107 protein-coding genes, 1 tRNA gene and 1 pseudogene (1 of these 109 running past the window's edge) are annotated in these 113,634 nt (G+C 60.2%); 46 read left to right on the forward strand and 63 right to left on the reverse strand.

Going from position 1 to position 113,634, the window contains the following annotated elements; all coding sequences use genetic code 11:
* Nucleotides 1-800: 800 nt before the first annotated feature.
* The 4 genes from msrQ to clpB form a co-directional block, all read right to left on the reverse strand.
* Complete coding sequence (msrQ, locus tag Q1A63_RS00395; RefSeq protein ID WP_298968309.1) at nt 801-1,406, reverse strand: protein-methionine-sulfoxide reductase heme-binding subunit MsrQ; 606 nt, start codon at nt 1,404-1,406, stop codon at nt 801-803.
* A gap of 23 nt (nt 1,407-1,429) precedes the next feature.
* Nucleotides 1,430-2,335, reverse strand: a complete 906-nt coding sequence (gene msrP, locus Q1A63_RS00400) for a protein-methionine-sulfoxide reductase catalytic subunit MsrP (RefSeq protein WP_298968311.1) — start codon at nt 2,333-2,335, stop codon at nt 1,430-1,432.
* A gap of 111 nt (nt 2,336-2,446) precedes the next feature.
* The gene (locus Q1A63_RS00405) at nt 2,447-3,097 is read right to left on the reverse strand and encodes an HAD family hydrolase (protein WP_299630279.1); all 651 of its coding nucleotides are present in this window, start codon (nt 3,095-3,097) and stop codon (nt 2,447-2,449) included.
* A 53-nt stretch (nt 3,098-3,150) separates the two neighbouring features.
* Complete coding sequence (gene clpB / locus Q1A63_RS00410; protein WP_298968315.1) at nt 3,151-5,769, reverse strand: ATP-dependent chaperone ClpB; 2,619 nt, start codon at nt 5,767-5,769, stop codon at nt 3,151-3,153.
* A gap of 571 nt (nt 5,770-6,340) precedes the next feature.
* Between clpB and pyrF the strand changes: the two genes are divergently transcribed.
* The gene (gene pyrF / locus Q1A63_RS00415) at nt 6,341-7,057 is read left to right on the forward strand and encodes an orotidine-5'-phosphate decarboxylase (RefSeq protein WP_299630281.1); all 717 of its coding nucleotides are present in this window, start codon (nt 6,341-6,343) and stop codon (nt 7,055-7,057) included.
* 235 nt (nt 7,058-7,292) lie between these two features.
* On the opposite strand, the gene Q1A63_RS00420 is transcribed toward pyrF, so the two are convergent.
* Entirely contained in the window at nt 7,293-7,736 is a 444-nt protein-coding gene (locus tag Q1A63_RS00420; RefSeq protein ID WP_299630283.1) for an NUDIX hydrolase, read from the reverse strand.
* A 28-nt stretch (nt 7,737-7,764) separates the two neighbouring features.
* On the opposite strand from Q1A63_RS00420, the gene Q1A63_RS00425 reads away from it, so the two are divergent.
* Nucleotides 7,765-9,018 (forward strand): DNA polymerase IV, encoded by a 1,254-nt coding sequence (locus Q1A63_RS00425; protein WP_299630285.1) that lies wholly within the window; start codon nt 7,765-7,767, stop codon nt 9,016-9,018.
* A 3-nt stretch (nt 9,019-9,021) separates the two neighbouring features.
* Here the strand turns inward: Q1A63_RS00425 and Q1A63_RS00430 are convergent, their stop codons facing one another.
* Complete coding sequence (locus tag Q1A63_RS00430; RefSeq protein ID WP_299400769.1) at nt 9,022-9,882, reverse strand: N-formylglutamate amidohydrolase; 861 nt, start codon at nt 9,880-9,882, stop codon at nt 9,022-9,024.
* 149 nt (nt 9,883-10,031) lie between these two features.
* Between Q1A63_RS00430 and Q1A63_RS00435 the strand changes: the two genes are divergently transcribed.
* Together Q1A63_RS00435 and ykgO are read left to right on the forward strand one after the other, a co-directional pair.
* A tRNA-Val gene (locus Q1A63_RS00435) sits at nt 10,032-10,106 on the forward strand.
* Between the two features lie 76 nt (nt 10,107-10,182).
* Nucleotides 10,183-10,308 carry a type B 50S ribosomal protein L36 gene (gene ykgO / locus Q1A63_RS00440; RefSeq protein WP_005850168.1) on the forward strand — a complete coding sequence of 42 codons (126 nt, stop codon included), beginning with the start codon at nt 10,183-10,185 and terminating at the stop codon, nt 10,306-10,308.
* 69 nt (nt 10,309-10,377) lie between these two features.
* Here ykgO and Q1A63_RS00445 read toward each other — a convergent pair whose 3' ends face one another.
* A complete protein-coding gene (locus tag Q1A63_RS00445; RefSeq protein ID WP_298968323.1) occupies nt 10,378-11,049 on the reverse strand; it encodes a hypothetical protein in 672 nt (223 codons plus the stop codon).
* A 231-nt stretch (nt 11,050-11,280) separates the two neighbouring features.
* Between Q1A63_RS00445 and yghU the strand changes: the two genes are divergently transcribed.
* Nucleotides 11,281-12,156 (forward strand): glutathione-dependent disulfide-bond oxidoreductase, encoded by an 876-nt coding sequence (gene yghU / locus Q1A63_RS00450; RefSeq protein WP_298968325.1) that lies wholly within the window; start codon nt 11,281-11,283, stop codon nt 12,154-12,156.
* A gap of 29 nt (nt 12,157-12,185) precedes the next feature.
* Here the strand turns inward: yghU and Q1A63_RS00455 are convergent, their stop codons facing one another.
* The 7 genes from Q1A63_RS00455 to Q1A63_RS00485 form a co-directional block, all read right to left on the reverse strand.
* Nucleotides 12,186-13,862: an iron ABC transporter permease gene (locus tag Q1A63_RS00455; RefSeq protein WP_298968326.1), complete on the reverse strand. Its 1,677-nt coding sequence runs from the start codon at nt 13,860-13,862 to the stop codon at nt 12,186-12,188.
* 20 nt (nt 13,863-13,882) lie between these two features.
* Complete coding sequence (locus Q1A63_RS00460) at nt 13,883-14,749, reverse strand: alpha/beta hydrolase (protein ID WP_298968328.1); 867 nt, start codon at nt 14,747-14,749, stop codon at nt 13,883-13,885.
* A gap of 34 nt (nt 14,750-14,783) precedes the next feature.
* Nucleotides 14,784-15,983 (reverse strand): phenylacetate--CoA ligase family protein, encoded by a 1,200-nt coding sequence (locus tag Q1A63_RS00465; RefSeq protein ID WP_298968329.1) that lies wholly within the window; start codon nt 15,981-15,983, stop codon nt 14,784-14,786.
* Between the two features lies 1 nt (nt 15,984).
* Nucleotides 15,985-16,368, reverse strand: coding sequence for a cupin domain-containing protein (locus tag Q1A63_RS00470; protein ID WP_298968331.1), 384 nt, complete (start codon nt 16,366-16,368; stop codon nt 15,985-15,987).
* A gap of 23 nt (nt 16,369-16,391) precedes the next feature.
* Nucleotides 16,392-17,228, reverse strand: coding sequence for an ABC transporter ATP-binding protein (locus tag Q1A63_RS00475; protein WP_298968333.1), 837 nt, complete (start codon nt 17,226-17,228; stop codon nt 16,392-16,394).
* Between the two features lie 65 nt (nt 17,229-17,293).
* Nucleotides 17,294-18,577, reverse strand: coding sequence for an ABC transporter substrate-binding protein (locus Q1A63_RS00480; RefSeq protein ID WP_298968334.1), 1,284 nt, complete (start codon nt 18,575-18,577; stop codon nt 17,294-17,296).
* An 87-nt stretch (nt 18,578-18,664) separates the two neighbouring features.
* Entirely contained in the window at nt 18,665-19,741 is a 1,077-nt protein-coding gene (locus Q1A63_RS00485; protein WP_298968335.1) for a branched-chain amino acid ABC transporter permease, read from the reverse strand.
* Nucleotides 19,742-19,947: 206 nt separating this feature from the next.
* Here Q1A63_RS00485 and Q1A63_RS00490 point away from each other — a divergent pair, with 206 nt between their 5' ends.
* Nucleotides 19,948-20,286, forward strand: coding sequence for an SHOCT domain-containing protein (locus Q1A63_RS00490; protein WP_298968337.1), 339 nt, complete (start codon nt 19,948-19,950; stop codon nt 20,284-20,286).
* Between the two features lie 21 nt (nt 20,287-20,307).
* Here Q1A63_RS00490 and Q1A63_RS00495 read toward each other — a convergent pair whose 3' ends face one another.
* From Q1A63_RS00495 to Q1A63_RS00515, 5 genes are all read right to left on the reverse strand, one after another.
* Nucleotides 20,308-21,297: a branched-chain amino acid ABC transporter permease gene (locus Q1A63_RS00495; protein ID WP_298968339.1), complete on the reverse strand. Its 990-nt coding sequence runs from the start codon at nt 21,295-21,297 to the stop codon at nt 20,308-20,310.
* Nucleotides 21,297-21,902, reverse strand: coding sequence for a hypothetical protein (locus Q1A63_RS00500; RefSeq protein WP_298968341.1), 606 nt, complete (start codon nt 21,900-21,902; stop codon nt 21,297-21,299). The genes Q1A63_RS00495 and Q1A63_RS00500 overlap by 1 nt, the downstream gene beginning before the upstream one ends.
* 179 nt (nt 21,903-22,081) lie before the next feature.
* On the reverse strand, nt 22,082-22,555 hold the full coding sequence (locus Q1A63_RS00505) for a hypothetical protein (RefSeq protein ID WP_299630292.1): 474 nt from the start codon (nt 22,553-22,555) through the stop codon (nt 22,082-22,084).
* Nucleotides 22,556-22,619: 64 nt separating this feature from the next.
* Entirely contained in the window at nt 22,620-23,438 is an 819-nt protein-coding gene (locus tag Q1A63_RS00510; protein WP_298968344.1) for an ABC transporter ATP-binding protein, read from the reverse strand.
* A 72-nt stretch (nt 23,439-23,510) separates the two neighbouring features.
* Nucleotides 23,511-25,481, reverse strand: a complete 1,971-nt coding sequence (locus Q1A63_RS00515; RefSeq protein ID WP_299630294.1) for an AMP-binding protein — start codon at nt 25,479-25,481, stop codon at nt 23,511-23,513.
* Nucleotides 25,482-25,720: 239 nt separating this feature from the next.
* Here Q1A63_RS00515 and Q1A63_RS00520 point away from each other — a divergent pair, with 239 nt between their 5' ends.
* Together Q1A63_RS00520 and Q1A63_RS00525 are read left to right on the forward strand one after the other, a co-directional pair.
* Nucleotides 25,721-27,634, forward strand: coding sequence for a PAS-domain containing protein (locus tag Q1A63_RS00520; protein WP_299630296.1), 1,914 nt, complete (start codon nt 25,721-25,723; stop codon nt 27,632-27,634).
* Nucleotides 27,631-28,332 carry a response regulator transcription factor gene (locus tag Q1A63_RS00525; protein WP_298968349.1) on the forward strand — a complete coding sequence of 234 codons (702 nt, stop codon included), beginning with the start codon at nt 27,631-27,633 and terminating at the stop codon, nt 28,330-28,332. Before Q1A63_RS00520 ends, Q1A63_RS00525 begins: the two co-directional genes overlap by 4 nt.
* 15 nt (nt 28,333-28,347) lie before the next feature.
* On the opposite strand, the gene Q1A63_RS00530 is transcribed toward Q1A63_RS00525, so the two are convergent.
* A complete protein-coding gene (locus tag Q1A63_RS00530) occupies nt 28,348-29,556 on the reverse strand; it encodes a Zn-dependent hydrolase (protein ID WP_299630298.1) in 1,209 nt (402 codons plus the stop codon).
* Between the two features lie 48 nt (nt 29,557-29,604).
* Nucleotides 29,605-32,370, reverse strand: a complete 2,766-nt coding sequence (gene fdhF, locus Q1A63_RS00535; protein ID WP_298968352.1) for a formate dehydrogenase subunit alpha — start codon at nt 32,368-32,370, stop codon at nt 29,605-29,607.
* A 222-nt stretch (nt 32,371-32,592) separates the two neighbouring features.
* Between fdhF and Q1A63_RS00540 the strand changes: the two genes are divergently transcribed.
* The 3 genes from Q1A63_RS00540 to Q1A63_RS00550 are packed head-to-tail and all read left to right on the forward strand — an operon-like array spanning nt 32,593 to nt 34,935.
* Nucleotides 32,593-33,246 (forward strand): histidine phosphatase family protein, encoded by a 654-nt coding sequence (locus Q1A63_RS00540; RefSeq protein WP_298968354.1) that lies wholly within the window; start codon nt 32,593-32,595, stop codon nt 33,244-33,246.
* A gap of 13 nt (nt 33,247-33,259) precedes the next feature.
* Nucleotides 33,260-33,877: a glutathione S-transferase family protein gene (locus Q1A63_RS00545; protein WP_298968355.1), complete on the forward strand. Its 618-nt coding sequence runs from the start codon at nt 33,260-33,262 to the stop codon at nt 33,875-33,877.
* A 2-nt stretch (nt 33,878-33,879) separates the two neighbouring features.
* Entirely contained in the window at nt 33,880-34,935 is a 1,056-nt protein-coding gene (locus tag Q1A63_RS00550) for a saccharopine dehydrogenase (RefSeq protein WP_298968357.1), read from the forward strand.
* On the opposite strand, the gene Q1A63_RS00555 is transcribed toward Q1A63_RS00550, so the two are convergent.
* The 5 genes from Q1A63_RS00555 to Q1A63_RS00575 are packed head-to-tail and all read right to left on the reverse strand — an operon-like array spanning nt 34,932 to nt 39,543.
* The gene (locus tag Q1A63_RS00555) at nt 34,932-35,663 is read right to left on the reverse strand and encodes an SDR family NAD(P)-dependent oxidoreductase (protein WP_298968359.1); all 732 of its coding nucleotides are present in this window, start codon (nt 35,661-35,663) and stop codon (nt 34,932-34,934) included. The two genes, Q1A63_RS00550 and Q1A63_RS00555, sit on opposite strands and share 4 nt — an antisense overlap.
* Complete coding sequence (locus Q1A63_RS00560) at nt 35,660-36,223, reverse strand: DUF3833 domain-containing protein (RefSeq protein WP_298968360.1); 564 nt, start codon at nt 36,221-36,223, stop codon at nt 35,660-35,662. Before Q1A63_RS00560 ends, Q1A63_RS00555 begins: the two co-directional genes overlap by 4 nt.
* A gap of 4 nt (nt 36,224-36,227) precedes the next feature.
* Nucleotides 36,228-37,463 (reverse strand): MFS transporter, encoded by a 1,236-nt coding sequence (locus Q1A63_RS00565; RefSeq protein ID WP_298968361.1) that lies wholly within the window; start codon nt 37,461-37,463, stop codon nt 36,228-36,230.
* Nucleotides 37,460-38,218 (reverse strand): DUF1365 domain-containing protein, encoded by a 759-nt coding sequence (locus Q1A63_RS00570; protein ID WP_298968363.1) that lies wholly within the window; start codon nt 38,216-38,218, stop codon nt 37,460-37,462. Before Q1A63_RS00570 ends, Q1A63_RS00565 begins: the two co-directional genes overlap by 4 nt.
* Complete coding sequence (locus Q1A63_RS00575; RefSeq protein WP_299630303.1) at nt 38,215-39,543, reverse strand: FAD-dependent oxidoreductase; 1,329 nt, start codon at nt 39,541-39,543, stop codon at nt 38,215-38,217. The genes Q1A63_RS00570 and Q1A63_RS00575 overlap by 4 nt, the downstream gene beginning before the upstream one ends.
* A 207-nt stretch (nt 39,544-39,750) precedes the next feature.
* On the opposite strand from Q1A63_RS00575, the gene Q1A63_RS00580 reads away from it, so the two are divergent.
* Both Q1A63_RS00580 and Q1A63_RS00585 read left to right on the forward strand, forming a co-directional pair.
* Entirely contained in the window at nt 39,751-40,323 is a 573-nt protein-coding gene (locus tag Q1A63_RS00580; protein ID WP_298968366.1) for a sigma-70 family RNA polymerase sigma factor, read from the forward strand.
* Between the two features lie 8 nt (nt 40,324-40,331).
* Entirely contained in the window at nt 40,332-40,991 is a 660-nt protein-coding gene (locus Q1A63_RS00585) for a ChrR family anti-sigma-E factor (protein ID WP_298968368.1), read from the forward strand.
* Between the two features lie 108 nt (nt 40,992-41,099).
* On the opposite strand, the gene Q1A63_RS00590 is transcribed toward Q1A63_RS00585, so the two are convergent.
* The 6 genes from Q1A63_RS00590 to Q1A63_RS00615 form a co-directional block, all read right to left on the reverse strand.
* Nucleotides 41,100-42,242 carry a mandelate racemase/muconate lactonizing enzyme family protein gene (locus tag Q1A63_RS00590; RefSeq protein WP_366524248.1) on the reverse strand — a complete coding sequence of 381 codons (1,143 nt, stop codon included), beginning with the start codon at nt 42,240-42,242 and terminating at the stop codon, nt 41,100-41,102.
* Complete coding sequence (locus Q1A63_RS00595; RefSeq protein ID WP_298968369.1) at nt 42,199-43,149, reverse strand: 2-hydroxyacid dehydrogenase; 951 nt, start codon at nt 43,147-43,149, stop codon at nt 42,199-42,201. The genes Q1A63_RS00590 and Q1A63_RS00595 overlap by 44 nt, the downstream gene beginning before the upstream one ends.
* Nucleotides 43,150-43,998 (reverse strand): fumarylacetoacetate hydrolase family protein, encoded by an 849-nt coding sequence (locus Q1A63_RS00600; RefSeq protein WP_298968371.1) that lies wholly within the window; start codon nt 43,996-43,998, stop codon nt 43,150-43,152. It lies immediately after the preceding gene.
* Between the two features lie 68 nt (nt 43,999-44,066).
* Nucleotides 44,067-45,866, reverse strand: coding sequence for an IlvD/Edd family dehydratase (locus Q1A63_RS00605; protein ID WP_298968373.1), 1,800 nt, complete (start codon nt 45,864-45,866; stop codon nt 44,067-44,069).
* Nucleotides 45,863-46,624 carry an SDR family oxidoreductase gene (locus Q1A63_RS00610; RefSeq protein WP_298968375.1) on the reverse strand — a complete coding sequence of 254 codons (762 nt, stop codon included), beginning with the start codon at nt 46,622-46,624 and terminating at the stop codon, nt 45,863-45,865. The genes Q1A63_RS00605 and Q1A63_RS00610 overlap by 4 nt, the downstream gene beginning before the upstream one ends.
* 14 nt (nt 46,625-46,638) lie before the next feature.
* Nucleotides 46,639-46,806 carry a hypothetical protein gene (locus Q1A63_RS00615; RefSeq protein WP_298968378.1) on the reverse strand — a complete coding sequence of 56 codons (168 nt, stop codon included), beginning with the start codon at nt 46,804-46,806 and terminating at the stop codon, nt 46,639-46,641.
* Between the two features lie 15 nt (nt 46,807-46,821).
* On the opposite strand from Q1A63_RS00615, the gene Q1A63_RS00620 reads away from it, so the two are divergent.
* On the forward strand, nt 46,822-47,709 hold the full coding sequence (locus Q1A63_RS00620; RefSeq protein ID WP_298968379.1) for an NAD(P)-dependent oxidoreductase: 888 nt from the start codon (nt 46,822-46,824) through the stop codon (nt 47,707-47,709).
* Nucleotides 47,706-48,689 (forward strand): D-erythronate dehydrogenase, encoded by a 984-nt coding sequence (denD, locus tag Q1A63_RS00625; protein WP_298968380.1) that lies wholly within the window; start codon nt 47,706-47,708, stop codon nt 48,687-48,689. The genes Q1A63_RS00620 and denD overlap by 4 nt, the downstream gene beginning before the upstream one ends.
* Here the strand turns inward: denD and Q1A63_RS00630 are convergent.
* The gene (locus Q1A63_RS00630; protein WP_298968382.1) at nt 48,653-49,342 is read right to left on the reverse strand and encodes a GntR family transcriptional regulator; all 690 of its coding nucleotides are present in this window, start codon (nt 49,340-49,342) and stop codon (nt 48,653-48,655) included. The two genes, denD and Q1A63_RS00630, sit on opposite strands and share 37 nt — an antisense overlap.
* Before the next feature lie 190 nt (nt 49,343-49,532).
* On the opposite strand from Q1A63_RS00630, the gene Q1A63_RS00635 reads away from it, so the two are divergent.
* The 10 genes and pseudogenes from Q1A63_RS00635 (at nt 49,533) to Q1A63_RS00680 (ending at nt 60,208) form a co-directional block, all read left to right on the forward strand.
* Complete coding sequence (locus Q1A63_RS00635) at nt 49,533-50,555, forward strand: TRAP transporter substrate-binding protein (RefSeq protein WP_298968384.1); 1,023 nt, start codon at nt 49,533-49,535, stop codon at nt 50,553-50,555.
* Nucleotides 50,556-50,653: 98 nt separating this feature from the next.
* Entirely contained in the window at nt 50,654-51,559 is a 906-nt protein-coding gene (locus tag Q1A63_RS00640; RefSeq protein WP_298968386.1) for a TRAP transporter small permease, read from the forward strand.
* A complete protein-coding gene (locus Q1A63_RS00645; protein WP_298968387.1) occupies nt 51,559-53,184 on the forward strand; it encodes a TRAP transporter large permease subunit in 1,626 nt (541 codons plus the stop codon). Before Q1A63_RS00640 ends, Q1A63_RS00645 begins: the two co-directional genes overlap by 1 nt.
* 16 nt (nt 53,185-53,200) lie before the next feature.
* Nucleotides 53,201-54,148 carry a phytanoyl-CoA dioxygenase family protein gene (locus Q1A63_RS00650; protein ID WP_298968389.1) on the forward strand — a complete coding sequence of 316 codons (948 nt, stop codon included), beginning with the start codon at nt 53,201-53,203 and terminating at the stop codon, nt 54,146-54,148.
* A gap of 9 nt (nt 54,149-54,157) precedes the next feature.
* Entirely contained in the window at nt 54,158-55,666 is a 1,509-nt protein-coding gene (locus Q1A63_RS00655; RefSeq protein WP_299630310.1) for an altronate dehydratase family protein, read from the forward strand.
* A complete protein-coding gene (locus tag Q1A63_RS00660) occupies nt 55,663-56,664 on the forward strand; it encodes a Gfo/Idh/MocA family oxidoreductase (RefSeq protein ID WP_299630312.1) in 1,002 nt (333 codons plus the stop codon). Before Q1A63_RS00655 ends, Q1A63_RS00660 begins: the two co-directional genes overlap by 4 nt.
* Nucleotides 56,657-57,544, forward strand: coding sequence for a phytanoyl-CoA dioxygenase family protein (locus tag Q1A63_RS00665; protein WP_299630314.1), 888 nt, complete (start codon nt 56,657-56,659; stop codon nt 57,542-57,544). Before Q1A63_RS00660 ends, Q1A63_RS00665 begins: the two co-directional genes overlap by 8 nt.
* 18 nt (nt 57,545-57,562) lie before the next feature.
* A pseudogene (locus tag Q1A63_RS00670) lies at nt 57,563-58,456 on the forward strand (NAD(P)-dependent oxidoreductase); the annotation flags it as partial.
* 1 nt (nt 58,457) lies between these two features.
* Nucleotides 58,458-59,339, forward strand: coding sequence for a DMT family transporter (locus Q1A63_RS00675; RefSeq protein WP_298968398.1), 882 nt, complete (start codon nt 58,458-58,460; stop codon nt 59,337-59,339).
* The gene (locus tag Q1A63_RS00680) at nt 59,339-60,208 is read left to right on the forward strand and encodes a sugar kinase (RefSeq protein WP_298968400.1); all 870 of its coding nucleotides are present in this window, start codon (nt 59,339-59,341) and stop codon (nt 60,206-60,208) included. The genes Q1A63_RS00675 and Q1A63_RS00680 overlap by 1 nt, the downstream gene beginning before the upstream one ends.
* Here the strand turns inward: Q1A63_RS00680 and Q1A63_RS00685 are convergent.
* Entirely contained in the window at nt 60,195-61,415 is a 1,221-nt protein-coding gene (locus tag Q1A63_RS00685) for a mannitol dehydrogenase family protein (RefSeq protein ID WP_298968401.1), read from the reverse strand. The two genes, Q1A63_RS00680 and Q1A63_RS00685, sit on opposite strands and share 14 nt — an antisense overlap.
* On the reverse strand, nt 61,412-62,773 hold the full coding sequence (gene uxaC, locus Q1A63_RS00690) for a glucuronate isomerase (RefSeq protein WP_298968402.1): 1,362 nt from the start codon (nt 62,771-62,773) through the stop codon (nt 61,412-61,414). The genes Q1A63_RS00685 and uxaC overlap by 4 nt, the downstream gene beginning before the upstream one ends.
* Nucleotides 62,774-62,891: 118 nt before the next feature.
* On the opposite strand from uxaC, the gene Q1A63_RS00695 reads away from it, so the two are divergent.
* From Q1A63_RS00695 to uxuA, 4 genes are read left to right on the forward strand one after another with little or no spacing between them, the layout of a single operon-like run.
* Nucleotides 62,892-63,929, forward strand: a complete 1,038-nt coding sequence (locus Q1A63_RS00695) for a Gfo/Idh/MocA family oxidoreductase (protein WP_298968404.1) — start codon at nt 62,892-62,894, stop codon at nt 63,927-63,929.
* Nucleotides 63,926-64,933, forward strand: coding sequence for a Gfo/Idh/MocA family oxidoreductase (locus Q1A63_RS00700; protein WP_298968405.1), 1,008 nt, complete (start codon nt 63,926-63,928; stop codon nt 64,931-64,933). The genes Q1A63_RS00695 and Q1A63_RS00700 overlap by 4 nt, the downstream gene beginning before the upstream one ends.
* Nucleotides 64,930-65,982, forward strand: coding sequence for a Gfo/Idh/MocA family oxidoreductase (locus tag Q1A63_RS00705; RefSeq protein WP_298968406.1), 1,053 nt, complete (start codon nt 64,930-64,932; stop codon nt 65,980-65,982). Before Q1A63_RS00700 ends, Q1A63_RS00705 begins: the two co-directional genes overlap by 4 nt.
* Nucleotides 65,979-67,160 carry a mannonate dehydratase gene (uxuA, locus tag Q1A63_RS00710; RefSeq protein ID WP_298968408.1) on the forward strand — a complete coding sequence of 394 codons (1,182 nt, stop codon included), beginning with the start codon at nt 65,979-65,981 and terminating at the stop codon, nt 67,158-67,160. The genes Q1A63_RS00705 and uxuA overlap by 4 nt, the downstream gene beginning before the upstream one ends.
* 22 nt (nt 67,161-67,182) lie before the next feature.
* Here the strand turns inward: uxuA and rmuC are convergent, their stop codons facing one another.
* The 7 genes from rmuC to puuE all read right to left on the reverse strand — a co-directional run bounded on the left by rmuC (nt 67,183) and on the right by puuE (nt 75,736).
* Nucleotides 67,183-68,421, reverse strand: coding sequence for a DNA recombination protein RmuC (rmuC, locus tag Q1A63_RS00715; protein WP_298968409.1), 1,239 nt, complete (start codon nt 68,419-68,421; stop codon nt 67,183-67,185).
* Nucleotides 68,418-70,238: a DNA mismatch repair endonuclease MutL gene (gene mutL, locus Q1A63_RS00720; protein WP_299630320.1), complete on the reverse strand. Its 1,821-nt coding sequence runs from the start codon at nt 70,236-70,238 to the stop codon at nt 68,418-68,420. Before mutL ends, rmuC begins: the two co-directional genes overlap by 4 nt.
* A 117-nt stretch (nt 70,239-70,355) precedes the next feature.
* Complete coding sequence (locus Q1A63_RS00725) at nt 70,356-71,579, reverse strand: urate hydroxylase PuuD (RefSeq protein WP_299630322.1); 1,224 nt, start codon at nt 71,577-71,579, stop codon at nt 70,356-70,358.
* Between the two features lie 88 nt (nt 71,580-71,667).
* Nucleotides 71,668-72,987, reverse strand: a complete 1,320-nt coding sequence (locus Q1A63_RS00730; RefSeq protein WP_298968414.1) for a nucleobase:cation symporter-2 family protein — start codon at nt 72,985-72,987, stop codon at nt 71,668-71,670.
* A gap of 45 nt (nt 72,988-73,032) precedes the next feature.
* On the reverse strand, nt 73,033-73,521 hold the full coding sequence (locus Q1A63_RS00735; RefSeq protein ID WP_298968416.1) for an ureidoglycolate lyase: 489 nt from the start codon (nt 73,519-73,521) through the stop codon (nt 73,033-73,035).
* The gene (locus tag Q1A63_RS00740; protein ID WP_298968417.1) at nt 73,518-74,327 is read right to left on the reverse strand and encodes a bifunctional allantoicase/(S)-ureidoglycine aminohydrolase; all 810 of its coding nucleotides are present in this window, start codon (nt 74,325-74,327) and stop codon (nt 73,518-73,520) included. The genes Q1A63_RS00735 and Q1A63_RS00740 overlap by 4 nt, the downstream gene beginning before the upstream one ends.
* Entirely contained in the window at nt 74,324-75,736 is a 1,413-nt protein-coding gene (gene puuE / locus Q1A63_RS00745; protein ID WP_298968418.1) for an allantoinase PuuE, read from the reverse strand. Before puuE ends, Q1A63_RS00740 begins: the two co-directional genes overlap by 4 nt.
* Nucleotides 75,737-75,845: 109 nt before the next feature.
* Between puuE and uraH the strand changes: the two genes are divergently transcribed.
* Nucleotides 75,846-76,205 carry a hydroxyisourate hydrolase gene (gene uraH, locus Q1A63_RS00750; protein WP_298968419.1) on the forward strand — a complete coding sequence of 120 codons (360 nt, stop codon included), beginning with the start codon at nt 75,846-75,848 and terminating at the stop codon, nt 76,203-76,205.
* On the opposite strand, the gene Q1A63_RS00755 is transcribed toward uraH, so the two are convergent.
* From Q1A63_RS00755 to Q1A63_RS00770, 4 genes are read right to left on the reverse strand one after another with little or no spacing between them, the layout of a single operon-like run.
* Entirely contained in the window at nt 76,202-77,131 is a 930-nt protein-coding gene (locus tag Q1A63_RS00755; protein WP_298968420.1) for a metal ABC transporter permease, read from the reverse strand. The genes uraH and Q1A63_RS00755 overlap by 4 nt on opposite strands.
* Nucleotides 77,128-78,333: a metal ABC transporter permease gene (locus Q1A63_RS00760; protein WP_299630326.1), complete on the reverse strand. Its 1,206-nt coding sequence runs from the start codon at nt 78,331-78,333 to the stop codon at nt 77,128-77,130. Before Q1A63_RS00760 ends, Q1A63_RS00755 begins: the two co-directional genes overlap by 4 nt.
* A gap of 3 nt (nt 78,334-78,336) precedes the next feature.
* Entirely contained in the window at nt 78,337-79,143 is an 807-nt protein-coding gene (locus Q1A63_RS00765) for a metal ABC transporter ATP-binding protein (protein ID WP_299630328.1), read from the reverse strand.
* Nucleotide 79,144: 1 nt separating this feature from the next.
* The gene (locus tag Q1A63_RS00770) at nt 79,145-80,047 is read right to left on the reverse strand and encodes a zinc ABC transporter substrate-binding protein (protein ID WP_299630832.1); all 903 of its coding nucleotides are present in this window, start codon (nt 80,045-80,047) and stop codon (nt 79,145-79,147) included.
* A 339-nt stretch (nt 80,048-80,386) separates the two neighbouring features.
* Between Q1A63_RS00770 and deoC the strand changes: the two genes are divergently transcribed.
* Both deoC and Q1A63_RS00780 read left to right on the forward strand, forming a co-directional pair.
* Entirely contained in the window at nt 80,387-81,391 is a 1,005-nt protein-coding gene (gene deoC / locus Q1A63_RS00775; protein ID WP_298968424.1) for a deoxyribose-phosphate aldolase, read from the forward strand.
* 24 nt (nt 81,392-81,415) lie between these two features.
* On the forward strand, nt 81,416-83,758 hold the full coding sequence (locus tag Q1A63_RS00780; protein ID WP_298968426.1) for an aldehyde dehydrogenase family protein: 2,343 nt from the start codon (nt 81,416-81,418) through the stop codon (nt 83,756-83,758).
* 87 nt (nt 83,759-83,845) lie between these two features.
* On the opposite strand, the gene Q1A63_RS00785 is transcribed toward Q1A63_RS00780, so the two are convergent.
* From Q1A63_RS00785 to Q1A63_RS00815, 7 genes are all read right to left on the reverse strand, one after another.
* A complete protein-coding gene (locus tag Q1A63_RS00785) occupies nt 83,846-85,165 on the reverse strand; it encodes a pitrilysin family protein (protein ID WP_298968428.1) in 1,320 nt (439 codons plus the stop codon).
* Nucleotides 85,162-86,496: a pitrilysin family protein gene (locus tag Q1A63_RS00790; protein ID WP_299630331.1), complete on the reverse strand. Its 1,335-nt coding sequence runs from the start codon at nt 86,494-86,496 to the stop codon at nt 85,162-85,164. The genes Q1A63_RS00785 and Q1A63_RS00790 overlap by 4 nt, the downstream gene beginning before the upstream one ends.
* Nucleotides 86,497-86,607: 111 nt before the next feature.
* Nucleotides 86,608-87,108 (reverse strand): DUF3035 domain-containing protein, encoded by a 501-nt coding sequence (locus Q1A63_RS00795; RefSeq protein WP_299400917.1) that lies wholly within the window; start codon nt 87,106-87,108, stop codon nt 86,608-86,610.
* 51 nt (nt 87,109-87,159) lie between these two features.
* Nucleotides 87,160-87,645: a signal peptidase II gene (lspA, locus tag Q1A63_RS00800; RefSeq protein WP_299630333.1), complete on the reverse strand. Its 486-nt coding sequence runs from the start codon at nt 87,643-87,645 to the stop codon at nt 87,160-87,162.
* Between the two features lie 13 nt (nt 87,646-87,658).
* Nucleotides 87,659-89,245, reverse strand: a complete 1,587-nt coding sequence (purH, locus tag Q1A63_RS00805) for a bifunctional phosphoribosylaminoimidazolecarboxamide formyltransferase/IMP cyclohydrolase (RefSeq protein ID WP_299630336.1) — start codon at nt 89,243-89,245, stop codon at nt 87,659-87,661.
* A 20-nt stretch (nt 89,246-89,265) separates the two neighbouring features.
* A complete protein-coding gene (locus Q1A63_RS00810; RefSeq protein ID WP_298968438.1) occupies nt 89,266-91,011 on the reverse strand; it encodes a heparinase II/III family protein in 1,746 nt (581 codons plus the stop codon).
* Between the two features lie 119 nt (nt 91,012-91,130).
* Nucleotides 91,131-92,402, reverse strand: a complete 1,272-nt coding sequence (locus Q1A63_RS00815) for a transcription antitermination factor NusB (RefSeq protein ID WP_298968440.1) — start codon at nt 92,400-92,402, stop codon at nt 91,131-91,133.
* An 83-nt stretch (nt 92,403-92,485) separates the two neighbouring features.
* Between Q1A63_RS00815 and Q1A63_RS00820 the strand changes: the two genes are divergently transcribed.
* Nucleotides 92,486-92,677: a DUF1674 domain-containing protein gene (locus Q1A63_RS00820; RefSeq protein WP_298968442.1), complete on the forward strand. Its 192-nt coding sequence runs from the start codon at nt 92,486-92,488 to the stop codon at nt 92,675-92,677.
* Between the two features lie 89 nt (nt 92,678-92,766).
* Here the strand turns inward: Q1A63_RS00820 and Q1A63_RS00825 are convergent, their stop codons facing one another.
* On the reverse strand, nt 92,767-93,123 hold the full coding sequence (locus Q1A63_RS00825; RefSeq protein WP_298968444.1) for a dihydrodipicolinate reductase: 357 nt from the start codon (nt 93,121-93,123) through the stop codon (nt 92,767-92,769).
* An 84-nt stretch (nt 93,124-93,207) separates the two neighbouring features.
* Complete coding sequence (gene dapB / locus Q1A63_RS00830) at nt 93,208-94,026, reverse strand: 4-hydroxy-tetrahydrodipicolinate reductase (protein WP_298968446.1); 819 nt, start codon at nt 94,024-94,026, stop codon at nt 93,208-93,210.
* Between the two features lie 87 nt (nt 94,027-94,113).
* Between dapB and rbfA the strand changes: the two genes are divergently transcribed.
* The 12 genes from rbfA to Q1A63_RS00890 all read left to right on the forward strand — a co-directional run bounded on the left by rbfA (nt 94,114) and on the right by Q1A63_RS00890 (nt 104,355).
* Nucleotides 94,114-94,536, forward strand: a complete 423-nt coding sequence (rbfA, locus tag Q1A63_RS00835; protein WP_298968448.1) for a 30S ribosome-binding factor RbfA — start codon at nt 94,114-94,116, stop codon at nt 94,534-94,536.
* Between the two features lie 32 nt (nt 94,537-94,568).
* The gene (locus Q1A63_RS00840; RefSeq protein ID WP_299630341.1) at nt 94,569-95,270 is read left to right on the forward strand and encodes a phosphodiester glycosidase family protein; all 702 of its coding nucleotides are present in this window, start codon (nt 94,569-94,571) and stop codon (nt 95,268-95,270) included.
* A 107-nt stretch (nt 95,271-95,377) separates the two neighbouring features.
* Entirely contained in the window at nt 95,378-96,289 is a 912-nt protein-coding gene (gene truB, locus Q1A63_RS00845) for a tRNA pseudouridine(55) synthase TruB (RefSeq protein WP_298968450.1), read from the forward strand.
* Nucleotides 96,290-96,476: 187 nt separating this feature from the next.
* A complete protein-coding gene (locus tag Q1A63_RS00850) occupies nt 96,477-96,965 on the forward strand; it encodes a hypothetical protein (RefSeq protein WP_298968452.1) in 489 nt (162 codons plus the stop codon).
* Nucleotides 96,966-97,055: 90 nt separating this feature from the next.
* Nucleotides 97,056-97,577: a DUF1643 domain-containing protein gene (locus tag Q1A63_RS00855; protein ID WP_299630344.1), complete on the forward strand. Its 522-nt coding sequence runs from the start codon at nt 97,056-97,058 to the stop codon at nt 97,575-97,577.
* A 107-nt stretch (nt 97,578-97,684) separates the two neighbouring features.
* On the forward strand, nt 97,685-98,386 hold the full coding sequence (locus tag Q1A63_RS00860; protein ID WP_299630346.1) for a hypothetical protein: 702 nt from the start codon (nt 97,685-97,687) through the stop codon (nt 98,384-98,386).
* A 163-nt stretch (nt 98,387-98,549) separates the two neighbouring features.
* The gene (rpsO, locus tag Q1A63_RS00865; RefSeq protein ID WP_011566963.1) at nt 98,550-98,819 is read left to right on the forward strand and encodes a 30S ribosomal protein S15; all 270 of its coding nucleotides are present in this window, start codon (nt 98,550-98,552) and stop codon (nt 98,817-98,819) included.
* 174 nt (nt 98,820-98,993) lie between these two features.
* Nucleotides 98,994-99,584, forward strand: a complete 591-nt coding sequence (locus tag Q1A63_RS00870) for a LysE family transporter (RefSeq protein WP_299630348.1) — start codon at nt 98,994-98,996, stop codon at nt 99,582-99,584.
* Between the two features lie 71 nt (nt 99,585-99,655).
* Nucleotides 99,656-100,084 carry an ion channel gene (locus Q1A63_RS00875; protein WP_298968469.1) on the forward strand — a complete coding sequence of 143 codons (429 nt, stop codon included), beginning with the start codon at nt 99,656-99,658 and terminating at the stop codon, nt 100,082-100,084.
* A 60-nt stretch (nt 100,085-100,144) separates the two neighbouring features.
* Entirely contained in the window at nt 100,145-100,642 is a 498-nt protein-coding gene (locus Q1A63_RS00880; protein WP_298968471.1) for a hypothetical protein, read from the forward strand.
* Nucleotides 100,643-100,803: 161 nt separating this feature from the next.
* Nucleotides 100,804-102,942, forward strand: a complete 2,139-nt coding sequence (pnp, locus tag Q1A63_RS00885) for a polyribonucleotide nucleotidyltransferase (protein WP_298968473.1) — start codon at nt 100,804-100,806, stop codon at nt 102,940-102,942.
* A 180-nt stretch (nt 102,943-103,122) separates the two neighbouring features.
* Nucleotides 103,123-104,355 carry an SGNH/GDSL hydrolase family protein gene (locus Q1A63_RS00890; protein ID WP_298968474.1) on the forward strand — a complete coding sequence of 411 codons (1,233 nt, stop codon included), beginning with the start codon at nt 103,123-103,125 and terminating at the stop codon, nt 104,353-104,355.
* A gap of 39 nt (nt 104,356-104,394) precedes the next feature.
* Here the strand turns inward: Q1A63_RS00890 and Q1A63_RS00895 are convergent, their stop codons facing one another.
* Nucleotides 104,395-105,048: a peroxiredoxin gene (locus tag Q1A63_RS00895; RefSeq protein ID WP_298968475.1), complete on the reverse strand. Its 654-nt coding sequence runs from the start codon at nt 105,046-105,048 to the stop codon at nt 104,395-104,397.
* A gap of 161 nt (nt 105,049-105,209) precedes the next feature.
* Between Q1A63_RS00895 and Q1A63_RS00900 the strand changes: the two genes are divergently transcribed.
* The gene (locus Q1A63_RS00900; RefSeq protein ID WP_298968476.1) at nt 105,210-106,637 is read left to right on the forward strand and encodes an aldehyde dehydrogenase family protein; all 1,428 of its coding nucleotides are present in this window, start codon (nt 105,210-105,212) and stop codon (nt 106,635-106,637) included.
* A gap of 72 nt (nt 106,638-106,709) precedes the next feature.
* Here Q1A63_RS00900 and Q1A63_RS00905 read toward each other — a convergent pair whose 3' ends face one another.
* The 7 genes from Q1A63_RS00905 to Q1A63_RS00935 all read right to left on the reverse strand — a co-directional run.
* Nucleotides 106,710-107,462, reverse strand: a complete 753-nt coding sequence (locus Q1A63_RS00905; protein WP_299630353.1) for an SDR family oxidoreductase — start codon at nt 107,460-107,462, stop codon at nt 106,710-106,712.
* A gap of 161 nt (nt 107,463-107,623) precedes the next feature.
* Nucleotides 107,624-108,049 (reverse strand): SRPBCC domain-containing protein, encoded by a 426-nt coding sequence (locus tag Q1A63_RS00910; protein WP_299630355.1) that lies wholly within the window; start codon nt 108,047-108,049, stop codon nt 107,624-107,626.
* Nucleotides 108,046-108,363 carry a metalloregulator ArsR/SmtB family transcription factor gene (locus Q1A63_RS00915; RefSeq protein ID WP_299630357.1) on the reverse strand — a complete coding sequence of 106 codons (318 nt, stop codon included), beginning with the start codon at nt 108,361-108,363 and terminating at the stop codon, nt 108,046-108,048. The genes Q1A63_RS00910 and Q1A63_RS00915 overlap by 4 nt, the downstream gene beginning before the upstream one ends.
* Nucleotides 108,364-108,459: 96 nt before the next feature.
* Nucleotides 108,460-109,107, reverse strand: a complete 648-nt coding sequence (locus tag Q1A63_RS00920) for an RluA family pseudouridine synthase (RefSeq protein ID WP_299630359.1) — start codon at nt 109,105-109,107, stop codon at nt 108,460-108,462.
* Between the two features lie 114 nt (nt 109,108-109,221).
* Complete coding sequence (locus tag Q1A63_RS00925) at nt 109,222-111,666, reverse strand: FAD-dependent oxidoreductase (RefSeq protein WP_299630361.1); 2,445 nt, start codon at nt 111,664-111,666, stop codon at nt 109,222-109,224.
* A gap of 13 nt (nt 111,667-111,679) precedes the next feature.
* A complete protein-coding gene (locus tag Q1A63_RS00930) occupies nt 111,680-112,570 on the reverse strand; it encodes a homocysteine S-methyltransferase family protein (RefSeq protein ID WP_299630363.1) in 891 nt (296 codons plus the stop codon).
* Nucleotides 112,567-113,634 carry the final stretch of an FAD-dependent oxidoreductase gene (locus tag Q1A63_RS00935; RefSeq protein WP_298968487.1) on the reverse strand. It continues 1,386 nt past the right edge of the window, so the window shows 1,068 of its 2,454 coding nt (coding positions 1,387-2,454); its start codon lies off the right edge, out of view; the stop codon is at nt 112,567-112,569. Before Q1A63_RS00935 ends, Q1A63_RS00930 begins: the two co-directional genes overlap by 4 nt.

The following is a 113,634-nucleotide window of genomic DNA, read 5'->3' on the forward strand; positions in this document are numbered from 1 at the left end:
TTACGAGCTTATCCTTGACGTTCGAACCTCTGCACATCGTTCTACAAGCATTACTGTAACTTGCAGAACAGTCTCTGTTTGTTGTGCTTCAGGTTACCAAAGTAACCGGAAAGCCGTCCAAACAGTGAAGCTGACACTCCATCATCGGCCGAAGCCTAAGAGCGCGATATACAGACGTTGATCCATCGAATGAACCAAACCGCCCACATATCTCTTCAGATATTCATCAATTTCAAAGAGCGTAGAGACAAAAGTGACAGTGTGCGCCCTAACTTCTTTGGCGCGCCCCGCCTCGTTTACCTCTGATTTTATTCTTGCGTCTCGTTTCGGTCCGTCCCGTTTCCGGTGTGTCCCGCTCGTCTGGCGCCCCGTTGGTGCATCTCTGCGCCGCCGGTGAGGGGGGTTCTACGGTTAGTACGGGGTACCCGCAACCCCTTTTTTCAAGAAACGTCATTTTTTTTACATCTTTCTGCTTTTCACTTTAAAAACAGACCTTTGCTTGTTGAAAATTTCCCTGCAAGACCGCTTTCAGCATGAAAATTTCGTTTATCAGCGGTCAGTGGCGCATCCCATATCCCTATATATAGCGTTATCCACAAAGCTATCCCCAAGACTCCTCGATTCATTTGGCAAATCAGGGCCGACTCGCGGCGTGAATCGCCTGAATCACTGGTGATTCATCCGCCCGAAGGCAAAGATTCGTCCAAATGGTCAAAAATGAATCGGCAAATCGCGGTGTTTTAGTCTGAAACCCCGAGTCGGCACCTTCATACCCTGCTGAATTTTCCAGCGGTCGAGGCTCAGACAGCCTGTTTGCTGCGCACTTTGGGCAGGCGCAGCGCCAGAAGACCCAGAATCGCAGCCATATAGAGGAGCGGTTCAGCCGCCCAAGTCTTGGTGAGCATGATATAGTGCGCACCACCCAGCAGCACGGCGAGATAAGAAAGCCGGTGCAACTTGCGCCAGCCAGCACCGAGTTTCCGCACAGACCAGTTGTTGGAGGTCACCGCGAGGGGCAGCAGCAGGATAAAGCCAACCATGCCTATGGTAATATACGGGCGCTTCAGGATGTCCGCCCAGATCTGGCTGAGGATGCCTACATCCAGCACCAACCAGACCAGCAAGTGAAGCGCGACATATGTAAAGGCCAGCAATCCCAAAGCACGGCGAAACTTCAGCAAGTTGACCCCGAGCAATCGGCGCAGGGGGGTGATCGTCAGGCCGATGATCAACAGCTGCAAGGCAATCTCGCCCAGCTCGTGTTCAAGCGCCTTGATGGGTTCACGTCCCAAGCCGCCCGTCTGCGCCAGATAGAGCAACCAGGGCACGGGCAGCAGACACAGTATATAGAGGCCCCAAGTGGGCACCCGGCGCGCAAACGCATTTATGTGATCAACAACCGTCATGGGCGTACCCTAGCACAAACTGCTTAATAGTACTTTCGCAGGTCCATACCTTCATAAAGGCTGGCAACCTCTTCTGCGTACCCGTTGAACATCAGCGTCGGCACCCGTTTTGAAAACAGCCCGCCACCCACTTTGCGTTCCGTGGCCTGGCTCCAGCGCGGGTGATCCACCTCCGGGTTCACGTTTGCATAAAACCCGTACTCGCTGGCTTGCAGATCCTGCCAGGTGTTCACCGGCTCTTCGTCGGTAACAGTGATCCGCACAATCGACTTGATCGATTTGAAGCCATACTTCCACGGCACCACCAAACGCATCGGCGCGCCGTTCTGATTGGGGATGGTCTTGCCGTAAATACCCGTCGCCATAATCGTCAGCGGGTGCAGCGCCTCATCCATGCGCAGCCCTTCGACATAGGGCCAGTCAATCGTGCGATATTTCTGACCAACCATTTCTTCGGGACGATAGAGCGTTTCAAAACGCACGAATTTGCCTTCGGGCTGGGCGCCGGCCATTTCCAGCAGGTCCGCCAGTTCAAATCCGTTCCAGGGGATCACCATCGACCACGCCTCGACACAGCGGAAGCGGTAGATGCGCTCCTCCACCGTCATCTCAGCCATGATGTCCTTGAAGCTGTATTCACCGGGTTTTTCGACCAGACCATCAATGGTCACCGTCCAGGGATCCGTCGTCAACGCACCGGCATAAGCCGCCGGATCCGTCTTGCCGGTCCCGAATTCATAGAAGTTGTTATATTGCGTGATGTCTTCCCAGGGGTTCGGCTCCAGCGCCTCCTGCGCGTCAGCCCGCGTACTCAGACCGGCCACAGCGGCACCCGCCGCCGCACCGGCGATCAACTGCCGGCGGTTCATGAAAAGCGGCTCCGGCGTGATCTCCTCACGGGTCAGGTTATTCGTCCACCGATGTGCCATCGTCTACTCCTGCGCAATCGCGTTTTGCATCATGTAGAGAGTGTTAGGTTCAGGACCAAACCATTTCGAGTCACGAATGAGACAGGAAACTGTAACGTTTGGGGCGGTGTCTCACAGGCCCAGCAGATCGGGCAGCGCATCCATCGACGCAAAAAGCCGGTCGCAGATGGGGTCCAGCCGCGCCGGATCGCTCTGCGCGACATACCCGAATGTGCACATGTTTGCGGCCTTTCCTGCCCGGGCACCACTGGCGCTGTCTTCGACGACCACACACCGGTCCGGCGCAACACCAGCTTCCTGCGCGGCCTTCAGGTAAACGTCGGGCGCGGGTTTCGGATTTGCGACGTCTTCACGGGAATAGATGCGGCCCTGCAAGCGTTCGATGAGACCCGTGCGCGTGAGGGTGATTTCCATTTTCCGGTGCGGGCCGTTTGAGCCGACAGCATAAGGGATACCAGCATCGTCCAATGCGTCCAGAACGGCCGCAATGCCGGGCACTGGCTCAACCCGGTCGGCAAGCACGTCAAAGATTTCGCTATATATCGTGTCCAGCCATCCCCCCGGCAGTTTCGCCCCCATGTCACGCGCGGTTTTCATCACGCCCATCATGGTGCCACCGACAAAGAGATCGACAACCTGGTCGATAGAAATCTTCAGCCCGTGCCGCGCCAGATTGTCCCGAATGATCACATTGGTCAGCGGTTCGCTGTCGACCAGAACACCGTCACAATCAAAGATCACCAAGTCAGGGGGAAGGTTCATGAAAAAGGCCGGGTCATATGCCCGGCCTTTCTGACGTCATAACGTGTAGCGCCTCAATGCACGACTGCATCATCCGGCTTGGGCCGGTTGGTAGCCGCGACCCTGTCGCCGATGATTAGCCCTTCGGCCCCGGCGGAGATGTTGAGCGTATCGCCGTCCTTCACATCACCCGCCAGCAGCATTTCCGCCAGCGGATCCTGCAACGCTCGTTGGATGACGCGCTTCAGGGGCCGCGCGCCAAAGACCGGGTCATAGCCTTCGTCGGCCAGCCACTTGCGTGCACCATCGTCCAGATCCAGCGTGATTTTGCGGGCCGCCAGCCGTTTCAGCAGGCGCGCCATCTGGATATCGACGATGCCGTCCATATCGTCACGGCCAAGACGGTCAAAGATGATGGTCTCATCCAGACGGTTCAGGAACTCAGGCCGGAAATGCGACCGCACCGCATCCATCACATCGCGTTTGGCATCCGAGGCATCCGCCCCATCGGGCAGACGGCTCAGGCTTTGCGCCCCAAGGTTCGACGTCAGGATGATCAGCGTTTGCTTGAAATCCACCGTGCGGCCCTGCCCGTCGGTCAGCACCCCGTCATCAAGCACCTGCAACAGCACATTGAACACATCCGGGTGCGCTTTTTCGACCTCATCGAAAAGCACCACCTGATAGGGTCTGCGCCGCACAGCTTCTGTCAGCACGCCGCCCTCATCATATCCGACGTAGCCGGGAGGGGCCCCGATCAACCGCGCCACCGCGTGTTTTTCCATGAACTCCGACATATCGATGCGCACCATGGCGCTGTCATCATCAAAGAGGAACTCGGCCACGGCTTTGGTCAGCTCGGTCTTGCCTACGCCGGTCGGCCCGAGAAAGAGGAAAGAGCCCAAGGGCCGGTTTTCGTCGTTCAACCCCGCGCGCGCGCGGCGCACCGCATTCGACAGCGCCCGAACGGCCGTGCCCTGACCGATCACCCGCTTGTGCAGTTGATCTTCCATGCGCAGGAGCTTGTCGCGTTCCCCTTCCAGCATTTTGCCTGCGGGGATCCCTGTCCAGCGCTCGACAACGCTTGCAATCTGCTCAGGACGCACGGCCTCCTCGACCAGCATATCGCTGTCGTCGCGGCCTTCGGCCTCACCAAGCTGCTTTTCAAGCTGCGGGATCACGCCGTAGGAAAGCTCACCGGCCTTAGCCAGATTGCCTTCGCGTTTCGCAATCTCCAGCTCGGCGCGGGCCTGATCCAGCTGCTCTTTCAGATCCCGCGCGCTCGACAGCTTGTCCCGCTCGGATTGCCACTGCGCGGTCATCTCGCCACTGCGCTCCTGCAAGTCGGCCAGGTCCTTTTCCAGCGTCTCCAGACGGTCTTTGCTAGCGGTGTCGTCCTCCAGCCGCAGCGCTTCGGCTTCGATCTGCATCTGCAGGATCGACCGATCCAGCGCGTCCAGCTCTTCGGGTTTGCTGTCCACTTCCATACGCAGACGGCTTGCGGCCTCATCAACGAGGTCAATGGCTTTGTCCGGCAGAAAGCGGTCAGTGATGTAGCGGTGGCTCAACGTCGAGGCGGCGACCAGCGCGCTGTCGGAAATCCGCACCCCGTGGTGCAGCTCATACTTTTCCTTGATGCCGCGCAGGATACTGATGGTGTCTTCAACCGTCGGCTCCAGGATCATCACCGGTTGGAACCGGCGGGCCAGGGCCGCGTCTTTCTCGACATATTTGCGGTATTCATCAAGCGTGGTGGCCCCAACGCAATGCAATTCGCCGCGTGCCAGGGCCGGTTTGATCAGGTTGGCCGCGTCCATCGCGCCATCGGCCTTGCCCGCGCCCACCAGCGTGTGCATTTCATCGATGAAAAGGATGATCTCACCCGCGGCTTCTGTCACCTCGGTCAAGACCGCTTTCAAGCGTTCCTCGAATTCACCCCGATACTTTGCGCCTGCGATCAGCGCGCCCATGTCGAGCGCCAGCAGCTTCTTGTTTCGCAAACTTTCGGGCACGTCGCCATTCACGATCCGCAGCGCCAGACCCTCGGCAATCGCCGTCTTGCCCACGCCGGGTTCACCGATCAGGACCGGGTTGTTCTTGGTCCGGCGGCTCAGCACCTGCATGGCCCGGCGGATTTCCTCATCGCGACCAATAATCGGGTCGATCTTGCCCGCCTCGGCGCGCTCCGTCAGGTCCATCGCGTATTTCTTCAGCGCGTCATAGCCTTCCTCGGCGCTCGCGGTATCCGCCGTGCGGCCTTTGCGAATGTCGTTGATCGCACTGTTCAGAGCTTGTGCTGTGACGCCACCGGCATCCAGCGCCGTTTTTGCCGCCGATTTTACCATGCAGAGCGCCATTAGAATGCGTTCTACGGGTACAAAACTGTCGCCTGCCTTCTTGGCCAGCGCTTCGGCCTCGGTCAGCACTTTTTGTGTGGTATTATCAAGATAAATCTGTGCCGCATCGCCACTGACTTTCGGCATCTTGGACAGGGCAATTTCGGTTGATTGCACAACCTGGGCAGGGGTGCCGCCCGCAGCCGAAATCAGATTGCTTGCCAATCCCTGATCATCGTCCATCAAAGCCTTGAGGATATGCTCGGGTGCCAGGCGCTGGTGGCTGTCGCGTGTTGCGATCGTCTGCGCCGCTTGGATAAAGCCGCGCGACCGCTCCGTGAACTTGGTCAAGTCCATGGTATTTCTCCTTTTCCAAAGCGTCCCGGGTGGCTACGCCCGACCAGGCGGCACGTCAGCGGATGGGACCTTGAACTTTATCTGGGGCGCACGGGCGCCCGCTTCAAGAGGCCCGCACGCTCCAATAGAACTATAGTCATACAGCGATGGTCTTGCTGTGACGTAAATCAAATACGCCCTTATGGGAAAGCGCCGCTGCCTTTCCCCGTTACGCGCAGCGCCACCGCCCTTATCTATCACTGCAGACAAAGGCCCAATCACGGTTCGCCCCGTGTTCTGCCGGTCTCGTCGTTGCGTAATAAGTTGGCTTGTTCTGCCAGTTCCAGTTGGTTCGCCTGATTTCACAACTCCACTTCATCAGGCGGAGCAACCGGTCTCAAAGGTGAGAGGTTGTGGCCTGGCAGCTACCCCAGATCGGGTAACGCGGCACCGCCTTTGAGACTGTATCAATCACCTTGGCCCGGAGCGCTTACTTGCGGCGTCTTCCGGGTCTTTTTTTGTCTGACCCCCGACCCGATGGACAGCCGCGATCCAAGAGCATATGGAAACGCAACAGACAGCGGAGCAGATGATGACGGATGACAGATTGATCGTGGCATTGGATGTGCCCAACGCACTGTCGGGTGCGGAGCTGGCCACGCAACTGGGCGATGCGGTGAATTTCTACAAGATCGGTCTGGGCATGCTCACCGGGGGCGGTCTGGCCCTGGCCAATGAGCTGAAGCAGGAACAGGGGAAACGCATTTTCCTCGACATGAAGCTTTTTGACATCGGCGCCACTATCGAGGCCGCTGTCCGGGGTCTGGCACAGTTTGACCTCGATTTCCTGACGGTGCACGGCGATCCGCATGTGGTCGCTGCAGCCAAGGAAGGCGCGGGTGCGTCCGATATGAAGATCCTCGCGGTGACCATTCTGACCTCGCTGGACCGTGCTGATCTGGACGTCTGCCAGATCAGGGCGGGTGATGTGTCGGAACTGGTCGGAGCCCGCGCCGCACGCGCTTTCGAGGCAGGTGCCGACGGGGTGATCGCCTCCCCGCAGGAGGCTGCGATGATCCGCGCGCTGCCCCAGGCACAGGACCGGCTGATTGTGACGCCAGGTGTGCGCCCCGCCGGTGCCGATTTGGGGGATCAGAAACGCGTCGCAACCCCGGCAAATGCGGTTGCAGATGGCGCAGACCACATCGTTGTGGGCCGTCCGGTGTGGAAATCATCAAATCCGCGCGCTGCCGCAGAGGCCATTGTGGCGGAGTTGAACAGCCCACAGGCGCACAACCCAAACCACTGATCCCTATTCAGAATTCGCATTTATCCACAGGTGCAACCCGAATGTCGGCCCGGGCTGTAAAAACAACCCACTGTGGCTAATGCACAACAGACCACTGCATCTGGTTCAAACCGGTGATCTGGCGGTAGGTGAATTCGCCTTTAAGTGGTATCTTAACCCCAGGTGATACTCCCCAACGGACCGCGTCTTCCTGAGGTTCGTTACCTCCCCCCGCTTAAAGCAGCGGGGGGGTTTTTTAAGAAACACCCTCTTCCAGGAAATCTTGCAGCCGCTCCTGAAACCGAGGCACGACCCCCGGATGCTGCAGAAATTCAGCCACCTCCATCATGCGCCAGCACTGTCCTTCATCGCCAAAAACAATCGCCTGCTCTGCACCCAGGTCCAGCCGCGCGACAAAGAACCAATTGCTCTGATCGCCCGTCTGGTAGAACCGGCGCCAGCAAACGGTATCGGGCGGCACGTCCAACCCCAATTCCTCACGCGTTTCACGCAACGCGCAGTCCAGCGGTGTCTCTGCACCCTCGCGGCCACCGCCCGGCAGATCCCAATGACCCGGATATGGAATGTCCGTGCGATCATCCCGCAGGATCGTGATGATCCCGCGCCCGATCAACAGCGCCAGCTTCGCCCCGGTGAAGGGCATGTTCATTTCATCTGCGCTGGCGTAAGGTTGGACCATATCTTCATGATAGACGAACTGCCCGCAAATGCCCGCACTTTGCCGCGATTGCCTGACCGAATTTGACCAAGGACGCCGCTGTCCCGCCTGCGGCAGCCCCCGTGTCGTGGCGCACCCGGAACTCTTTTCGCTGTCGATTGCGCATATGGATTGCGATGCCTTTTATGCGTCGGTCGAAAAGCGCGACGATCCCAGCCTGCAGGACAAGCCGGTGATCATCGGCGGCGGGCGACGCGGCGTTGTCTCAACGGCCTGCTATGTGGCCCGAATTCGCGGCGTGCGGTCTGCCATGCCGATGTTTCAGGCGCTCAAGCTTTGCCCCGACGCGGTGATCATCAAACCCCGCATGAGCGCCTATGTCGAAGCCTCGCGCGCGATCCGCGCGATGATGGAGGAGATGACGCCGGACATCGAACCGCTGTCCCTGGATGAGGCGTTCATGGATCTCACCGGCACGACACGCCTGCATGGGCATCCTCCGGCGGTTATGCTGGCGCGGTTGATCAAACGCATGCGCACCGAGCTTGGGCTGACCGGTTCCATCGGTCTGTCGCATAACAAGTTTCTGGCCAAGGTTGCCTCTGACCTGAACAAGCCGCACGGTTTTTCGATCATAGGGGAAGCCGAAACAGATGATTTCCTGCGCGACAAGCCGGTGCGCATGATCTGGGGCGTGGGGCCCGCAGCACAGGCCTCTTTCGACAAGGCGGGCATCCGTACCTTTTCGGACTTGCTGCGCTGGGAGCGCACGGAGTTGATCGCACGCTTCGGATCAATGGGCGACCGGCTCTGGCATCTGGCACGCGGTCAGGACCGGCGCCGCGTCTCGGCCCATGCCCCGATGAAATCAATCTCCAACGAGACGACATTCCATGACGACACCAGCGACCCTGACCTGCTGGACGGGCATCTGTGGCGCATGGCGGAAAAGGTCGCAGACCGCGCCAAGGCCAAGGACATCGCGGGACGCGTCGTAACGCTGAAACTCAAGCGTTCGGATCATTCGCTGTTGTCGCGCCGGGTCAGCCTGCGCGATGCCACACAGATGGCAGACACGATCTACCGCACCGCGCGCGGGCTTTTTGACCAAGTCGGCGATCAAGGTCCCTATCGGCTGCTGGGCTGCGGCATCTCGGATCTAATCAACGCGGACGGGGCGGATCGCTCGGGCGATCTGCTGGACCCACAGGCAAAACGGCGCGGTGAGGCCGAACGCGCGACGGATGAAATACGCGCCCGCTTCGGCCCCGATGCCATTTTGAAAGGCCGCGCCCTGCGGTAGCGGCTATTCGGCAGCCAGCGGCATGCGTTCCTGCCCGATCTGCGCAATCTCTGCGATCACGCCGCGCAACGTGCGCTGAACATCAGCAAAATGCGCCGAGGGTTTGATCGACTGCTCATCCATATAGATCGCGCGGTCAATTTCGACCTGCACGGCATGCTGGCCGCGGGTCGGGCGCCCATAGGCCTGCGCGACATAGGCCCCGGCAAAAGGTGCGTTGCGCGACACTGCGAAACCAGCGGCGGCAAAGGCCGCCTCAACCCGGTCGACAACGTCCCCCGAGGCGGCGGCCCCAAAACGGTCGCCGAGCACAATCTCGGGGCGTTTCGCACCGCGCCGGACGATCCCCTGCACCGCCTCATGCGGCATCGAATGGCAATCAATCAGCACCGCCTGCCCATGATGGCGTATGGCGTCATCCAGCAGGGATTGCAGCATGTTGTGATAGGGGTGCCAGTAGTCGTTCAGGCGCTGCCGGGCCTCCAGCATGCTCAGTTTGCCGCGATAGATGGCACGCCCGTTGGCGACCACCCGGGGGATCACCCCAAGGCCCGATGCCACCCGTGGGTTATGGCTTTGCCGCCGCACGCCCTCTATCAGCGCCGGGTCCAACTCATCACTGCTGCGGTTCAAATCCACAAAGGCCCGCGGGGCACCCGCTTTGAGAAAAGTCGCGCCGAATTGGATCGCAGAATCAAAGAGCTGATCCACAAATGCATCTTCGGAGGACCTAATGGCGTGATCGTCCAGCACGGTGGAACGCAAAAGCGACCATGGATACTCGCGCCCGCTATGGGGCGAGGCAAAAACCACGCAAGATTGGTTCTGCTCGGGGTAAAAGACTTCAAACGCTGACTTTGACATGTACCATCCTCTTGAAACGACCATAGCGCAGAAAAAGCAAAAACCAAAAGCCCTTGATCTTAGCTGCGACTCCTTTTAAAGACCCCGCTACCGGCGCGTCTTTTCGCGCCCCATTTTTGTTTGGGGTTAAGAAAATCGCGTTATATAGGGGGTGATTAGCTCAGCGGTAGAGCACTTCGTTGACATCGAAGGGGTCACTGGTTCGATCCCAGTATCGCCCACCACCTGTTTCACCCGTTCGCTTGTGCGGACGACCCGTAACCCGGCGCTGGCCCGCGCCACAACATGAGGAGAACGACCATGAAGGTTCGCAATTCGCTCCGCTCGCTCAAGAATCGGCACCGCGACTGCCGTGTTGTGCGCAGGAAAGGCCGCGTTTACGTGATCAACAAAACGCAACGCCGGTTCAAAGCCCGCCAGGGCTGAGCCGCCGCAACATCATCTTTCAAAAGAGCCGCCTGTCCGGGCGGCTTTTTTATTGGTCGACGCGCAGCGCTAGCACAGGCTGCCCTCGACCTCATATTCAGGAAAAGAGAAATGGGGTGCTTGCCGGTCGGGGAAAACCGCGTCCTTACCGGTGGCCCGAAAACCCTCCTTGGCGAAACGCGGCAAGCGCACCAGATCATCATTTTCCGGGAATCGCAGCTCATGGGCCAGAATGTCGTCGGATGACGGTCGCAAGCGCGGGAAGTCCTTCAGCCTGACAGTCTGACAGATGAATTGGGGCTTCACCGAAATCCGGGCCATTTGGTCCGGTCCGGCTGTGGATACATCGATGAGATGACCTGCCTTCGTACTGAAATCGCGCACCGCGAAGGTCAGCGGGTCCGCCAGCGTGATGACCGTCGACTGCTTGCCCGGACCAAACAGCTTTTCTTCCCCTTGCCACGTCTCGCCACGCACCAACCGCAGATCATATGTCCCCGGCGGCACCAGCACTTTGAAAAATGTGCCGCCCTGAATAAAGGCCGCCAGCGCGGCGGCACCGGTTTCGGCATCCAGCAGCGTCAGATAATAGTTCTGACCTGACGGCGTCTTGACCTGCAGCGGGAAGACCGCGGGCAACCCGGTGCGGTTCCACATCAGCCCGTGGGCCTGGGTCACCGCATTTGGAGCGTCGGTTTCGGCGGGCAAGGGTGACGCCTGCAAGCACAAATAAGTGATCATAGCCACAGATATGAAAAACCGGGCAGCGCCCGATCCCCACGCATAACGCCGTATTTTGGTTGTTCCGCCCACGCATAGGCCCTGCAAACGGGAATTGCGCCCCGCGCCGCCTGCCTGTTCCATCCTGTGTGGCACCATGTTTGATGTCCCGATGCTGACCGAACCAGCCCTTGTTCTGGAGTCTGCTCAACATAAGTGCTTAGTCTGTCAAATACCAAGATTGAGGGGCCAATGACCGACAAGACCGAATACATTCCGCCAGCTGTCTGGACGTGGGATGCCGAAAATGGCGGAAAATTCGCCAACATCAATCGCCCCATCGCGGGGCCAACCCATGACAAGGAATTGCCGGTCGGCAAGCATCCTTTTCAACTCTATTCGCTGGCCACACCCAACGGCGTGAAGGTGACGGTGATGCTGGAAGAGCTCCTCGCCCTTGGCATCAAAGACGCCGAATACGATGCCTGGCTGATCAAGATCGGCGATGGCGATCAATTCGGCAGCGGCTTCGTCGAGGTGAACCCGAATTCCAAGATCCCGGCATTGCTCGACCGTTCCGGCGACACACCCACGCGCGTTTTCGAATCCGGTGCGATCCTGCTGCATCTGGCGGAGAAATTCGGGAAGTTCATGCCAAGGGATCCCGCCGCGCGGGCCGAAGCCCTCTCCTGGCTTTTTTGGCAGATGGGGTCAGCGCCCTATCTGGGCGGCGGGTTTGGTCATTTCTATGCCTACGCCCCGGAGAAGTTCGAATACCCGATCAATCGTTTCACGATGGAGACAAAGCGCCAGTTGGACGTGCTGGACCGGCAACTCGCCGAGCATGAGTTTATCGCAGGCGCCGAGTACACCATCGCGGATATCGCCATCTGGTCCTGGTATGGTCAGCTGGTGCTGGGCCGTCTCTATAGCGCTGCGGAGTTCCTGGATGTCGAGAGCTATCCCCATGTGATGCGGTGGGCCAAGGCGATTGATGCCCGCCCCGCTGTCCAGCGCGGGCGCATGGTCAACCGCACCTTTGGCGAGCCGGAAATGCAGTTGCACGAACGCCATGACGCCAGTGATTTCGACACGCAAACGCAGGATAAGATCGGCGAAGACGCATAAATTGCGGGGGCGGTGGCCCAGGGCCCACCTTACCGGCTGCGCCGCCCCACTTGCCGACAGATCAGAATGACCGGCAGCAAGCCGATGGCCACGATCACAAGGCTCGGCACAGCCGCCCCCTCCAACCGCTCGTCGGAGGCAAGGCGGTAGGCCTGCACCGCGAGTGTGTCGTAATTGAAGGGCCGCATGATCAGCGTTGCGGGCAGTTCCTTCATCACGTCGACAAAGACGATCAGCAAGGCGGTCAATAGGCTGGGCGCAAGGATCGGCAGGTGCACACGTCGCAAGGTACCGGTGGGTGTTTGGCCCAGCGACCGGGCTGCGGCATCCATATTCGCAGGGACCATCGCCTGACCGCCCTCATAGGCGCCCAAAGCGGCTGCCAGAAAGCGCACCATATAAGCGGCCACCAGCAGCCAGATCGACCCGGTGATCAGCAGGCCGGTGGAGATGTCGAACTGGGCGCGCATGAAGGCATCAAGCGCATTGTCGAACCCCGCAAAGGGCACCAGCAGGCCAACCGCGATCACGCCCCCCGGCACCGCGTATCCCAGACGGGCCACATAAACCGCCCCTTGGGACATCCGCCCGGGCCGCACCCGTTGGAAGAATCCCACGATGATTGCCGCGGCGACCGTGCAGAGCGCGGCGACCGAGGCAAGCGTCAGGGAGTTCTGGATGAACCCCAGATACCGCGTGCTGAGCAGGTTCTGCTCCGACCCCAATCCCATGGAAAACAGCACGACGATGGGCAGTACCGCACCGAAAAGCACCGGCACAGCGCACAATCCAATAGCCAGTACTGACCGCAGCCCGGTCAGGCGCGCGGGCTCCATGCGTTGCTGGCGTCGTGATGGATCGTGGTATTTTGCCCCGCCCCGCTGTGCCCGTTCCAGCATCGCCAGCAAGAGGGCAAAACTCAGCAGACACAGTGCCAGTTGTGCCGCCCCCGCCCGGTCGGCCAGCGAAAACCAACTGGTGTAGATGCCCGTGGCAAAGGTCTGGACCCCGAAATAGGCGACGGTGCCAAAATCCGCGATGGTCTCCATCACCGCCAGCAGAACACCTCCCGCAATGGCGGGACGGGCCAGCGGCAGGCTAATTTTGAAGAATGCGGACCAGGCGCTCGCCCCGAGAGCGCGCGCGGCCAGAAAGGTCGTGGCACTTTGCTGCAAAAACGCCGCGCGGGCGAGCAGGTAGACATAGGGATAGAGCACCAGAATCAGCATGGTCGCCGCGCCGCCGACAGAGCGGATCTCTGGGAACCAATAGTCGCGTGGCCCCCAACCGGTCAGCGCGCGCAGGCTCGCCTGAACAATACCGGGGTGATCCAGAATATGGGTATAGGCATAGGCCAACACATAGGCCGGAAAGGCCAGGGGCAACACCAATGCAATCTCGAAAAACCGGACACCCGGAAAGCGGGTCATGGTGACCAGCCAGGCGGCCCCGACCCCCAGCGCAAAGGTCCCTATTGAGACCAGCAGCACCAACACCAGCGTTGTTCCGGCATAGCGCGGCAGCACGGTTTGCATCAAATGCGCAACCGTGTCCGTGCCGCCGCTGAGGGCCGCGATGGCGACCGCCAGCATCGGCAGCGCACAAATGCAGGCCACCAGAATGGACAGGCCAGCCAACACGCGCTGCCCGTCCCGCGCACGGTTTTGCGATATCTTTCCAGATTTCAGGATCGGTGCGTCTGACATGATCGCCGTTTTCGACGCTTTTAGTCAGAATTACCAGTCGGAACATCATCATGGGGCACGGGTGCTTCAAAAAACGCACGGATGTCATCAAAGACTTGCGCCGCAGAAAGGAATAGCAAATGCCCGTGCCCTGCGTATTCTGAGATCCCGGTCACGCCAATTAGGTCCGCAAATTCCGCCGTTTGTGCGGGAGAAAACACCGGGTCCTCAGATCCCGTGAAAAACCGGACATTTCGGGGGTTGGGCAGAGGGTCCACAGGACCCTTCCAGCGTTTCAAATCCTGCGTGTGGGCCCGCAGGATCGCGCGGTCGGGGAACACCATGTTTGGCAGACGCGCGCTTGTGATCTTATCGCTTCGCCGCGCCGTATCCGCATATCGATGGACGCTGTGCCCAAAAAGCAAGACGCGATAATACTCCAACCAGACTTGTTTGACCGCAAACGACCGCGCCCTTATCGCCGCGCCCGATAGCGCGCGGGCAATGCTCAGCCCGGTGCGCCATCCGCCCGCCTTGGGCAAGGCGGGCGCCATGCCTGCCACCTTCACCGAAGGCGGCAACCCCCTTGCAGCCGTCAGCGCAATCGCCCCGCCCGTCGAGAACCCAATCACGCAGATCCGTTTGGACGGGTATCGCCGGGCAAAAGCCACAACTTCTGCCGCCGCGTCCTCGATGTTCAAAGGTGGGTCCAGCGCCCGGCCATCCAAGCCGGGGAATGGATAGTAGACCGGTTCCCACCCGTCCACGCGCCAACCCGCCACCGCGTTAAACATGCTGATGCGCGTCAGGGCACCCGGGATGCAGATCACCAGAGCCTCCGCGGCCGCAACCGCCTCCTCGTCGGAGATCAGAAATTCAGAGGTCGCCGTTTCAGCACTGGCTACCATGCGCATTCCTTCACCAACGGCCGCAAGACAGGCGTCAGTCGTAGCTGCGTTGGTCCTCGATCACCAGCCCGTCCTTGGGCAGGCTGCCAGGGGCCACCACCTCGACCGTTCCCTTCATCTTCAGCGTTGCCACGACGGATTGCGCAACGGCTTCAGGCGCGACCCCGGTGGCCTCCACCTGAACCGTCATGGCATCCTGTGCGCCGTCACGGCTGGCGATGACCCGGGCCTTTACGATGGCATCGTGATGCGCGACCAGCGCGGCCACCTGTTCCGGACGGACAAACATGCCCTTGATCTTTGTGGTCTGATCGGCGCGGCCCATCCAACCCTTGATCCGCGTGTTGGTGCGTCCGCAGGGGCTTTCGCCGGGCATCACCGCGCTGAGATCCCCGGTGGCGAAACGGATCAGGGGGTAGTCGGGGTTCAAAGCTGTCACCACAACCTCGCCAACCTCTCCGGGCGCGACGGGGTCACCTGTGCCAGGCGTTACAATCTCAACGATCACTTTTTCATCGAGGATCATCCCTTCCATGGCCGGGCTTTCATAGGCGATGTTGCCCAGATCCGCGGTCGCGTAGCATTGCAGGCAGGTGATGCCGCGATCCGCATATTCCTGACGCAGCGCCGGGAAAAGCGCGCCACCGCCGACAGCGGCCTTGGTGATCGTCAACGCCACGCCCATCTCTGCGGCCTTGTCCAGGATCACCTTCAGATAATCCGGCGTGCCAGCATAGGCGGTTGACCCGACGGCCTGGGCGGCCTGCACCTGCAACTCGGTCTGCCCGGTCCCGGCAGGCAACACTGTGGCCCCAACCGCGCGCGCACCGGATTCGAAAATCATGCCCGCCGGCGTCAGATGGTAGCCGAAACAGTTTTGCACAACGTCCCCAGCGCCAATGCCCACCGCGTGCAGAAACCGGCCCATGCGCCACCAGTCGTGGGTGATACCACCGGGTTCATAGATCGGTCCGGGGGATTGAAACACATGCGCCAGATTGCTTACCGGGATGCCGCCAAAGGGGGGGCTCTCCGATTGCCATTGCGCCAGATCGGATTTGCGCAGGACCGGCAGTTTCTGCAAATCGCTTAGGGACTGCACTGAACCAGCGGCGATCCGGCACGCCCCCGGCGCCGCCGCCACGCGTTCGATGTTCGCCTTGAGTGCGGCCAGCTGCGCCGCTTCACGCGCATCCGCACTGCGGGTTTCCAGATCGTCAAAATAGGTGGACATTTTACTCAGCCGCCGTTTGGAAAGGTTGACCTGCCTTGACAATATGAGTGGTCACAATCTCGATATCCGCATCGCCCTGATTGGTCACGCCGCCATGCAACTGACCTTCGGGAAAGAAGATCGGCGTACCATCGGCAAAGGCGACCTCCTTGCCATTCGGCATCAGCGCGGTACCACCGACAACGATCACCGCATGCTCATCGCCGGGATGCGTGTGCAGCGGGATGCGCCCGCCGGGTTTGACCGTCAGCGTGGAGACGATCACAACCATGCCGTCGGATCCGCTCAGGGGCTGCTCGTTCAGAATGGTTCGCACCACCAGATCTTCGGCCGCGACCGGTGCCGCGACCAGTGTCAAGGCGATGGCAAAGGCAAACTTACGCATGGCAATTCTCCGCATCTTGAAGGTTATGAAAGCCACCGCTTGCGGCGGCGATAGCTGCGCACGTCCCGGAAGGATTTGCGCCCTTCCTCCGACATGCCCAGATAGAATTCCTTGACGTCCGGATTTTCGCGCAGTTCAGCGGCGGGGCCGTCCATCACCACGCGGCCTGATTCCAGAATGTAGCCGTAATGCGCAAAACGCAGCGCCACATTGGTGTTCTGTTCCGCGAGCAGGAAGGTCACACCTTCGTTCTCGTTAACTGATTTCACGATCTCGAAAATCTGCTCCACCAGCTGTGGGGCGAGCCCCATGGAGGGTTCATCCAGCAGGATCGTCTCTGGCCGCGACATCAGCGCGCGCCCGATGGCACACATCTGCTGTTCACCGCCCGAGGTATAGCCCGCCTGGCTTTTGCGGCGCTCTTTCAATCGGGGGAAATAACTATAGACAAGCTCCAGATCAGACTGGATCGCGGCATTGCCGTCGCGGCGCGTATAGGCGCCGGTCAGCAGATTTTCCTCAACCGTCAGATGCTCAAAACAATGACGGCCTTCCATCACCTGCACGACACCGCGCTTCACGGTTTCCGCGGGATCCTGATGTTGGATGATCTCGCCACGGTAGCGGATCGATCCTTTGGTTACCTCGCCGCGCTCGCTTGCCAGCAGGCCGGAAATCGCTTTGAGCGTCGTTGTCTTGCCCGCGCCATTCCCGCCCAGCAGGGCGGTGATCCCGCCTTTTGGCACATTCAGGCTCACACCTTTCAACACGAGGATCACATGATTGTAGATGACCTCGATATTGTTGACTTCCAGCACCGTGTCGGCGCTTGTGTCCTGTTCCTTGGCGGCGTCCAGCATGGCGCGGTGACCTCAGTTTAGCGGAATGGATGTCCCGGCGGCGATACCGCCGGGACCGTGTGGTTTTAGTTGCAGTTGGAGTCGATGTTGTTTTCCGCCTTATAGGCTGCGGAATCCTCATCGATCAGCGGCTGGATGACGCTCATATCGGTCGGCGCAAAATCCGAGATTTTCACGAATTTGCCCGCGCCCGCGTCCCATTGAGTCACGGCCACCATGCCTTCGCCCCCGTGGTTCTCACAGGACACGGAGAACGACGGGCCAAAGCCTGGCAGACCCGCGGCCGCCATCACCTCTTCGGTGATTTCCAGCGCTTCCATGCCATCGCGCATCTGACCCGAGGTGATATCAGCCACCCCATGGATCTCCTGCGCTTTTTTCACCGCTTCCGCCGCCAGCATGGCCGCATAGATCCCGCGGTTGTAGGGTACCGTCCCCAGTTGATCGCCTGCACCGGCGGTTTTGCCGGTCTCGACCACATATTTCTGCAGATCATCGTACAGCGGGAAATCACTGCCCACCGCCGTCAGCGCCAGCGCCTTGAAGCCATTGGCCTTGTCGCCCGCAGGCTGCACGTCGATCTCAGCGCCCGACCACCAGATGCCGATGAAATTCTCCATCGGGAAGCGGATGTTCGCGGCTTCCTGCACCGCCACCTGGTTCATCACGCCCCAGCCGTACATGATCACATTGTCCGGCTTTTCCCGGCGGATCTGCAGCCACTGTGACTTCTGCTCCTGACCGGGATGGTCTACCGCCAGCAGGCTCAGTTCAAACCCATGCTTTTCGGAAAGCTTCTCCAGCGTCCGGATGGGCTCCTTGCCATAGGCGGAGTTGTGATAGACCAGCGCGATTTTCTTGCCGGAAATGTCGCCGCCGTTCACCTCGAGAATGTGATTGATCGCGGCGGACGCACCGTTCCAGTAGTTGGCCGGATAGTTGAAAACATGGCTGAACACGTCGCCGTTGGCCGCTGATGTCCGGCCATAGCCCATGGAGTGGATCGGGATGTCATCTGCCGTGGCTTTGGGGATCAGCTGATAGGTGATGCCGGTGGAAAGCGGCTGGTACACCAAAGCGCCTTCACCTTTGGTGCTTTCGTAGCATTCCACACCTTTTTCAGTGTTGTAACCGGTTTCGCACTCCAGCACGCGGGCAGCCACGCCACCGATGCCGCCATCGCGCTCATTGAGCAGCGTGAAATAGTCCGCGTAGCCATCCGCAAACGGAATACCACCCGCAGCGTAGGGCCCGGTGCGGTAGCTCAGCGATGGGAAAACAAGATCCGCCATCACGGGGCTTGCTGCCATCAGGCCGGCCACGGCCATTGTTCCTAGTCTATACTTCATCGGTGTTACCTCCCTTGGTGTTTGTCCGATGTCCCGGTTGCCCGGGGTCTTGTCGCGGGTTTGCCCGCCGTTATTCTGTGGCCCGCCCTAATGCGGGAAGGGCCACAATCTCAGTTTCTCCTTGGCAACGCGCCAAAGCTGCGCCAGCCCATGCGGTTCCGCGATCAGAAAGACCACAATCAGACCGCCCACGATCACGAGGTTGAGATGCGCCACGATGTCCGTGGGCCAGCCCAGCCAGTCCACGCCGATGATTTTCAACAGCACCGGCAAGAGCACCAGAAAGGCCGCCCCGGCAAAGGAACCAAAGATCGACCCCAGCCCGCCGATGATGATCATGAATAGGACGAGGAAAGACTTAGTAATGCCAAAGACTTCACCCACTTCCACAGCTCCCAGATAGACCGCGAAAAAGAGCGCGCCGCTGATCCCGACAAAGAAGGACGACACGGCAAAGGCCGTCAGCTTGGCTTTGAGCGGGTTCACCCCGATGATTTCGGCAGCGATGTCCATATCCCGGATCGCCATCCACTGCCGCCCGACCGACCCACGCGTCAGGTTGCGCGCAACCACAGCCGACAGCACCGTAAAGATCAGACAGAATAGATAGGTGGCCCAGGCTTCGGTATTCGGACCGGTGATCAGAATGCCGAAAGTGTCACGTTCAGGCGCGTTGATCTGACCTGACGCGGAGTAGTTGTAAAACCAGGAAACCCTGTTGAACAACCACACAAGGAAAAACTGCGCGGCCAGCGTCGCCACCGCCAGATAAAAGCCCTTGATCCGCAAAGACGGCAGGCCAAAGAGCACACCCACCATGGCCGTGATCCCGCCCGCCAGCAGCACGTGGATGAACATGCTGACCTCGGGAAAGCTGGTCATCAGCTTGTAGCAGGCATAGGCGCCCACAGCCATGAACCCGCCGGTGCCAAGCGAGACCTGCCCGCAATAGCCCACCAGAATATTCAACCCAATCGCCGCAATCGCGTAGATCAGAAACGGCATGAAGATCGAATTCACCCAGTAGTCATTGACCATGAACGGGATGACAAAGATCGCCACAAACAGCACCGCATAATACCGCCACCGGTCGAATTTAATCGGAAACGTCTGACTGTCCTGCGGATAGGTCGTGCTGAAATCCCCGGCTTCACGATAGAACATCTAACGTCTCCTCATTCGAAACCTGAACCATGTGACGCACACCAGCGCATCCGACCCCGATGTTTCTCTTGGCTAAAAATATCCCGGGGTCTGGGGCAGCGCCCCAGCCGCAAGCCGCATTAACCACTTCACAATCTTTCACGCTTTTTCCCAATTCTGCCCCATTTGCACGTGCAAAACCGCTCCGGTGGGAAGGAGTGGACGACATGACGGCGATCCTCAAGGAATTGCGCGACCTCGATGCGCAGTTGGCGCGCGGCGATATCACCGACGCGGCATATATGGCGCAACGCGCAGCCTTGATCGACAGTGTCGACGTCGTGGAACCCGAATTTGTTACGACAGGCGCAGCTGTATCCGAACCCGTTCCGCAAAAGTCGGGCGCGACGCTCTGGGGTCTTGGCCTCATCATCTGTCTGGCCGTACTGGGGACCTGCCTGTGTCTGGCCATGCTGACCTTCGCAGATTTCAATCTCGCGCTGACCCTCGGCGTGACAGTGCTGGCCGCACTGACCGTCGCGCTCTTCCGCAATCTGGAAGAATAAACGCCGCACACCATGGACGTGTCACACGCGTTCAATGATCTTCTCCCCAAAAAGCCCCTGCGGTCGGAACACCAGAAACAAAAGCGCCAGCATATAGGCAAACCAATTCTCTGTCGCACCGCCCAGATAGGGGGCACCGATCAGGAACTCGAAAAGCTTCTCGCCCACCCCAATGATCAACCCGCCGATGATCGCGCCGGGAATGGACGTGAACCCGCCCAGCATCAGCACCGGCAGCGCCTTCAAGGCAATCAGCGACAGTGAGAACTGAACGCCGGATTTTGCGCCCCACATGATCCCCGCGACCAGGGCCACAAACCCCGCGAGCGACCAGACCAGGATCCAGATGAAGTTCAGCGACACGCCCACCGACAGCGCCGCCTGATGGTCATCGGCCACCGCACGCATCGCGCGGCCCTGCTTGGTGTATTGTGCAAACATCACCAAGGCGGCAACCAGAATGATCGCTACAACACTTGCCACGATATCCAGATTGTCGATGAAAAAGCCGTAGCCAAACCAACCATAGGTCGTCTCATCAATCGCGATATTGATCCCTTGTGGCAGACCGACATCGAGCGTCTTGATGTCGGAGCCCCACATCAGATCGCCCACCCCTTCGAGGAAATAGGCCAGACCAATGGTCGCCATGAAGAGGATGATCGGTTCCTGCCCCACGAGGTACCTGAAGATGAACCGCTGCACCATCCAGGCCAGCAGCACCATCACCCCGATGGTCAGAAGGATCGCGGCAAAGGCCGGAATGTTCCAGCCAAAGTAATGGATGTCGGTGCCGAAGATTGCATTGATCAGATGCGCAAACGGTACCTGACCGTTCATGATCCCATACAACGTCATGGCGGCAAAAAGCGCCATGACCCCCTGGGCAAAGTTGAAAATGCCGCTGGCCTTGTAGATCAGTACAAAGCCAAGCGCCACCAACGCGTAGAGTACCCCCGCCATCAACCCGTTGAGGAAAACTTCAATGGTAAAGGCGAGTTGCTCAGGCATCAGTCGGTCTTTCTTTCAAACAGTGCACGGGTGTGTTCGCGTTCCGGCTGGTAGGAGACCTTGAGCCGCGTCAAGCCCGCCGCACTGAGGTTCCAGTTCAGCGTAATCTCCGTGACCCGCCCGTCTTCGCGGGGCGCGGCCAGAAACACGGCGGCGTAGGCGCGTGGCATATCCCGCTGGGAAAGGGGCTCAAACGGTGCGGTTGCCACGAAGTCCGCCCCTTCGGTCGCGCGCCAGCTTTTATAGGCTGTCACCAGGTCCGAAAAAGTCAGGTCGGTCAGCAACAATTCACACGACGGGAATTGATCGCCATAAACCACCGCGATGTTGGGTGTCGGGGTGGTGCGGTAGCCCAGCGTCACCTGCGTCAACTCACTCGCCGCAAACCGCGAGCTGACCGATGCTGGAATGGCGCTTAACGTCTCCGGGTCGAGCGTATTGGGATCGTTCAGATAGCCCGTGCAGTAGTCCTGGAAAATAGCGCAGGTCTGTTCCAACGCCGGTATTGGGGTGGCGCAGAATTCGGCACTCGCCGCCTCCGCCTCGTTGCCGCTGAGCATCGCTCCGCCCATCACAAAAAGGCCAGTCATCCAATATTTCATCATGTCGTATCTCCAAACTGGTTAAAGGCACCAGCCGAATCCACACGCGAAAGGAGCATTTCAGACCAAGCGGTACCGCACACCGTGCATCGATGTGATGCCATAGTTATATCGGCAAAAAACCGCCGGGTCACTGAAAGACCGACATGCGTCATACAAAGACCCGCGATATGCACGTGAAATTAGCTTTCAAGGTATGTCTCCAGCACGGAATAGGTGCCCGCATGCACCCCTTCCAGCACCAGCGTGACCCGCAAACGCGGCTCAATCCATTCAAGACTTGACAAAACTGTGGCGGTCCTCTCCCGCGCCATCTCGTACCGTTCCGTCCGCACCTGTGCTGCGATCCAACCGGCAATCTCGCCCCGATCCACAATGTCACCGGACACGGAACACAGGCGGTCCCCATCAAAAAGCGGTGCAGGGTCGAGGATAACGACATCTCCCTCAGCCGTCGGCCCATAGGCCCTGGCGTCCTTTGAAAACATGTCAGGCAGTTGCGCGTATTTGATCCAGTTCAGATCGGTCAGAACCGCCGGCGAAAATGCCTCAAAAGCATCGAGGCATCGCGACTGGAAAGTCTCCCATGCGTCCGCGCGAACGCCACCTTGAGGCGCCGATGCCATTAGAAACGCGGCGGATGTTGCAAAAACCATTCCGCATCGTCGCGCAAGCGACGTCATGCCGGTGCCGGGTCGAGGCACATTTGGCCGTGCGACATCAATCATGGCTGACACCCAGATAAGCGTCGATCACATCCTGATTGTTGCGCACCTCATCAGGTGTGCCGTCGCCGATCTTCTTGCCATAATCCATCACAACCACACGGTCGCTCAGGTCCATGACAACCCCCATGTCGTGCTCGATCAGCGCAATCGTCGTGCCGAACTCATCGTTCACGTCAAGAATAAAGCGGCTCATGTCCTCTTTTTCCTCGACATTCATGCCCGCCATCGGCTCATCTAGCAGCAGAAGAGACGGTTCGGCGGCCAAGGCCCGTGCCAGTTCCACGCGCTTTTTCAAACCATAGGGCAGACGGGCGACAGGGGTCTTGCGGATCGCCTGAATTTCCAGAAAATCAATGATCTTTTCGGCGAATTCCCGGTTTTCGGTTTCTTCCTGTTCCGCCTTGCCGAACCAAAGAGACTGCGCCCAAAGCCCGGTTTTCATCTTGGTCAGCCGCCCGGTCATCACATTATCGAGCACCGACATCCCTTCAAAAAGCGCGATGTTCTGGAAGGTGCGGGCAATGCCTTGCTGCGCCACCTGATAGGGCTTCATCTGTGGCCGCGGGCTGCCCTTGTAGAACACCTGCCCCTCCTGCGGGACATAGAAGCCGGAAATCACGTTGAGCATAGAGGATTTGCCCGCCCCGTTCGGACCGATGATCGCGCGGATCTCCCCTTCGCGAATATCAAAGGAAATGTCCTTGATCGCCTCCACCCCGCCAAACCGCAGCGTGATATTCTTCATCTCCATCACCACGCCACCAATCTTGCGACCGTCTTCGGTGGTGTATCCTTCGGTCTGATCAAGCATGATGAACTCTCGCAATAGTTGCGGCCAAACGGGATGGTGGGCGGGGCGATGGCGCAGCCGAGCGTCGTTCCATCATTCCGCCGCCATCTTCTGCGCAATCGCCTCTACTGCTGCCGACCGCACTTCCAGCGTCGCCGATATCGACCCTTTGCGCCCATCCTCATAGGTCACCTCAGTGACCGTGCTCACGGATGTCGATCCATCATAAAGTGCTGCGATGATATCCGCGTATTTCTCCTCGATGATCCGACGGCGTACCTTGCGGGTTCGGGTCAGCTCACCATCATCCGCATCTAACTCCTTGTGCAGCACGACAAACCGGTGGATCTGACACCCTGACAGCATATCATCCTGCGCCACCGAACGGTTCACCTCCTCAACATGGCCCTGGATCGTATCCATAACTTGGCTGTGCCGCGCCAACTCCTGATAAGAGGCATAGCCAATGTTGTTGCGTTCTGCCCAATTGCCCACGGCTGTGAGGTCGATGTTGATGAAGGCGGTACACTCATCCCGCCCATTGCCAAAAACCACGGCCTCGAGAATGTTGGGGAAAAACTTGAGCTTGTTCTCCACGTATTTCGGCGCAAAAAGCGCCCCGCTGGCCATCTGCCCCACATCCTTGGCGCGATCAATAATCCGCAGATGCCCGGTCTTTTCCTCGATAAACCCGGCGTCACCTGTCGCGACCCATCCTTCCGCGTCCTTGGTATCTGCCGTGCTTTCGGCGTTTTTGTAATACTCCACAAACACACCCGGGCTGCGGTAGAAGACTTCCCCATTCTCGGCGATTTTCAATTCCACACCCGGACAGCAGACGCCCACGGTATCGCTGCGCACTTCGCCATCGGGCTGTGCCGTGATGAAAACCGTGGCCTCTGTCTGGCCATATAGCTGTTTCAGGTTGATCCCCAGGGATCGGTAGAAATCAAATATCTCCGGTCCGATCGCTTCCCCCGCCGTATACCCCACACGCACGCGGCTGAACCCAAGCGTGTTTTTCAACGGTCCATAGATAAATAGCTCGCCGAGGTTATACTTGAACCTGTCCCATTGGCTGACCGGCTCCCCATCCAGAATGGCGGGACCCACCTTGCGCGCATGCGCCATGCAGATGTCGAAAAGCCATTTCTTGAAACGGCCCGCGTCTTCCATGCGGATCATCACATTGGTCAGCTGTGTCTCGAACACCCTCGGCGGCGCAAAATAATAGGTTGGCCCGATCTCCCGCAGATCGGTGTGCATCGTATCCGCGCTTTCCGGGCAATTGGTGCAGAATCCGGTCCACATCGCCTGACCGACCGAAAAAATAAAATCCCCAACCCAGGCCATCGGCAGATAGGCCAGAATATCATCCGTCTGCCGCAGATCATCGAACTCCGAGGACGACTTCGAGGTCTCGATCACATTGCGGTTGCTCAGGACCACGCCTTTGGGCTTGCCCGTCGTGCCCGACGTATAGAGCATCACGCAGGTGCTGTCGTAGGTCAGTTTCTCCTGGCGGGCGGTCAACTCCCCCAAAAGCTCATCCCGCTTGGCGCGTCCGGCATCCTGCACATGGGAATACTGGTGCAGCTTGGCATGGTCGTATTTCCGCAATCCGCGCGGATCAAGATAGATCATCTGCTCGAATGTCGGCAACTGATCCTGGATCTCAATAACCTTATCCACCTGCTCCTGATCGCCCACGATCACGAACCGTGCGCCGCAGTGGCCCAGCACGTAGGCCATCTCTTCCGCAACCGCATCCTGATAGAGCGGTACCGGGATTGCACCCACCATTTCCGCCGCCACCATGGACCAGTAAAGCTTGGGCCGGTTCCGCCCGATGATCGCAACGAAATCACCTTCCCTGGCGCCCAGATCGATCAACCCCAGCGCCAGCGCCTCAATCTCTTCGAGCGTTTCGCGCCAGGTCCACGACTGCCAAATGCCGTATTCCTTTTCGCGATACGCCGGGGCATTCGCGAATTCCGTGGCATTGCGGTGCAAAAGCGCCGGGACGGACTGCGGTCCGCTGGCGCCCTCTGTGCGATTATTCAATTGTTGTCCTCCCAGACCTTGCCCTTTTTCCAGACAAGCGCAGCCCTTTTGGCTGTCGTACAAATAACAATGTTCCTTTTACCCTTGAGGTCAACTTTTTCGTCATGTTTTCTCAATCCTAACGAATTGTTACAGGCGCATCTCGTCACGGCACCCACGACAAAGCTGATTTTCCTTCCCACTTTCCATGATAGGATTGGCGTGTGCTGGTCAGCACAGGACATCGTTTGGAGCAGCCTTTGACCATTTCCCAAAACCGGACACAGGAGCTGACAGCGGCGGGCCTCAATCTGATTGCGCAATCGCTGACGATCTACGATTCAGATCTGCGGCTTGTGGTGTGCAACGTCCCCTTTCAGCGGATGTTCGATCTGCCGGATGCGCTGGTCACGCCGGGGGCCACGTTTGAGGACACGATCCGACATCTGGCACTGCGCGGCGAATACGGCGATGTCACGGACGTGGAAACCTTTGTCGCGGAACGGGTGGAACAGGCGCGCGCCTTTGAAGTGCATTACATGGAACGCACCCGGTCAAACGGGCGGATCATCAGTGTCGAAGGCGCACCGCTGCCGCAGGGCGGATGGGTCACCGTCTACACCGATATTACCCGCACCAAACAGCAAGAGGCGCTGTTACAAGGCCGCTCCGAAGAACTCTCTGATCAATTGAACAGCTACGCCGAAGAGCTTTCCACCACCAACCGGGCGCTCTCTGCGATGAATGCAGCGCTGGAAGAGGCCAAGCGCGAATTGACCGAGATCGAAGCGCGCACCCGTCTGACCACCGAGATGATGCCCGCCCATATCGCGCATGTGGATGCTAGCGGCAGGTACACCTATTCGAACCGGCAGCTCAGCACGGTGATCCCGGGCCGCCCCTCGGATATCCACGGGATGCACATCCGCGATGCTTTGGGATCCTCCGCCTATGACCGGATCGCCAGCCACCTTGAGACGGCATACAGCGGCCAGGCGTCAGTCTTTGAGTTTACCGATGATGCGAGCGCCCGGCGCATTCGGGCGGCTTTCACGCCTGACACGCGCGGCGGCGTCTATATTCTTTCCATGGACGTCACAACCGAAATGCAGGCCCGCGTGGCACTGCAACAAACCCGCAGGCGCGCGCTGGCGGCGCAGATGACCTCCGGTCTGACCCATGATTTTTCCAACCTGCTCACGATTATTCTGGGCCTGCAATCCAAACTTCTGCGGTTGCAGGACCTGCCCGCCCAGGCCACCGACCTTGCCGAGGGAACGCTGGCGGCGGCGCGGCGCGGTGGCACCTTGCTGAGCAGCATCGCCGGGATGACCGCACAGCGAGCGCTCAGGCCAGAGGTCACCGATTTGCACACGCTGATGCAGGATCTCTATACGCTGGCCGCCCCCACCCTGCCGAAGGACGTGCGGCTCAACATAGAAAACGCCGCACCGGTGACGCCCATCCTGCTCGACGCAGGCATGGCGACCGACAGTCTGCTCAACCTGATCCTGAACGCCCGCGACGCCTGCGGCGCGTCGGGCGACATCTCCGTCACGGTCGGCCTTGTGCATGACACATGGATCGAATGGCAGATCTCCGATACCGGGCCGGGGTTTTCCGAGGCCGCCCTGACACGCGGGTTTGATCCGTTTTTCACGACCAAAGGGGCCGAAGGATCGGGTTTGGGCCTGCCGATGGTCTACGATATGACAAAACTGGCAGGCGGTGATCTGCGACTGGAAAACAGGGGGGATGGCGCACGGGTTGTCCTGCGATTGCCCTACCGGCCAGCGGTAAAAGCCGTCAAAGGCCTGGTGCTGCTGGTTGAGGACCGCGACGACCTGCGCGCCCTTTATCGCGGTATGCTGACCGACCTGGGGCAGGCGGTGATCGAAGCGGTGGGCGCGGATGAGGCCAGCGCGCTGATGGCAGATATTCCGGACATCACTTTCGTTCTCTCTGACGTGCAGTTGACCGGTGAGGCCACCGGGATCGATCTGGCGCACAGGGTGGACGGTGCCGTGCCGATTGTGCTGATGACCTCGCTGCCCGTCGATAACCCGCTTTATCAGGCCGCCCAAAAGGCGGCGCCCGTCTTGCGCAAACCCTTCACACCGGACGACATTGCAGCACTGTTTGCCGAGACCCCCGCACAGGTATCCGCCGAATGACCGCCCCCTTGGTGACAATCCTTGATGACGAACCGGCCATCCGCACGATGCTGGAGGATGCCCTACAGGATGCGGGTTTTCGCACAATGAGTTTTGGCCGCGCGCAGGCCTTTACCGCCGCGCTGGCGCAACAGACACCGGATGTCTGTCTGGTGGATCTGTCGCTGCCGGATACGGATGGTTTGACGCTGGTACACAAGCTGGCGCTGGAGCAAGGGGCGATCGTGATCATCATCTCCGGGCGGGCGCTGGTGCAGGACAAGGTCACCGGGCTGGAGTTGGGTGCCGATGACTACATCATCAAACCGTTTGACCCCGCAGAGGTGGTCGCCCGCGTCCGCGCACGGTTGCGCACCTCCAAGCCCACTCAGACAACAGGTCTGGTCGCGGATTTCGCCGGATGGACAGTGCGCTTTGATCAATATGTCCTGGAAGATGAAGCAGGTCAGCAGATCCCCTTCTCCCACGCAGAAGGCGAAGTCCTGCGCCTTTTTCTGGAAAACCCCAAGCGGCTGATCAGCCGGGCCCAGATGCAGGATCATCTGGGCGGGGCAGCCAGTGAGAGCTTTGACCGTGCCATGGACGTGCGCATTTCGCGGCTGCGCACCAAGCTGCGCGAGGATCCGAAAAACCCGCAGCTGATCAAGACAATCTATGGTGCTGGTTACATTTTTCTGGGGGATGTCGTCTGGCAATGAGGCCTGCGGCGCGCCTTATGACAGATCGGCCACCGCCTGCGCCAGCACCCTCAGGCCACAGACCAAATCGGCCTCGTCAGTGTCTTCCTCAAACGCATGGCTGATCCCGTTGATGGACGGCACAAAGAGCATTGCAACGGGCATCAGCGCCGCCACATTTGTCGCGTCATGCAAGGCACCCGATGGCATCTGCCGCCACTGGCTTGGCACAATCTGCTCTGATGCAGCACATAATGCGCCCTGAAGGCGCGCATCCATCGCGACCGGCTCCAACCCGAGCAGAGGGCCATAGGACAAGGTCATCCCCCGTGCCTCGGCAATTTCTTCCGCGGTTGTCCTGATCACGGTTTCGATCCGCTCAAGCCGCGCCGCATCGGCATCGCGCCATTGCATCGAAAACACCGCCCGGCCCGGCACGATAGAGGATGCGTTCGGGTGCAAACCGACATGGCCAATGGTCCAGACGGTCTGCGGCGTGACCACGTTCCGCAGCCGGTCATTCAGCAGCGTATTGAACGCCGACACCGCCTGAAACGCATCGCGGCGCAAGTGCATTGGCGTGGTCCCCGCGTGGTTTTGCTGGCCATCAAAGGTGATCTTCATGTCGCGGATGCCGACGATATCGGTCACGACACCAATCTTTCCCCCCGTTGCATCCAGGGTCGGGCCCTGCTCGATGTGCATTTCGATAAATCCTGTAAACTGCGCGGGATCCACGGGCCCTGTCACCATATCCGCCATGCGGGACCGCGCCGTCGTCAGCGCAACACCGGCGTGATCGGTCAGCCCATCCGCGTCCTTTTGGCTGAGGTGGCCAGACCAGACCGCGCTGCCCGTGGTGACGCCGAACCGCCCTTCTTCATCCTGAAAAGAGACCACCGATAGGGGTGGCCCACCGGTTTCCTGTGCGGCGCGCGCAACCTCCAGCGCCGCAATGACGCCAAGCGCGCCATCAAGCCATCCCCCCTCGGGCTGGCTGTCGCTGTGTGATCCCAGCAGTAGCGACTTGCCCTCGGCCAAACCAAAAAGATTGCCCATGGGATCGATCTCAACACGCAATCCGGCATCTGCCATTTGCTGCGCCAGCCATTTGCGCGCCGCGATATCCGCCTCACCATAGGCAGGCCGCACCACGCCTTTGCTGACACCCGACGCGCCAAAGCTGCGCAGCTTGTGCAAATTCGCCAGAAAGCGGTCAGGATCAACCACGCATTTCACCTCCATCGACCCGTCAAAGCCTAAGCTTTGACCTCTCGAAAGAGAAGGCGGCAATTATTCTGCGGCGACAGCCCCTTCGGCTTTTTCGACACGTACTGCGGAGAACTTGAACTCGGGGATCTTGCCGTAAGGGTCGATGGCCGGGTTGGTCAAAATGTTCGCCGCCGCTTCGACATAGGCGAAAGGCACAAACACCATATCCGGCGCGACGGCACGGTCTTCGCGCGCCATGATCGAAATGCTGCCGCGTTTGGTGGTCAGCTGCACATGCTCTCCGGGCACCACGCCCAGTTTGCGCAGGGTAGAGGGATGCAGCGAACAATTCGCCTCCGGCTCCAGCCCGTCCAGCACCGTGGACCGCCGGGTCATCGACCCGGTGTGCCAGTGCTCCAGCTGTCGACCCGTTGTCAGGATCATCGGGAAATCTTCGTCCGGCACATCATCGGGTGCAATCACACTGGCAGGGGTAAACCGCGCACGACCTTCTGGGCGCGGGAAACCCTCGCCAAAGACAATCGCCTGCCCCGGATCTTCGGGGCTGAGCGAGGGGTAGGTGACCGCATTCTGTTCGGCCAACCGATCCCAGGTGATATTTTCAAGGCTGCGCATGTTCTGCTTCATCTCGGCAAAGACATCTGCGGGGCTCTCGTAGGTCCACCCAAGGCCCAGCCGCTTGGCCAGTTCGACCTCGATCCACCAATCCTCGCGCGCATCGCCGGGGGGCGGGACAGCGGGGCGGCCCATCTGCACCTGCCGATTGGTGTTGGTCACCGTCCCGGATTTCTCGGCAAAGGCACTCGCGGGCAGGATCACGTCAGCATAGTTCGCCGTCTCGGTGATGAAGATGTCCTGCACCACGAGATGATCGAGCTTGGCCAATGCCGCGCGCGCGTGCTCCACATCCGGGTCGGACATGGCCGGGTTCTCGCCCAGCACATACATGCCCTTGATCTTGTCTTCATGCACGGCGTCCATGATCTCCGTCACGGTCAACCCGCGCTCGTTGGAGAAATCGGCGGAGCCCCAGACCTTGGTGAAGGCCGAGCGCACACCGTCATCGGTGACCGGCTGATAGTCCGGCAGGAACATCGGAATGAGCCCCGCATCCGACGCGCCCTGCACGTTGTTTTGCCCCCGCAGCGGGTGCAGGCCGGAGCCCGGACGCCCAACCTGTCCCGTCATCAAGGCCAGGGAGATCAGGCAGCGCGAGTTATCCGTCCCATGAATGTGCTGGCTGACGCCCATACCCCAGAAAATCATCGCAGCCTGGGCGCCCGCAAAGGTGCGTGCGACATCGCGCAGCACCTCAGGCTCAATCCCACAAATCGGGGCCATGGCTTCGGGCGAGAAGTCCGCCAGATGCGCCTTTTCCGCCTCCCAGTTCTCGGTGTAGGCGTCGATATACTGCTGATCGTAAAGGCCCTCCTCGACAATCGTGTGCATGATGGCGTTCAGCATGGACACATCGGCGCCGGGGCGGAATTGCAGCATGTGGCTGGCGAAGCGTTTCAGCGCCTGACCGCGCGGGTCCATCACAATCAACTTGCCGCCGCGCTTGGTGAACTGCTTGAAGAAAGTCGCGGCCACGGGATGGTTCTCGATCGGATTGCAACCAATGGCGATCGCGACATCCGCATTTTCGATCTCGTTAAAGGTCGCCGTCACCGCGCCCGACCCCACATTCTCCATCAGCGCCGCCACAGAGGACGCGTGGCAGAGCCGCGTGCAGTGATCGACGTTGTTGTGGCCAAAGCCCTGTCGGATCATCTTCTGGAACAGATAAGCTTCTTCGTTGGTGCACTTGGCGGAGCCGAACCCCGCGATCTCGCGCCCGCGGCCCTTCATGCCCGCGGCGGCAAAATCCAGCGCCTCGTCCCATGTGGCTTCGCGGAAATGCGTCTGCCAATTGCCGGGATCGACGTTCAACCCCTTGGCTGGCGCATCTTCACGGCGGATCAGCGGTTTGGTCAGCCGGTGCGGGTGGTGAATGTAGTCAAACCCGAAGCGTCCCTTGACGCAGAGCCGCCCCTCATTCGCCGGACCGTTGATCCCGTCAACATATTTCACCTTGCCGTCTTTGACTTTGAGCGAGACCTGACAGCCGACGCCGCAGAACGGGCAGATACTTTCGACGGCCTCGTCAAAATCGGCGCTGTCACCGACCTGATGTTCATCCACGACCGTGGCAGGCATCAAGGCTCCCGTCGGACAGGCCTGCACGCATTCGCCGCAGGCCACACAGGTGCTGTCGCCCATCGGGTCGGCCATATCGAAGGTTGGATAGCTGTCATGCCCGCGCCCCGACATGCCGATCACATCATTGACCTGCACCTCGCGGCAGGCCCGCACACAGAGCCCGCACTGAATGCAGGCATCCAGATTGACCGACATCGCCACATGGCTGTCATCCAGGAGCGGAATGCGTCCGTCTTCCAGTTTGGGAAAGCGGCTCTCCTCTACACCATTCAGCGCTGCCATCTCCCAGAGATGGCTTGATTTGTCATGCGACACATCCTGCTCCGGCTGATCGGCCAGCAGCATCTCCACCACCATCTTCCGCGCGCCTTCCGCCCGGGCGGAATTAGTTGTGACCACCATGCCTTCACTGGGTTCGCGGATGCAGGAGGCGGCAAGCGTCCGCTCGCCCCCGATCTCCACCATGCAGGCACGGCAATTTCCGTCAGGCCGATAGCCGGGGGCCGGTTTGTGACACAGATGCGGGATCACCAGCCCACGGCCATTGGCCACTTCCCAAATGGTCATACCGGCATCGGCCTGAACTTCCTGACCGTCCATTGTGAAGGTAATTTTGTCAGACATGCCGGTGCGCCTCCTCAGATTCTCGCGTTACTATAGGCCGCGCCGGGGGCTCTCAGGACCCTAATCCCGACACATCGCGCCGGATTTCCGCCAGATATGTTTCCCATTGGAAAGCAGCGTCGCGCATCTACTGCCACGACAAATACCGATGATCCGACATGCGCCGCCCTTTCCTCCGCCACGGTGCTCGCCTACTAAGGGGCAAAGCAATCGAAAGCAGCCATGTCTCACATCACTCTCATCCGTCACGGTCAGGCCAATTCCGGTGCTCAGGACGAAGCCAGCTATGACAAGCTGAGCGCGCTTGGCCATCAGCAATCGGCCTGGCTGGGTGCCCATTTACGCACGCAAAACCAACACCATACACGTCTCTATACCGGCACGCTGAAACGGCACATTGAGACCGCGCATGCGATGGAAACGGAGCTGGAACCGGTCAGAGACGCGCGCCTGAACGAGCTGGAATATCTGACGCTGGCCCGCGCGTTGGAGCAGGAACATGGCGTGCCCTTCCCGCATGATCAGGCGGCCTTCACCAGCCATCTGCCGCAGGTTTTTGCGGCATGGCAAAGGGATGAGATCGCAGGCGCGCCAGAACGTTTCGCCGATTTCGAGGCGCGCGTCTGGGATGCCCTGACGGAGATTGCAGCAGGCGATGGCCCCGCCCTCGTGGTGACATCGGGCGGGTTGATCTCGATGGCGATGCGTCACGTGCTGCGGCTTGATATTCAGGCCATGGCGCAGATGGCGCTGGCGATTTACAACACGTCGCAACACCGGCTCTTTCCCATCGGCGGCACGCTCTCGCCCACGATGTTCAACGCCATTCCCCATCTAGAAGATCCGGACCGGCACTACGCCCAGACCCACGTTTGAAAGGACCCGAGACATGCGCCTCTACTATGCCCCGCGCACGATTTCCATCGCCGTTGTGATCGCGCTCGAGGAGGCTGGCTTGCCCTACGACCCGGTCCGGGTTGATTTCCAATCCGGCGAGCAAACCAGCGAAACCTATCTGGCCATCAACCCCAAGGGACGCGTCCCCGCATTGCAGGTGTTGGACGGAACCGTGCTGACAGAAACCGGCGCCCTGTTGGAGTACATCGCGACCCAAGCGCCAGAGGCCGGGCTGGTGCCTGAAGATCCGATCAAGGCGGCGCAGATGCGCAGCGTGATGTATTACCTTGCGGCCACGATGCATGTGAACCATGCGCATAAAATGCGGGGGCACCGCTGGGCGGATCAGCAGTCGAGCTTTGACGACATGACTGCCAAGGTGCCACAGACCATGACCGCCAGCGCGCAGTATTTCACCGAAAACTGTCTGCAGGGGGATTATGTGCTGGGCGATGTGTTCTCAATGGCCGATCCGCATGCTTACATGATCTGCTCCTGGTTGGCTGGTGATGGCGTCGACCTTGGCGACTTCCCTGAAATTCAGGCGTATCTGGCGCGCATGAACGAACGCACCTCTGTCAAATCAGCCATCGCCCAGGGGATGCTTTAGGCATGGTCCATATTTGGTTACGGGCAGAGCAGCGAGACAATGAAACCCGCGTTGGGTTGACCCCCAAAGGCGCCGTGGAATTGATGGCGGCGGGCATGCGCGTCAGCGTCGAAGCGTCACCAACCCGCGTGATCCCTGATGCAGGGTACCAGCAGGCGGGATGCACGATGGTGCCAAGCCACTCCTGGCCCGATGCCCCAAAGGACGCCATCATCTTTGGCCTAAAGGAGTTGCCGGAGGACGGCACGCTCCTGCCGCACCGCCACATCATGTTTGGTCACGCGTTCAAGGGCCAGCCCGCGGGGTTGCGCCTGTTGCAGCGGTTCAAGGCCGGGGGTGGCACCTTGCTGGACCTTGAATATCTGACCGATGACAATGGTCGCAGGCTAGCCGCATTCGGCTATTGGGCCGGGTATGCCGGAGCCGCCGTGGCCCTGAAATGCTGGGCAGCGCAGCAACTTGGCGGGATCGCAAGGCCGATAGGCGCGTATGAGAGCTCCACCCATCTGCTGGCGGACCTGCAATCCGATCTGGTCGCCACAGGCAGCCACCGGCCTGATGCCTTGATCATCGGCGCATTGGGTCGTGTGGGCTCAGGCGTTGCGGATCTGTGCACCGCGATGGGGGTCGCAACCACCAAATGGGACATGGCCGAAACCGCCGGTGGCGGCCCTTTTCCGGAAGTTCTGGCGCATGCGCTTTTCTTCAACTGCGTGCTGGCGCGTCCGGGGACACCGGTCTTTGTGCCCGGCGATACAGGCACACGAGATCGCAGGCTCAGCGTGATCGCCGACATCGCCTGCGACCCGGACAGCGACTTTTCCCCCATCAAGGTCTATGACCAGACCACAACCTGGGAAACACCTGCCCTGCGTGTGCATGAAACCCCCGCTCTGGACGTCACAGCCATCGACAATCTGCCGTCCATGCTGCCGTTGGAAAGCAGCGAGGACTATGCGGAACAGCTCTTGCCGGTGCTGGCGTCGCTGTCTAAACTGGACGCAAGCGTATGGTCCCGTGCGACCGCCATCTATGCGCAGCACATCGCGCGGCTTTAGGAGAAGATGCGGTAATAGAACCAATCGGGCAAGAACTGGCTGCCACGGAAGACCCAGGAAAACACCTGAGGAAAGCTAACCTTGAACTTGTTGGTGTTCATCTGCTTGAACATCTCTTCGGCAGCCTCTTCGGGGGTCATGATAAAGGGCATCTTGAAGTCATTCTTTTCCGTCAACTGGGTCTTGATGAACCCCGGATTGGAAACCTGAACCTGCACGCCGGAGCCGCGCAAATCGGCATACATGCATTCTGCCAGTGACATGGTTCCCGCCTTGGACGCGGTATATCCGATCGAGCCCGGCAACCCGCGAAACCCGCTGAGGCTGCCGGTGATCACGATATGGCCCGCATCGCGCCCCACCATGCCCGGCACAACAGCGCCCATGACCCGCACAAGCCCGGTGAAATTGATGTCCGCCATGGCCGTCGCGTGCTCCGCATGCCATTCCTGCGCCCCGAAGGGCCAATAAACACCCGCCAGGAACACCACACCGTCCAAAGGGCCAATCGCCTCAACGGCGTCCTTGACGCTTTGATCGTCTGACACATCGACGGTTTGGTAGGATCCCTCATGCGGCAGGCTCTCCACAAGCGCCTTCAGCTTATCCTCGGACCGGGCGGATACGATCACATGCGCGCCTGCCTGGCTCAGCCTTTTGGCCAGAGCGGCGCCCAGACCGTCACCCGCCCCGACCAGCCAATAGCGCTTTGCCGTCCAGTCTTTCATGTCCCGTCCTTCGGTCGCATCGTCGCCACCAGTTCAGCGACCTTGATCCCGAATTTGCGGAATTGAGAGCGGTTCATGATCGTGCCGTTGGGTGCCAGGTACATCCAGTCCACCGTGTTGAGCACATGCCCCCCTGATGCCTCCGGCAGTTTGATCCGGTATTTCAATTGCACTGTTGGCCCGGTCTGTTGTCCTATCCCTGCGCCAATGACATCCCCTGCGGTCGCCCGAATGCGGCCATTCTCGGAGAGCGTCAGGTGCCACTCGCGGTCTTGCGTACTGCCATCGTCATAGACGAACCGTTCCTTCAACGACCCTTTGGTACCATCCCATTTCCCTTCGAAATCGGCAACAAACCGGCTGCTGACCCGCCCGAATGGCCCGTAAATGACCCCTTCGCATAGGAGCGGTCCATTCAGATGATGACGGACGTCAAATTCCGGTGTCGCATCTTCATAATCCTCGGGTTTCTGCGCAACGAAACCCATCGACTGCCTCAACACCCACACCACAAGAAGCCCGAGCGCTGCGCCAAGAAAGATGTATATCCAAGCACTCATTCGTTCAGACCTCCCTCAGGTTGGTCATCGCCAAAAGGGCGATGGCCATCAGTTTCAGACCGCAAGGCACCGCGGCATAGAGAAACGCGAGCAAACCCAGCGCCTCCGCGGAGTTGTTGGCCGCGGCACCGCTTTCAAACCCCGCACGCTCGAGCAATGGCAGCAAGCTGACCGCCGCAAAGGCGAGCGTCAGCTTCGACACAAATGACCACAGGCCAAACCCTTCCGCCGCCGATGGCGAGATGCGCGCCATGCGATTGGCAAAGATGGCGGGCAGCAAGGTCAGGTCCGCCCCCAGCGTCGCACCCGAGGCCACGCATATGATAGCAAAGAGCACCCAATCCCCCGGACCAAGGGTTAACGTAAGCCCAAAGGCGCAAATGGCCAAGATCATTGCAAGGATCAGCACATCCTTGGGTCCGATCCGCTCCGCCAGCTTGCTCCAGAAAGGTGCCGCAACGGCCGCCGACAGAAAGAAGAGCAAAAGCAATGGACCCTCAAAGCCGGGCATGGCCAACCGGCTTTCGACAAAGAACAGGAACAGGGTCGAACTGACAGCAACGGGGGCGGCATTGATCAATGCAATCAGCAGCAAGCGCCGGGCGAGCGGGTCTTTGAGCACCACGCCAAACCCGCTTGCGGGTGCCAGCCCCACCGTGCTCCATTCGCTGCGCATTGCAACGGCGGCGGCGACCGCCAGTATGCAAAACCCAAACGCAAAACCGGCGAAAGGCGCAGAAAACAAAGCCGCAAGTGCCACGGGGGCAACAGCCGCCGCACAGACCCCCAGCAGTGCGCCACTTTCACGCCAACGCGCGAGCCGCAAGTGACCCTGGCCCGCCATTTGCGTGCCTTTCATGACCCCCTGCGCGTAGAAGTTTATGGTCAGAAAGCTGAAGGCGGAAAACACCAGCGTGAGGGTCACTCCGAACCAGATCAGGGGCGGCAGAAGTGGCGGGATGGCAAAGAGACCGAACATGGCCACCGCGATCACCGCACAGCCGACTGCCACCGCGGTGCTGCGATGGTCCCGCAGGCGTTCAGACAGTTTGCCCAAAAGCGGGTCCTGCACGACATCCAGCAAGCGCAGCCCAAAAAGCACGGCCCCTAGTGCGGCCAGCGAGACGCCATATTCGTCGACGTAGAATTTCGGCGCGTGAATGTAGATCGGCAGCCCGGCAGCAGCTAGGAGTGCCGCAAACAGAGAATAGGCCGGAAGACGCTCCGTATTTTGCGTCACCGCGAGACCTCTTTTTTCGGCGGATTGGGGCGTGCGCGGTAGCTGGCACCTTTGAACCACAGCTTAAGGGCCTGCCAGTGGATCAAGGCCAAAACGCGGCGTGCACCAAGGGGCCGGCGCACTGCAAAATTCAGGATGGCCCGGTTTGTCAGCGGTTGACGTTTGCCCGTCAGGGTCGCGATCAGTCCGCCGTCGCCGCGCGCATAGTCGATCCAGATGCCGATGCGCGTGTCCGAGATGTCAAAGCGAAAGGTGTATCCGCCTTCGACGGGCTGGAACGGCGAAACATGGAAAATCTTGGTCGCCTTCAACGTGTCGGTGGGCGCAATCGGACGCAGGTCGGGATGGTGGCACAGATAGCTGTGGCGGTCGCCAAATGTGTTGCTCACCTCGGCGATGACGGTGATCAACGCGCCATTCGCGCGCAGACAGAGCCAGAAACTGACCGGATTGAAGACATGCCCAAGCATGCGTGGCTGTGCCAGCAGTTCAACCTGATCGACACCGGTGATCTGATGGTGTTCGAGCACTTCGCGCACCCAGGGCGCGCCGCGCCCCGCCCCCGGGGCACCGCCGTGATCAGCGTCGTGCAGCGAGGTCAGCCCGCGCCTGTTGCGGCCAAACAACGCGGGGGTTTGCACATCCGCTTCCGCGTCCAGCAGAACGTAGTCGACCGAATAGCGAAACGTATTCTCAACAGACCCCTTGCGACCGTGATAGGTTTGTCCGGCGATATGATCGACGCGGGGGCTCATTCGGCTGCGACTCTCTCCTGCTCGACACTGCGAAGGTCGCGCACCACATCAACCGCGCTGCTCAACCCGTCCTCATGAAATCCATTTTTCATCCACGCACCGCAGAACCAGGTGTTTTGCGCGCCGTTGAACGATTGGACGTCCTTTTGCGCCTCCAGCGCTGCCAGATCGTAGACCGGATGCCGGAAGGTCACACTGTCATAGATCAACTCTTCCCGGATCCTACGCTTTGTGTTCAGGGTGACGAAGTGCAGGTCATCCTCGGGGATCGGTTGCAACGAGTTCATCCAATAGGTCAGATCGATGCGATCTGATTTTGCGTCCTTGTCTTCGGTGTAGACCCAGCTGGCCCAGGTCTTGCGCCGTTTGGGCATGAGGGACGTATCGCAGTGCAAGACGATGTCGTTGGATTGATAGGCAATGGCACCCAATGCTTTTTCTTCCTGCTCGGATGGGTCGGTCAGCAAGCGCAGGGAGTCGTCCGAGTGTGTGGCAAAGACCACGTGGTCAAAGACTTCCGGTTCGCCGCCCCAGGTGCGTACCTTGACCTGGCCCGGACCCCGCGTCACGGAGTGTACCGCAGCACCCGTTCTCAGCTCCGTGCCAGCGGCCCGCAACGCTGTCTCAAGCCGGTCCACATATTGTCGCGACCCACCCTGCACCGTGTGCCACTGATGCTGCCCGTGCACGCCCAGCAGCGCGTGGTTTTTGAAAAACTGCACCATCGCGTGGGCCGGAAAATCCATGATTTTCTGTGTTGGCGTCGACCAGATCGCCCCGGAGAGCGGCAGCATGTAATAGTCGCGAAACCAATCACCCGTACCCAGCCGCTCCAGAAAAGCACCCAAACTCAGGCTCCGGTCCTCCGCAACCTTCACCGCATTTTTGTTGAACCGCAAAATGTCCCGTACCATGCCCAGAAATGCCGGGGTCACGGCATTGCGCCGCTGTGCAAAAAGCGCATCAAGAGAGGTCAGCGCATATTCCAGGCGCCCCCCATCAATGGATGCCCCAAAGCTCATATTCGATTTGACGGTCGGCACATTCAACTGATCGAACAGCGCAGACATGTAGGGGTAGTTTTCGTGATTGAAGACGATGAAGCCGGTGTCCACCGGCTGATCACCGTTCTTGCCCGCCATCACCGTGCGCGCGTGACCGCCCAGCTTGGGTTCGGATTCAAAAAGCGTCACCTGATGGGTTTTGCCCAGCATATAAGCCGCACCCATGCCCGAAATTCCCCCGCCAATCACAGCGATTTTTTGAGTATTTCTGGGAAGCGGGTAGGATGAGAAGGTGCCTGTTGTCAGAGCGTCGAAGGGCATAAAATGCGGATCCATTCTTGGGCGTCGTGATGCGGTGTATACGCTGCGTGCCATAAAATGGATGCATTAGAGCAGAAACAAAGTTTTTTTGATCCGCCTGTGCAGCTGCAGCGTAACTTATTCATGTTAGCGGGTGTTGAAAGCGAGATACAAACGACAAACGTGATGAAGGTCACGTGCGCAGTTCCTGCGCGCCCGCAACGGACGATGAAGGCTAGGCAAGAGCAAGTGAGCGTGAATACCAGTCCTGCAAGGCTGCTTTGGGTGGAGCATGTGAACCGTATCAGGGATCACAAGGACACTCAGGCATTCGCTGAGCTTTTCGATCACTTCGCCCCGCGCGTGAAGGGTTTTTTGATCAAGTCGGGTGCGGATCCGTCGCTTGCCGAAGAATGCTCGCAGGATGTGATGGCTGCTTTGTGGCACAAGGCACATCAGTTCGATCCGACGCGGGCCTCCGTTGCAACGTGGATTTTCACGATTGCCCGGAACCGAAAAATTGATCTGCTGCGCCGACAGCGCAGACCAGAGCCAGAGGACCTCACCTGGGGTCCGGAAGAAGAACCAGATCAGACGGATGTTCTGACGCTGCAACAAGAAACGGAAATTCTGGGTGCGGCGCTTGCCAAATTGCCGCCCGCCCAAAGGGAGTTGATCGAAAAGGCGTATTTCGGGGATCTGACCCACAGCGAAATCGCAGCGGAAACCGGTCTGCCACTTGGCACGATCAAGTCTAGAATACGATTGGCGCTGGAACGCTTGCGCCACGCAATGAAGTGAACATTGAGATGACCGAGACAATCAAACACCACCTGAATGACGCCGTGCTGATGGCCTATTCTGCCGGTACGCTGCCGGAGGCTTTCAACCTGATGGTTGCATCCCACCTGTCGCTTTGCGACACCTGCCGCGCGCAGGCCGAAAGCTTTGACGCACTTGGGGGCGAAGTCCTTGAGCAGATGCACGAGGCCGATGCGGTTGCCCTGCGTCCGGAATGCCTTGAGGCGACGCTTGCATTGATCGCGGGCGGCCCGGTTACGACGCCGAAAGAGGAAGCTTCGCAATGCGCCGTCTTGCCGAAACCGTTGCGTGACTATGTTGGCGGCGATCTGGAAGCGATCCGTTGGAAGCCCATCGGAATGGGCGTCAAACAAGCGATCCTGCCAACATCAAAGGATGCCTCTGCCCGCCTGTTGTTTATTCCCGCTGGCACCGCGATGCCGGATCACGGCCACGAAGGCACGGAAATGACCATGGTGCTGAAGGGCGCATTTCAGGATGAGGACGATTATTTCGCACGGGGTGACGTGGAGATTGCGGACAGCGACATGCACCACACACCTGTTGCGGACATCCACGAGGATTGCATTTGCCTGGCCGTGGCGGACGCGCCGCTGCGCTTTGACAGCCTGATCCCGAAGATCGCCCAGCGCTTTCTGCGCATCTGAGCGCCGATAGCGCTTCGCGACTTGTCTGAAAAAAGGGCGTTTGACTTAACGCATTGAACCCGGTGATTTCAGGCGTTTTGACTAGGCTCGGATTTTCAGGAAAACGCCTTAGAGACTTACCTCAAAAGGCGTGAGGCTGGGCCAATCAAAGGTCACGCCAATTCCGGGATCGTCAGGTGCGACTGCATGATGATCCCGGATGACCAAGGGGCGTGCGGTGTAACGGTCAATCGGGAAACTGTGCACCTCCAGCCATCCACCATGTGGTTGCGCAGAGACCAAACTGACGTGCAGCTCCTGCATCCCATGACTGCAGACCGGCACCGCCGTGCCGCGGGTGAGGTCAGCGACCTGCAACCAGCCGGTGATGCCACCACAATTGGAGGCGTCCGGCTGGACAAAGCCCAGGTCGCATTGCGCCATCGCCATCTCGAATTCGTGGATCGTATGCAGGTTCTCACCCTGCGCGACCGCCATGCCCGTTGCCCGCGTGATCTCGGCATATCCCGCGTAGTGATCGGGCAGGATCGGCTCCTCGAACCACATGATATCCTGGTCCTTCACCGCCTTTGCCAGCGATATCGCCTGCGCCACGGTCATCGAATAATTCGCATCGATCATGAAACCGGCGTCCGGGCCGATCTGCTTGCGGACGGCCCGAATGCGCGCGATGTCCTCTTCTTGCGTCGGTTGGCCGATCTTGATCTTCACCGCGTTCAGACCAGCATCCAGATAGCCTTGGACATGCGCCAAGAGTTTCGGCAACGGGTAGGCCAGATCGATTCCACCGCCATAGGCCTTGCAGCTCTTTCCCGCGCCGCCCGCCATCTGCCACAGCGGCTGGCCCGCCGTCTTGCAGCGCAGATCCCACAAGGCGATGTCCACCGCCGAGATGGCAAAACTGACGATCCCGCCGCGCCCGACGTAATGCATATGCCATTGCATCGCGTCATAGAGCGCTTCGATGTCCTCGCAGTCCCGCCCCACCAGAAAGGGGGCGAGATCATGATTGATCATTGCCGCCGTTGCATGGCCCCCGCGACCACCATTGTAGGTGTAGCCGGTTGCCTCACGGCCATCTTCCAGCGTCACCGTCGCGGTGATCAGATGAAAATGGCTGTGCTGCCCGTGTTTTGCATCCACCAGCACTTCGTCCAGGGGCACATTGAACAGGCGCGCATGGACGGCGGCAATCCTGGTCATCGCCTCACATGTCTGCGCATTCAGGCACCGGGCTGATGACCGTGCCATTCTCCAGATGCTGCAACAGGTTATCGACGGTCAAAGCGCCCATTGCCGCCCGCGTTTCATGTGTCCCGCTGCCGACATGCGGCAATAGCACGACATTGCTCAACTGACGCAATGCTTCCGGTACTTTTGGTTCCGCCTCGAAGACATCCAGACCGGCCCAGCCCAGACGCCCGTCCTGCAGCGCTGAGATCATCGCTGCTTCATCCACAACCGACCCGCGGCTGACGTTGATCAGCGTCCCTTGGGGGCCCAGGGCGTCCATGACCTCGCGGTTCACGATCTTGTTGGTCGAGGGTCCTCCGGGCGTGATGCAAATCAGGGTGTCCACGTCCCGCGCCATATCCGTCAGATTGTCATAGTATTTGTAATCGACATCTTTCTTGCTGCGCGAATGATAAACAATGGTCGTACCGAAGGGGGCCAGTTTGTCCGCGATGGCCTGGCCGATGCGGCCCAGACCCAAAATGCCCACGGTTTGCCCATCCGCCGAGCGCGTGAGCGGCGCGTTGCCTTCGGCTTCCCAGCGCCCGGAGCGCACATAGGCATCGTCCCGCAGCACTTCGCGGTAACAGGCCAGCATGAGCAACACCGCCGTTGTCGCAACCTCGGCGTTCAGAACATTAGGCGTGTGGGTCACAACCACCCCTTTGGCCTTCGCCGCAGTGGTGTCGATGGCGTCATAGCCAACCCCATAACAGCTGATCGCCTTGAGGTTCGGCATCGCCTCCATGAAGGCGGGTTTTACACCGTCATGACCGTTGGTTGCGACATGCGTGATGCTCGCGCCATGCTCCGCCAGCCAAGCTTGCGGGTCTTCCATGTCCTTGGCTTTGTGGATGGTGAATTTGGCGCCCAGCCGCTCCAGCATGATGTCCGTCGCGCCACCGATTAGAAAAAGTTCAGCCATTTATGCGTCCTCCGTGACGGTTTGGCGCTGATGTCCCAGGCCATCGATGGTCAATTCGATCACATCGCCTTTATTCAGGTAAATCGGGTGCGGTTTCATGCCCATACCCACGCCCGGTGGGGTGCCGGTGCTGATCACATCACCGGGCTGCAACGTCATCAGAGACGACAGATGCTCGATGATTTCGGCTACGGTGAAAATCATGGTTTCGGTGTTGCCGGTCTGCATGCGCTTGCCGTTCACATCGAGGCTCATCGACAGGTTTTGCGGATCCCCGACCTCATCCCGCGTCACCAGCCAGGGACCGGTCGGCCCAAAAGTGTCGCAGGACTTCCCCTTGGTCCAATTGCCCGACAGATGGTTCTGGAAATGCCGTTCCGACACGTCGTTGATCACACAATATCCGGCCACATGATCCAGCGCGTTTTCCTTGCTGACGTATTTGGCGGGCTTGCCGATCACCACGCCCAGTTCGACCTCCCAATCGGTATTGGTCGAGCCGCGCGGCATCGAGACGTCATCGTTCGGGCCAACCACGGCCGAGGTGGCCTTCATGAACAGAACCGGGTGATCCGGGAACGGGTTGCCGGTTTCAATCGCGTGATCCTTGTAGTTCAAACCGATGCACATGAACTTGCCGATGTTCCCGACGCAAGCGCCGATGCGCGGGCTTCCCTCCACCGCTGGCAGGCTCGCAGGATCGATGGCACGCAGCTTTTCCAACCCTGCGTCCGACAGAACATCGCCCGCAATATCCGTGACATGCGCCGATAAATCGCGCAGCGTACCACCTGCATCCAGCATTCCGGGTTTTTCAGCGCCCGCAGCACCGTATCGTACCAGTTTCATAGATCTTCCTTCAGTAATTGTCGCGCCAAAGGCGCGCAGTCAGTTGGTATCGCGCCACAGGCGCGTCGTCAGTGGTTGTCGCGCGGCATGAAGCGACGCGCGATGTCTTGGTACTTGTCGGCATCTTCAAGAATCATGCCTTGATCAAAGCGGCCAACTTTCTCGCGGAAATACTGTTGCCAGGGCGATTGGCTTTCGGGCGCGTCATAGCCGCCATTGGCCTCAAAGGCGCGGGCGCGTTCGGCCAAAGTGTCCAATGGCACCAACATATCCGCGGTGCATTTGTTCAGATCGATGCGCACCCTGTCGCCGTTTTGCAGCAACGCAAGGCCACCGCCTGCCGCCGCTTCGGGCGAGGCGTTCAGGATCGACGGGCTGCCCGACGTGCCGGATTGACGACCGTCGCCGATGCAAGGCAGTGCCTCTACGCCCTTCTTCAGCAGGTATGACGGCGGTCGCATGTTCACCACTTCCGCCCCACCGGGATAGCCCTTGGGCCCGGCCCCGCGCATGAAGAGCACGCAGTCTTCATCAATGTTCTCTGCCGGGTCGTCGATCCGGTGGTGAAAATCTTCCGGCCCGTCAAAGACAACGGCACGCCCCTCAAAGGCATTCATATCCTCCGGGTTGGACAGGTATTTGGCGCGAAAGGCTTTGCTGATCACACTGGTTTTCATGATCGCGCTGTCAAAGAGATTACCAGTCAGATTGATGAAACCGGCCTGCGCTTTGAGCGGATCGGACACAGGTCGGATCACCTTTGAGTCCTCGCTGCGCAGATGACCACAATTCTCGGCCATGGTTTTGCCGTTCGCAGTGATCACATCCGGATGCGGCAACAGACCCGCCGCGATCAGCTCGCCCACAACCGCCGGCACACCGCCCGCACGCTGATAATCCTCACCCAGATATTCGCCCGCCGGTTGCAGGTTCACCAACAGCGGCACATGATGGCCAACCTTCTGCCAGTCGTCATTGTCCAGCGGCACATTCAGATGCCGGGCAACGCCGTTGAGGTGAATTGGCGCATTGGTCGATCCACCAATCGCTGAATTGATCACGATGGCATTTTCAAAGGCCTCGCGCGTCATGATGTCCGAGGGCCGCAGATCCTCCCAGACCATATCCACAATGCGGCGACCGGTTTCATAGCTGATCTGCCCGCGCTCGCGATAGGGTGCGGGGATCGCCGCTGCGCCCGGCAGTTGCATGCCCAGCGCTTCGGCCAGCGAATTCATCGTCGTCGCCGTGCCCATCGTGTTGCAATACCCAACGGAGGGCGCAGACGAGGCCACCAGTTCCATGAACCCGTCGTCATCGATTTCACCCGCCGCCAGCATCTCGCGCGCTTTCCAGACAATGGTGCCGGACCCGGTACGCTCCCCGCGGAACCAGCCGTTCAGCATCGGACCGACCGATAGCGCCACCGCCGGAATGTTCACGGTCGCCGCCGCCATCAAGAGGGCAGGTGTGGTCTTGTCACAGCCAATGTTCAGGACAATGCCATCCAGCGGATAGCCAAAGAGCGTCTCGACCAGCGACAGATAGGCAAGGTTGCGGTCGAGCATCGCCGTGGGGCGTTTGCCGGTCTCCTGAATGGGGTGCACAGGCACCTCGATACAGGTCCCGCCAGCCGCGATTATGCCGTCGCGCACCCGTTTGGTCAGTTCCAGATGGTGCCGGTTGCAAGGCGACAGGTCACTGCCCGTTTGCGCGATCCCGATGATGGGCTTGCCGGACTGCAGCTCTTCGCGCGTGAGCCCGTAGTTCAGATAGCGCTCCAGATAGAGCGCCGTCATCTCCGGATTATCCGGGTTCATGAACCATTTGCGTGATCGCAGATCGCTAATGTCGATTTTCTTGGTCATTGGCCTGACCACCCCCCGTCAATGATATGTGGATGCCCGGTGGTGAAACCGCTTTCGTCGCTTGCGAGATACACCACAAGCGCTGCGATCTCCTCTGCCGATGCCACGCGCCCCATCGGCTGGCGTGACACGAATTGCTTCATCGCTTCGTCTTTGCTGCCGAGCTGTTCGCCAAGCGCATCGACACGGTCGTGCCAGCTGGGGCTTTCCACGGTGCCCGGGCAAATGGCGTTGCATCTGATGCCTTTGGCCACGTAATCCACCGCAACAGATTTGGTCAGACCAATCACCGCGGCCTTGGTTGTGCCGTAGATAAACCGATTGGGCGCGCCTATCACCGACGAGCACGCAGACGACATGTTGATGATCGATCCGCCGCCGCGTTCCAGCATACCCGGCAGCGCGGCGCGGATGGTGCGCACCATCGATCGGACGTTCAGGTTCACCGCGAAATCCCATTCCTCATCGGTCGCATCAAGCACAGACCCATGGTGCACGAAGCCCGCGCAATTGAACAAAACGTCCGGTTGGGCCGCTGCAACACCCGCTTTGACGCTATCATCGTCCAACGCATTTAACTCGAAAATTTCGATATTTTCGTGATTCGCATCCCGAATCGTGGAAAGCGCATCCATGTTAATGTCGGTCGCGAAGACCTCAGCGCCCTCTTTTGCCAGGGCGAGCGCACTCGCACGACCAATCCCCTGACCGGCGGCCGTGACCAACGCCCGCTTACCCTTAAGTCTTTGCCCTGACATAATATTCTCCCCACTCACCAGCGTCCGCTTTCACCGTTGGCCGCAAGCTGAACCAACCAAGGAAGTGCATCAAAATCGCTGACTTCATCAAAAAACCACCGGACGGGCTGGTCCAATGGCTCGTTTTCGTTAGCGTATGACAGGAGCCAGGCTTTGGCTACTGCTTTGAAAACAGAAATCATGGGGCACTGCTGACAATGACACAATCGCGCAAGGTTACGCTGATCGGGACCGGATTGATGGGGGTTCCCATGTCTCGAAATTTGCTGAAGGCTGGCCACCAGCTGACCGTCTGGAACAGGACCATCGCGCGGGCCGAACCCCTGGCCGAGGATGGCGCGCGGATTGCCACCGGCGAAGTGGATGCTGTAAGCGGCGCCGAGTTCGTGATCACCATGCTGTCGGATGGCTTCGCGTCGGGCGCGTTGATTGAAAACCCCGACATTCAGGCGGCACTTTCACCGGGCGCCGTCTGGATCGATATGTCGAGCGCCAAACCTGAACACGCGCGCCAACAGTCGGAGCTGCTGAAGGGTCTGGGGTTTGGGCATCTTGATGCGCCGGTCTCGGGCGGCACCAAGGGGGCGGAGGCCGCATCCCTGGCGATCATGGTGGGCGGCGATGCCGCTGTCTTCGATGCGGCGCGCTCTGTTTTTGAGGCGATGGGACGACCGGTACATGTCGGGCCCTCTGGTGCCGGGCAGCTCTCCAAGCTCGCCAATCAAACTATCGTTGCGGTGACCATCTCGGCTGTTGCCGAGGCGATGCTGCTGGCAGAACAAGGCGGCGCAAATCCGGCGGCCGTGCGCGCGGCGCTGAAGGGTGGCTTCGCGGATAGCGTGATTTTGCAACAGCACGGCGAACGTATGACCACGGGTAATTTTGAACCCGGCGGATTGACCAAGTTCCAGGTCAAGGACCTCAACAACACGCTGGATGAAGCGGCGGCATTGGGATTGACACTGCCCGCGACCGAAAGCGTCCGGGACCGGTTTCAGCATTTCATTGATGCAATGGATGGCGGCGAGAAAGACCATTCCGGGCTCTATCTGGAACTCAAGGCACGAAACGGATTGCCGGTATGACCAAAATTCTCATCATCGGTGGCGGGGGCATGGTTGGCCAAAAGCTGGCCGCCCGTCTGATCGAAAAGGGCCTGCCGGGCCATACAGATCTGGACATCACCCTTTTTGACGTAGCCTTCCCGCCAAAGGGCCTCAGTGGCCCGAAACAGAAAACCGGCAACCTGTCGACAGTTGGTGTTGCGCAAGACCTCGTGGCCTACAAACCGGACATCGTTTTCCACCTTGCGGCCATCGTGTCCGGCGAGGCGGAAACGGATTTTTCCAAGGGCTGGGATGTCAACATGATGTCGATGTGGCACCTCCTCGAGGCATTTCGTAATGCATACGATGCATCGGGCGGCGCATATGTCCCGCGTCTGGTTTTCACCTCCTCCATCGCTGTTTTTGGCGGCCCTTTTCCAGAAAAGATCGACGATGAGTTCCTCTCGGCGCCGCAAACCAGCTACGGCGCGCAGAAAGCGATCAGCGAATTGATGCTCTCCGACTTCAGCCGCAAAGGTTTCCTCGACGGGGTATCGTTGCGGTTGCCCACGATCTGCGTCCGGCCCGGGAAAGCAAACCTGGCGGCATCCTCCTTCTTTTCCGGCATCATCCGCGAACCGCTCAACGGCCAGGAAGCGATCCTGCCGGTCGCGGACAGCGTGCGACATTGGCACGCCTCCCCCCGCGCCGCAGCCGGATTTTTGGTGCATGCGGCCACATTAGATACCAAGTTGCTAGAAGGTCGTCGTGCGCTCAATCTCCCCGGGCTGAGCTGTACAGTCGCAGAACAGATTGAAGCATTGCGGCGTATTGCCGGTCAGGATGCAGTGGATCTGATCAAGGTCGCGCCCGATCCAGCAGTCATCAAGATCGTCGAGGGATGGCCCCGCAATTTCAACCCGAGCCGCGCCATCGCCTTGGGGTTCAAAGCTGAATCCACGTTTGATGAGATCATCCAGACCTATATTGCCGAGGATTTACCCAAGGCGTCCGTGTGATGTTTTTGCGGTAAGGGCCGTATCAAATTGCGCGCCAGATGATCATTCACGGTGACCCGCATGAGGTCTTCATTTCGCTCAAGCGCGGCATCCAGAATCGCCTGATGCTCGCGAATATTTTCAGGGAAATAGCCATAATTTGTCTCCGCCGAGACGAGTTGCTGCCTGAATTGCTCGTAAATTACTTTATGCGTGCGCTTCAACAGACCGGAACCGCAGGCGTCGATGAGGGTCTCATGAAATTCCTGCTCCGCCCGGCTCCATAGACCCAGAAGTGGAATCACATCGCCGGATGATCGCACGCGGGTTTCGATATGAGAGAGCTTATGATGCGCGGCGGACAGGCGCGATTCCCACTCGACACCACCCAATCGAATGGACAGGCAAGCGCCCTCGGTTTCGAGCAATATCCGCATATGCGTCAGCTCGTGCTGACGCTCAACCGATTGAAAAGGTGACCTAAATCCGCGCTGCTCCTGAAAGTCGACAAGTCCGACCGTGGACAGGCGGAACAGCACTTCCCGCACTGTGCTGGCGGAACAATTATAATCTTGGCGTAGCTTTTCCGCCCGCAGCTTGCTACCATATCCAAACTCGCCGGTAATCAGGCGGTGCCGCATGTCATCAAAGATGTCGGCGTCTTGAGCAGCCATTTCAGATCTCCCACAGTGTTTCTAGCGATACGCGCATAATTTCGAAAATCAAACAAAATATCGAAATTTGGGAAAAATAAAATATTTTCTTGCTTGAGCAGTCACCCTCGGCCTAACGTTTCGGCAGCGTAATCACGAACGGGATATTTCAACCCGACCCATTTGTGCGCTCAACGTCTGGGAGGACAAAATGAAAATCATCAAAAAGGCGGCTTCGGTCGCCGCAGTTGCAGCCCTCGCGGCATCGACGGCGTTCACCGCCGCGGCCGAGACAAGCAATCTGCGCATTCAAACGCACTACGCACCTGAAACGGTGTCTGGCAAGCTCGCCGCACAATATATGCAAGACATTCAGGATATGTCCAACGGCGAGATCGTCGTTGAAATGTTCTATTCGTCGTCGGTTGTGAAATCGGTCGAGACGTTTGACGCCGCATCCACCGGCATTCTGGATTGCGACATGACAGGCGGCGGCTACCAGACCGGTAAGAACTCAGCGTTCCAATTCGTAGGCGACATCATGGGCGGCTATGACACGCCGTACCAGCAGCTGAGCTGGCTCTACTTCGGTGGCGGTCGCGAAGCGGCCGCACCGCTCTACAACAAATACGGCATGGAGCTGATCGGTTGGTGGGTCTACGGTCAGGAGAGCTTCGCCTCTTCCAAGCCCATCGCCAAGGTCGAAGACTTCAAGGACTGGAAATTCCGGTCGCCCCCCGGCATGGAAACCAAGATCTTTGAAAAACTGGGCGCCTCGCCCATCGTGATGGATTTCACCGAGATCTTTACCGCGCTGGAAACCGGTATCATCGATGGGGCGGATGCCTCGGGCCTAGCCAACAACGTGGGCCTGGGTCTCTATGACATCGTGAAATATGCCAACTTCCCCGGCTTCCACTCGATGCCATCGGACCACCTGGCCTGCAATAAGGCCGTGTTTGACGCGATGCCTGCGCACCACCAGAAGATCATGAAGGTGGCGATGGAAGCGCTGGCGCTGCGCACGGCTCTGACGTTCGAGAAAAAGAACGCCGAAGCGGCTGCACAGCTGCGCGAGCAGGGCGTAACCCTGTCGCAGTGGGCACCAGAAGAGCTCGCCAAGTTCCGCGCCGCGGCCCAGGCCACATGGCCTGAGTTCGCTGACACGCCGGAAGCCAAGGCGCTGGTTGAGAGCCACCTGGCCTACCTGGAGCAGCTTGGTCTCAAGCAATAAGCTGACCTGAAAACTGACCCCGCCGACACCCGGCGGGGTCTTTTTGTCTCGGGCCGGGGCAATCCATAACAATCGGCCACCGTGGTTGGGGAGAGATCATGCAGGAAAAATCCGGAAGCCCTATCGAATGGCTCATACCGCTTGCTTTCATCGTCTGCGCGGCTTGGTTGACCTGGCATCTGCCCGCCTTCACGCTCTCATGGTTCCCGCCCGAAGACCCCTCACAATATGACAAGCTCAGCGCGCTCTTTGGGCGCATCGACGTGACGCCCGGGATGGGTGGATTGTTCGGCGGATATGCTGACATGGTCGACTGGGGCGCTCTGCTTTTGCTGCCGATCTTTGGCTACATCGGTGTGCGCACGGTCCGCCGCGCACCCATGGAATTCGAAAGCTGGAAACCGCTGGACCGGCTGGCCGTCTTCATCGGTCGGCTGACCATGATGCTGATTGTCCTGCTCTGCTGCGTGATGATCTACGAGGTGATCCTGCGCTATGTCTTTGAAGCGCCAACGCTCTGGGCCAATGAACTCTCGCTCTGGCTGGCGGGCTTTGTGTTCCTATGCGCCGGGCTTTACGCCATGCAGCAACGCAGCCACATCCGCATTTTCCTGCTCTACGACATGCTGCCCCGCGTGCTGCAGCGCACCTGCGACTGTATATCGACAGCATTGATCGTAACGTTCGCTTTCTTTCTGGTCTATGGCGGATATGGCGAGGCCTTCGACAAGTTTTACCGCTGGGAAACCTTCGGCACAGCTTTCGACCCACCGATTCCGGCGACGCTCAAGCCCATGGTGTTACTGGTGATCGTGCTGGTGGCCTTTCAGGCGGTGGTCAATCTGGTGTCAGACTGGCACGCCGAACCGGTCATTCATTCCGCTGCCGATGACATCGACCCCGATGAGCTGGAGCGGATCAAGGCCGCCGTAGGATCCGACGGGACCGGCGACCTCGACGTCACACGCGGCAGCATTCAATCCAACACCCCGAGGAACAGCTGATGGATATCGGTACAATTTCGCTGGTCCTGATGCTGGGCCTGATCCTGCTGCTGGCCATCGGCATGCCGCTGGGGTTTGCCTCGGCCATCCTCGCGGTGCTGGTGCTGGTGATGAAGTTCGAGCCGACGCTGCTGATGAACCCGCTCACATTCGGCGATGGCATCCTGACCGGCAGGCCGGGATCGGGACCGCTGAACATCCTGGCGCAAAAGATATACGGGCTCTTAACGGATTATGTCCTCATATCCATCCCGCTCTTCATTTTCATGGCGGCCCTGCTGGAACGGTCCGGCATCGCCAAGGATATGTATTCCTCGCTGAACGTCTGGCTCAATCGCACCCGCGGCGGCATCGCCATTGTCACCTCGATCATGGCCGTCATCATGGCGGCGATGTCCGGCATCATTGGCGGTGAGGTCGTGTTGCTGGGCTTGATCGCGCTGCCGCAGATGCTGCGGCTGGGCTACAGCCAGAACCTCGCCATCGGTACGATCTGCGCCTCCGGCTCGCTGGGCACCATGATCCCGCCCTCGATCGTGCTGATCATCTACGGGCTGATCACCGAAACCTCGATCAAGGCACTCTTCACCGCCTCCTTCCTGCCGGGCTTCATGCTGGCGAGCTTCATCATCCTCTACATCATCATCCGCACACAACTGCGCCCGCAGGATGCACCGCTGCCCGATCCGGTTGAAGGTGAACCCTACGGCATGGAAAAGGCCAAACTCTTTCTCGCCTTTCTCTGCGTCCTGATCGCAGGCTTTGGCACCGCACTGTTCCTGCGCGCGCTGTTTTTCGAACTGTCCGGCCAGAATGCGTCGAACACCGGGGCGGCCATCGCCTATGGCACTGCCGACTGGCTGCCATGGTTCGGCGGCGCGGTGCTGCTGTCCTTCGGCATGATGTTCGGCGTCCTGGGCCGTGAGCGGACGGCAACGGGCTGGTCCATGGGCAAGGGCCTCGTCCCGCCCATCGTCGTGATCGGCGTCGTGATGGGGTCGATCTATGGCGGCATCACCGGCATCACCGAGGCCGCAGGCATGGGCGCGCTCGCCGTGCTCGTCATCGCCATCTGCCGTGGCGAGGCCTCTTTCGATCTGGTCTGGGACAGCCTGATGCGCACCCTGAAATCCACCGGCACGATCATCTGGGTGACCATCGGGGCCGCAGCCCTTGCGGGTGCCTACACCATCGCGGGTGGCCCGGTTTACGTCGCCGATTTCATCGTCGGCTCCGACCTGCCGACCATGGGGATCATCCTTGCGATGATGCTGATCCTGCTCTTCATGGGTGCCTTCATGGATTGGGTGGGCATCGTTTTGCTGATCATCCCGGTGTTCCTACCGATCGTGCAGCGCCTGCCGATTGAGGAAATTGGTGTGTTTGGCGAACTCAATCCGCGCCACGTGGCGATCTGGTTCGGGGTGGTCTTCTGTATGAACATGCAGGTGAGTTTCCTCAGCCCGCCCTTTGGACCGGCCGCGTTTTATCTGAAGTCCGTGGCACCGCCGCACATCAGCCTGACCGACATTTTCAAAGGGTTCCTGCCCTTCATCGGCATCCAGCTTTGTGCCCTGTCGGTCTTGCTGATCTGGCCACCCATCGTTTCATTGCTCCTGCCCTAACCACTGGGAATGACCCATGCTCAGCGCTGCGCAAACCGCCTCTTTCGAACGCCAGGGTTTCCTTGTCGTCGAAGACGTGGTGCCGTCTGAGCTGCGCGCGCGTATCGCGGAGGAATACGAAGCGCTGTTGAACAGTCTCTATGCGGCATGGGCCAAACAGGGGCTGTTGCCCGCGCCTGATGACACCATGGATTTCTGGCAAAAACTGCGATGCGCCTATGAGGCCGGTTGCGACTGGTTTCAGCCGATGGATATTTCGCTGCCGGGCGATACGATCCACACGGATACGCCGATGCACTTCGGCCCAGCGGTTTTTGATCTGGTCACCTGTCCGCAGATATTGGATGTGGTGCAAAGCCTGATTGGCCCCGAGATCACCTCGAACCCGATCCAGCATCTTCGGATCAAACCACCCGCACCCGCATTGAAAAACGATGAGGTCCGCGCTCACATCACCCAGACGGATTGGCATCAGGATCGCGGCGTTGGCCATGAAGATGCCGACAGAACCGATATGATCACCGTCTGGATCGCGATGACCGACGCAACCCCTGAAAACGGCTGTTTGCAAGTGATCCCCAAAGCGCATGATCAGATGCTGCCGCATTGTCCCAAAACACAAACAGCCATCGCCGACGATTTCATTGACGCAGCGCGGGCGAGGCCGCTGCCCGTTCGCGCCGGTGGCATTTTACTGTTGCACCCGCTGACGCCGCATGCCTCGTTGCCCAATGGCACAGATAATTTCCGCTGGTCTTTCGATCTGCGCTACAACGTGACGGGCCAGCCTACCGGGCGGGCGCATTTCCCTGAATTCGTGGCGCGCAGCACGGATGATCCCGGCGCGGTCTTGACCGACTGGCGTCTTTGGCGGCAGATGTGGCATGACGCGCGCAACACGCTTGCGCGGCAACCCCATATTCCCATTCATCGCTGGCAAAGCGATGCGCCGTTCTGCGCCTGAGGAGAGACCATGGACACCGTGCGCCTAGACCCCGTCGACAATGTCGTCACCGCCACCCGTGCGCTTGAGGTTGGTGTCGAGATCGAAGAAACCGCCACCCGCGCGCTGATCCCGTCCGGTCACAAGATCGCAACCTGCGCCATCGCGCGCGGCCAACCGATCCGTAAATACGCGCAGATCATTGGATATGCGGCCCAAGACATTGCGGCGGGTGACCATGTGCACACGCAAAACGTTGAATTCCGCAATACACAAGCCGACTACGAATTCTCCACCGACTTGCGCCCTGTGGCACCCGTGCCGGAGGCGGCACGTGATACCTTTATGGGATACCGCCGCGAGAATGGGCAGGTTGGTACCCGTAACTACATTGCCATCGTCACCTCGGTGAACTGTTCGGCCACGGCGGCACGGATGATCGCCAGCCACTTCACACCTGAAGTGCTCGCCGACTATCCGAATGTGGATGGTGTCGCGGCCTTTGTGCATGGCACCGGCTGCGGCATGGCCGACAGCGGCGACGGGTTTGAGGCCTTGCAACGGGTCATGTGGGGCTACGCGCGCCATCCCAACCACGCGGGCGTCCTGATGGTGGGTTTGGGCTGCGAAATGAACCAGATCGACTGGCTGCTGGAGGCCTATGGGCTCAGCCAGGGCCCTACGTTTCAGGTGATGAACATCCAGTCCGTCGCCGGTCTGCGCAAAACCGTTGCATTGGGGATCAAGAAGATCGAGGCCATGTTGCCCATCGCCAATGCCGCAACGCGCACGCCCTGCCCGGCCTCGGAATTGAAGGTTGCGCTGCAGTGTGGGGGCTCTGACGCGTGGTCCGGCATCACCGCCAACCCGGCCCTTGGATATGCCTGTGACCTGCTCGCGGCCCAGGGCGGCACCGGTGTTCTGGCCGAAACGCCCGAGATTTATGGCGCGGAACATCTGCTGACACGGCGCGCGACCGATCAGGTCACAGGCGAAAAGCTGGTGGGTCTGATCAGGTGGTGGGAGGATTACACCGCCCGCAACAAGGGATCGATGGACAACAATCCCTCCCCCGGAAACAAGACGGGTGGCCTGACCACCATTCTGGAAAAATCGCTGGGGGCCGCGGCCAAGGGCGGCACCAGCCCGTTGATGGGTGTCTACAAATACGCCGAGCCTGTGACGGCCCGCGGATTCACCTTCATGGACAGCCCCGGCTATGACCCCGCCAGCGTAACGGGGCAGATCGCGGGCGGCTGCAATCTGGTCTGTTTTACCACCGGGCGCGGCTCGGCTTTTGGGTCAAAACCAAGCCCCACGATCAAAGTGGCCACCAATTCGGCCATGGCCAAACGCATGCATGAGGATATGGACGTCGACGCGGGCACGATCCTGACCGAAGGCGTGAGTGTCGAAGAGAAAGGGCGCGAAATCTACGACATGTTCCTGCGCGTCGCCAGCGGTGCCGCCACCAAATCCGAGGCGCAGGGCTTGGGCGATTATGAATTCGTGCCCTGGCAAATCGGGGCGGTGATGTGAAACGCATTCTGGTTGTCGGCGGCGGGCTGATCGGCATCCGCCATGTTGCAGCTATCCAGTCCCATCCGGACTGCGAGTTCGCTGGCCTGGTCGATCCCGATATGTCGATTGCGCCCGATCTGACCCGCTATCGGGACATGTCGGAGGTCGCAGGTGACGTGGATGGGGTGATCATCGCCACGCCGACCGCGCTGCACGCGCAACATGGAATTTATGCGGCGGAACGCGGGTGGCACATGCTGGTTGAAAAGCCTGTCGCAACTGATCTCGCTGGTGCCCGCGCACTAGGGGCCGCGATTGCCAAATCAGGGGTCGGCTCGCTGGTCGGCCATCACCGGCGATATCACCGCCCGGTCCAGCAGTTGAAAAAACTGATCTCTGACGGCAGCATCGGCACGCCCATCTGCGCCACTCTGATCTGGGCCATGCGCAAGCCGGATACCTATTTCGAGGGCAATTGGCGCACCGCGGGTGGCAGCCCGGTGATGATCAATCTGGTGCATGACATCGATCTCTTGCGCTTTGTAATCGGCGAGATTGTCACGACAACAGCGCTGCGTGGCAGTGGTCTGCGTGGCACCGCGCGGATCGAAAGTGGTGCGATCGCGCTGGCCTTCGCCAATGGGGCCACCGGAACCATCAGTTTTGCTGACACCTCCCCCAGCCCCTGGGGGTTTGAAGCAGGCACCGGGGAGAACCCCAACATCGGGACCACGCATCAGGACATGATGTGGATCATGGGCACCAGGGGCGCGATCAGCTTTCCCTCGATGACGCTGTGGCAGGGTGAGGATTGGGCCCGGCCCGCCATGCCGGTGCCGCTCGACATCCTCGAAAACGGCAAGGCACCGCTGGACGCGCAGCTGGATCATTTTATCGACGTGATGGACGGGGCCGCCCCACTGATCGACGTCGCCGATGCGACCCGGACCCTTGCCACGGCTCTGGCGATCGAAGCGCAGCTGACCCCGCAATTGGAAGGCGTGGCCAATGCCTGAAACGCTCTCAACAGACCAGATCGCGCGCTATCAGGAACAGGGTTACCTGGTGCTGGAAAACCAGGTTCCTGCGGAATGGCTGTCGCGTATCCACGCGGAAATCGCCCGGTTCGAGCAGGAAGCACGCGGCATGACCGAAAGCAATGACCGCCTCGACCTCGAAGACAGCCACACGCCTGATGCGCCCCGCCTGCGGCGGATCAAACTGCCGCACACCACGTCGGATGTCATGCGGGAGCTGATGTATTCAGATCACATCCTGGCGCCCGCGCGCGATCTGATCGGGCCGGATTTGCGCCTGCACACAACCAAACTCAACATGAAATCAGCAGGCTACGGCGCTGCCGTCGAATGGCATCAGGACTACGCGTTTTACCCACATACCAACGACGACATCCTCGCCATCGGTGTTTTGATTGACGATATGGCGCCGGAGAATGGTCCGCTGATGGTCTATCCCGGCTCGCACAAGGGCCCGGTGTTCGATCACCACGTGGATGGCGTGTTTGCCGGTGCCATGCTGCCGGAAGAAAACGGGCTGAACCCGGCGGATGCGGTGCAACTGACCGGACCGGCGGGATCGATCAGCATCCACCACGGGCGCATCGTGCACGGCTCCGCGCTCAACACTTCCGACCGGTCACGGCGCATTCTGTTTTACGAGATGATGGCGGCGGATGCTTTCCCGATCATGGGGTCGATGACCAAATGGGACGGGATCAAAGACTATGACACGCGGATGCTCTGCGGAAACAGTACCCTGAACCCGCGCCTCAAAGATATCCCGGTGCGCATTCCGCAGCCGCAACCGGATGTGCCGATCTCCATCTATGAAATTCAAAAAGGCCTGAAGAAACGGGCCTTCGATACCATCACATAACCGCGCAGGCGAAAAGGACAGCAAATGACACACCCCACAATCGGATTTATTGGCCTCGGCCTGATGGGCGCAGCCATGGTTGGGCGCCTGCAGGACAAGGGTTACGCGCTGACGGTCACGGCGAACCGCTCGCGCCCGAACGTTGACGCGGCGGTGGCGCGCGGCGCCGTCGAGGTGGCCACCGCCCGTGATGTGGCCGCCGCCAGCGATATCGTCATGCTGTGCATGGACACCAGTGACAGCGTCGAGGGGCGGATGCGCGGCCCCGACGGCGTCATTGCCGGGCTGCGCGACGGGGCCACGGTCATTGATTTCGGCACCTCCCTGCCCGGCAGCACCCGCAGCCTGAGCGAAGAGGTTGCCGCAGCGGGCGGCAGCTATCTGGATGCGCCACTGGGCCGCACGCCCTCACACGCCAAGGACGGGCTGCTCAACATCATGGCGGCGGGGGACAAAGCCGCCTTTGACGCGGTTGAGCCGGTGCTTAAGGACCTGGGCGAAAACGTCTTTCACCTCGGGGCCTCCGGGTCCGGGCATACGATCAAGCTGATCAACAACTTCTTCGGCATGACCGTTGCAAATGCCATGGCCGAGGCCTTTGCCATGGCGGATGTCGCCGGCATCGACCGCAAACAGCTTTACGATGTGATGTCCGCAGGTCCCCTGCATTCGGGCATGATGGATTTCGTCAAGGGCTACGGTCTGGACGGCGATCCCAACCAATTGGCTTTTGCCATCCGAAACGCGGCAAAGGACGTCGGATACTATGCCCGCATGGCAGATGAGGCAGGCGTTGAAAGCATCATGTCCAAATGTGCGCTCTCTGCCCTGCGCGAAGCAACAGATACCGGGTTCGGCGATCACATGGTCAGCCAGATGATCGATTTCTACGTCCAGAAAATGGGCAAGTAGCATGGCCGTCAGCGCGGGCCTGCTCGAGGACCGCCCTCATTTTGGCATCATGCTCATGCTGGGGGCGTGGCTGCTCTTTGCCTTCGTTGACACCAGTGCCAAATGGCTGGTGATCCTGGGGTTTCCGGCCTTTCAATTGGCCTTCATGCGCTATGCCGGGCACTTCGTGATCTCGGTCGCCGTGATCGCCAAGGGGGGTATTGCGCGGGATCGTTTTCAGACCGGGCACATGTGGCAGGTGCTGAGCCGTGCGATGCTGCTGGTGATGGCCACACTGTCGAATTTCTATGCGCTGAACTTCCTGCCGCTGACGGTCACCGCCGCCATCATGTTTTCCAGCCCCGTGATCGTCTGCGCGCTGTCCGGGCCGCTGCTGGGCGAGCATGTCGGCCCTTGGCGCTGGTTTGCCATTCTGTTGGGGTTTGCCGGTGTGCTCGTCGTGATCCGTCCTTTTGGCGAAGCCTTTCATATCGCGATGATCCTGCCGCTTCTCAACTCGCTGAGCCTCGCGCTCTATTCGATCATGACGCGCAGGCTGGCCGGTGTCGTCGCCACCGAGACGATGCAGTTTTACATGGGCGCGCTGGGGACAGCCGTAATGTTGCCGCTGGCTCTTTGGGCCTGGAAATGGCCGGATAATCCGATGGATTGGATGATCCTGATCGGGCTTGGCGTCTTTGGCTGGGCCGGTCACCAACTGCTGACGAATGCGCACCGGTTCGGCTCGGCCAACACCCTGATGCCCTACACCTATTCATTCATGATTTACCTGTCTGTCCTGAGCTATCTGGTCTTTCAACACCTGCCGGATCAGTGGACGGTCATTGGGGCAATGATCATCGTCATCTCGGGCCTGATCATCTGGAAAAGGGAGCAACGATAATGCGTGTGGCCTGTGTTGGCGAAGCGATGATAGAGCTGTCCATGCAAGGGACAGCGGCGCAAATTGGCGTGGCGGGCGATACGCTCAATACCGCGATTTATCTCAAGCGTGCTGCCCCGAACTTGGCGGTCGACTATGTTACCTGCGTCGGCGATGATCCCTTCTCCGCGCGGATCACGGAGTTCATCGCGGCGCAGAATATTGGCTGCCGGAACATCAAAGCCATCACCGGGAAATCGCCGGGCCTTTATGCGATCACGACAAATGACACAGGTGAGCGCGCCTTTACCTATTGGCGGAGCGCTTCGGCGGCACGTCAGATGTTTCAGGTGGATGGCACATTCGATTTCTCCCCTCTGGCAGATTACGACGTGGTTTACCTCTCCGGCATCACCATGGCGATCCTGCCGCAGGCGGTGCGGCTGGCGCTGATCGACTGGTTGGCACAGAATAAGGCGCAGGTGGCCTACGATAGCAACTATCGCCCGCGGCTTTGGGAAGACGTGCAAGTGGCGCAGGAGGTGACCCGCACGCTTTGGGCACAGGCGGATATTGCCCTGCCGTCCATCGACGACGAAATGGATCTCTTTGGGGAAACCGAGGATCAGGTTGCAGCCCGTTTTCTGGCACTTTCCACGCAAGGCGCGTTGAAACGCGGTGCGCAGGGGCCATTGTCGCTTGGCGAAGCCGTCGATCAGGCCTACGCCCCTGCCGCAAAAGTCGTCGACACAACGGCGGCAGGCGACAGTTTCAACGGCGGGTATCTCGGCGCGCTACTGTCTGGCCAATCGCAAGCTGATGCACTGCGCGCGGGTCACAATTGTGCGGCCAGAGTTGTACAGCATCGCGGTGCGATTATTCCAGAATAGGCGTCGCGAGATCCCGCGCGCCCATCAAAGCCAACAGCGCGTCGTCCGCGGCACCTGCGCCGATGATACGGGCAACCTTGTCCCCCATCGGGTCTTGCAACAGACGGCCTGCGCCCACCTCATGCCGACAAAACCGGATCCAGGACCGCACGCCGTCCGATAAAACGGGCGCAGGCTGGCCCATGGATTTCAGGGCGCGAATACTGTCCAGCATCCGGTAGGGCAGCTTTTGCGTCCCATCCATCGCGATCTGCCGCAGGCTGTGGTTGATGTGCGGGTTGTCGAACCGCGCAATCAGCGCATCCGCATAATCGGGCGCAATCTCCTGCATTTCCGGTGTCAGCGTTTGCGCCGCTTCCATCATCAGCGCCCGCGCATTTTCGCGCAAATCGGGATCACAAACAGCCTCATGCACATAGGTATGCCCGGCCAAAGAACCCGCATAGGCCAGCATCGAATGCGCCGCATTCAGCATCCTGAGCTTGCGCGTCTCATGGGGGGCGACATCCTGTGCGAACTGCACATCCGGCCAATCCGGGCGCGGCGCGGCAAAGCGATCCTCGATCACCCACTCGCGAAAGGGCTCCGAGGGCACCGCCATGGCGTCACCTGTCAGCGCGCGCAAATCCTGCGTTGTCGCGGGTGTGATACGGTCCACCATGCTGTTGGGAAAGGTGATCTGGGACAGATCCAACGGCAGCCCTGCAGCCTGAGCAAACGCCACGACCGCGGCCTCCAGCACATCGCCGTTCGAAACGCGATTGTCGCAGCTCAGGACAGTCACTGGCTTCGACCGTGCCGCCAACCCATAGGCCAGAAAACCGATGACAGTGCGCAGTGTCTTTCCCGCCAAGTCGCTCGCAATCAACGGGTCCGCAACGTCAAGTTGGTTGTCTGCCGTGAGATGGTAGCCTTTTTCGGTCACCGTGATCGAAACGATATGAACATCCGGTGAAGCAATCTGCTTCAAAACCGCCTGCGGGTCTTCGGGAGCCACCAGAACTTCATCAAAGACGGTGATCGGCTTGACGCCCTGGCCCTGGATCGCAAGACCGTAATCATAGTGCTGCGCCCGCAACCCATTGCGCACACCTGCCGACCGCAAGCTGACCCCGGTCACAGACCAGCCGCCCGCGTCCTGCGTGTAGTCCGCCAGATGGGCGCGGCAGAAGTTGCCAACACCGATGTGCAAAATACGATGATTCATGATCCCAACCTATAGGCTTTGCGTGCAAGGTCCGTGGCCAACAAAGGGGCGAGCGTCCGCGCATCCGACAGATCGAAAACGCCGCGCCTGACCTGCTGTTCCAGGTGCAGCGCGACCCCACGGCGCCACATATCATGTCGCGCCGGGATAGACAAAAACGCCCGCGTGTCATCGTTGAAACCGGCAAGATTGTGATACCCCGCCGTTTCTACGACCTGATCGAAATAGCGCGCAATGCCTGCGGCGCTGTCATGGAACCACCAGGGCGGTCCGATGCGCAGACACGGCCAGTGCCCGGCCATCGGGGCCAGTTCACGCGCATAGGTCGTCTCGTCCAGCGTAAACAGCAAAAGCGTGAAGTCCGGTGTGTTCCCGACCCGGTTCAGCAGCGCTTCCAGCCCGCGCACCCAATCCACCGCAATCGGAATATCGGCCCCTTTGTCGCGGCCGAACGCCTCCAGCACCGCGTGATTTGTGTTGCGCCTGCTGCCGCCGTGGATCTGCATGACCAGCCCGTCCTCGACGGACATCTGCGCCATTTCAATCAACATGTGTCCGTAAAACGCCTGTACATCCGCCGGTGAGGCCGTGCCCCGGTGCAACCGCTGGAACATCATGTCGGGATCGTCCAGCCATTCGGTATGGATCTCTTCGATGGCGTGATCTGTCGCCGTCGCCCCCATGGCTTTAAAAAACGCGCGGCGCTGGCGCAGGGCGCTCAGGTACCCCGGAAAGCTGCCGGTATCCGTCCCGGTCAGGACACCGAGTGTCTCGACATTGCGCAGAAAAGCGGGATCGGCAGGGTCAAGCACACCATCAGGCCGGAAGGTTGGAATGATCCGCCCGGACCACTCGCCATCAGCAATGGCTTGATGATGCGATAGATCGTCCAGCGCACCATCTGTTGTTGCCAGAACCTCGATGCCAAAGCGGTCAAACAGGGCACGCGGTCGAAACGCGGGCTGCGCCAGCTTTTCCGCGATCTGGTCATAGACCTGATCCGCTGTCGCTTCGGACAATTTCGTGTTGATCCCCAATGTCCGTGTGAGCACATAGCGCATCCAGAAATGCGACGGCGTGCCCAGAAACAGATGCCAATGCCGCGCGAAAAGTCGAAAAATGCTGCGCGGCTCGGCAGTCTGTCCCGGGACCCCAATGCCCAGATCCGCAAGGGATACGCCCTGCGAGTAGAGCATGCGAAAGACGTAGTGATCGGGCACAACCAACAACGCCGCGGGATCCGGAAAAGCGGCATCGGTTGCGAACCACGCCGGATCACAATGACCATGTGGCGATACCATGGGCAAATCGCGGATGTCGTCGTAAAGCGACCCCGCCGCTCCGGTTAATTCATGCACGGCGACCACTCCTGAATGCCCCTGTTTTGCGGGACGATATCATGATTTTCAAGGCGCGCATCTTTTGCTTGGCCTGACGCGCGTTTCCTGTAAATCTCCGCCCAAATTGGGGGTGGATATGAAAATTGCGTTGATCGGCTTGGGCATGGTTGCGGATACGCATCTTGCGGCGATCAAACACTCCGAAATGGCTCTGCAACTGGCCGGTGTGATGGGCCGGGATCGGCATCGTACCGCCGAATTCGCCGCCAAAGCAACGGATATGATGGGGCATCGCGTACCCGTTTTCGCCTCAGTCGAAGAGATCACCGCAGAGGATGATATTGATTTCGCCCTCATCGCGACGCCGCCCGATGCGCGGAAATCGCTGGTGGACATTCTGACGGCAGCAAAGAAGCCGATCCTGATGGAAAAACCCATCGAACGGACCCTGCCCGCCGCCCGCGCAATTGTCGAACAATGCGCAGCCCGGCATGTTACCCTGGGCATCGTTTTCCAGCACCGCGCCCGGGAAGCCTCCCGCGCGCTGAAAAAGGTGCTGAATGCCGAAGCGCTCGGGCAAATCGCAACGGTGGACATTCGCGTGCCGTGGTGGCGCGACCAGTCCTACTACGCGGCACCCGGACGCGGCACCTATGCGCGGGACGGCGGTGGGGTGATGATCAATCAGGCCATACATACCCTTGATCTTGCCCTCTGGCTGTTGGGACCGATCCGAACGGTTCAGGCGATGATGCGCACGACCCCCCTGCATCAGCTGGAAGCCGAAGACTGGACCGGTGCGGTGTTTGAAATGGAAAACGGTGCGGTGGGGACGTTGATGGCAACCACCGCGGCCTTTCCCGGTGACGCTGAAAGCATCAGCATCCAAGGCAGCAAAGCCGCCGCCCATCTGGCGTCCGGTGTTTTGACACTCACCCATCTGGACGGGCAGGTTGAGACCTTTGGCGCGGCGGCCAGCACCGGCGGCGGAGCTGACCCGATGGCTTTCACCCACGAATGGCATCAGTCGGTGATCGAAGATTTCGCACAAGCGCTCACAACCAATCGCCCGCCCCTCGCAACCGGTGCCAGCGCGCTGATGGCGCATTGCGTGATCGATGCCATGGAACGCGCCAATAGATCCGGTTCCGCAACACAGGTAGCCTCCGCATGACCCTCTCTTTTGTCGCCCTCGGCCTCGATCACCGACACATCTATGGCATGACGCAGAACATGCTGGACATCGGCGCGACATGTCTGGGTTACTGGACCGATGGCACGCCGGAAACGCTGTCTGGTTTTGCCAAGCGTTTTCCCAATCTTCCCCGATTTGACAAGGTGGAGGATGCATTGGCCTGCGGTGCGCGGCTTGCACTTATCTCTGCCATCCCGGCGGACCGCGCCGATCTTGCGACGCGTGCCATGCGGCAAGGCATGGACGTCATGACCGACAAACCCGGCTGCACCACCCGCGCGCAACTGGAGGAAATCAAACGCTGCGTGGCGGACACCGGGCGGATCTGGTCGATCAATTTCTCCGAAAGGTTCGAGGTGCCGGCGGTCACGCGCGCGTCCGATCTGGTGGCCGATGGTGCCATTGGCCGGGTCGTACACACCGCCGGGTTGGGTCCCCATCGTTTGAACCGAGGGACACGACCGCCCTGGTTCTTTGAACGGGATCAATACGGCGGCATTCTGACCGATATCGCGTCTCACCAGATTGACCAGTTCCTGCATTTCACCGGGTCAGACACTGCGGAAATCACCAACGCCTTCGTGGCCAATCACGCGAACCCGCAGGATGTGGGGCTGCAGGACTTCGGCGAATTGTCCCTGCGCAGCGCCAAGGTTACGGGCTACATCCGGGTCGATTGGTACACGCCGGATGGCCTGCCGACCTGGGGCGATGGGCGCCTGACAATCCTCGGGACCGAAGGCTATATCGAGCTACGCAAATACGTGGACGTGGGTGGGGCGGCGGGCACCGATCATCTGGTGCTGGTCAACGGCGACAGATGCGAGAAGATCGACGCGAGCGATGCAGGCCTGCCCTACTTTGAGCGGCTCGCTTATGACATCGAACACCGCTCCGCGACCGCGATGACGCAGGAACATTGCTTCACGGTGATGGAATTGGCTTTGCGGGCACAAGAGATCGCAGAACAGGGTGCCGCATGATCCGCGTGGCAATCCTGGGCGCAGGGATCGGGCGCGAGCATCTTGCTGCGTACCGCAAGCTGCCGGATGCCTTCCACGTTGCCATGATCGTGGATCAGGATCGCGCGCGTGCCGAAAATCTGCGCGACACAGATGACTTTGTGGTTGCACCGGACGTGAAGACAGCGCTGGACAACCCGGAAATCGATGTCATCGATATCTGCCTGCCACCGCATCTGCATGTACCGGTGGCGCTTAAGGCCCTGACCGCGGGCAAACATGTGATTTGCGAAAAACCACTCGCCACGTCGATGTCGGACGTCGACAAGATCCGGCAGGCCGCGGCGGAAAACAGCAAAGAGGTGTTCCCGGTTTTTCAGTATCGGTGGGGCCCGGCGCTGGCACAGTTGCGGGGTCTGATCGCCGCAGGTCTTGCCGGCAAACCGCAGGTGGCTGCGATTGAAACGCACTGGTCCCGGGGCGCGGACTACTACGCGGTCCCCTGGCGCGGAACCTGGGCGGGTGAACAAGGCGGCGCGGTCTTGGGGCACGCCATCCATAATCACGATCTGATGACGCATTTCATGGGACCTGTCGCCGCGCTTTCGGCGATGGTTGCGACACGTGTGAACCCCATCGAAACCGAAGATTGCGCCGCGATCAGCTTTCAAATGGCCAATGGTGCGCTCTGCACCAGCAGCATCACCCTGGGGGCGGCGACGGACGAAACGCGCATCCGTCTGGTTTTTGAGGAGCTCACCGCGACCTCCGCATCCGAGCCCTACGCCCCCGGTGCCGGGCACTGGACCTTCACGGCGCGGGACGCGGCAGATCAGCCAAGAGTTGATGCGCTGCTTGTCCAGCTGGCCGATGAATCTGTCGGTTTTGAAGGGTTTTTGGCGGCCATTTCTGACACACTGGCAGAGCAGGAAAGCAATGCGGTCACACTTGAGGAAGGCGCCGCCTCTGTTGAACTGGTCACAGCGATTTATGACGCCGCCCGCAGCGGTCACCGCGTGCATCTGCCGCTGGCAAAAACGCACCCACTCTATGAAGGATGGCAGCCATGAAACAGTGTTGGCGCTGGTTCGGACCACATGACAAAGTGGCCCTGGAGGACCTGCATCAAGTGGGCGTCGAAGGGATCGTCAGCGCCCTGCATCACATCCTGCCGGGTGACGTCTGGTCCGATGAGGAGATCACGCGCCGCCAATCCCTGCTGACAGACGCGGGTTTCAACTGGGACGTGGTGGAGAGCCTGCCGGTGTCCGAGGTCATAAAGACCCAAAGCGCGGGGATGGCGGAGCATCTGGGTGCCTATAAAACCAGTCTGGAAGCGCTGGCGCGACACGGTATCAAAACGGTCTGCTACAATTTCATGCCAATCCTTGACTGGACCCGCACCAGTCTGCGCGCCCCACAACCGCATGGTGGCACCGCGATGCTGTTTAGCCTGATGGATTTCGCCGCCTTTGATTTGCACATCCTGGCACGCCCAAACGCCCACGACGATTACTCCGCAGATCAACGCCAGACGGCGCGCGAACTATACCAAAACATGAGCGATGACGAGCGCCTGGCGCTGCAACAGAACGTCATCGCGGGGCTGCCCGGCGCCAATGATACATGGTCGCTGGCCGATATCTCTGCGCTGCTGGAGACCTACGCTGGCATTAACCCGGACAGGCTGCGCGCCAATCTGATCGATTTCCTGTCTGAGGTTGCGCCCGTTGCCGAACGCCTTGGTATGCGGCTCTGCTGCCACCCGGATGATCCGCCCTTCGGCCTGCTGGGGTTGCCGCGCGTGATGTCCAACACGCAAGACTATGCGCATGTGCTGGACGCCGTGGACCTGCCCGCCAATGGCGCCACGCTTTGCACCGGATCATTGGGTGTCAGCGCGGATTTCGATGCGGCAGGTTTTGTGGACCGGCTCGGACCGCGCATTCACTTTGCCCATCTGCGCAATACGAAACGGCTGACCAGCGGCGACCCGACCCGCCCGGACTTTTTCGAGGCCGCCCATCTGGAAGGGGATACCGATATGGTGGCCGCCATCCGGGCGCTGATGGCAGAGGAAAAGCGCCGCGCCGCGGCGGGTCGGACCGACTGGCAAATACCGATGCGGCCCGATCACGGTCAGGAGCTGCTCTATGACCGGGAAGCAGACAGCATGCCAGGATACCCGCTGATTGGTCGGATGCGCGGTCTGGCCGAGTTACGCGGTATCATGGCCGCCTGCGCTTGAGGTCGGGCCGCCCCGACCTAGGCTAACTCTCTGGTTTTGCAAGTGGAACGACGTTGCCCGCCTCATCGGGCGACAGTTCCTCAAAGTCAAAATTATCCAGCCGATGCGCCCGTTTACCCGCTTTGTCGGCGCTGATCTTGATCTCTTCGATGTCTTTTGAGGCCTGCGAAAAATGGCGGTCCAGATTGCCGACACGGGTGCCCAAACGATCCACATCTGCGACCAGTTTTGACAGCTCCGACCGGATGGCGCCCGCCTGCTCCCGCATGCGTGCATCTTTCAGGATCGCGCGCATCGTATTAAGCGTCGCCATGCAGGTCGTCGGCGACACAATCCAGACCCGCGCGTCAAACCCTTTGCGCACCAGATCCGGGAAATTCGCATGTAGTTCCGCATAGACCGCTTCCGACGGTAAAAACATCAGCGCCCCATCCGCTGTTTCCCCATCAATGATGTACTTATCAGAGATGTCATTGATGTGTTTGGTGACAGCGACCTTCATCTTTGCCACCGCCTCTTTCAGCTCCCAGTCCGTGTCGGCAACCCGGAGCGCTTCATAGGCCTCTAACGGAAATTTGCTGTCGATGACAATCGGGCCCGGTGGGTTTGGCAGGTGGATCAAACAATCCGCGCGTTTGCCGTTGCTCAGCGTGTGCTGCAACGCAAAACTGTCCTTTGGCAGGGCCTTGGACACGATGTCATGCAGCTGGATTTCCCCGAAAGCGCCGCGTGTCTGCTTGTTGCTCAGGATGTCCTGCAGCGACAATACATCGCCGGAGAGCTTGGTGATGTTGTCCTGCGCCTTGTCAATCGCGGCCAGCCGTTCCTGCAATTGCGTGAGCGATGTGGTGGTTTGCTTGGAAGAGCCGTGCAGCGTTTCCTTCATACGCTCCTGCAAATCAGAGAGGGATCTGGCCGACCGCAGCGCGTTGTCGGCGAGACGGTCCTGCATTTGCTGCTGTACGGTCGCCAGCCGGGCTTCAACAGTCTGGATCACCTGTGTCTGCGCGGTCGCCTGTGTGTCCGAAACGGTCTGCAGACCTCCACGCAATTGTTCCTGACCCGCCCCCAGCTGCTGAACGTGCTGGCCCAAAACGCCGATCTGCTGTGCCAGTGGCGCGGTCACCTGGGCACTGCGCGCAGTCGCGCGCACCGCTATGATCAGCAGGCAGATGATCACCAGCAACGCAAGGGCCCCAGCGATGGTCACCATCACCAGCGGGTCGTCCAGAGCATAGGTTTGTCCAGCAATTTCAATCATGTGCGGCCAAACAACCTTTCAATGTCGCTTAGCTTCAGTTCGACATAGGTGGGGCGCCCGTGGTTGCACTGACCAGAATGCGGCGTTGCCTCCATCTCGCGCAGCAATGCGTTCATTTCCTCCGCGCGCATCCGACGACCAGACCGGATGGAGCCATGGCAGGCGACCCGACTGAGGATGGCCTCGATCCGCGCCTGCAGAGTGTTGCTGCTGTTCTGATCGGAAAGCTCGTCCAGGATATCAAGCACCATGGCTTTGGCATCAATCTGACCCAGAATAGCCGGGGTTTCGCGTACGGCAATGGCTCCCCCGCCAAATGGTTCAATCCCTAAACCAAATTTCTCCAGGTCCTCCGCAGTGTCCATCAGCCGAGCACAATCTCCTGCGGAAAGCTCGACAATCTCGGGGATCAGCAACGCCTGACGGGCGACGCCATTTTCCGCCATTTGTTGTTTCAGTTTCTCGTAGACCAATCGTTCATGTGCGGCATGCTGGTCAACGATAACCATGCCATTGGCGGTCTGCGCGATGATGTAATTCTCATGCACCTGCCCGCGCGCAGTGCCCAAAGGATAGTCCTGATCCTCAACTGGTTCGGGCGCATCCTGAGGTTCCGGGGTTTCAACCCGCCCCCAAACCGGCTTTGTTTCCTGAAAACTCGCGGTCGTCGGCGCCGTCGGGCGACGGTCCATCTGATAGACGCGCGCACCGGTCGGTTCAGGGGTCATCGCGCCCAATGTGGCGTTGGCAACTGTCGTCGACGCCCGATGTCCGGCCTCAGCCAGCGCATGGCGCAGCGCCGAGACAATCAGCCCGCGTGCAAGCCCTGGGTCCCGAAACCGCACTTCGGATTTTGCCGGGTGCACGTTCACATCCACAAGGCTCGGATCGCAATCTATAAAGAGGGCGGCGGCGGGATGCCGGTCCCGGCTGAGGAAATCAAAGTAAGCACCACGCAACGCGCCAACCAGCAGTTTATCCCGAACCGGACGCCCGTTCACAAAGAGATATTGCGCCACAGCGGAGCCGCGCGAGTAGGTCGGCAGAGCGGCATAGCCCGTCAGATGCAGGCCTTCGCGTTCAGCGTCAATCGCTAGCGCGTTCTCCGCAAACTCACGGCCCAGAACCCGCGCTAAACGACCGTGCAGCGCGCTGAACAGATCGCCCTGTTCGGCGTCCGCGCGGAACACCTCGCGTCCTTGATCGCCGCCCGACACATCGCGCAGGATGAACTGCACGAAGGGTTCGGCCATGGCGAGGCGTTTGACCACATCGCTGATGGCCTGAGCCTCGGCACGGTCCGTGCGCAGAAATTTCAATCGCGCAGGTGTGGCGTAAAAGAGATCGCGCAGCGTGACCGTTGTGCCCTTGTTCAGCGCTGCGGGTTTGCTGGCCGACACTTTGCCGCCCGTGACGAAAATTTCCACGCCCTGCGCACCCTCCGCCCGGCTGGCAATCGTCAATCGCCCAACCGCCCCAAGCGATGGCAAAGCCTCCCCTCGGAAACCAAAGGTGTGGATGTTCAACAGGTCCGATCCATCGATTTTGGAGGTTGCGTGGCGGGACAAGGCGAGCGGCAGATCGTCCTCTGTCATGCCGCAGCCGTCGTCCTCGACGCGGATCAAGGTCTTGCCGCCGTCGGCATAGTCTATGGCGACGCGATGTGCGCCTGCGTCGAGGGCGTTTTCAATCAACTCTTTGGCAGCAGATGCGGGCCGCTCGACCACTTCTCCAGCGGCAATGCGGTTGATCGCCCCTTCGTCCAACTGACGGATAATCGGGCGCGTATCGCTTATATTGGGGTCGAGAGATGCCATACCGCTAAGTCTAGCATGCTCCGGACCGATTCTAAAACCGGATTTGCGTATCAGGATGGTTTGAAACGGCCCCTACCCGATGGCATCCGCCGTCTCATACCTCAGGCGCAGCTTAGCTTAGGAACCCGTTGCGGCACGGTACCATGCCACAATCAAGGCGCGCTCGTCCTCTTCGATATAGGACAGGTTCGCAGGCGGCATGGCGTGGCTTATGCCTGCCTGCAGATAGATATCGCGCGCCTGCCGCGCGATCTGATATTCCGTTTCCAGCCGCACACCCTTCGGCGCCCAATGCAGCCCGTCCCAAACCGGTTCCTCGGCGTGGCACATCGAGCACCGGCCCAGAACGATGTCCTGCACATCTTCAAACCCTTCCGCTTGCACGAAACGCAGATCTGCGCCCTGCGCTGTCTCCGGTTCCTCCCCCCGGTGCAGCGGCGCTGTCGACAACCACGTGATGAGGATGAAAATCAGCGCGGTCACCGCCCATGTCCAATGCGGATTTCCGGTGCGCGCATGCAGTGAGTTGAAATAATGCCGGATCGTGACGCCCATCAAAAACACCAGACTGGCAATCAGCCATGTGTTTTCCGTGGCGAAAGACAGCGGATAATGGTTGCTGAGCATCAGGAAAATGACGGGTAGCGTCAGGTAATTGTTGTGTGTGCTGCGCTGCTTGGCGATCTTACCGTATTTTGCATCCGGTGTTCGGCCCGCAATCAGATCGGCAACAACGATCTTCTGGTTGGGGATGATGATCCTGAAGACATTCGCCGACATGATCGTCGCCGTGAAGGCGCCCAGATGCAGCATGGCCGCGCGCCCGGAAAACACCGCCGTATAAAACCATGACATGCCGACCAAAACACCAAACAGCGCCACCATCAGCGCAGTCTGGTTCGCGTCCACAAAAACCCGGCACAGCTGGTTGTAAGCGACCCAGCCAAAGGCGAGTGATGCCAGCGAGATCCCTACCGCCTGCCAGACAGCTAGATCGGCCACCGCCGGATCAATCAGGTAGAATTCCGCGCCGAGGTAGTAGACGAGAACCAGCAGAGCAAAGCCGCTGAGCCAGGTGGCATAGCTTTCCCATTTGAACCACACGAGATCACCGGGCATCTGATCAGGCGCGACGAGGTATTTCTGGATGTGGTAGAAACCACCCCCGTGGACCTGCCATTCCTCGCCATCGGCACCGCTGGCCAGATTGCGATCCCGGTGCAGCCCCAGATCCAACGCGATGAAATAGAAAGAAGAGCCGATCCAGGCGATGCCCGTGATCACATGCAGCCACCTGACCGCAAATTCGATCCACGCGCCCATCACGGCAAAATCATACATCTTTCAGGTCCTGCGTTGGGTCCGCCATAGGGACAAAACTGCCATGGCGCCCGGCGCGCCATAGCCCATAAATCTGCGCTCGCGGCGATCAGACTTCGTCTGGCAGGGCCAGGTTGAGAACAATCGCCACCAATGCGGTGGGCGCAACCGCCGACGTGGCGAGCGTTTTGACCACACCCGGCAGGTATTGCACCGCCGTTGGCACCAAGTTCAAGCCCAAACCGGCAGCAAGGGACACGGCGATGATCACCATGTTCCGCCGGTTCATCTCAATCTCGCTGAGCACGTTGAGCCCTGCGGCGGCCACCATCCCGAACATGACGATCACACCACCCCCCAGAACGGGAAGCGGCATGGAGGCGATCACCGCGCCAATTTTTGGCACCAGCCCGCAGAGGATCAGGACAATGGCGCCAATCGTCACCACATGGCGGCTCATGATCCCGGTCATGCCGACAATGCCGACGTTCTGGCTGAAGGATGTGTTGGGCAGACCACCGAAGACGCCCGCGATGGCTGTGCCCAGACCATCCGCATAGGTGGCGCCGGAGATTTCCTCATCCGTCGCTTCGCGCCCCGCGCCTGCCTTGGTCGTGGCCGAGGTATCGCCGACGGTCTCAATCGCGGAGACAACGGATACCAGGGTTACGGCGATCACAGCGCCCAGCGAGAATTCAAACCCATAGGGCAACGGTGTGATAACCGTGAACCAGCTTGCATTGGCAACCGCTGAGAAATTGACCATACCCAGCATCAGCGCCAGCAGATATCCGACGACAAGACCGACAAGGATCGCGGCGTTCGACAGTGTGCCCTTTGTGAAGAACTTCAGCACCAGCGCGACGATCACAACCGACAAGGCCACGGACCAATGCATCAGGGACCCGAAGCTTTCCGCCTCCATCTGGAATGGCGCAGCTCCGCCTGCCGCATATTTGATCGCAACCGGGATGAGGTAGAGACCAATGGCGAGGATCACCAGGCCAGTGACCAGCGGCGGAAAGAGCCACCGCAGATGTCTGATGAAGGCGCCCAGCACGAAGTGGATGCAGCCGCCGATGATACAGGCGCTGAGTGCCACGCTGAGACCCTGCGTTGCTGCCACCCCGGCCAGAACCCCGACAAAGGCAAAGCTGGTGCCCTGCATGATCGGCAAGCGTGCGCCAACAGGCCCAAGGCCCACCGTTTGAAACAGCGTCGCGATTCCGGCAAACAGCATGGCCATCTGAATGAGATAAACCTGCTCGGGTCCACCAAAGGCGAGACCCGCCGCCCCGGCCACAATGATCGATGGCGTTACGTTCGAGGCGAACATCGCCAGCACATGCTGCAGGCCGAGTGGCACAGCCTGCGCCAGTGGCGGCGTTTGATCTGGGTCGCTGTAGGTGCCCGTGGTTATATCTGTCACGTCATGTCCCCGTGGTTCTTGGCCCGATTTTTTCGGCTCCAAGGTTTATGGAACCACTACATATGGCGGATCAAGCAAAACTTCTTCCAGATTGGGTGTATCGCCAATTCGGTCGATGACTGCAAAAATTCCGGGCGCCGCCAAGGGGGTCAGCACGCCATGCCAGATCTTACGGAAAAAATTGACCCCCTGATGTGGCTTGGTCAGAAACGCGCGCGGCACGCCCGGCGCACCGTTCTGATCTTCGGCGACAATCACCAGAAACGGGTTTTCAGTCATCGGAATGAACGCCTGGCTGCCCTCCGGGTGGCGTTCCATCAGAGATAGCGTGTAGGGCAGGCTGCGAGGTTCGGCGTCAAAGAGGCTGATGCCCGCGCGACCGTCTGTGCCAAAATCCAGCACCGCCTGGTCATGGTATCGCCCGCAGAGGCCCGCATTGATCATCTTGTCAGGGGTGCCTGCGCACTCCAGAACATCCCCGAAGGGCGCAAAAGCCTCTTTGGTCAGGTCTTCGCAGCGAATTTGGGGGCTCATAGCCGCACGTGACGGTTCACGTCCTTGTAAAGCAGATAGCGGAACGGCGCGTCGCCCGTTGCAATACAGGCCTGCGGACAGAAGGCGCGCAACCACATGAAATCGCCCGGTCCGACGCTGACCCAATCGGTGTTCAACAGGTATTCCGCAGTGCCCTGCAGCACATAAAGCCCGTGCTCCATTACATGGGTTTCGGCAAATGGAATGCGCCCCCCGGGTTGGAAGGTCACGATGTTCACATGGCAATCATGCGACAGGTCTTCAGGGTCAACGAACCGCGTGGTCGACCAGACCTCATTACAATCGGGCATCGGGGTTGCGGCCACGGCAGCGTCGGAGGTCACAAAGGCGCGGGGCACCTCGATGCCTGGCACGGGTTGATAGGATTTGCGTATCCAGTGAGTCTGAAAGGGCGCATCGCCACGGTTCCAGAGCGTCCAGTGATCCCCGGGCGGGATATAGGCATAGCTGCCGGGCGACAGCGGATGGATCACGCCATCGATGGTCAGCTCCGCAGCCCCACTCGCCACAAAGAGGATCGCCTGCGCCGAGATGTCCGGTTCCGGTGCATCAGACCCACCGCCCGGGGCAACCTCCAACGCATATTGCGCAAAGGTTTCGGCAAAGCCGCTGAGAGGTCGCGCCAGTATCCAGGCCCTTGTCTGCTGCCAACCCGGCAAGAAACTGGTGACGATGTCGCGCTGGGTCACAGCGGGCAGAACCGCGTAACTGGAGGTGAAAACGGCGGTGCTCTCAGGGTTTTCCGATTGATCCGGCAGGCCGCCGGGCGGGAATGCGTAGCTCATAAGATGGCCTCCAGACGTATCTCTGCAATGCGTTCAACCTGACGGCAAGCTTCGTCGAACTCCGTGTCGGTTTCATGATCCAGCCGCCGCTGGAACGCGCGCAGAATGCCAGCCTTGTCATGGTCTTTCACCGCGATGATGAAGGGGAAACCATGCTTTTTCACATAAGCCTTGTTGAGTTTTTCAAAACTGGCGCGTTCTTTATCTGTCAGCGCATCCAGCCCGGCGCTCGCCTGTTCTTTTGTGCTTTCCGCGGTCAGTCGTTTCGCCGCCGCAAGCTTTCCCGCCAGATCGGGGTGCGCGCGCAAGACGCCCATGCGTTCGTCAACGGTCGCACTGCGGAACATCCGCGCCAACGCGGAGTGCAAGCCAATTGCGGTATCATGCGCAGGCCCAAGTTCCAGATCAAAGGCGCGTTCGGCTATCCACTCGGAATGCTCAAAAATACCGCCGAACTTCTCCAGAAAATCGGCCTTTTTCAGCGCGGAGGGGCGCAGGCGTTTCCGGGGCGGGTGAACCTTGCGCCAATGCTCCGCGATTTCGATCCGACGCGGGCACCAAACACCCTCAAAGCCCTGAATGTAATCGATAAATCGTTTCAGCGCCTGCACGCGCCCGGGCCGACCAATGAGCCGACAGTGCAGGCCAACCGACATCATCTTCGCCGCGCCGGCAGCCCCTTCAGCATAAAGCGCATCAAACGTATCCCGCAGATACGCGTAGAACTGATCGCCCACATTGAACCCCTGTGGTGTGGCAAAGCGCATGTCGTTGCAATCCAGCGTATAGGGGATGATCAGCTGGTTGCGCCGCCCGATTTTGCTCCAATAGGGCAGATCGTCGTCATAGGTGTCCGAGATGTATTCGAACTGGCCGGTTTTTGCCGCCAGCGCCACGGTGTTGACCGAACAGCGCCCCGTGTACCATCCCCGCGGGCTTTCGCCTGTGACCTCTCCGTGCAGACGAATGGCCTCCATCATGTCGGCGGCTTCATCCGCCTCGGCATGATCCTTATAGTCGATCCACTTCAACCCGTGGCTGGCAATTTCCCATCCGGCCAATTGCATCGCCCGGACCTGTTCGGGTGCCCGCGCAAGCGCCGAGGCCACGCCATAGACCGTGACCGGCACGCCCGCGCCGGTAAACAGCCGGTGCAGCCGCCAGAAACCGGCGCGGGCACCATAGTCATAGATCGATTCCATGTTCCAATGCCGCTGACCGGGCCAGGGCTGCGCGCCAACAATCTCCGACAAAAAGGCTTCGGAGGCTGCGTCGCCATGCAGCAGGCAGTTTTCCCCACCCTCTTCAAAATTCAGAACAAATTGCACGGCAATACGCGCGCCACCTGGCCATGCAGCGTCGGGGGGATTGGCGCCATATCCTGAAAAATCACGGGGGTAACGCGTCACTGTTTATCTCCTGCGGCAGTGCAGCACCATTCAATACCGGCTGGCAGCGCGTTGCAATTCGTATCTGGGCCGGGCAGGTTGACCGCGACATTCCGCAAAGGAGCGCCCCATGGCCGAAGGATACCTGACCACGCATGTTCTGGACACCGCGCGCGGCTGCCCGGCGGCAGGCATCCGCATTCTGCTCTACCGTGTCTCCGGCAACAGCCACCGCAAAATCGCGGAGGCCGTGACGAATGCCGATGGCCGGACGGATCAACCGATCCTGGACAAGGCGGCTTTCAAGACCGGCACCTATGAGCTGATTTTCGAGGCCGGACCCTATCTGACGGCCAGCGGGGTTGCAGCCGAGGACCCGCTGTTTCTGGATACCATCCCGATCCGCTTTGGGATGTCGGAGGCCAACAGCCACTATCACGTGCCGTTGTTGCTGTCGCCCTTCGGCTATTCAACCTATCGCGGCAGCTAAGCCTCTTTTGCGGCGCCGCCACGGTGTCGGTGCGGGCCAAAGATGGCGGTGACGGCGAGGATCACGCCGGAAACGGTTGCAATCATCCCCGCCGCTGAGACGGACGAAGTGTACCCCAGCCACAGGGGGCCATAGCCCGCGATCACGTAGCCGAAAATGGCCGCGAGGGCCGCAAAGAGCACCGACCACGCCACCTGATGTTCCAACCGGTTGGTCATCAGCCGTGCGGCGGCCGGCGGGCAAATGAACATCGCGATCACGATGATGCTGCCCACGGCGTCAAAGGCAGCGACCGCCGCGATGGCGGACACGATCACCAGCGCCAAACCCAGGGGTTGTGTGCGCATGCCCATGGTTTGCGCAAACCCTTCATCGAAGGTGGAGATTTTCAGGGGCCGCCAGAACAGTGCGATGAATACCGCCACGGCCAGCAGCGCCGCCGCCATGCGCGGCAATTCCACCGGCAGGCCCGCCAATGCCACAGGGTCCAGTAGAGAGGCCCAGCCCGTCGCATCCAGCCAGATCAGGCTTTCGAGATTGCCAAAGAGCGCATGTTCGACGTCCAGATGCACCGATGAGGTGTCCGATTGCTCCAGCAGCAACACGCCCCCTGCAAACATGGTGGTAAAGACAACCCCCATGGCCGCCCCTGGCTCGATCTTCCCCAACCGGCGGATCGCCTCAATCGCGGCAACCGCGATGATCGCGGCACCAGCGGCACCCAAAAGCATGGGCCAAGTGGCAACGACCCCGGTCAGCAAAAACGCCACAACGATTCCAGGCAAGACCACATGGCTGATTGCGTCGCCGATCAGAGCCTGGCGGCGCAGGACCAGAAAATTGCCAGGCAAGGCGCAGGCAACCGCGACACAGATGCCGATCAGCAGCGGTGTCAGCGAGAGGGGGACGAATTCTGCACCCATCATGCGCCGACCCCTTGTGGTGCGGGAATGCGGCTGTCGATCTCGGTGATCTGATCGGGCGTCAACACGCGCTCAATCGGCGTCAGCCCGTCATAGTGGGCTGCGGCGGCCTCAAAACTCGGGTCGCGCCGGATCAATTGCCAGCGCATTTCATCCAGCAGCGCCTTGCCTGCGCGCCCCCGACCTTCCTCGGTTGGCACACCGTCCGGCAGCGCCCACCCCGCGCGGCGCAGCAAACGCAAGGTCAGGTTTTCATAGATCGGCTGGCCCTGCGCCAGCGCCAACAAGCCTTGCCGCAAGTGCACGCGGCGCTGGAATTTCCGGTGCCGGAGCACGGCGGCCAGAACGCCGCGTTGCGGTGCCAGCAACAGCGACACGAGAAAGATCGCAAACCCCACCAGGACGATGATCGGCCCGGTCGGCAAATCCGGCAAGGCAGCTGAAAGCGCGGCCCCCACATAAGCGGACACGCCACCTAGGAAGCCCGAAATCAGCACCACGTGATCGGTGCGTTCCGTCCAGAAGCGTGCGGTCACGGGGGGAATGATCAGCAGCGCCACGATCAGGATGAGCCCGACAATCTTGAGCCCCACAACCGTCACGGCAAGCACAATACCCATCATTGCCAGATCGGTTCGCGCCACGTTCTGTCCGCTTGCGGTGGCATATTCCGGATCAAAGGAGGCCAGCGTCAACGGGCGACGCAAGAGCATCACCAGCGCAAGCGTCAACGCCGCGGAAACGGCAATGATCAAAGCGTCAGACCGCAACATGCCCGCGGTGGAACCCAGCAGGAACCCCTCCAGCCCGGCCTGTTGGCCTGATTTCATGGTCTGGATCACCGTCAGACCCACGATGCCCATGCCAAAGAAAACCGATAGCACGGCCCCGATGGCGGCGTCTTCTGCCAACCGCGTCCGTGTGCTCAGCCAACTGACGCAGAGCAGCCCAATCGCGGCTGAGGCCGCAGCCCCTGCGAGCAGCCCCACAAGATTGCGGCCATCACCGCCAAAGGCGACCATCAGCATGAAGGCAATGGCCACACCGGGCAGCGTTGCATGGGAAATCGCATCGCTCACCAGCGCGCGTTTGCGTAGAAAGAGAAATGTACCGCCAACCCCTGCCGCCATGCCCAGCAGCATCGCACCCAATGTGACCAGGGTCGCATTGTACCCCAGTTGCAGTGACAACGCGTCGACGATCATGGCCTAGCCCAGCGTTCCGCTCAACTGGTCCATCTGTGCGCCCGCCAAACGGCCCCCGTAAGCGGCCTGCAGGTGTTCTTCGGTGAAAACGTCCTCGACCCGCCCTTCGGCCACCCGGCGGGTGTTGATCAGGAAGACATGGTCGAAATATTCTGCGACCGTGCTGAGATCATGGTGCACGGCCACAACCGTCTTGCCCGTATCCCGCAGTGACTTCAGAACCGCAATGATGGCCTTTTCGGTCGCGGCATCCACGCCCGCAAAAGGCTCATCCAGCAAATACAGATCCGCATCCTGCGCCAAAGCACGGGCCAGAAAGACCCGCTGTTGCTGGCCGCCCGAAAGTTCACCGATCTGGCGCGTGGCGAAATCTTCCATGCCCACGCGAGACAGGCATTCTAGCGCCTTTGCCCTATGCGCGCCACGGACCCGGCCCAGCAGACCCAGTTGCCGGTAGAGCCCCATCAATACCACATCGATCACCCGGGTCGGGAAATCCCAATCCACGCTGGCGCGTTGCGGCACATAGGCGATCCGGTCACGACAGGCGGCAACCGGCTGGCCGAACACGGTGGTCTGGCCCGCCAGAGGCTTGAGAATGCCCAAAGCAGCCTTGAGCAAAGTTGATTTACCCGCACCATTGGGTCCGATGATCGCGGTCATGGCCCCTGGCACCACGGTCATGTCGACCGAAAAAACTGCAGGCTTCTGACCATAGGAAACGGTGAGGCCCCGCACGGCCAAAGGGCTGGAGGACCGAGTGTCCTCCGCCGCTATAAATCCGTCACGGGTTGCAAGTGTCAGGTTCATTTCAGCTGCCCGCCGCCAGTTTGCCCAGACGCCCGCCTTCCGGCACGTCGGCGCCCAATGCCCGCGCGATGGTGGTCACGTTGTGATCGATCATGCCCAGATAGGTGCCTTCATAAGACCCCTCGGGCCCCATCGCGTCGCTGAAAAGCGCGCCGCCAATCGCAACGGTATGCCCGCGCGCCGCGGCACCTTCGACCAGCGCCCGCATGTTGCGGTCAGAGACGGAGGTTTCGACAAAAACCGCGCCGATGTCACGCGCCACAAGCGTTTCCACCAAATCAGAGATGCGGTTCAATCCCGCTTCGCTCTCCGTCGAAATGCCCTGAATGCCGATGACCTCAAACCCATAGGCCTGCCCGAAGTAGCCAAAGGCATCATGCGCAGTCAGCAGCACGCGTTGGTCAGCAGGCACCTTGGTCAGAGAGGTCTGCGCGTAGTCCGCCAAGGCGTCCAACTCCGTTAGGAAACCGTCGGCATTGGCCTGGAAAACCGCCGCGTCCCGGGGGCGCAGGGCGCTCAGCTCCTCAGCGACGGCAGTGACCACGTCGCGCCACAGGATCGGGTCCATCCAGACATGCGGATCGTACCGCCCCTCGTAATCCTCATGCGACAGCAGCACATCTTTGGGCAAGCTTTCGGCGACGGGCACAACGCGTGCTTTACGGCTGAGGTCTTCGAAGAATTGTTCCATTTGCGCTTCGAGATAAAGCCCGTGCCACAAGACCAGATCGGCGCGGGTCATGGCCACGATATCACTGCGCGTCTGACGATAGGCATGCGGGTCGACGCCCGGCCCCATCAGCGCCGTTACGGTCACCAGATCGCCGCCAACCCGGCGCGCCGCATCCGCGATCATGCCCGTGGTCGCAACGATGTTGATTTCGCCGGCAGCCTCGACGCGCATGGTCTGCGTGCTCAGAACGACGGCGGCGCCAAGACTCGCAAGCAGGCTGCGGCGTGAAAGATGATGTGAAGCGGTTTTATGTTCCATGCGAATGAATATGCGAGTCATTCGCAAGAAGTCAATGAGTTTGCGAATAATTCGCAAAAGCAAACTCGATACTCACGTCATTTTGACTAAAAATAGGTCATTCGGACCTGTTGGGCCGCCTGAAGCGGGTCATTCTATTCCTTCGGGGATGCCAATAACCCGCGTTGAAACGCGCCGGTGACGTCGCGGGCCCCTGCTTGCCAAGGCGTCCGGGCCATGCGATTTTGCAGCCAGCCCGATAAGGACACCCCTATGCTCAGCCAGACCAACCAGACTGTTTCGACCGCGGCCGCGCACCAATTGCCGCAGATCACCGAACCCAGAAATCCTGGCATGGCACTGGATATGGATTGGGTGCGCAGCCTGCAGGCAAACACCTCCGCAATCGAGCGGCGCGCCGCCAGCCTGCCTGCGCGCCGCTCGGTCAAAAAGCAACATCAGGCCGCCTGGTTGCTGCGGGCCGTGACCTGCATTGATCTGACCACCCTGTCCGGCGATGACACCGAAGACCGCGTTGCACGGCTTTGTGCCAAGGCCCGCCAGCCCGTTGCGCAATCCTTGCTTGATGCGCTTGAGATGGGGCCGATCACCACCGGCGCGGTCTGTGTGTATCACGACATGATCCCAGTGGCCGTGCGGGCGTTGGAGGGCTCCGGCATCCCGGTGGCGGCGGTGAGCACCGGCTTTCCCGCTGGCCTGTCGCCCTTTCATCTGCGGTTGACCGAGATTGAGGAAAGCGTCAAAGCCGGAGCCGCCGAAATCGACATTGTCATCTCCCGCCGCCATGTCTTGTCGGGCAACTGGCAGGCACTTTACGATGAGATGTGCGCGTTCCGCCGGGCCTGTGGCGATGCCCACGTCAAGGCGATCCTGGCTACGGGCGAACTGGGGTCCCTGCGCAATGTGGCGCGCGCCTCGCTGATCTGCATGATGGCGGGGGCGGATTTTATCAAGACCTCGACTGGCAAGGAAAGCGTCAATGCCACCCTGCCCGTGACCCTGGTGATGATCCGCGCGATCCGCGACTACTACGCGCGCACCGGTTTTCGCGTCGGCTACAAGCCTGCGGGTGGTATCTCCAAGGCCAAGGACGCCATCACCTACCTGGCGATGATCAAAGAAGAGCTTGGTGATCGCTGGCTGCAAAACGATCTTTTTCGTTTCGGCGCCTCCTCGCTGCTCAATGACATCGAACGGCAGCTCGAACATCACGTCACCGGCAGCTATTCCGCCAGCTACCGCCACCCGACCAGCTGACACGATTTGAAAGGGCCAAGGGCCATGACCGTCTCCGAAATTTTTGAAACGATGGACTATGGGGTCGCCCCAGAAAGCGCGGCGGAGGCACTGGCATGGCTGGTGGATCAGGGCGACCGGTTTGGTCACTTCATCGATGGCGCTTTCACCGACCCGGGCGCCGGTTTTGACAGCCGCAACCCCGCAAATGGCGAGGTCCTTGCCACCCTCACTCAGGCAACGCAGGCAGATGTGGATGCCGCCGTCCGCGCCGCCCGCAAGGCACAGGGCAAATGGGAAGGGCTCGGGGGTCCTGGCCGTGCGCGTTACCTCTACGCGCTGGCGCGTCTTTTGCAAAAACACAGCCGCCTTTTTGCGGTTCTGGAATCGCTCGACAACGGCAAACCGATCCGCGAAAGCCGTGATATCGACGTGCCGCTGGCACAGCGTCATTTCTATTTCCACGCGGGCATGGCGCAGCTGATGGAAGACGAGCTGCCCGACCGTGCAGCGCTTGGCGTCTGTGGTCAGGTAATCCCTTGGAACTTCCCACTGCTGATGCTGGCATGGAAGATCGCGCCCGCCCTGGCCATGGGCAACACCGTTGTGCTGAAACCGGCCGAATACACATCGCTCACCGCCTTGCTCTTTGCCGATATCTGTCGACAGGCCGGGTTGCCCAAAGGGGTGGTCAACATCGTGACCGGTGACGGCGCGGTGGGCGAGATGATTGTCGCTGCCGATGTGGACAAGGTGGCCTTCACCGGCTCGACCGCTGTGGGACGCCGCATTCGCGAGGCAACCGCGGGCAGCGGCAAGGCGCTAACCCTGGAGCTGGGCGGTAAATCCCCCTACATCGTGTTCGATGACGCCGATCTGGATTCAGCCGTCGAAGGGTTGGTGGATGCGATCTGGTTCAACCAGGGCCAGGTCTGTTGCGCCGGGTCCCGCCTGCTGGTGCACGAACCAGTGGCCGAAACCTTCTATGCGAAATTGCGCGCACGCATGGACAAGCTGCGTGTTGGGGACCCCCTCGACAAAAGCATTGATGTGGGCGCCATCGTCGATCCGGTTCAGCTCAAAGCCATCGCTGAGCTGGTCGCGGCCAATGCCGCCGGACACACCCATACTGCGGCCACAGAATTACCCGCCCAGGGCAGTTTCTACCCCCCCACCCTGATCACTGGTCTGAATCCCGCCGACACGCTGATGCAAGAAGAGATCTTTGGCCCCGTTCTGGTCTCAACCACTTTCCGCACACCGGCGGATGCCGTGGCCTTGGCCAATAACACCCGCTACGGGCTGGCCGCGACGGTCTGGAGCGAGAACATCAACCTTGCGCTCGACATTGCGCCGAAACTGGCCAGCGGCATTGTCTGGATTAATGGCACCAATCTGATGGACGCCGCCGCCGGGTTTGGTGGTGTGCGCGAAAGTGGCTTTGGGCGTGAGGGCGGATGGGAAGGTCTGTCAGGATACACCCGCCCCAAAGAGGCCGGGAAGCCCCTGAAAGAAATCCAGGCCTTCTCCGGTGAAGGTGCGCCAGCCGATCCCATCGATCGTACCGCGAAACTCTATGTTGGCGGGAAACAGTCACGGCCCGACAGCGGCTACTCCGCGCCCGTTTGGGGTAAATCAGGGGCTCTGCTGGGACATGTGTCGCTGGCAAATCGCAAGGATCTGCGCAACGCGGTCGAAGCAGCACAAGCCGCCAAAGGATGGTCCAAAACCACTGGGCATCTGCGCGCGCAGATCCTCTACTACATCGCGGAAAACCTCTCCGCCCGCGCAGATGAATTCGCCAAAAGGCTTGATGATATGCAGAGCGGCAAGGGGGGCCACAAGGAAGTGGACGCCGCCGTTAAACGCCTTTTCACCTATGCCGCCTGGGCCGACAAATACGATGGCCAGGTGCACGGCGTGCCCATCCGCGGTGTCGCGCTGGCCATGAAAGAGCCCATTGGTGTTCTCGGCGCCATCTGCCCGAACGAAGCACCCTTGCTGGGTCTCATTTCCTGCATGGCACCCGCCATGGCCATGGGCAACCGGGTTATCCTGAGCGCCTCGGAACCCTTCCCGCTCGCCGCAACCGATTTTATCCAAATCCTCGAAACCTCGGATGTGCCCGCAGGGGTCGTGAACATCCTCACCGGATCACATGCCGATATCGCGCCCCATATGGCCGCTCACATGGACATCGACGCGGTTTGGTCGTTTGGTGACAAAGGGCTGAGCGGCCAGATCGAGAAGGCTAGCGCCAGCAACCTCAAGCGCACCTGGGTCAACAACGGCATTGGCCGCGACTGGCTGGGTGCGGCGGGTCAGGGCAAAGAGTTTCTCGAAACCGCAACAGAAGTCAAAAACATCTGGGTGCCTTACGGCGAGTAAGACCAGATACTTGCGCCAACACTCGGCCCGCCCGGGCCGAGGACATGTCGTGGCGCGTCAGCGCCGCCTTTTGACAATAGGAACCGGTCAGTTTGCCGGTGTGCTTTCCAGACCGGCAGGCTGGCCAACCACCACGAAATGCAGACCATCAGGGTCAAGCAATTCCCCCGCAACACGCTTCACATCCTCCAGCGTCACCGCCTCAACCCGATCATTGCGCGTCGCAATATAGTCAATCGGCAGACCAGACATCTGCATGCCCACCATGATCTGCGCGATGGGGCCGTTACCGTCAAACCGCAATGGATAGGCGCCGGTCATATAGGTCTTTGCGTCATCCAGTTCCGCCTGTGTTACCCCTTCGGCTGCCGCCTTTGACCATTCTGCGCGGATCACCTCTATCGCCTGAGCGATCCGGTCATTTGCGGAGCTCACCGAGCCCAAATAGGTCGCGGCAAGGTCCTTTGGCACCAGGTAAGAATACACGCCGTAGGTCAACCCGCGCTTCTCCCGCACCTCTTCCATCAGACGGCTCTCAAAACCACCGCCTCCGAGAATCTGATTCAGCAGGGTCGCCGCGAAATAGTCAGGGTGCTCCAACGGGATGCCCACGTGACCGAACAAGGCAACGGACTGGGGGGTCTCGAAAGGCACAACCGTGACGCCACCCGGAATGGTGATCTCCGCCATCGGGGGCATTGGCGCGCCCTGCTCCGGCAGCCCGCTCAGCAACTCATCCATCAGTGCGGCGAGTCCTTCCGGCGTGATATCGCCCACGGCACCAATATAGATCCGGTCCTGCGCCAACACCGCCTTATGGGCGTCCAGCAGATCATCGCGGGTCAGAGCCGTCACGCTTTCCTCGGTCCCGCTCAAGGACGACGCATAGGGGTGATCCCCAAAGGCGATCTGGTCAAAACTGCGCCCGGCGATATCATTGGGATCTTTGGCCTCTGATCTGATGCCGGACAACACCTGTTGGCGCACCCGTTCTATCGCTTGCGCGTCAAATCGCGGCTCTTGCAGGGCGGCCCGCAGCAATTCAATCGACGCATCGCGGTTTTCTGTCAAAAACCGGGCGGAGACCGAAAGAGAATCGTCACTTACGTCAAACCCGAAACTTGTCGCCAGCGCTTCGGTTTCGCGCGCAAAAGCCCTCGCATCCATCTCCCCCGTCCCTTCTTCCAGCAGGCCGGTCATCAGGTTGATCGCGCCGCGTTTGCCGGGTGCATCAAGCGACGCGCCCCCCCGAAACCGGATTTCCAACGCGACAAAGGGGATCGAATGGTCTTCGACCAGCCACGCGGTCAACCCCGCATCAGACTTCACTTCCTTGATGTTTACTTCTGCAGCGGCAGGCAGCGCCAAAACCACAAGCGCGCAGAACGACAGGATTAAACGGATCATTGTGTCACCTCTTCACGCATCAACCAGCCCGTGACCGACGCACGCCTATCAAACACATCGCGCGCGGCCTGCATGATATCTTCCTCTGTCACAGCCTCCAGAATATCCGGCCAGGCCTTCACATCCTCGATGGTCAACCCGGAGGTCAGCGCCTGTCCATATCGGTTGGCAATTCGGTCCACATCATCCCGCGCGTAAATCTGATCTGCGCGGATCTGCAGCTTGATCCGGTTCAGCTGTTCCGGATCCACGCCATCGATCAGAAATTGATCCAGCGCGACGTCCATCGCATCCTCGGCCTCCTGCAGGCTCACACCCGGTCTTGGTACAACGATCACGTTAAACGTCGTGTCGTCCAACCGCACACCGCTGTAGAAAGCTGCGGAATAGGTGGCGATCTCTGTGTCGAACTGCAAAGCATCCGCCAGATAAGACGTTGTACCCCCGCCCAGAATCTCGGCAAGGAATGTCAGCGCCGCAGCGGTTTCCTGTGCGCCGGGATCCCGTTCTGGCGCCAGATAGGAGCGCCGCACGTAGGGTTGCGCCACGCGGGCATCCCGGAAAATCAACCGCCGCTCCGCGGTTTGCGGTGGTTCTTCGGTACGCAACCGTTCGGGCAGGTCGGGATTGGCTGGGATCACACCATAATACTTCTCTGCCAGCGTCCGAACTTCCTCGGGCGTCACATCCCCGGAGACCACAAGAATTGCATTGTTGGGCGAATAATAGATCTCGTAAAACCCCAGCGCGTCTTCCATATCCAGCGTTTGCATCTCATGCATCCAGCCGATGATCGGCACACCGTAGCGGTGGTTAAGATATTGCGCCGCGCTCAACTGCTCGCCAAAAAGCGCACCGGGGCTGTTTTCCGTTCGCTGATTACGCTCTTCGATGATCACGTCCCGTTCGGTCAGAATGTTCTCTTCGGTCAGTCGGATATTGCGCATCCGGTCAGCTTCCATACGCATCATCAATTCCAGCCGGTCGGCTGCAACCCGCTGAAAATAAGCCGTGTAATCGTATGAGGTGAACGCGTTGTCGCGCCCGCCATTGCGCGCCACGGTCGCAGACAGCTCGCCCGCTTCCAGCGTGTCCGTCGCCTTGAAGAGCAGATGCTCCAGAAAATGCGCGACGCCGGAGGACCCGACCGGCTCATCGGCAGAGCCCGCTTTGTACCACACCATATGCTGAACAACGGGCGCACGATGATCTTCGACGACAACCACCTGCATGCCGTTATCTAGTTTGAACGTCGTCACCGCCTCTTCGTCGGCGATCAGGAAACCGGGTAAAAGCGCAAAGACTACAGCAAAAACAGGCAATCGGATCATGGGCCGTCCTTTATGTGATCAAAGACCAAAGCATGACCCTCGAAATACGCCACAAGGCCAACGGTTCAAGACCGTTGTCACGAATGTGAGGGATGTTCGCTGAAAAATTGGTTAATTCAGCGGTGGATAGCTTGGTGTTTTCGCCCCGGCGCGGCGCCAGAGGTCTGCCGTGGCTTCGGCATCCAGCCGCTGACGACGGTAGGCCCGATTGTAAAGATCTTCCGGGAAGAGACGATATTGCGTGAAACGTGACTGCCGACGGCGGAACTCCGCGTCTTCGCGCGCCAGATCCTGACGGATATCGGGCGTCACACCAAACCGGCTGGCGGCTGTCACCAACGCGCCGTCAGACGCGGGGATGGCGGTCCCCTGCGAGGGGCGGCCCCCCAAGGCCACCACGGCGTCGCTATTCGGGTCCACATCCGTCAGGTTCCCCTGTCCCGGTGTCGGTGTCGGCAACGCGGTCAGATCATCGGGCGTTTGCAATTCGGCCTTGGGTTCAACGATGAATTCATCGGGTCCACGCGAATTCGACCGCAAATCGCGCAGGCCTTGATTGGCGCAGGCGCTGACACATGCAGTTATCAAAATGAGGGCCAAAATCCGGCTCATATCAGGTCTCCTCGCGAACAACTCGTTGATACGCCATGCATATGGGCAATGTCACTGGCCTTTTTTGGGCTTGGTCTTGGGGTCGGGCGTCAGAAACACCAGCGCAATCGCACCAGCGAAAATAAACACATCCGCCAGATTGAAAACAAACGGATTGTTGATGCCACAACAGGACATGTTCAGAAAGTCCAGCACATAGCCATAAAGCAACCGGTCCAGCACATTTGCCAGGGCCCCGCCGACCAGAAGACCCGCCCCAATCTGGGGCCAGACCCCCAAATTCTGCCGCCAGGCCCAGATGACAACCGCACAAGAGATCACAAGGGCCAGGGCAATCAGCACCCACTTGCTGGCATCCGGCGCATCACCAAAGAGGCCAAAATTGATGCCCCGGTTTTCGCCGTAGCGGAAATTCAGGACGGGCGGCAGCACATCGATGTCGCGAATGCGCCAAAGCTCCATCACATGGATCACAAGGTATTTACTCGCCTGATCAAGGATAAATGCCGCCAGAGCAGCCCAACCGAGGATGCGCATGATGCGTCCTTTCTCAGTGCCGGAAATGGCGCATGCCGGTGAAAACCATCGCGAGACCGGCGTCATCCGCCGCCGCAATCACATCATCATCCCGCATTGAGCCGCCAGGCTGGATCAGCGCCGTGGCCCCGGCCTCCGCCGCCGTGATCAACCCGTCCGCGAAAGGGAAAAAGGCGTCCGACGCCACGACCGACCCTTGCGTCAGGGGGGCGGGCAGACCCATCGCGTCCGCCATATCTTGCGCCTTGCGCGCGGCAATGCGCGTGCTGTCCACGCGGCTCATCTGTCCGGCACCAACACCAACAGTCGCGCCGTCCTTGACGTAGATAATCGCGTTGGATTTCACGTGTTTCGCCACCGTCCAGGCAAAAAGCAGATCAACCATTTCCTGATCCGAGGGCTGACGTTTCGTGACAACCTTCAGATCATCCATGGCAACGCGCCCCACATCCTTGTCCTGCACCAGATAGCCGCCCGACACCTGCCGCACCGCCAGTGCCGCCGTCGCAGGGTCTGCCAGCCCATCGGTTGTCAGCAGACGCAGGTTCTTCTTCTGGCTAAAAATATCCATTGCACCGGCATCCGCGCCGGGCGCAATCACCACTTCTGTAAAGATGCCGGTGATCTCTTCGGCAGTGGCTGCGTCCAGGGGCTGGTTCAACGCGATGATCCCGCCAAAGGCCGAGGTGCGGTCGCAGTCAAACGCCCGTGTGTAGGCCTCGGCCAGCGTCGCGCCCCGCGCCACGCCGCAAGGGTTCGCGTGCTTGATGATCGCACAGGCCGGACCCTGCGCAGGGTCGAATTCACTGACCAGCTCAAACGCCGCATCGGTGTCATTGATGTTGTTGTAGCTAAGCTCCTTGCCCTGATGCTGGGTTGCGGTGGCCACGCCGGGGCGCGCCGAGCCGTCGGTATAGAAGGCCGCCTGCTGATGCGGGTTTTCGCCGTAGCGCAGCGATTGCGCCAAGGCACCGCCAAAGGTCCGGCGCCGCGGTGTGCCGTCCACCTCACCCGCCATCCATGTGCTGACCGCCGTGTCATAGGCTGCGGTGCGCGCATAGGCCGTCTGCGCCAACCGCTGACGCAACGCATATGTCGTCTGCCCGTCCTGTGCGGCCAGCTCGTCCAGCACGGCGCTATAATCCTCCACATCCACGACCACCGTGACAAACCCGTGGTTCTTCGCCGCCGACCGGATCATTGCAGGCCCGCCGATATCGATGTTCTCGATCATTTCGGCATAGGGCGCGCCCTTGGCCAAGGTGGCCTCAAACGGATAGAGGTTCACCACCACCAGATCGATAGGCCCGATGTCATGCGCCTGCATGGCTGCCACGTGATCATCGTTGTCGCGCAACGCCAGCAACCCGCCATGCACCACCGGGTGCAGGGTCTTCACGCGCCCGTCCATCATTTCCGGAAATCCGGTCACGTCGGCGACGTCACGCACCTCCAGCCCGGCATCGCGCAGCGCTTTCGCGGTCCCGCCGGTGGAGAGCAACTCCACCCCACGCGCGGCCAGAGCCTGGCCGAATTCCACCAGCCCCGTCTTGTCGGACACAGAAAGAAGTGCGCGGCGCAGCGGAGCGAGGTCGGTCATGGGTGTCAGGTCCTTTGAGGCTATTCGGTCAGATCAGGCGTATCCTGGCTCAGATCCCGCACGCCAATCGCAGTTTCCTGCGCCTTGGACAAGGACCAGCGGACACGCGTGGCGTATGACATAGCCTTACCCGAAAGGACAATCTGATTTGCACCGCGCGGCTTCAATCGCCCGGTTTCCAGATAAACCGAAGGCTGCAGGCTCAGATTTTGCCCGCCATCGTGGCGAAACACCCAGATCTCACCGCTTTTCAAGGCCATGGACACCGCCGCCCCGCCCAGATCGAGCGTCGCATCCACCTCCGGGTGCAAATGGAACCTGATGTCAAAGGCGATCCCCTGCAGCTGCGTCGCATCCAGCGCCAGGTCGAGCCGGCGTTTTTCGCCATCATCAAGCGCCAGCAGCATGTCTTCCCCCGCCATCGCGCGACCGTCGAATGTCATCTCCAGCGTGCGTGCATGGGTCAACCCATGGGTGCTGGCAAATCCGTTGTGACCGCCCTGAAACCGCAACCCGTCGCTGACATGGCCAATCTCGATCGGTACCTTGGTTGGGGCCTCAATCAATTCCTCGCGTCCGGTGGCCCGGTCCACATCCCCCAGACGCGCGCTGGAATAGCCATCCAGCGACAGCGTGGAATGCGACGGTGTGGCCCGCCCGGCACGGCGCCACTCCGGCCCGAATGACCGACCCGAGCCGCAGTTGACAACCAGCGGGCGCCGCCCCGAGGTCAGTTCAAGCGCAAGGGTCGAAGCATGGGCATTATAGGACGCGCGGCCTTTGGGCGGCTTGCTGGCATCGATGATCACGCTGGTGCGCCCGGCGGAGAGCCGCGCAAAGCCCATCGACAGCCCATCCGGCTGCCGGGTCTTGACCTTTGCCTGCGCCAGCGCGTGATCCAGCCACCCCTCGGGCCCGCGCCCGCCCCCATGGAACCGCGCCAGCGCGCCATCGGCGTGACGCAATGTGCGCAGCGTTGGCGCAATCCGTTCAATGGCCTCCAGATGTTCCTCAGGCGTGGCATGCCCCGCATCTGACAGTGCCGCCGCCGCCCATGTCAGCAAGGTAAACACGTCCAGCAATTCTTCGGGGTTGCGCGTCGGCAGACCGCCCTGATGATCGATCTGCGTGCTGCATTCCCGGGCCAGCGCATTCACCGCCGGCATCGCCACCGTCTCCATGCCTTCCAGCGAAAGCCCCGCGTAGATCAGCCCGGTCAGAGCCTCGAACCGGGGTAACCCACTTGCCGCGCCATGCCAGCGTTTGGCCAGAAAATGGGTCTGCTGATGCAGGCTGCGGTAAAATACATCGCTGTCGGGGGCGTCATTACCCTGCAGCATGAAGAGTGCGTGGTTGATCCAGCGGATGAGCCGCCGTCCCGTCAGATCCGGTGTCCAGCCCGCACCGCGCCCCCTGCCATAGCGGTCGATCCAGCCCCACAACCAGCGCCGCGCCGCCGCCCTTGCGGGCAGGTCTCCCACTGCGGCCAGATCGTCCAGCCAGGCAAAGCCATGAATTTCCTGTTCATAGTCAACGTTGGGGGCAGGCAGGTCCCAGAGGTCTATGTCCTTGTGCTCCAAGAGGTGACCGGCAAAGAGAAAATTCCCCGCCAGCAGTTGCCGCCCCTTGGCAAAGCTCCCGATTGTGCGGGGTTCTGGTGAGGATACAAACCCCACAGCCTGCGCGCGCATCCGGCCCGCACGCGCAGCGTGCCAGCGGTTTAGAAAATGCACCTTGCGGGCGGCAAAACTTCTGGTTTCGGACATGTGGGTCTCTGCCTGGGCGCGCTCTGACGGCGCTTTGCGGCATGTTAGCGCGACAGGTTGAGCGAGTCACCGGAATATATTTGATGTCGTCAGATTTTGCCCGCTGCAGCGCATTGTATTCATCCAGTCTTGCGCAAACACACCATGTAAAAGCCATCCATGCCGCCGAGATCAGGCCACAAGTCGGGCCGCAGCCGCAACCCGCCTTCGGTTGTGCGCCATGCCGCGTCAACGCCGGGGCGGTCGAGCGCTGCTTCGTCGGTCTGCATATCCGCATGGCGCGCCAGGGCCTCATCCGCCTGCACTTCACCTTCATCCGGCAGCAGCGAACAGGTGCAAAAGACCATGCGCCCGCCCGGTTTCAGCAGGGACCACGCGTGATCGATCAATTGCGCCTGCAGGTCGATCAGATCCGCGAACTCCGAGCCATCTTTGGCGTGGGGCAAATCCGGATGGCGCCGGATCGTGCCCGTCGCAGAACAGGGCGCATCGAGCAGAATGGCGTCATATTGACCGGTCGTCTCGCGCGCGTCCTCAACGATCAGGCGCGCCTTGAGGCCGGTGCGCGCAAGGTTTTCCTTCACCCGTGCCATCCGGCCCGCAGAATCGTCAACGGCGGTGACATCGGCACCAGCAGCGGCCAGTTGCATCGTCTTGCCACCTGGTGCAGCGCAGAGATCCAACACGCTTTCGCCCGGTTGCGGCGCAAGGATCTGAACCGGCAAAGCCGCCGCCGCATCCTGCACCCACCACTCGCCTGCGGCAAAGCCCGGCATCGCGGACACCTGCCCGGGCTCCTGAACCCGCACGGACCCGTTGGGGAGAACAGTGCCCCCCGTTGCTGCCGCAACCGCCGCCACATCGTTTTTGGCAGTTAAATCCAAAGGCGCACCGGCAAAATGCGCGGCTTCCATGGCCGTCATCGCCTCCGGCCCCCAGGCCTGAACCAACGGCCCGCGCAGCCACTTGGGCAGTCTTGGCGACCGCAGCGCGTTCCAGGCGTCGGGTCCATCCGCCGCGATTTTGCGCAAAACCGCGTTTGTCAGCCCCTTCAGATGGCCCAACCGGTTGTGACGCGACACCAGCTCAACCATCGCATTCACAACACCATGCGCCGCCGCGCCCTGACAGAGTTCAACCGTGCCGACACGCAGCGCATTGCGCACGGTCAGGGGCGGGTATTTGTTGAGATGTTTTTGCAAAAGCCGATCTGCGCGCTCCAGACCACGCAATGTATCCTGAGCCAGTCGCGCGGCACGCGCGCGGTCCTCCACGGGTAACTTGTCGAGAACCCCCGCTCCCATCAGCTCCGACATCAGCCGCCCCTCGCCCAATATCTGGTCAAGCAGGTAAACGGCGCTTCTGCGTGCCGGAACGCCGGTATCGGACATCTCAGTGGCTCCTTTGGTGGTGGCGGGTTGTCTGCGCCAATGTGCGGCGTATATCAAGGGCAGACCCATCGGAAAGTGACCAAATGGCTGACGACGCAGAAAACCATGAGCCACCTCAACTGCCCCCAGCGGCGCAGCGCGCATTGGCTGAAGCAGAAGAACGCCGCAAAAAAGCCAAGGCGCTGGATTTGCCACCCGAGCTTGGTGGGCGCGATGGGCCGGAACCTGTGCGCTATGGGGATTGGGAGAAAAAGGGACTGGCGGTAGATTTCTGAAACGCGCCCATTGCAGCGAACGCCAGTGCCCGGAACGGGCGTATCGTGTACGCGCACAGCGCGTTCCTTTGGATCAAGATTGCGTTAAATCACTTCAGGCGAAATTCAGCGGAATCGCCAGCGCCTTTGTCAGATGTGAACTTGATGCGGTTGTCCTTGGCCTGAACTTCCTGGCAATTATATCCCAAGGCGTCACCGCCCCAAAAAAGGTCGCGACAAAAATACCCCTCGCGCCACGTCCAATTCCCCGACACGGCCCAAGCCGCGCCGATACCGGAGATCTCGCCTTCGGGCGATACTTCCAGCTTAACAAAGGGACGCCGCAGCTCTTTGCCTGAAATCAGCGACACAAACTGCGCCTCGCTGTCCACCTTGGTGAATTCAGCCGCCGCAGACGTCCCGATCGCAAGGGCGATACTCGCAGTCATCAAGAAAGTCAGGCGCATCTTCACAAGCTCCGTATATGTGCTTTAAGAGAGATACGTGGCGCAGACCCATTTGGTTCAAAAACAATGCCTGCCACCAGCAAATTATTGCTCAGACAGCCCCAGCACATCGAGCATGTCATAATGCCCCGGCGCTTTGCCCTGCGTCCAAAGCGCGGCCTTCAAAGCGCCGCGCGCAAATACCGACCGATCCGAGGCCACATGCCGCAGGGTGATGCGCTCACCCGCTGCGGCAAACATCACGTCGTGCTCGCCCACGATGTCGCCACCGCGGATGGCCACAAATCCGATCTCACCGCGCCTGCGCGCCCCGGTAATTCCATCGCGCGCCCGGTCCGAGACATCCTCCAGCACAACACCGCGGCCTTCGGCGGCGGCTTCACCCAGCATCAACGCGGTGCCCGAGGGCGCATCGACCTTTTGGTTGTGGTGCGCCTCGATCACTTCGATATCGTAATCTTCGTCCAGCGCCGCAGCCACCTTTTTGGTCAATTGCACCAGAAGGTTGACACCCAGGCTCATGTTCCCGGCCCGCACGATCAGCGCACCCTCCGAAGCAGGGGGCAGCTCCGCAATCTCATCTGCGGTCATGCCGGTCGTCCCGATTACATGCGCCACATTGGCCTGCGCTGCGGCTCTGGAAAACGCAATCGTGGCTGCAGGTGCCGTGAAATCGATCACGACGTCAGCGTCACCGAGCACCTCGGCGATATCTTCAACCACCTTCACGCCGGTCTCAGCGCCCCCCATTGCCGCGCCCAGATCGCGCCCCAGCCAAGCGTGACCAGATCGCTCAACAGCCCCGACCAAATGCGCTCGTTCCGAAGCCGCGATGGTCTCGACCAGCATCTGGCCCATACGGCCGGAAACGCCTGTCACCACCATTCCCATCGACTTGCTCATGCCATGCTCCGTTTTCCGCTGAACCCGCCCTGCTTATCGCGACAGCACTTGCTTGGCAAAGGGACGATGACCGCTTAGATGACCTCTATGGGAAAGAACAAGTTTCACGAGGGCGCAGGCCCCTCACAAAGACAACTCAGAGTTGGAGAGCTGATCCGGCGTGCCCTCTCTGATGTGCTGGCACGCGGCGATGTGCACGACCCGGAGCTGAACCGTTTGTCGATCACGGTGGGCGAAGTGCGCACCTCGCCTGATTTGCGGATTGCGACCGCCTACGTGTTGCCTCTGGGAGGACAGGGCCGGGATGAGGTGATCGGCCTGCTGGCGCGCAACAAGGGCGAGCTGCGGCGCGTTGTCTCCAAGAAGCTGTCGTTGAAATTCGCCCCCGATCTGCGCTTCCAGCTCGACGAAACGTTCGACCGGATGGATGAGACGCGCGAAATGCTCAACCGCGAGGACGTGCGGCGCGATACGGGCAACGATGCGTCCGAGGAGCGTGGCCCGGAATGATGCGCTTGGCGTTGGCTGGGGCTCTTGCCGTCATGGCGCAGACCGCCGGGGCCGTTGAGTGCCAGTCCATCACTTTCGACGACACGCAATACACGGTGTGCGAGGTGGATGCCGCGCAAGAGGATCTGCAACTGTTTCTCTACGATGAAACGGGCGCGGTTCTGGGACACTTTCTTGCCATCGACCGCGCGCTGGCGCCGGAGGGCAAGCAGCTGAGTTTTGCCATGAATGCGGGCATGTATCATGAAGACCGCGCGCCGGTTGGTCACTACCTCGAAGATGGCGAGGAAGTCATGCGCGTGATCGAAAGCGCCGGGCCGGGCAACTTCGGGTTGCTGCCGAACGGTGTTTTCTGTCTGCGCGAGGGCCGTGCGGACGTCTTTGAGACATCTGACTATGTGCGTGACGCACCTGCCTGCGAGGATGCCACCCAATCCGGCCCGATGCTGGTGATCGACGGGGCGCTGCATCCCCGGTTTCTGGCCGATGGTACCTCGAAATTCATTCGCAATGGCGTCGGCACCTCTGCGGACGGACAGCGGGTGGTCTTTGCCATCTCTGACGCACCGGTGAATTTCTACGATTTTGCGCGGCTTTTCCGGGACCAGCTGAAAACGCCGAATGCGCTCTACTTCGACGGCAATATCTCGCGGTTGTATGCGCCGGACCTGAACCGCAATGACATCGGGTTCAGGCTGGGTCCAATCGTCGGCGTTGTCGCCCCGTCGGAATAGGCGAAACACGAATCGATCGCGGCGAAAGACTGCAGAGGCGCGAAAAACCTCTGGCCCCGCAGGCATTCGATCGCTATGGGGCCTGTCGCAGAACCAATGAGGACACCATGGGACGCAGACGCAATGGCAGAGAGATTTCCGGCTGGCTGGTTGTGGACAAACCCGCCGGGCTGACCTCCACGGCGGTGGTCAACAAGGTGCGTTGGGCGCTGGATGCCAAGAAAGCGGGGCACGCGGGTACGCTTGACCCCGATGCAACGGGTGTTCTGGCGGTGGCCCTTGGGGAGGCCACAAAAACCGTGCCCTACATCACCGATGCCCTCAAAGCCTATGAATTCACCGTCCGGCTTGGTCAGGCGACCAATACAGATGACGCTGAGGGGGAGGTCATAGCTACCAGCGATCTGCGCCCGACGGATGATGAGATCAAAGAAGTCTTGAGCACATTCATTGGCGACATCGAGCAGGTGCCGCCGCAGTTTTCCGCCGTGAAGATCGATGGTGAGCGCGCCTACAAACGGGCCCGTGATGGCGAGACCATGGAGATTGCCGCCCGCCCGCTCTATGTCGACAGTCTGCTGTTGATCGACCGACCGGATGAAGATCACGTGACCCTGGAGCTGACCTGCGGCAAGGGCGGCTATGTGCGGTCCATCGCCCGCGATCTGGGGAACGCGCTTGGATGCTATGGCCATGTGCGCGAGTTGCGACGCATCTGGTCCGGCCCCTTCGAGGCCGACGACGGCATCACGCTGGAACAGATTGAAGAGATCGCCCGCACCCCGGCGCTCGACAGCCACCTGCGCCCGGTTGAAGAGGCCTTTGTCGACATGGCCGAGGTCAAGGCCACGCCAGAAGGAGCCACGCGCCTGCGCAATGGCAATCCCGGCATGGTTCTGGCAGTCGACGTGGACTATGGCGAAGAGTGCTGGGCCTCCTACGACGGGCAGGCTTTGGCCATCGGGCGCTACAAATCCGGCGAGCTGCACCCGACACGTGTGCTGAATATAAAGAACTGATCGGTTCCGAATATTACAATCTGTCGCAAACCTCGCGCCGATGTCAGCGGATTTCGGGGTTTGTTACAGAAATTATTACGATAATCAGCCTCTCGGTAAGCCCTGTGTGAGGAGACTGCACATCGCAGGCGCGCACTGCCATATCGGGGTCAGACGCAAACTTCTGATCCAACATGGAGATACCGACATGCAACGCACACTGCTCTCGATCCTCACCGCCGGCGCCTTTGCCACCATCGCATTCGATACCTTTGGCCAAGCGCTCAGCCCGCTCTTTGGCTACGCCAAACTGGCCCCCGTTGGCCTTGCCGGTGCCACGCTGAAATCCGTCTTTGGCGCTGCACCTTCCGGCGCGGCCTACCTGCTGCACACGGTCACGGGTCTGCTCTTCTATGTCATCGGATATTTCGCCATCGCCCGGCCGATCCAACGGGCGGTTCTGCCGCAATTGCACTGGAGCATCACTGCGGCGGTCTATGGCGTGGCACTATGGGTCTTTGCCCTTTACGGCATGGCGCATTTGGTCGCAGGCATGAAACCGTTCCTCGGCTTCACCGGCATCACCTGGGTGGCGCTCTGGGGTCACGTGGTCTACGCGCTTGTCGCCGCCGCCGTGCTGGAACTGCGTGGCGAGGTGTTTGACCTGCCCCGCAAGCGTGTTGCCGCTCTGGGATAATCACGGGCTAAACTGCTACACAGGTCGCCCCGACCGGGCGGCCTTTTTTGCGCTCTTGCCATGGATTGACCACGCTGGCATCACCCGCGCATGCTGATCCGAACCCATGAAGACGCCGAAAAATGGTCCGAAGCGGTCTATTCAGACTGCGGGGCCTATCGCTACAGCCTCACCCGGGTGTGGGACGGCAATGGCCCTCGCGTGAACTTCGTAATGCTCAACCCGTCGAAGGCGGATGAGGTCAGGAACGACCCGACGGTGGAGCGGTGTGAGCGGCGCGCACGGCATCTGGGGTTTGGGGCCTTTCGGGTCACAAATATATTCGGTTGGCGCGACACGGATCCATTTGCCATGCGGCGCGCCAAGGCGCCGGTTGGCCCGGAAAACGATGACCTCCTGCTCGCGGCCGCCCAATGGGCGGATCAGATCATCGCCGCCTGGGGGGTGCATGGCGCTCATCGGCAGCGCGGGGAACAGGTCGCGCACCTGCTGCGCCAGGCAGAGATTAGGATGTTCCATCTGGGTCTCACCAAGGAGGGGCACCCGCGCCATCCGCTCTATCTGCCATACGCCAAACAACCAGAACCCTGGATCGCTGCGGACGGGCATTAACCTGTTGGTGAGGATTTCTGCCTAAAAAAGCGCATAAGGGTGCGTAAGTGTCGGCAAAATTACCGGTTTGATGCGTTGTGTGGGTTGCGAAGAAAAGGTGTTGAGTCATGCTGTGGTTGGCTGGTTTGATGGGGTTGGCCGGTGTCGGCGCGGCGTCTTTTGTGGGTCTGAAGTCTTCTGAAATCGAAGAGGAAGACGAAGTGCTCGAAGCAGAAGAAATCCAAGGTGATGGTGCCAACGACATGCTGCAAGAGATTCACACGCAAAGCGACGCCGCTGGCGGTTTGTTGGCCTCGGGAACCGAATTCGTTGAAACAGAAGCTGCCCCGGCCTCCACCACAACGGAAGGATGGGGCGACGACATCCTGAACGAGGTTATGGGGGAATTCGACACAGCAGAAGGCCCCGCCACGCCCGAACCGGGCACCACAAACGTTCAGCCCTTGATTTTGCAGGATCCGATCCCGGACGAGCTAGAGGAGGAAAACGCCTTTGACCTCTCTCTGTCCGACTGGATCACCGAAAGATCGGGTGCCGAAATCCTGGATTACTCCGCGGAGACAGAAAGCCTGATGCTGGTTTGGGACGACACGGATGCGGGGACCATCGAACCCGACGTCGATGTTGCACCGGATCCAGACGATCCGGAGGTCATGCAGGTTTCGATGAATGGCGAAAACGTGGCCGAAGTATATGGCGATGCGGAGATGAGTGTTGCCGATCTGACGCTGATCCCGTTGAGCTCCGCCATCATCATTGGTCTGGCGCCCGCAGTGGCGAACTTCCGGACGCAAAGCCGCGCGGTCTGAGCGCAGGATTTCACGATTCAGCATTTGCCATTTCCCGGTGCTGCGTCTATACGCGCGCATCGCCATCGGGAATCTATTGTCTTTGGCGATATCTCCACGGGCCTGTGCTGGACGACATCCCGGCCTGCGCCATTCCTGAAACTCTTTTGAAAAGGAGACCCCGATGTCGATTACTGCTGAAGAAAAAGCCCGCGTCATGAAAGAATTCGCAACCAAAGAAGGTGACACAGGCTCGCCCGAAGTTCAGGTTGCTATCCTAAGCTCGCGCATCGCGACGCTGACAGAGCACTTCAAGACGCACAAGAAAGACAACCACGGCCGCCGTGGTCTGCTGAAGATGGTCGCAACCCGTCGTAAGCTTCTGGATTACACCAAAGCCAAGGACGAAGCGCGCTATCAGGATCTCATCAAGCGTCTGGGCCTCCGGAGATAATCCCGGAGACAAATCGCAGCGCGATTTTCTCCGAGTGCGGACAAGTGGGTTTGCGTGGCAAACCTGCGGTCCGGCAGCCGGTTCAGTTTGAGAGCAAGCCACGCCCCATCCGGCGTGGTTTTTTTATATGCAAACAGACCTTTACCGCGGCAGGCGCCACCCTATGATCCGCCCATGTTGACCTTCGCCGCTGCCGTCTTCTTCCTGATGATCACACCCGGGCCCGGCGTCCTCTCCACCGCAGGCGTGGGGGCGGCTTTTGGCGCGCGTGTCGGCACACGCTACGTTGTGGGTCTCTTCATCGGTACCAATCTCGTCTGCGTGGCCATCGTCAGCGGGTTGACCGCCGCGATACTGGCGGATGATCGTCTGCGCACCATCCTCTTTGCCGCCTCCATCGCCTATCTGACCTACCTTGCCTTTCGCATCGCCTTTGCGGGCAGCAGGATCGCGTTTATCGAGCGGGCAAGCCCGCCGGGTATCGTCGGTGGCATCATGTTGCAGGCCATCAACCCCAAAGCCTATGCCGTCAATACCGCTCTCTTCACCGGCTTCGGTTTCTGGGCCCAGAATCTGACCGTTGAGATCGCCCTGAAATTCCTGATCGTGAATGCGATCTGGATTCCCATTCACTTCACATGGCTCTGGCTTGGCATCACCCTGCGCCGCATGAATCTACGCCAACGCACCCAACGCATGATCAACATCGCCATGGCACTCTCGATGATGACGGTGGTTGTCCTGGCGGCCCTTGCCCAGATCTGAGAGCGTTGGACTTCCCCGAAATGACCTCGTAAACCAATGCGGGTCGCGCAACTGAAAACATGGGATCATCGATGCTTGTGCTTTTCCAGATCATCCTTGGCAGTGCGGTGCTTTTGATCTGCGCCATGCTGCACATCCTTGTCATCGCAAGGATGATCCGTCACCTGCGCACCCATGAATACTTCTCGCCGGACAGGAGCACGCGCTATCAGATCGTGACGGTCTGCCTGCTGTTTCTGGTCCTGCTCGGCTCCCACACGGTGCAAATCTACATCTGCGCCTTTTCGCTTTGGGTGATCGGCGCATTGCCCGGATATGAAGCACCGATTTACTATTCACTCGTCACCTATACCACCGTGGGCTATGGCGACGTGGTGCTCAGCCCCGGGTATCGGATCAAGGGCGCGATGATTTCGGTCACCGGTATTTTGATGTTCGGCATGACCACCGCCTTTGTTGTTGGCCTTTTTTCCCGCATTCTGGGCGAAAAAGAAGTGTGACGCCGACCCGCGCGGCGCTACCTCCCAGACATGTGTGATCTGCCGCGTCTTGCACTTTCCGTGCGCCAGCCTTCCGCCTGGGCGATCATTCACGGCGGCAAGGTGGTCGAGAACCGGTCGCTGGGAGCGATCCGGGCGGGCCGGATGGTGCCGGGCCCCATCTGCATCCATGCCGCCACGGGCCTGAAAGAAGATGAGTTCCGCTATCTGCACTGGCGGTTGGCCCAGCATGGCGTGGCTTGTCCCAGACCGGACGCGCTGATCCGCGGCGCAATCATCGGCACGGTTGAGGTGACTGAGATCATCACCGAAAGTGACAGCGAGTGGTTTGGCGGCGAGGCGGGGCTGCTGCTGTCGAACCCCAAGGCCATCGACCCCATCCCTGCCAGCGGGGCGCTGGGGTATTTCGAATGGACGCGCGGTCAGGATTTTGCGCCGGTGAAACCCTGGATGCGACGGTTCGACCGCGCCAATGCCGATCTGGCAACGGGTGAGCTTTTTCCGGACGCGCAGCCCTCCTATAAAAAACCACCGCAAAGGCCTTGGCGCAAAGGCTGAACCTTGCGTAAAGCGTCCCTTTCCAAGCCCCCAATTCTCGTGTACGTACGCGCAATCTGAAAGCCGGCGCCCGGACCTCAGCGCCAGATAAATAAGATACCGAGGTCAGGGGGAATACGCCCCCTATGCAAATGGCCAATGGGCCAACTTGAGGAACCTAGATGTTCAACGAAACGAAAAAATCGATGCAGTGGGGCGAAGAGACGCTTACACTGGAAACTGGAAAAGTGGCCCGTCAGGCGGATGGGTCGGTGATTGCAACGCTGGGCGAAACCAGCGTCATGGCAAACGTCACCTTTGCCAAGAAACAAAAGCCGGGTCAGGATTTCTTTCCGCTGACCGTGCACTATCAGGAAAAATACTACGCCGCCGGTAAGGTACCGGGTGGCTTCTTCAAGCGCGAAGCGCGCCCGACGGAAAAAGAGACCCTGACCGCGCGTCTGATCGACCGTCCGATCCGCCCGCTGTTTGTCCCCGGCTTCAAGAACGAAGTGCTGGTGATGTGCACCGTGCTTTCCCACGATCTCGTCAATGACCCCGATATGGTCGCGATGATTGCGGCCTCCGCGGCGCTGACCATCTCCGGCGCGCCCTTCATGGGCCCGATTGCCGGTGCCCGCGTTGGTTTCGAGGATGGCGAATATGTTCTGAACCCGACCGTCGATGACATGCAGGACCTGCGCCTGAACCCCGAGCAACGCCTTGATCTGGTTGTCGCCGGGACCAAAGACGCGGTGATGATGGTCGAATCCGAAGCCTATGAGCTGTCCGAGGCCGAAATGCTCGGCGCGGTGAAATTCGCGCATGATGCGATCCAGCCGGTGCTCGACCTGATCATTTCGCTGGCCGAAGACGCCGCGAAAGAGCCGTTTGACTTCGCCCCTGCCGATTACTCTGAGCTGTCTGCTGCTGTCAAAGCCGCAGGCGAGACAGAGATGCGCGCAGCCTTCGCGATCTCGGACAAGCAGGAACGCACCACAGCCGTTGCTGCCGCCCGTGAAACGATCACCGCCGCCCTGTCAGAGGAGCAGTTGGAAGATCCAAACCTCGGATCCGCAATGAAAGGTCTTGAGGCCTCCATACTGCGCGGCGACGTAGTGAAAACCGGCAAGCGGATCGATGGCCGGAAAACCGACGAAATCCGCGACATCGTCTGTGAAACAGGCCTGCTGCCACGGACCCATGGTTCTGCACTGTTCACCCGCGGTGAGACGCAGGGACTGGTTGTGACCACGCTGGGCACCGGCGACGATGAGCAATTCATCGACGCGCTGCATGGCAACTTCAAATCCAACTTCCTGCTGCACTACAACTTCCCGCCCTACTCGGTTGGTGAAGCCGGTCGCGTGGGCCCTCCCGGACGCCGCGAGATTGGCCACGGGAAACTGGCTTGGCGCGCGCTGCAAGCGGTGCTGCCCGCAGCCACCGACTTCCCCTACACCGTGCGCGTGGTTTCCGAGATCACCGAATCGAACGGTTCGTCCTCCATGGCGTCGGTGTGCGGTGGGTCCTTGTCGATGATGGACGCGGGCGTGCCGCTGAAATCGGCGGTCGCCGGTGTGGCCATGGGTCTGATCCTCGAAGAGGACGGTTCCTACGCGATCCTGTCGGACATTCTGGGGGATGAAGACCACCTCGGCGACATGGACTTCAAGGTTGCGGGTACCGAAAACGGGATCACGAGCTTGCAGATGGACATCAAGATCGCAGGCATCACGCCCGAGATCATGGAGAAAGCCCTGGCACAGGCCAAGGACGGCCGGATGCACATTCTGGGCGAGATGAACAAGGCGCTGACAGGTGCTGCGGACTTCTCGATCCACGCACCACGCATCGAAACCATGCAGATCCCAACGGATAAAATCCGCGAAGTCATCGGCTCCGGTGGCAAAGTCATCCGCGAAATCGTGGAGGTTTCCGGCGCCAAAGTGGACATCAACGACGAAGGCACCATCAAGATCGCGTCCCCGAACGGCGATTCGATCAAGAAAGCCTACGACATGATCCACTCCATCGTGGCCGAGCCCGAAGAGGGCATGGTCTATACCGGTACGGTCGTGAAAATCGTCGACTTCGGCGCCTTCGTGAACTTCTTTGGCAAGCGCGACGGTCTGGTGCACGTGTCCCAGATCGAAAACCGCCGTTTGAATCATCCTTCCGATGTCCTCAAAGAGGGTCAGGAAGTGAAGGTCAAACTGCTGGGCTTTGATGACCGCGGCAAGGTGCGCCTGTCGATGAAAGTCGTCGATCAGGAAACCGGCGAAGAGATCAAGAAAGAAGAGGCCCCGGCGGAAGAATAATCCGTCTGGTAGGCAACTGCCGCCTCCAAGCGAAAAGCTCCGGTGGAAACACCGGGGCTTTTTTTTCGTAAATTGCCGCGCGACGCAACGTCAGTGCGGTAGGCTCACCCTGCGTCATCCTAGGCGGCAGACAGATTCGCCGCGTATCGTTTGCGAAGTTTTGTGAGAGGGGGAGTTCACATGATCAGAACATTAGTCATTACTATTGGCCTTAGCACGGCCTCAGTCGCATCGGCGGATCCGGGGTTGGAGGCCTTTACCAGCTATTATGCCTTTGGCGACAGCCTCAGCCAGGACGACAAGCTGCCGCAGCTTACACCGCCCAGCCTCGATGGCCGGTTTTCATCGGGCCGCGTCTGGACCGAATACCTTGCGGATGTGTTCAACGATGCGGGTAAAGACACCCGAAACTTTGCTTTGGGTGGCGCAACAGCGGGCGCAGAAAACACGACACCCTATGAGGGGTTCTTTCCAGCACCGCGCACACCAGCGCAAGACGCTCAACTGGCCCAGCTCCGTGCGATCTCAACGTTTGATGGGCAGGTTCAGGTCGCACAGGCCACAATTCCGGATCCGGGTGACAATCCACTGGTCTCGGTTCTGTTCGGCGCCAATGACATCTTTCAGAAACTGCCGAACGTGGTTGCAGAGGCTTTGAACACCTCAGACCCCCTGGAGATTCCCGGGCGTGTGGCGGCGGGCATCGGCGCGCTGGCGTCGGAAACGGTTGGCTCGATCGTGTCGGGGATCAACAAGCTACATGCGGGTAATGACGCCTTTGACGACTTTCTGGTGGTGAACCTTGCCGACATCAGCAAGACCCCGGCCTTTGGCGCCTGGGGGATTGGCGCGGCACAGGCGGAATTGGACGCGTTGATCACGGCAGGCGCGCCGTTGGATGACATCCGCGCCGCAGCGATCCAGTTGGAATTCCTGTCCGCCGACCCGTCCTTTGCGAAATTGGCCTCACTCGCCTTCAATGAGACCTTGGCCGCGGCACTTGCCGGTGTGGCGCCCGGGATCGAAACACTGGACGAAGACATCCAGATCAGCGTTTTCGACCAAGCCGCCTTCCTTGAGGATTTCATTGCCACATCCGCGCTCAACGGCATCAACGTGTCGGAACCCTGCACACCGTCCTTCACGGCGAATGCGGGCATCAGCTGTGTCTATGTCACTGATGACGCAGGCAATATCATCGGATTGGACCTGCCGCAGGCCGAAAACTTCTTCTTTGGGGACAGCGTGCACCCAACCGGGTTTGTCCAGGAAGAATTTGGCCGACGCGTGATCGCATCGCTGGAGGGTCAAATGCCGGCCCCCGTGCCGCTGCCCGCAGGGTTGCCGCTGTTGGTTGTGGGTCTTGGCGCGTTTGGGCTGATCGCCCGGCGCAAAACCAAACGGGCGGCCTGAAACGCCGGGCGGTGCAGACTGCACCGCCCGCGCCAATTGCTATTCTGGCGCTTTGGTCGTGCGCAGATAGGGCAGGATCTTGTTGAACGAGCCGAACTTTGCCGTCGCATCCTCGTCCGATACCGTGGCCGGGATGATCACGTCATCGCCGACATTCCAATTCGCCGGGGTCGCGACCCCTTTGCCAATCGACATCTGCAGCCCGTCCAGAGCGCGGAGCACTTCGGCAAAATTGCGGCCCACGGTCATCGGGTAGGTCATGCTGAGCTTCAGTTGCTTGTCCGGGCCGATGATAAACACCGACCGTACCGTCGCGCTGTCGGCTGGCGTCCGGCCATCGGGCAAATAGGCGTCGGCAGGTAGCATATCGAAGGCCTTCGACACTTCCAGACCGTCATCCGCGATGATCGGGAATCCGGCCTTGGCGCCACCAAAGGTTTCGATGTCCCCTTTCCACTTCTTGTGATCCTCGACACCGTCCACGGATACGCCGATCACCTTGGTGCCGCGCTTTTCCCATTCGTCGGCCAATTGCGCCACGGCACCGAATTCGGTGGTGCACACGGGCGTAAAATCCTTGGGGTGTGAAAACAGGATTGCCCAGCTGTCGCCGATCCAATCGTGCAATTCTATCGTGCCGTGGTCTGTTTCGACCGTTAAGTTCGGCACAGTGTCGTTGATGCGCAAGCCCATAGTGTCCTCCGGTGCAATGTTGTGAGCGACTCGTGTCGTTAACCTAATGGCTTCGCGCGGGTCTTTCATCCCCCTCTCTTGCAGAGGTTCGCCCCCAGTGACAGAGTGCCGCTAAACCATCCACGCCGCAGTACCGGCGCCACAGAAACAGGAGAGAACCCATGTTGGAAAAACGTGATTTCTATATCAACGGCCAATGGGTCGCACCCGCAAAAGCGAAGGATTTCGCCGTCATCGATCCGTCCACCGAGGAACAATGCGCGGTGATATCGCTGGGCGATCAGGCGGATACAGATGCGGCTGTTGCCGCCGCACGCGCGGCCTTTGACAGCTGGTCGCAGACCAGCAAGGAAGAGCGCACCGCGCTGATGCGGAAGCTGCTGGAGGTTTACAACGCGCGATCTGAAGAGATGGCGCAGGCCATGTCGATGGAAATGGGCGCCCCGATTGACCTCAGCCGGGCGCAACAGGTCGGGGCAGGCAGCTGGCACCTTGGTGGATTCCTGAAGGCTTTCGAGGACTTCAGCTTTGAGCGGGACTTCACCGCCACAGAAAAGACCCTGCTGGAACCCATCGGTGTTTGCGCGTTGATCACGCCATGGAATTGGCCGATGAACCAGATCATCCTGAAGGCCGTGCCTGCGATGGCGACGGGCTGCACCATGGTGCTGAAGCCGTCGGAAATCGCGCCGCTCTCCGGTCTGCTCTTCGCCGAGTTCGTGCATGAGGCGGGCTTCCCCGCGGGCGTCTTCAACATGGTCAATGGCGATGGCGCGGGTGTCGGCAGTCAACTCTCCGCGCATCCTGGCGTTGATATGGTCAGCTTCACCGGCTCCACCCGCGCTGGCATCGCCATTTCCAAGGCTGCTGCGGATACGCTCAAGCGGGTCAGCCTCGAACTGGGCGGCAAGGGCGCCAACATCATCTTTGAGGATGCGCACCCCAAGGCCGCCAAGGCGGGTGCAATCCGCTGTTTCCGCAATACCGGCCAGTCGTGTAATGCGCCGACGCGGATGCTGGTGCACAGGTCGCGCTATGACGAAGCGGTGGAGATGGCCGCAGAGACCGCGATCAACACCCACGTCGGCCCGGCCTCTGAAGAGGGCAAGCACATCGGGCCGGTGGTCTCCGAGACGCAGTTCAACAAGATCCAGAAGCTCATCGAGGTCGGTATGGGCGAAGCCCGGCTGGTGGCGGGCGGTCTGGGCCGACCGGACGGGCTGAACCGTGGCTACTATGTAAAACCAACCGTGTTCGCGGATGTCACCAACGAGATGACTATCGCGCGCGAAGAGATCTTTGGCCCGGTGCTGTCGATCATCCCCTTCGAGAGTGAAGAAGAGGCCATCGCCATCGCCAATGACACGCCTTACGGCCTCACCAACTACGTCCAGACGGACGATGATGAGCAACGCCGTCGCGTCGCGCGCCGCTTGCGGTCCGGTATGGTCGAGACCAACGGTCAGGGTTTTGCGCAAGGATCGCCCTTTGGTGGCTACAAGCAGTCGGGCAATGGTCGCGAAGGCGGTGTTTTCGGTCTTGAGGAATTCCTCGAGGTCAAAGCCGTCTCTGGCTGGGCTGCCGAATAGCGCCTTTGTCTTTTGACGAGCCCCTTCAGGTCACCCCGATACGCTGGGGTGACCTTTTTATGGTGACCCTGGTCAGGTCTTGTTGATCGAATTGCCGCCATCCGCGATCATCGCTGTGCCGGTGACAAACGACGCCTGATCCGAGATCAAGAACTGCGCGGCCTGGGCGATTTCCAGCGGCTCAGCCATTCTTTTGAGAGCGAGAAGCCCTTTGATCCACTCAATCGCCTCCGGATCATCTCCTGCCATTTCCGTATTGGTGCCCCCGGGCAAAAGCGCGTTGACCCGTATCCCTTCGGGACCATGTTCTGCGGCCAGGACCTGTGCCAGACCGATCAGACCAGCTTTGGCAGATGCATAGGCCGCCATGCCGGGAAGACCGATGGTATGGCCGACGAATGACGAGGTAAAAACGATAGATCCCCTGCCGCGTCTGCGCAGGGCGGGGATTTGATGTTTCGCCGCAAAAAACCCGCTGGTCAAATTTGTTGCAAGCACCTGGTGCCACGTCGCCTCGGCCATCTCCGGCAGCGGCCCCATATCTCCGGTCACGCCAGCATTGTTGAAGGCTGCATCCAACCCGCCAAATGCGGTTTCCGCCAAGGACACAAGCTCCTCCGCATAGACGGCATCGCCCACATCCCCGTCCAGACACACCGCCTTACCGCCTGCTTGTGTGATCTCATCGACGAGGGCTGCCAACCGATCGCCCCGCCGCGCGCCCAAGGTGACTTTGCCGCCCGATTGCGCGAAAAGCCTTGCTGCCGCGGCGCCAATCCCACTGCTGGCACCCGTTATGATGATAGATTTTCCCTTTAGAACCACGCTCGCCTCCATGTGTTAAACATGGAAGCGGCATAGATCAGCAGCCCAGGGCGATGCGACCCGCTTCCTGCGCAAGTCGCCTTGGCAGGAATTCTTCCAAGGCGGTTCGTCACATTTGCGCCAAAGCGAAGCTTGGCCGTCCGGATCGGGCGGCCAGGTGTTTAGGCGGGCACAGGCTCGTGGATGGCTTCGCGCATCTGCATGAAGTGGCCATCCCAACCCTTGTCGAGCGACAGCACCAGATCGAAGGCTTCGGCAGCCGCAGGCAAGCCGGAATGCTCCAGCGACAGCTGCGTGCCCCCGGGCACTTCGGAAAGGGTCCATTTCACCAGGCTCACGGCATCCCCCATCGGCTTTACCGTAAATGTATGCTCCAGATATTCCGGCGCACGCGCGACCTTGACGTCGCCCCAGATCAGCAGATCACCGCTGGTGGTGCCATACATTTCCAGCTTTTGCCCTTCGGCCAGCGTCTGCTTGGGCGCGTGGAACCATTTGGCCAGCTTTTCCGGATCCGTGAGATAGTCCCATACTTCAGTCCGCGAGGCTCTGAGGAAAATCGTTTTGCGCAATACTGGGTTGGTCATGTTTTGTCCTTTTCAATTTCAGATTTCAGTGTGGCCAGGCGGTCATCCCAGAAGATGTCGAAGACCTTGAGCCAGTCCACAACCGGGTTGATCCCCTTGGGGTTGAGCGTGTTGATACGCTCCCGTCCACTGGCGCGAACGGTGATCAGGCCGCCATCGCTGAGCACGGTCAGGTGCTTTTTGACAGCGGCGCGGGTCATGTCGAAATTTTCCGCAACCTCGGCAATCGTCAGATCGCGGTCGCGCAGCATGACCAGAATATTGCGCCGTGTCGGATCCGCCAAAGCGCGGAAAGTGGTTTGTACCGGGGGCATGTGTCCTCCTATATGATACCTAATGGTATCTCTTTTATGAAACCATATGGTATCACGTCAAGTGATTCCTTCTCACTCGGTGCTTCAGGTGGATTTTCAGAAAGGCAGCGGCGCGCGGACCTTGGTCGAGTGACCCCCTTGCGGGTGGTTGAACCGAAGTTCCTGACTGTGCAGCATCAGACGATCATAGGCGCGCGCAGGCCCCGTGGCATAAAAGGGATCACCAAGGATCGGATGACCGAGGCTCAGCATGTGCACCCGTAACTGATGGCTGCGTCCGGTGCGCGGCTGGAGACGGACCCGCGCGGTGTCGCCTTCGTCCTTGAGCACCCGCCAGTCGGTTTGCGCGGATTTTCCAGTCTCATGGCATACCATCTGCCTCGGCCGGTTTGGCCAATCCACGATCAGGGGCAGATCGACAGTCCCCGATTTTGCCTGCGGCACACCCCAGACCCGCGCAACATAGGTTTTCTTGGTCATGCGCTTTTCGAATTGCAGCCCAAGATGGCGCTGCGCATGGGGGGTCAAGGCAAAGATCATGACCCCCGATGTGTCGCGGTCGAGGCGGTGCACCAGCAATGCGTCGGGAAAGGCCGCCTGAATACGTGTCAGCAAACAATCCGCCAGCTCCGGCCCCTTGCCCGGGACCGACAGGAGCCCCGCCGGTTTGTCGACCAGCAGCACTTCGGCATCTTCATGCAAAACCACCAAGGGGTCCTGAGGCGGATCATAGGCATCGTTCATGGCGCCTGCTCGCAGATGCGGGCGGGATGTTCAACCCTCGTCGCCCCGCAGGAAGAGCGGTGGCCCGACACCTATGTCCCCTATTGTGGAGACCGTGCTCGGGCCACGCCAGCCTCAGACCTTCACGCGCTCAGACTTCGGATCATACATCGGTTTCAAAGAGGCTTCGGCCTTCACAAGCGTACCAGCCACGTCGATGTGATATTCCGACGCCAGAACCTCAGCGGCCGTTTCGCCTTCACACGGCACATAGCCCAGCCCCATCGCGCCGCCCAGCGTGTGCCCATACGCACCCGACGCCAGATACCCCACCAGCTCGCCGTTCCGCATCACAGGCTCGTTGTGATAGAGCAGCGCTTCGGGGTCGGTCAGCTTGAACTGCACCAGTCGGTTCTTCAGACCTTCCTCTTTCTTGCGCAGCACTGCATCACGGCCCACGAAATCAGGCTTGTCGGTCTTCACCGCAAACCCGAGGCCCGCCTCCAGCACGTGATCTTCGCAGGTGATATCATGGCCGAAGTGGCGGAAGCCCTTTTCCATCCGGCAGCTGTCCATCATATGCATGCCGCAGAGTTTCAGGTTCAGATCCGCGCCCGCCTCGATCAGCGTCTCACAGACATGCGCCGCCATCTCGGAGGAGACATAGACCTCCCAGCCCAGCTCACCCACGTAAGTGACCCGGTGCACCCGCGCCAAGCCATGCCCGATCTCGATCTCTTGCGCCGTCCCGAACGGGTTCACCTCGTTCGAGAAATCATTCGGCGACACCAGATTGAGCAGCGCGCGCGAATTGGGGCCCATGACCGCCAACACGGCCTCCCCCGCCGTCATATTCGTGATCACCACGTTGAAATCCCCCACATGGCGCCGCATCCAGGTCTCATCGGCCAAACGCGTCGCCGCTGGCGTGACCACCAGGTAGGCGGTCTCGCTGACCCGCGTCACCGTCACATCCGCCTCGATCCCACCGTTCGGGTTGAGGAATTGCGTATAGACGATCTTGCCCACCGGCACGTCGTACTGACCACCGCCCACGTAGTTCATGAAGGCCGTGGCATCCCGCCCCTCGACCCGGATTTTCCCGAAGGAGGACATGTCGTACATGCCCACATTGTTGCGGATCGCGGTGTGCTCTTCAGCGATGTTGTTGAAGAAACTCTGGCGTTTCCAGCTGTATTCATACTCCGGCGTCTGCGTCGGTTTCGCGATCCAGTTGGGCCGCTCCCAGCCTGCAAATTCGCCCATGACCGCGCCGCGATCAAGGAACTGCCAATAGACTGGCGAGCGGCGGATTTTCCGCGCGGTTTCCTTTTGGCGAAACGGAAAATGGTCGGCATAGAGCAGGCCCAGCGACTCGGTCGAGCGTTCGTAAAGATAGCTCTTGTTGCCCTGAAACGGCTCCATCCGGGAGATATCCACATCGCCCAGATCGAAAGGTTTCTGCCCGTCTTCCATCCACTGCGCCAGCGCCATACCCGCGCCGCCCGCGGACTGAATACCGATGGAATTGAAACCGGCCGCCACCCAGAAGTTGTCCAGCTCAGGCGCCAGACCCAGATGATAGGCATCGTCGGGCGTAAAACTCTCGGGCCCGTTAAAGAACGTATGGATGCCTGCTTCGGCCAGCATGGGCAGACGCTCGACCGCCGCCTCAAGGATCGGCTCAAAGTGGTCGAAGTCCTCGGGCAGTTGGTCGAATTCGAAATCTGTCGGTATGCCGCCCATGCCCCAGGGTTTCGCATTGGGCTCAAAGGCACCAAGCAGCATCTTGCCCGCATCTTCCTTATAATACGCGCATTCATCCGGCACCCGCAGCACCGGCAGCTGTTTCAACCCCTGGATGGCTTCGGTCACAATATAGAAGTGCTCGCAAGCATGCAGCGGCACGTTCACGCCTGCCATACGGCCCACCTCATGCGCCCACATGCCGCCGCAGTTCACCACCATATCCGCCGTGATATGGCCGCTCTCGCCGCCCTGTTCCCAGTCGACACCAGTCACCCGGCGCCCCTCTTTCACGATGCGCGTGGCCTTGGTGCGCTCCAGCACCTGTGCCCCACGCTGACGCGCGCCCTTGGCCAGCGCCAGCGCGATATTCGCCGGATCACCCTGTCCGTCCTTGTCGAGGTAAACCGCGCCGGTCACCCCGTCGATGTTCAGATGCTCGTAACGCTCCTTGACCTCGGTGGGCGAGATTTCCTCGACCTCCACACCAAAGGCCCGCGCCATCGCCGCCTGCCGCAAGATCTCTTCGCGGCGTTCTTCGGTCAGCGCCACAGTGATCGACCCGCAGCGTTTGAAGCCGGTGGCCACGCCGGTTTCTTCTTCCAGATTTCCGTAAAGCTCCTGCGAATACTTCGCCAGTTTGGTCATATTCGCCGTCGCCCGCAGCTGCGCAATCAGGCCTGCCGCGTGCCAGGTGGTGCCGGAGGTCAGCTGCTTACGCTCCAGCAAGACCACATCCTTCCACCCAAGTTTGGTCAGGTGATAAGCAACGGAGCAGCCAATGACGCCCCCTCCGATGATGACAACGCGCGCGTGCGACGGTGGCAAAGCCATGAGCAGTGTTCCTTTAAACGATGGTATGACCGACGGCTTCAAGCCGCCGTGCGATTTCAGCGATATGCGCGGGGCTGACTTCACAGCACCCGCCAACGATGGTGGCCCCGAGGCCCACCCATTGCATGACGTACCCCGCATAGGCGCGCGGCCCCATGTCCCGCCGGGCCTTCAGGGCGTCGACGGTGGGTTTCTCTTTCAGAAAGTCTTCGGTGATCTGCTCAAAGGCATTGGCGTAGCCGCCAAACGGCTTGCCCAGCTTTGCAATAACCGGCATGGCCTCTGTGACCGCTTCGGGGGCGGAGCAGTTGATCAGTACCGCGTCTGCCGCTGCCGCCACCTCCAGCGTCTCGGTCAGTGGTTCGCCGGAGCGCAACCGGGTGCCATCCGTGTCCGAGACGGTGAGCGACAGCCAAACCGGCAGATCGGTTTGCCGCGCGCCCTCCAGCGCATCGCGGGCATGCGCGACCGAGGCCACGGTCTCCAGCACCAGAAAATCGCACTCCTCCGCCAGGAGCTGCGCGACCTCGCCAAAGAGGCGCACGGCCACATCTGACGGGGGGTGCAGGTCTGGTCGGTAACTGGCCCCCAGCGGACCGATCCCTCCAGCAATCTTGCCCGATCCGTGGGCGGCGCGCGCCGCCTGGGCCTCCGCGATGGCTTTGGCATGCAGCGCGCTGAACTGATCCTCCAGACCCGTGCCTTCCAGCCGGTCACGGTGGATCGCGTAGGAATTCGTCGTGGCAATGGTCGCGCCTGCGGCAAAGAAATCCGCGTGCACCCCCTGCACCATGCCCGGGTGTTCGGCCATGACCTGCGTCGACCACAAGGGCGTGGGCCGATCCCCTGCGCGGTGGATCAGCTCCTGCCCCATGCCTCCATCCAGAAGCGTGACCTGTGTCACGCCCGAATTCTTTCGTTCTCCGGATCCCACAGGGGTTGGTCCGGCTGCACGATTGCCTTCCGGCGGTGCCCGTAGATTTCGACCTCAACCTCGGTGCCCGGCTGCGTCAGGTCCTTGCGCAACATGCCCAAGGCCACGGATTTGTTGATCCGGTAGCCCCAGTCGCCCGAGGTGGTCTCGCCCACCACTTCGCCATTGTGGAAAAGCGGCGACATGTAAGGCGCGTCCTGATCGCCCGCATCGACCACAAGGGTGACGAACTGCTGCTTGCTACCCTGCTGCTTTTCATTCAGCAGCGCAGCCTTACCGATGAAGTCCTGCGGCTTGTCGAAGCGGATGAACCGCTCCATCCCGCCTTCGAGCAGGGAGTAGTCGGTGGACAGATCGCCCTTCCAGCTGCGATAGCCTTTCTCGACCCGCATGGAGTTCAGCGCGAACATGCCAAACGGCGTGGCACCCGCATCGCGGATGGCGGAGTAGACGGCGGCGCTGTCCTCAAAAGAGGTATGCACTTCCCATCCCAATTCACCCGCAAAGGAAATGCGGAAGAGCTTGGCCGGCTTGCCAGCGACCGTGGCGTCCTGAATGGTCAGCCAGCCAGTCGACAGATCCGCGCCTTCCACGATACCAGACAGGATATCACGCGACTTCGGCCCGGTCAGCAGGTGCGTCGACCACTCGCGCGTGATGTCGGTCATGCTCAGCGACCCATCGGCGGGCAGACGGCTTTGCAGGAACTCAAAGTCGTGCCATTGCGCCACAGCCGCCGTCATCAGCCAGAAATCATCCTCGCCCCAACGGATGATGGTGACCTCGGTCACGATCTTGCCGCGGCTGTCTGTGAAGTAGCCGAGGTTCATCCGGCCCGCCTTCGGCAGCGCGCCCGCAATCTGGCCGCGCAGCCATTCCGCCGCACCGTCACCCGACAGCGTGTAGCGCGAGAAGCCCGGCATATCGAGCACACCTGCGCCGGTGCTGACTGCCTCGACCTCTTCTTTCACGCGCACCGCCCAGGGGCCGTTGCGGTCCCATGTCTCGGTCGCTTCCTCGGAGGTATCGTCGCC

The organism is uncultured Roseobacter sp., assembly GCF_947499265.1.
In the GTDB taxonomy this organism is placed as follows: Bacteria; Pseudomonadota; Alphaproteobacteria; order Rhodobacterales; family Rhodobacteraceae; genus Roseobacter.

What these genes read in the sequence shown, in the direction of transcription:
- msrQ (WP_298968309.1), bottom strand. Translation starts at nt 1,406, where the DNA reads ATGACGGTTGTTGATCACATAAATGCGTTTGCGCGCCGGGTGCCCACT.
- msrP (WP_298968311.1), bottom strand. Translation starts at nt 2,335, where the DNA reads ATGGCACATCGGTGGACGAATAACCTGACCCGTGAGGAGATCACGCCG.
- Q1A63_RS00405 (WP_299630279.1), bottom strand. Translation starts at nt 3,097, where the DNA reads ATGAACCTTCCCCCTGACTTGGTGATCTTTGATTGTGACGGTGTTCTG.
- clpB (WP_298968315.1), bottom strand. Translation starts at nt 5,769, where the DNA reads ATGGACTTGACCAAGTTCACGGAGCGGTCGCGCGGCTTTATCCAAGCG.
- pyrF (WP_299630281.1), top strand. Translation starts at nt 6,341, where the DNA reads ATGACGGATGACAGATTGATCGTGGCATTGGATGTGCCCAACGCACTG.
- Q1A63_RS00420 (WP_299630283.1), bottom strand. Translation starts at nt 7,736, where the DNA reads ATGGTCCAACCTTACGCCAGCGCAGATGAAATGAACATGCCCTTCACC.
- Q1A63_RS00425 (WP_299630285.1), top strand. Translation starts at nt 7,765, where the DNA reads ATGCCCGCACTTTGCCGCGATTGCCTGACCGAATTTGACCAAGGACGC.
- Q1A63_RS00430 (WP_299400769.1), bottom strand. Translation starts at nt 9,882, where the DNA reads ATGTCAAAGTCAGCGTTTGAAGTCTTTTACCCCGAGCAGAACCAATCT.
- ykgO (WP_005850168.1), top strand. Translation starts at nt 10,183, where the DNA reads ATGAAGGTTCGCAATTCGCTCCGCTCGCTCAAGAATCGGCACCGCGAC.
- Q1A63_RS00445 (WP_298968323.1), bottom strand. Translation starts at nt 11,049, where the DNA reads ATGATCACTTATTTGTGCTTGCAGGCGTCACCCTTGCCCGCCGAAACC.
- yghU (WP_298968325.1), top strand. Translation starts at nt 11,281, where the DNA reads ATGACCGACAAGACCGAATACATTCCGCCAGCTGTCTGGACGTGGGAT.
- Q1A63_RS00455 (WP_298968326.1), bottom strand. Translation starts at nt 13,862, where the DNA reads ATGTCAGACGCACCGATCCTGAAATCTGGAAAGATATCGCAAAACCGT.
- Q1A63_RS00460 (WP_298968328.1), bottom strand. Translation starts at nt 14,749, where the DNA reads ATGGTAGCCAGTGCTGAAACGGCGACCTCTGAATTTCTGATCTCCGAC.
- Q1A63_RS00465 (WP_298968329.1), bottom strand. Translation starts at nt 15,983, where the DNA reads ATGTCCACCTATTTTGACGATCTGGAAACCCGCAGTGCGGATGCGCGT.
- Q1A63_RS00470 (WP_298968331.1), bottom strand. Translation starts at nt 16,368, where the DNA reads ATGCGTAAGTTTGCCTTTGCCATCGCCTTGACACTGGTCGCGGCACCG.
- Q1A63_RS00475 (WP_298968333.1), bottom strand. Translation starts at nt 17,228, where the DNA reads ATGCTGGACGCCGCCAAGGAACAGGACACAAGCGCCGACACGGTGCTG.
- Q1A63_RS00480 (WP_298968334.1), bottom strand. Translation starts at nt 18,577, where the DNA reads ATGAAGTATAGACTAGGAACAATGGCCGTGGCCGGCCTGATGGCAGCA.
- Q1A63_RS00485 (WP_298968335.1), bottom strand. Translation starts at nt 19,741, where the DNA reads ATGTTCTATCGTGAAGCCGGGGATTTCAGCACGACCTATCCGCAGGAC.
- Q1A63_RS00490 (WP_298968337.1), top strand. Translation starts at nt 19,948, where the DNA reads ATGACGGCGATCCTCAAGGAATTGCGCGACCTCGATGCGCAGTTGGCG.
- Q1A63_RS00495 (WP_298968339.1), bottom strand. Translation starts at nt 21,297, where the DNA reads ATGCCTGAGCAACTCGCCTTTACCATTGAAGTTTTCCTCAACGGGTTG.
- Q1A63_RS00500 (WP_298968341.1), bottom strand. Translation starts at nt 21,902, where the DNA reads ATGATGAAATATTGGATGACTGGCCTTTTTGTGATGGGCGGAGCGATG.
- Q1A63_RS00505 (WP_299630292.1), bottom strand. Translation starts at nt 22,555, where the DNA reads ATGGTTTTTGCAACATCCGCCGCGTTTCTAATGGCATCGGCGCCTCAA.
- Q1A63_RS00510 (WP_298968344.1), bottom strand. Translation starts at nt 23,438, where the DNA reads ATGCTTGATCAGACCGAAGGATACACCACCGAAGACGGTCGCAAGATT.
- Q1A63_RS00525 (WP_298968349.1), top strand. Translation starts at nt 27,631, where the DNA reads ATGACCGCCCCCTTGGTGACAATCCTTGATGACGAACCGGCCATCCGC.
- Q1A63_RS00530 (WP_299630298.1), bottom strand. Translation starts at nt 29,556, where the DNA reads ATGGAGGTGAAATGCGTGGTTGATCCTGACCGCTTTCTGGCGAATTTG.
- fdhF (WP_298968352.1), bottom strand. Translation starts at nt 32,370, where the DNA reads ATGTCTGACAAAATTACCTTCACAATGGACGGTCAGGAAGTTCAGGCC.
- Q1A63_RS00540 (WP_298968354.1), top strand. Translation starts at nt 32,593, where the DNA reads ATGTCTCACATCACTCTCATCCGTCACGGTCAGGCCAATTCCGGTGCT.
- Q1A63_RS00545 (WP_298968355.1), top strand. Translation starts at nt 33,260, where the DNA reads ATGCGCCTCTACTATGCCCCGCGCACGATTTCCATCGCCGTTGTGATC.
- Q1A63_RS00550 (WP_298968357.1), top strand. Translation starts at nt 33,880, where the DNA reads ATGGTCCATATTTGGTTACGGGCAGAGCAGCGAGACAATGAAACCCGC.
- Q1A63_RS00555 (WP_298968359.1), bottom strand. Translation starts at nt 35,663, where the DNA reads ATGAAAGACTGGACGGCAAAGCGCTATTGGCTGGTCGGGGCGGGTGAC.
- Q1A63_RS00560 (WP_298968360.1), bottom strand. Translation starts at nt 36,223, where the DNA reads ATGAGTGCTTGGATATACATCTTTCTTGGCGCAGCGCTCGGGCTTCTT.
- Q1A63_RS00570 (WP_298968363.1), bottom strand. Translation starts at nt 38,218, where the DNA reads ATGAGCCCCCGCGTCGATCATATCGCCGGACAAACCTATCACGGTCGC.
- Q1A63_RS00575 (WP_299630303.1), bottom strand. Translation starts at nt 39,543, where the DNA reads ATGCCCTTCGACGCTCTGACAACAGGCACCTTCTCATCCTACCCGCTT.
- Q1A63_RS00580 (WP_298968366.1), top strand. Translation starts at nt 39,751, where the DNA reads ATGAAGGCTAGGCAAGAGCAAGTGAGCGTGAATACCAGTCCTGCAAGG.
- Q1A63_RS00585 (WP_298968368.1), top strand. Translation starts at nt 40,332, where the DNA reads ATGACCGAGACAATCAAACACCACCTGAATGACGCCGTGCTGATGGCC.
- Q1A63_RS00590 (WP_366524248.1), bottom strand. Translation starts at nt 42,242, where the DNA reads ATGGCACGGTCATCAGCCCGGTGCCTGAATGCGCAGACATGTGAGGCG.
- Q1A63_RS00595 (WP_298968369.1), bottom strand. Translation starts at nt 43,149, where the DNA reads ATGGCTGAACTTTTTCTAATCGGTGGCGCGACGGACATCATGCTGGAG.
- Q1A63_RS00600 (WP_298968371.1), bottom strand. Translation starts at nt 43,998, where the DNA reads ATGAAACTGGTACGATACGGTGCTGCGGGCGCTGAAAAACCCGGAATG.
- Q1A63_RS00605 (WP_298968373.1), bottom strand. Translation starts at nt 45,866, where the DNA reads ATGACCAAGAAAATCGACATTAGCGATCTGCGATCACGCAAATGGTTC.
- Q1A63_RS00610 (WP_298968375.1), bottom strand. Translation starts at nt 46,624, where the DNA reads ATGTCAGGGCAAAGACTTAAGGGTAAGCGGGCGTTGGTCACGGCCGCC.
- Q1A63_RS00615 (WP_298968378.1), bottom strand. Translation starts at nt 46,806, where the DNA reads ATGATTTCTGTTTTCAAAGCAGTAGCCAAAGCCTGGCTCCTGTCATAC.
- Q1A63_RS00620 (WP_298968379.1), top strand. Translation starts at nt 46,822, where the DNA reads ATGACACAATCGCGCAAGGTTACGCTGATCGGGACCGGATTGATGGGG.
- denD (WP_298968380.1), top strand. Translation starts at nt 47,706, where the DNA reads ATGACCAAAATTCTCATCATCGGTGGCGGGGGCATGGTTGGCCAAAAG.
- Q1A63_RS00630 (WP_298968382.1), bottom strand. Translation starts at nt 49,342, where the DNA reads ATGGCTGCTCAAGACGCCGACATCTTTGATGACATGCGGCACCGCCTG.
- Q1A63_RS00635 (WP_298968384.1), top strand. Translation starts at nt 49,533, where the DNA reads ATGAAAATCATCAAAAAGGCGGCTTCGGTCGCCGCAGTTGCAGCCCTC.
- Q1A63_RS00640 (WP_298968386.1), top strand. Translation starts at nt 50,654, where the DNA reads ATGCAGGAAAAATCCGGAAGCCCTATCGAATGGCTCATACCGCTTGCT.
- Q1A63_RS00645 (WP_298968387.1), top strand. Translation starts at nt 51,559, where the DNA reads ATGGATATCGGTACAATTTCGCTGGTCCTGATGCTGGGCCTGATCCTG.
- Q1A63_RS00650 (WP_298968389.1), top strand. Translation starts at nt 53,201, where the DNA reads ATGCTCAGCGCTGCGCAAACCGCCTCTTTCGAACGCCAGGGTTTCCTT.
- Q1A63_RS00655 (WP_299630310.1), top strand. Translation starts at nt 54,158, where the DNA reads ATGGACACCGTGCGCCTAGACCCCGTCGACAATGTCGTCACCGCCACC.
- Q1A63_RS00665 (WP_299630314.1), top strand. Translation starts at nt 56,657, where the DNA reads ATGCCTGAAACGCTCTCAACAGACCAGATCGCGCGCTATCAGGAACAG.
- Q1A63_RS00675 (WP_298968398.1), top strand. Translation starts at nt 58,458, where the DNA reads ATGGCCGTCAGCGCGGGCCTGCTCGAGGACCGCCCTCATTTTGGCATC.
- Q1A63_RS00680 (WP_298968400.1), top strand. Translation starts at nt 59,339, where the DNA reads ATGCGTGTGGCCTGTGTTGGCGAAGCGATGATAGAGCTGTCCATGCAA.
- Q1A63_RS00685 (WP_298968401.1), bottom strand. Translation starts at nt 61,415, where the DNA reads ATGAATCATCGTATTTTGCACATCGGTGTTGGCAACTTCTGCCGCGCC.
- Q1A63_RS00695 (WP_298968404.1), top strand. Translation starts at nt 62,892, where the DNA reads ATGAAAATTGCGTTGATCGGCTTGGGCATGGTTGCGGATACGCATCTT.
- Q1A63_RS00700 (WP_298968405.1), top strand. Translation starts at nt 63,926, where the DNA reads ATGACCCTCTCTTTTGTCGCCCTCGGCCTCGATCACCGACACATCTAT.
- Q1A63_RS00705 (WP_298968406.1), top strand. Translation starts at nt 64,930, where the DNA reads ATGATCCGCGTGGCAATCCTGGGCGCAGGGATCGGGCGCGAGCATCTT.
- uxuA (WP_298968408.1), top strand. Translation starts at nt 65,979, where the DNA reads ATGAAACAGTGTTGGCGCTGGTTCGGACCACATGACAAAGTGGCCCTG.
- rmuC (WP_298968409.1), bottom strand. Translation starts at nt 68,421, where the DNA reads ATGATTGAAATTGCTGGACAAACCTATGCTCTGGACGACCCGCTGGTG.
- mutL (WP_299630320.1), bottom strand. Translation starts at nt 70,238, where the DNA reads ATGGCATCTCTCGACCCCAATATAAGCGATACGCGCCCGATTATCCGT.
- Q1A63_RS00725 (WP_299630322.1), bottom strand. Translation starts at nt 71,579, where the DNA reads ATGTATGATTTTGCCGTGATGGGCGCGTGGATCGAATTTGCGGTCAGG.
- Q1A63_RS00735 (WP_298968416.1), bottom strand. Translation starts at nt 73,521, where the DNA reads ATGAGCCCCCAAATTCGCTGCGAAGACCTGACCAAAGAGGCTTTTGCG.
- Q1A63_RS00740 (WP_298968417.1), bottom strand. Translation starts at nt 74,327, where the DNA reads ATGAGCTACGCATTCCCGCCCGGCGGCCTGCCGGATCAATCGGAAAAC.
- uraH (WP_298968419.1), top strand. Translation starts at nt 75,846, where the DNA reads ATGGCCGAAGGATACCTGACCACGCATGTTCTGGACACCGCGCGCGGC.
- Q1A63_RS00755 (WP_298968420.1), bottom strand. Translation starts at nt 77,131, where the DNA reads ATGATGGGTGCAGAATTCGTCCCCCTCTCGCTGACACCGCTGCTGATC.
- Q1A63_RS00760 (WP_299630326.1), bottom strand. Translation starts at nt 78,333, where the DNA reads ATGATCGTCGACGCGTTGTCACTGCAACTGGGGTACAATGCGACCCTG.
- Q1A63_RS00765 (WP_299630328.1), bottom strand. Translation starts at nt 79,143, where the DNA reads ATGAACCTGACACTTGCAACCCGTGACGGATTTATAGCGGCGGAGGAC.
- Q1A63_RS00770 (WP_299630832.1), bottom strand. Translation starts at nt 80,047, where the DNA reads ATGCGCGTCGAGGCTGCCGGCGAAATCAACATCGTTGCGACCACGGGC.
- deoC (WP_298968424.1), top strand. Translation starts at nt 80,387, where the DNA reads ATGCTCAGCCAGACCAACCAGACTGTTTCGACCGCGGCCGCGCACCAA.
- Q1A63_RS00780 (WP_298968426.1), top strand. Translation starts at nt 81,416, where the DNA reads ATGACCGTCTCCGAAATTTTTGAAACGATGGACTATGGGGTCGCCCCA.
- Q1A63_RS00785 (WP_298968428.1), bottom strand. Translation starts at nt 85,165, where the DNA reads ATGATCCGTTTAATCCTGTCGTTCTGCGCGCTTGTGGTTTTGGCGCTG.
- Q1A63_RS00790 (WP_299630331.1), bottom strand. Translation starts at nt 86,496, where the DNA reads ATGATCCGATTGCCTGTTTTTGCTGTAGTCTTTGCGCTTTTACCCGGT.
- Q1A63_RS00795 (WP_299400917.1), bottom strand. Translation starts at nt 87,108, where the DNA reads ATGAGCCGGATTTTGGCCCTCATTTTGATAACTGCATGTGTCAGCGCC.
- lspA (WP_299630333.1), bottom strand. Translation starts at nt 87,645, where the DNA reads ATGCGCATCCTCGGTTGGGCTGCTCTGGCGGCATTTATCCTTGATCAG.
- purH (WP_299630336.1), bottom strand. Translation starts at nt 89,245, where the DNA reads ATGACCGACCTCGCTCCGCTGCGCCGCGCACTTCTTTCTGTGTCCGAC.
- Q1A63_RS00810 (WP_298968438.1), bottom strand. Translation starts at nt 91,011, where the DNA reads ATGTCCGAAACCAGAAGTTTTGCCGCCCGCAAGGTGCATTTTCTAAAC.
- Q1A63_RS00815 (WP_298968440.1), bottom strand. Translation starts at nt 92,402, where the DNA reads ATGTCCGATACCGGCGTTCCGGCACGCAGAAGCGCCGTTTACCTGCTT.
- Q1A63_RS00820 (WP_298968442.1), top strand. Translation starts at nt 92,486, where the DNA reads ATGGCTGACGACGCAGAAAACCATGAGCCACCTCAACTGCCCCCAGCG.
- Q1A63_RS00825 (WP_298968444.1), bottom strand. Translation starts at nt 93,123, where the DNA reads ATGCGCCTGACTTTCTTGATGACTGCGAGTATCGCCCTTGCGATCGGG.
- dapB (WP_298968446.1), bottom strand. Translation starts at nt 94,026, where the DNA reads ATGAGCAAGTCGATGGGAATGGTGGTGACAGGCGTTTCCGGCCGTATG.
- rbfA (WP_298968448.1), top strand. Translation starts at nt 94,114, where the DNA reads ATGGGAAAGAACAAGTTTCACGAGGGCGCAGGCCCCTCACAAAGACAA.
- Q1A63_RS00840 (WP_299630341.1), top strand. Translation starts at nt 94,569, where the DNA reads ATGGCGCAGACCGCCGGGGCCGTTGAGTGCCAGTCCATCACTTTCGAC.
- truB (WP_298968450.1), top strand. Translation starts at nt 95,378, where the DNA reads ATGGGACGCAGACGCAATGGCAGAGAGATTTCCGGCTGGCTGGTTGTG.
- Q1A63_RS00850 (WP_298968452.1), top strand. Translation starts at nt 96,477, where the DNA reads ATGCAACGCACACTGCTCTCGATCCTCACCGCCGGCGCCTTTGCCACC.
- Q1A63_RS00855 (WP_299630344.1), top strand. Translation starts at nt 97,056, where the DNA reads ATGCTGATCCGAACCCATGAAGACGCCGAAAAATGGTCCGAAGCGGTC.
- Q1A63_RS00860 (WP_299630346.1), top strand. Translation starts at nt 97,685, where the DNA reads ATGCTGTGGTTGGCTGGTTTGATGGGGTTGGCCGGTGTCGGCGCGGCG.
- rpsO (WP_011566963.1), top strand. Translation starts at nt 98,550, where the DNA reads ATGTCGATTACTGCTGAAGAAAAAGCCCGCGTCATGAAAGAATTCGCA.
- Q1A63_RS00870 (WP_299630348.1), top strand. Translation starts at nt 98,994, where the DNA reads ATGTTGACCTTCGCCGCTGCCGTCTTCTTCCTGATGATCACACCCGGG.
- Q1A63_RS00875 (WP_298968469.1), top strand. Translation starts at nt 99,656, where the DNA reads ATGCTTGTGCTTTTCCAGATCATCCTTGGCAGTGCGGTGCTTTTGATC.
- pnp (WP_298968473.1), top strand. Translation starts at nt 100,804, where the DNA reads ATGTTCAACGAAACGAAAAAATCGATGCAGTGGGGCGAAGAGACGCTT.
- Q1A63_RS00890 (WP_298968474.1), top strand. Translation starts at nt 103,123, where the DNA reads ATGATCAGAACATTAGTCATTACTATTGGCCTTAGCACGGCCTCAGTC.
- Q1A63_RS00895 (WP_298968475.1), bottom strand. Translation starts at nt 105,048, where the DNA reads ATGGGCTTGCGCATCAACGACACTGTGCCGAACTTAACGGTCGAAACA.
- Q1A63_RS00900 (WP_298968476.1), top strand. Translation starts at nt 105,210, where the DNA reads ATGTTGGAAAAACGTGATTTCTATATCAACGGCCAATGGGTCGCACCC.
- Q1A63_RS00910 (WP_299630355.1), bottom strand. Translation starts at nt 108,049, where the DNA reads ATGACCAACCCAGTATTGCGCAAAACGATTTTCCTCAGAGCCTCGCGG.
- Q1A63_RS00915 (WP_299630357.1), bottom strand. Translation starts at nt 108,363, where the DNA reads ATGCCCCCGGTACAAACCACTTTCCGCGCTTTGGCGGATCCGACACGG.
- Q1A63_RS00920 (WP_299630359.1), bottom strand. Translation starts at nt 109,107, where the DNA reads ATGAACGATGCCTATGATCCGCCTCAGGACCCCTTGGTGGTTTTGCAT.
- Q1A63_RS00925 (WP_299630361.1), bottom strand. Translation starts at nt 111,666, where the DNA reads ATGGCTTTGCCACCGTCGCACGCGCGCGTTGTCATCATCGGAGGGGGC.